Source organism: Aliirhizobium wenxiniae (assembly GCF_014201355.1).
Lineage (GTDB): Bacteria > Pseudomonadota > Alphaproteobacteria > Rhizobiales > Rhizobiaceae > Neorhizobium > Neorhizobium wenxiniae.
Genome location: NZ_JACHEG010000005.1, coordinates 173,015 through 287,080, shown reverse-complemented (window position 1 = coordinate 287,080; position 114,066 = coordinate 173,015). Strand labels below are relative to the sequence as shown.

The 114,066-nt window shown below is 59.8% G+C and carries 108 protein-coding genes, 1 tRNA gene and 2 pseudogenes (2 of these 111 only partly in view); 38 read left to right on the top strand and 73 right to left on the bottom strand.

The window, feature by feature from the left end; translation table 11 throughout:
- Positions 1–227, top strand: the end of a protein-coding gene (locus tag HNQ72_RS20830) for a queuosine precursor transporter (RefSeq protein ID WP_183994910.1). Its footprint begins 415 nt before the window's first position; 227 of the gene's 642 nt are visible here — the last part of the coding sequence; its start codon lies beyond the left edge, outside the window; it ends in the stop codon at positions 225–227.
- Between the two features lie 28 nt (positions 228–255).
- Here the strand turns inward: HNQ72_RS20830 and HNQ72_RS20825 are convergent, their stop codons facing one another.
- From HNQ72_RS20825 to HNQ72_RS20810, 4 genes are all read right to left on the bottom strand, one after another.
- A complete protein-coding gene (locus tag HNQ72_RS20825) occupies positions 256–1,200 on the bottom strand; it encodes an esterase-like activity of phytase family protein (RefSeq protein WP_183995060.1) in 945 nt (314 codons plus the stop codon).
- 49 nt (positions 1,201–1,249) lie between these two features.
- On the bottom strand, positions 1,250–3,157 hold the full coding sequence (gene cobT / locus HNQ72_RS20820; protein WP_183994908.1) for a cobaltochelatase subunit CobT: 1,908 nt from the start codon (positions 3,155–3,157) through the stop codon (positions 1,250–1,252).
- A 19-nt stretch (positions 3,158–3,176) separates the two neighbouring features.
- Positions 3,177–4,169: a cobaltochelatase subunit CobS gene (gene cobS / locus HNQ72_RS20815; RefSeq protein ID WP_183994906.1), complete on the bottom strand. Its 993-nt coding sequence runs from the start codon at positions 4,167–4,169 to the stop codon at positions 3,177–3,179.
- Between the two features lie 61 nt (positions 4,170–4,230).
- Positions 4,231–4,860: a J domain-containing protein gene (locus HNQ72_RS20810; RefSeq protein WP_183828272.1), complete on the bottom strand. Its 630-nt coding sequence runs from the start codon at positions 4,858–4,860 to the stop codon at positions 4,231–4,233.
- A gap of 105 nt (positions 4,861–4,965) precedes the next feature.
- On the opposite strand from HNQ72_RS20810, the gene HNQ72_RS20805 reads away from it, so the two are divergent.
- Together HNQ72_RS20805 and HNQ72_RS20800 are read left to right on the top strand one after the other, a co-directional pair.
- A complete protein-coding gene (locus HNQ72_RS20805; protein ID WP_183994904.1) occupies positions 4,966–5,247 on the top strand; it encodes a BolA family protein in 282 nt (93 codons plus the stop codon).
- Between the two features lie 116 nt (positions 5,248–5,363).
- The gene (locus HNQ72_RS20800; RefSeq protein ID WP_244654437.1) at positions 5,364–5,714 is read left to right on the top strand and encodes a nucleoside triphosphate pyrophosphohydrolase family protein; all 351 of its coding nucleotides are present in this window, start codon (positions 5,364–5,366) and stop codon (positions 5,712–5,714) included.
- Here HNQ72_RS20800 and HNQ72_RS20795 read toward each other — a convergent pair.
- The 4 genes and pseudogenes from HNQ72_RS20795 to HNQ72_RS20780 all read right to left on the bottom strand — a co-directional run bounded on the left by HNQ72_RS20795 (position 5,711) and on the right by HNQ72_RS20780 (position 9,632).
- The gene (locus HNQ72_RS20795) at positions 5,711–6,892 is read right to left on the bottom strand and encodes a GGDEF domain-containing protein (protein ID WP_183994902.1); all 1,182 of its coding nucleotides are present in this window, start codon (positions 6,890–6,892) and stop codon (positions 5,711–5,713) included. The genes HNQ72_RS20800 and HNQ72_RS20795 overlap by 4 nt on opposite strands.
- A 108-nt stretch (positions 6,893–7,000) precedes the next feature.
- Positions 7,001–7,783, bottom strand: a pseudogene (locus HNQ72_RS20790) (CBS domain-containing protein); the annotation flags it as partial.
- Between the two features lie 101 nt (positions 7,784–7,884).
- The gene (gene aroB, locus HNQ72_RS20785) at positions 7,885–9,015 is read right to left on the bottom strand and encodes a 3-dehydroquinate synthase (RefSeq protein WP_183994898.1); all 1,131 of its coding nucleotides are present in this window, start codon (positions 9,013–9,015) and stop codon (positions 7,885–7,887) included.
- Complete coding sequence (locus HNQ72_RS20780) at positions 9,012–9,632, bottom strand: shikimate kinase (protein ID WP_183994896.1); 621 nt, start codon at positions 9,630–9,632, stop codon at positions 9,012–9,014. The genes aroB and HNQ72_RS20780 overlap by 4 nt, the downstream gene beginning before the upstream one ends.
- A gap of 157 nt (positions 9,633–9,789) precedes the next feature.
- Between HNQ72_RS20780 and HNQ72_RS20775 the strand changes: the two genes are divergently transcribed.
- The 5 genes from HNQ72_RS20775 to HNQ72_RS20755 all read left to right on the top strand — a co-directional run bounded on the left by HNQ72_RS20775 (position 9,790) and on the right by HNQ72_RS20755 (position 13,664).
- Positions 9,790–9,945: a hypothetical protein gene (locus tag HNQ72_RS20775; RefSeq protein ID WP_183994895.1), complete on the top strand. Its 156-nt coding sequence runs from the start codon at positions 9,790–9,792 to the stop codon at positions 9,943–9,945.
- A 15-nt stretch (positions 9,946–9,960) separates the two neighbouring features.
- Positions 9,961–10,905 carry a site-specific tyrosine recombinase XerD gene (xerD, locus tag HNQ72_RS20770; RefSeq protein WP_183994893.1) on the top strand — a complete coding sequence of 315 codons (945 nt, stop codon included), beginning with the start codon at positions 9,961–9,963 and terminating at the stop codon, positions 10,903–10,905.
- A 63-nt stretch (positions 10,906–10,968) separates the two neighbouring features.
- Complete coding sequence (locus HNQ72_RS20765) at positions 10,969–11,922, top strand: acetyl-CoA carboxylase carboxyltransferase subunit alpha (RefSeq protein WP_183994891.1); 954 nt, start codon at positions 10,969–10,971, stop codon at positions 11,920–11,922.
- Positions 11,923–12,096: 174 nt separating this feature from the next.
- Positions 12,097–13,419, top strand: coding sequence for a L,D-transpeptidase family protein (locus tag HNQ72_RS20760; RefSeq protein WP_183994889.1), 1,323 nt, complete (start codon positions 12,097–12,099; stop codon positions 13,417–13,419).
- Positions 13,416–13,664, top strand: coding sequence for a sulfurtransferase TusA family protein (locus HNQ72_RS20755; RefSeq protein WP_183994887.1), 249 nt, complete (start codon positions 13,416–13,418; stop codon positions 13,662–13,664). Before HNQ72_RS20760 ends, HNQ72_RS20755 begins: the two co-directional genes overlap by 4 nt.
- On the opposite strand, the gene HNQ72_RS20750 is transcribed toward HNQ72_RS20755, so the two are convergent.
- Both HNQ72_RS20750 and HNQ72_RS20745 read right to left on the bottom strand, forming a co-directional pair.
- Positions 13,654–14,853 carry a CobW family GTP-binding protein gene (locus tag HNQ72_RS20750; RefSeq protein ID WP_183994885.1) on the bottom strand — a complete coding sequence of 400 codons (1,200 nt, stop codon included), beginning with the start codon at positions 14,851–14,853 and terminating at the stop codon, positions 13,654–13,656. The two genes, HNQ72_RS20755 and HNQ72_RS20750, sit on opposite strands and share 11 nt — an antisense overlap.
- Before the next feature lie 12 nt (positions 14,854–14,865).
- The gene (locus HNQ72_RS20745; protein WP_281400789.1) at positions 14,866–15,963 is read right to left on the bottom strand and encodes a D-alanyl-D-alanine carboxypeptidase family protein; all 1,098 of its coding nucleotides are present in this window, start codon (positions 15,961–15,963) and stop codon (positions 14,866–14,868) included.
- Between the two features lie 258 nt (positions 15,964–16,221).
- Here HNQ72_RS20745 and HNQ72_RS20740 point away from each other — a divergent pair, with 258 nt between their 5' ends.
- The gene (locus HNQ72_RS20740; RefSeq protein WP_183994882.1) at positions 16,222–17,385 is read left to right on the top strand and encodes a M20 aminoacylase family protein; all 1,164 of its coding nucleotides are present in this window, start codon (positions 16,222–16,224) and stop codon (positions 17,383–17,385) included.
- A 55-nt stretch (positions 17,386–17,440) separates the two neighbouring features.
- Positions 17,441–17,517 (top strand) — tRNA-Arg (locus HNQ72_RS20735).
- Between the two features lie 33 nt (positions 17,518–17,550).
- Here the strand turns inward: HNQ72_RS20735 and HNQ72_RS20730 are convergent.
- The 3 genes from HNQ72_RS20730 to HNQ72_RS20720 form a co-directional block, all read right to left on the bottom strand.
- Complete coding sequence (locus tag HNQ72_RS20730; RefSeq protein ID WP_183994880.1) at positions 17,551–17,709, bottom strand: hypothetical protein; 159 nt, start codon at positions 17,707–17,709, stop codon at positions 17,551–17,553.
- Positions 17,710–17,946: 237 nt separating this feature from the next.
- Complete coding sequence (locus HNQ72_RS20725) at positions 17,947–19,869, bottom strand: hybrid sensor histidine kinase/response regulator (protein WP_183994878.1); 1,923 nt, start codon at positions 19,867–19,869, stop codon at positions 17,947–17,949.
- A gap of 24 nt (positions 19,870–19,893) precedes the next feature.
- A complete protein-coding gene (locus tag HNQ72_RS20720) occupies positions 19,894–20,634 on the bottom strand; it encodes a helix-turn-helix domain-containing protein (RefSeq protein ID WP_183994876.1) in 741 nt (246 codons plus the stop codon).
- A gap of 117 nt (positions 20,635–20,751) precedes the next feature.
- Here HNQ72_RS20720 and HNQ72_RS20715 point away from each other — a divergent pair, with 117 nt between their 5' ends.
- A complete protein-coding gene (locus tag HNQ72_RS20715; protein WP_148148196.1) occupies positions 20,752–21,480 on the top strand; it encodes a response regulator in 729 nt (242 codons plus the stop codon).
- Here the strand turns inward: HNQ72_RS20715 and HNQ72_RS20710 are convergent.
- The 3 genes from HNQ72_RS20710 to HNQ72_RS20700 all read right to left on the bottom strand — a co-directional run bounded on the left by HNQ72_RS20710 (position 21,453) and on the right by HNQ72_RS20700 (position 23,916).
- Positions 21,453–21,917, bottom strand: a complete 465-nt coding sequence (locus HNQ72_RS20710; RefSeq protein WP_183994874.1) for a hypothetical protein — start codon at positions 21,915–21,917, stop codon at positions 21,453–21,455. The genes HNQ72_RS20715 and HNQ72_RS20710 overlap by 28 nt on opposite strands.
- A 131-nt stretch (positions 21,918–22,048) precedes the next feature.
- Complete coding sequence (locus HNQ72_RS20705) at positions 22,049–22,597, bottom strand: DUF2937 family protein (protein ID WP_183994872.1); 549 nt, start codon at positions 22,595–22,597, stop codon at positions 22,049–22,051.
- An 89-nt stretch (positions 22,598–22,686) separates the two neighbouring features.
- Positions 22,687–23,916, bottom strand: coding sequence for an FAD-dependent oxidoreductase (locus HNQ72_RS20700; protein ID WP_183994871.1), 1,230 nt, complete (start codon positions 23,914–23,916; stop codon positions 22,687–22,689).
- Between the two features lie 127 nt (positions 23,917–24,043).
- Between HNQ72_RS20700 and dxr the strand changes: the two genes are divergently transcribed.
- Positions 24,044–25,231: a 1-deoxy-D-xylulose-5-phosphate reductoisomerase gene (dxr, locus tag HNQ72_RS20695; protein ID WP_183994869.1), complete on the top strand. Its 1,188-nt coding sequence runs from the start codon at positions 24,044–24,046 to the stop codon at positions 25,229–25,231.
- A 33-nt stretch (positions 25,232–25,264) separates the two neighbouring features.
- Here the strand turns inward: dxr and hemA are convergent, their stop codons facing one another.
- Complete coding sequence (gene hemA / locus HNQ72_RS20690; protein ID WP_183994867.1) at positions 25,265–26,479, bottom strand: 5-aminolevulinate synthase; 1,215 nt, start codon at positions 26,477–26,479, stop codon at positions 25,265–25,267.
- A 389-nt stretch (positions 26,480–26,868) separates the two neighbouring features.
- Here hemA and HNQ72_RS20685 point away from each other — a divergent pair, with 389 nt between their 5' ends.
- The 5 genes from HNQ72_RS20685 to HNQ72_RS20665 all read left to right on the top strand — a co-directional run bounded on the left by HNQ72_RS20685 (position 26,869) and on the right by HNQ72_RS20665 (position 36,399).
- On the top strand, positions 26,869–27,132 hold the full coding sequence (locus HNQ72_RS20685) for a glycine zipper domain-containing protein (RefSeq protein WP_148148190.1): 264 nt from the start codon (positions 26,869–26,871) through the stop codon (positions 27,130–27,132).
- 187 nt (positions 27,133–27,319) lie between these two features.
- Complete coding sequence (locus HNQ72_RS20680) at positions 27,320–29,245, top strand: autotransporter assembly complex protein TamA (protein ID WP_183994865.1); 1,926 nt, start codon at positions 27,320–27,322, stop codon at positions 29,243–29,245.
- Positions 29,246–29,263: 18 nt separating this feature from the next.
- Positions 29,264–33,760: a translocation/assembly module TamB domain-containing protein gene (locus HNQ72_RS20675; protein ID WP_183994863.1), complete on the top strand. Its 4,497-nt coding sequence runs from the start codon at positions 29,264–29,266 to the stop codon at positions 33,758–33,760.
- Positions 33,761–33,951: 191 nt separating this feature from the next.
- The gene (locus HNQ72_RS20670; RefSeq protein WP_183994861.1) at positions 33,952–34,431 is read left to right on the top strand and encodes a chemotaxis protein CheW; all 480 of its coding nucleotides are present in this window, start codon (positions 33,952–33,954) and stop codon (positions 34,429–34,431) included.
- A 204-nt stretch (positions 34,432–34,635) separates the two neighbouring features.
- The gene (locus HNQ72_RS20665; RefSeq protein WP_183994859.1) at positions 34,636–36,399 is read left to right on the top strand and encodes a methyl-accepting chemotaxis protein; all 1,764 of its coding nucleotides are present in this window, start codon (positions 34,636–34,638) and stop codon (positions 36,397–36,399) included.
- 44 nt (positions 36,400–36,443) lie between these two features.
- Here HNQ72_RS20665 and HNQ72_RS20660 read toward each other — a convergent pair whose 3' ends face one another.
- The 8 genes from HNQ72_RS20660 to HNQ72_RS20625 all read right to left on the bottom strand — a co-directional run bounded on the left by HNQ72_RS20660 (position 36,444) and on the right by HNQ72_RS20625 (position 45,255).
- The gene (locus tag HNQ72_RS20660) at positions 36,444–37,493 is read right to left on the bottom strand and encodes an aldo/keto reductase (protein ID WP_183994857.1); all 1,050 of its coding nucleotides are present in this window, start codon (positions 37,491–37,493) and stop codon (positions 36,444–36,446) included.
- 176 nt (positions 37,494–37,669) lie between these two features.
- Entirely contained in the window at positions 37,670–38,497 is an 828-nt protein-coding gene (fdhD, locus tag HNQ72_RS20655; RefSeq protein WP_183994855.1) for a formate dehydrogenase accessory sulfurtransferase FdhD, read from the bottom strand.
- A gap of 108 nt (positions 38,498–38,605) precedes the next feature.
- Entirely contained in the window at positions 38,606–39,502 is an 897-nt protein-coding gene (locus HNQ72_RS20650) for a LysR family transcriptional regulator (RefSeq protein WP_183994853.1), read from the bottom strand.
- On the bottom strand, positions 39,499–40,305 hold the full coding sequence (locus tag HNQ72_RS20645; RefSeq protein WP_183994851.1) for a phosphate/phosphite/phosphonate ABC transporter substrate-binding protein: 807 nt from the start codon (positions 40,303–40,305) through the stop codon (positions 39,499–39,501). Before HNQ72_RS20645 ends, HNQ72_RS20650 begins: the two co-directional genes overlap by 4 nt.
- A gap of 103 nt (positions 40,306–40,408) precedes the next feature.
- Positions 40,409–41,341 (bottom strand): L-lactate dehydrogenase, encoded by a 933-nt coding sequence (locus tag HNQ72_RS20640; RefSeq protein WP_183994849.1) that lies wholly within the window; start codon positions 41,339–41,341, stop codon positions 40,409–40,411.
- A 61-nt stretch (positions 41,342–41,402) separates the two neighbouring features.
- On the bottom strand, positions 41,403–42,527 hold the full coding sequence (locus tag HNQ72_RS20635; RefSeq protein WP_183994847.1) for a mandelate racemase/muconate lactonizing enzyme family protein: 1,125 nt from the start codon (positions 42,525–42,527) through the stop codon (positions 41,403–41,405).
- Positions 42,528–42,585: 58 nt separating this feature from the next.
- Positions 42,586–44,085, bottom strand: a complete 1,500-nt coding sequence (locus HNQ72_RS20630) for an aldehyde dehydrogenase family protein (protein ID WP_183994845.1) — start codon at positions 44,083–44,085, stop codon at positions 42,586–42,588.
- Between the two features lie 12 nt (positions 44,086–44,097).
- A complete protein-coding gene (locus HNQ72_RS20625; RefSeq protein ID WP_183994843.1) occupies positions 44,098–45,255 on the bottom strand; it encodes an iron-containing alcohol dehydrogenase in 1,158 nt (385 codons plus the stop codon).
- A 109-nt stretch (positions 45,256–45,364) separates the two neighbouring features.
- Between HNQ72_RS20625 and HNQ72_RS20620 the strand changes: the two genes are divergently transcribed.
- Positions 45,365–46,261, top strand: a complete 897-nt coding sequence (locus tag HNQ72_RS20620) for a LysR substrate-binding domain-containing protein (RefSeq protein ID WP_183994841.1) — start codon at positions 45,365–45,367, stop codon at positions 46,259–46,261.
- Between the two features lie 77 nt (positions 46,262–46,338).
- Here the strand turns inward: HNQ72_RS20620 and HNQ72_RS20615 are convergent, their stop codons facing one another.
- The 8 genes from HNQ72_RS20615 to HNQ72_RS20580 all read right to left on the bottom strand — a co-directional run bounded on the left by HNQ72_RS20615 (position 46,339) and on the right by HNQ72_RS20580 (position 55,306).
- Positions 46,339–46,746: a F0F1 ATP synthase subunit epsilon gene (locus HNQ72_RS20615; protein ID WP_183994839.1), complete on the bottom strand. Its 408-nt coding sequence runs from the start codon at positions 46,744–46,746 to the stop codon at positions 46,339–46,341.
- 110 nt (positions 46,747–46,856) lie between these two features.
- Positions 46,857–48,287: a F0F1 ATP synthase subunit beta gene (gene atpD / locus HNQ72_RS20610; protein WP_183994837.1), complete on the bottom strand. Its 1,431-nt coding sequence runs from the start codon at positions 48,285–48,287 to the stop codon at positions 46,857–46,859.
- Between the two features lie 23 nt (positions 48,288–48,310).
- Positions 48,311–49,189 (bottom strand): F0F1 ATP synthase subunit gamma, encoded by an 879-nt coding sequence (locus HNQ72_RS20605; protein ID WP_183994835.1) that lies wholly within the window; start codon positions 49,187–49,189, stop codon positions 48,311–48,313.
- Between the two features lie 32 nt (positions 49,190–49,221).
- On the bottom strand, positions 49,222–50,751 hold the full coding sequence (gene atpA / locus HNQ72_RS20600) for a F0F1 ATP synthase subunit alpha (protein WP_148148173.1): 1,530 nt from the start codon (positions 50,749–50,751) through the stop codon (positions 49,222–49,224).
- A complete protein-coding gene (locus HNQ72_RS20595; RefSeq protein WP_183994833.1) occupies positions 50,751–51,317 on the bottom strand; it encodes a F0F1 ATP synthase subunit delta in 567 nt (188 codons plus the stop codon). The genes atpA and HNQ72_RS20595 overlap by 1 nt, the downstream gene beginning before the upstream one ends.
- Positions 51,318–51,578: 261 nt before the next feature.
- Complete coding sequence (locus HNQ72_RS20590) at positions 51,579–51,962, bottom strand: AGROH133_08824 family phage infection protein (protein ID WP_183994831.1); 384 nt, start codon at positions 51,960–51,962, stop codon at positions 51,579–51,581.
- Positions 51,963–52,084: 122 nt separating this feature from the next.
- Complete coding sequence (locus tag HNQ72_RS20585) at positions 52,085–54,322, bottom strand: primosomal protein N' (RefSeq protein ID WP_183994829.1); 2,238 nt, start codon at positions 54,320–54,322, stop codon at positions 52,085–52,087.
- A 54-nt stretch (positions 54,323–54,376) separates the two neighbouring features.
- Positions 54,377–55,306 (bottom strand): GNAT family N-acetyltransferase, encoded by a 930-nt coding sequence (locus HNQ72_RS20580; protein WP_183994827.1) that lies wholly within the window; start codon positions 55,304–55,306, stop codon positions 54,377–54,379.
- Between the two features lie 137 nt (positions 55,307–55,443).
- On the opposite strand from HNQ72_RS20580, the gene HNQ72_RS20575 reads away from it, so the two are divergent.
- From HNQ72_RS20575 to HNQ72_RS20565, 3 genes are all read left to right on the top strand, one after another.
- Complete coding sequence (locus HNQ72_RS20575; RefSeq protein ID WP_183994825.1) at positions 55,444–56,379, top strand: tyrosine recombinase XerC; 936 nt, start codon at positions 55,444–55,446, stop codon at positions 56,377–56,379.
- 95 nt (positions 56,380–56,474) lie between these two features.
- Positions 56,475–57,542 carry a TraB/GumN family protein gene (locus tag HNQ72_RS20570; RefSeq protein WP_183994823.1) on the top strand — a complete coding sequence of 356 codons (1,068 nt, stop codon included), beginning with the start codon at positions 56,475–56,477 and terminating at the stop codon, positions 57,540–57,542.
- A gap of 113 nt (positions 57,543–57,655) precedes the next feature.
- On the top strand, positions 57,656–58,681 hold the full coding sequence (locus tag HNQ72_RS20565) for a TraB/GumN family protein (protein WP_183994821.1): 1,026 nt from the start codon (positions 57,656–57,658) through the stop codon (positions 58,679–58,681).
- 77 nt (positions 58,682–58,758) lie between these two features.
- Here the strand turns inward: HNQ72_RS20565 and HNQ72_RS20560 are convergent, their stop codons facing one another.
- The 15 genes from HNQ72_RS20560 to sdhC all read right to left on the bottom strand — a co-directional run bounded on the left by HNQ72_RS20560 (position 58,759) and on the right by sdhC (position 75,124).
- Positions 58,759–59,253, bottom strand: coding sequence for a cytochrome b (locus HNQ72_RS20560; RefSeq protein ID WP_183994820.1), 495 nt, complete (start codon positions 59,251–59,253; stop codon positions 58,759–58,761).
- 111 nt (positions 59,254–59,364) lie between these two features.
- Positions 59,365–60,771, bottom strand: coding sequence for a dihydrolipoyl dehydrogenase (gene lpdA / locus HNQ72_RS20555; protein WP_183994817.1), 1,407 nt, complete (start codon positions 60,769–60,771; stop codon positions 59,365–59,367).
- A gap of 62 nt (positions 60,772–60,833) precedes the next feature.
- Positions 60,834–61,475, bottom strand: a complete 642-nt coding sequence (locus HNQ72_RS20550) for a LysE family transporter (RefSeq protein ID WP_183994816.1) — start codon at positions 61,473–61,475, stop codon at positions 60,834–60,836.
- 12 nt (positions 61,476–61,487) lie between these two features.
- A complete protein-coding gene (locus HNQ72_RS20545) occupies positions 61,488–61,901 on the bottom strand; it encodes an MAPEG family protein (protein ID WP_148148162.1) in 414 nt (137 codons plus the stop codon).
- Positions 61,902–61,931: 30 nt separating this feature from the next.
- On the bottom strand, positions 61,932–63,164 hold the full coding sequence (odhB, locus tag HNQ72_RS20540) for a 2-oxoglutarate dehydrogenase complex dihydrolipoyllysine-residue succinyltransferase (protein ID WP_183994814.1): 1,233 nt from the start codon (positions 63,162–63,164) through the stop codon (positions 61,932–61,934).
- 60 nt (positions 63,165–63,224) lie between these two features.
- A complete protein-coding gene (locus tag HNQ72_RS20535) occupies positions 63,225–66,224 on the bottom strand; it encodes a 2-oxoglutarate dehydrogenase E1 component (RefSeq protein WP_183994812.1) in 3,000 nt (999 codons plus the stop codon).
- A gap of 210 nt (positions 66,225–66,434) precedes the next feature.
- Complete coding sequence (sucD, locus tag HNQ72_RS20530; protein WP_183828398.1) at positions 66,435–67,340, bottom strand: succinate--CoA ligase subunit alpha; 906 nt, start codon at positions 67,338–67,340, stop codon at positions 66,435–66,437.
- 17 nt (positions 67,341–67,357) lie between these two features.
- Positions 67,358–68,551 (bottom strand): ADP-forming succinate--CoA ligase subunit beta, encoded by a 1,194-nt coding sequence (gene sucC / locus HNQ72_RS20525; protein WP_092999534.1) that lies wholly within the window; start codon positions 68,549–68,551, stop codon positions 67,358–67,360.
- A 68-nt stretch (positions 68,552–68,619) separates the two neighbouring features.
- On the bottom strand, positions 68,620–69,582 hold the full coding sequence (gene mdh, locus HNQ72_RS20520; protein ID WP_183994809.1) for a malate dehydrogenase: 963 nt from the start codon (positions 69,580–69,582) through the stop codon (positions 68,620–68,622).
- A gap of 175 nt (positions 69,583–69,757) precedes the next feature.
- Positions 69,758–70,924, bottom strand: coding sequence for a cell division protein ZapE (gene zapE / locus HNQ72_RS20515; protein WP_183994807.1), 1,167 nt, complete (start codon positions 70,922–70,924; stop codon positions 69,758–69,760).
- Positions 70,925–70,948: 24 nt separating this feature from the next.
- The gene (locus HNQ72_RS20510) at positions 70,949–71,476 is read right to left on the bottom strand and encodes a protease inhibitor Inh/omp19 family protein (RefSeq protein ID WP_183994806.1); all 528 of its coding nucleotides are present in this window, start codon (positions 71,474–71,476) and stop codon (positions 70,949–70,951) included.
- A gap of 216 nt (positions 71,477–71,692) precedes the next feature.
- Complete coding sequence (locus tag HNQ72_RS20505; protein ID WP_148148156.1) at positions 71,693–72,472, bottom strand: succinate dehydrogenase iron-sulfur subunit; 780 nt, start codon at positions 72,470–72,472, stop codon at positions 71,693–71,695.
- Between the two features lie 18 nt (positions 72,473–72,490).
- Entirely contained in the window at positions 72,491–74,335 is a 1,845-nt protein-coding gene (gene sdhA, locus HNQ72_RS20500) for a succinate dehydrogenase flavoprotein subunit (protein ID WP_183994804.1), read from the bottom strand.
- Between the two features lie 6 nt (positions 74,336–74,341).
- A complete protein-coding gene (sdhD, locus tag HNQ72_RS20495; RefSeq protein ID WP_183994802.1) occupies positions 74,342–74,722 on the bottom strand; it encodes a succinate dehydrogenase, hydrophobic membrane anchor protein in 381 nt (126 codons plus the stop codon).
- 12 nt (positions 74,723–74,734) lie between these two features.
- On the bottom strand, positions 74,735–75,124 hold the full coding sequence (sdhC, locus tag HNQ72_RS20490; protein WP_183994800.1) for a succinate dehydrogenase, cytochrome b556 subunit: 390 nt from the start codon (positions 75,122–75,124) through the stop codon (positions 74,735–74,737).
- 279 nt (positions 75,125–75,403) lie between these two features.
- On the opposite strand from sdhC, the gene HNQ72_RS20485 reads away from it, so the two are divergent.
- Complete coding sequence (locus HNQ72_RS20485) at positions 75,404–75,886, top strand: hypothetical protein (protein ID WP_183994798.1); 483 nt, start codon at positions 75,404–75,406, stop codon at positions 75,884–75,886.
- A 23-nt stretch (positions 75,887–75,909) separates the two neighbouring features.
- Here the strand turns inward: HNQ72_RS20485 and HNQ72_RS20480 are convergent, their stop codons facing one another.
- The 6 genes from HNQ72_RS20480 to tsaD all read right to left on the bottom strand — a co-directional run bounded on the left by HNQ72_RS20480 (position 75,910) and on the right by tsaD (position 80,527).
- Positions 75,910–76,293, bottom strand: a complete 384-nt coding sequence (locus HNQ72_RS20480; RefSeq protein ID WP_183994796.1) for an ester cyclase — start codon at positions 76,291–76,293, stop codon at positions 75,910–75,912.
- Positions 76,294–77,018: 725 nt separating this feature from the next.
- A complete protein-coding gene (locus HNQ72_RS20475; RefSeq protein ID WP_183994794.1) occupies positions 77,019–77,663 on the bottom strand; it encodes a class I SAM-dependent methyltransferase in 645 nt (214 codons plus the stop codon).
- A 9-nt stretch (positions 77,664–77,672) separates the two neighbouring features.
- Positions 77,673–78,113 carry an EVE domain-containing protein gene (locus tag HNQ72_RS20470; protein WP_148147846.1) on the bottom strand — a complete coding sequence of 147 codons (441 nt, stop codon included), beginning with the start codon at positions 78,111–78,113 and terminating at the stop codon, positions 77,673–77,675.
- Between the two features lie 8 nt (positions 78,114–78,121).
- On the bottom strand, positions 78,122–78,424 hold the full coding sequence (locus HNQ72_RS20465; RefSeq protein ID WP_183828417.1) for a YciI-like protein: 303 nt from the start codon (positions 78,422–78,424) through the stop codon (positions 78,122–78,124).
- 25 nt (positions 78,425–78,449) lie between these two features.
- Positions 78,450–79,433: an NAD(P)H-dependent glycerol-3-phosphate dehydrogenase gene (locus tag HNQ72_RS20460; protein ID WP_183994792.1), complete on the bottom strand. Its 984-nt coding sequence runs from the start codon at positions 79,431–79,433 to the stop codon at positions 78,450–78,452.
- Positions 79,430–80,527: a tRNA (adenosine(37)-N6)-threonylcarbamoyltransferase complex transferase subunit TsaD gene (gene tsaD, locus HNQ72_RS20455; protein ID WP_183994790.1), complete on the bottom strand. Its 1,098-nt coding sequence runs from the start codon at positions 80,525–80,527 to the stop codon at positions 79,430–79,432. Before tsaD ends, HNQ72_RS20460 begins: the two co-directional genes overlap by 4 nt.
- A 70-nt stretch (positions 80,528–80,597) precedes the next feature.
- On the opposite strand from tsaD, the gene hemC reads away from it, so the two are divergent.
- From hemC to HNQ72_RS20425, 6 genes are all read left to right on the top strand, one after another.
- Positions 80,598–81,527: a hydroxymethylbilane synthase gene (hemC, locus tag HNQ72_RS20450; protein WP_183994788.1), complete on the top strand. Its 930-nt coding sequence runs from the start codon at positions 80,598–80,600 to the stop codon at positions 81,525–81,527.
- A 3-nt stretch (positions 81,528–81,530) separates the two neighbouring features.
- Positions 81,531–82,241: a uroporphyrinogen-III synthase gene (locus HNQ72_RS20445; RefSeq protein ID WP_183994786.1), complete on the top strand. Its 711-nt coding sequence runs from the start codon at positions 81,531–81,533 to the stop codon at positions 82,239–82,241.
- A gap of 91 nt (positions 82,242–82,332) precedes the next feature.
- Positions 82,333–83,667 (top strand): COG4223 family protein, encoded by a 1,335-nt coding sequence (locus tag HNQ72_RS20440; protein WP_183994784.1) that lies wholly within the window; start codon positions 82,333–82,335, stop codon positions 83,665–83,667.
- Positions 83,668–83,681: 14 nt separating this feature from the next.
- Complete coding sequence (locus HNQ72_RS20435; protein WP_183994782.1) at positions 83,682–85,301, top strand: heme biosynthesis protein HemY; 1,620 nt, start codon at positions 83,682–83,684, stop codon at positions 85,299–85,301.
- 21 nt (positions 85,302–85,322) lie between these two features.
- Complete coding sequence (locus tag HNQ72_RS20430; protein ID WP_183994780.1) at positions 85,323–85,805, top strand: tellurite resistance TerB family protein; 483 nt, start codon at positions 85,323–85,325, stop codon at positions 85,803–85,805.
- 3 nt (positions 85,806–85,808) lie between these two features.
- Positions 85,809–86,594, top strand: coding sequence for a glutamine amidotransferase (locus tag HNQ72_RS20425; protein ID WP_183994778.1), 786 nt, complete (start codon positions 85,809–85,811; stop codon positions 86,592–86,594).
- A 31-nt stretch (positions 86,595–86,625) separates the two neighbouring features.
- Here HNQ72_RS20425 and HNQ72_RS20420 read toward each other — a convergent pair whose 3' ends face one another.
- Positions 86,626–87,864 (bottom strand): MFS transporter, encoded by a 1,239-nt coding sequence (locus tag HNQ72_RS20420; RefSeq protein WP_183995056.1) that lies wholly within the window; start codon positions 87,862–87,864, stop codon positions 86,626–86,628.
- Between the two features lie 189 nt (positions 87,865–88,053).
- Here HNQ72_RS20420 and HNQ72_RS20415 point away from each other — a divergent pair, with 189 nt between their 5' ends.
- Complete coding sequence (locus HNQ72_RS20415) at positions 88,054–88,344, top strand: YggT family protein (protein ID WP_183994776.1); 291 nt, start codon at positions 88,054–88,056, stop codon at positions 88,342–88,344.
- Complete coding sequence (locus tag HNQ72_RS20410) at positions 88,341–88,649, top strand: DUF167 domain-containing protein (RefSeq protein WP_210319663.1); 309 nt, start codon at positions 88,341–88,343, stop codon at positions 88,647–88,649. The genes HNQ72_RS20415 and HNQ72_RS20410 overlap by 4 nt, the downstream gene beginning before the upstream one ends.
- Here the strand turns inward: HNQ72_RS20410 and ppa are convergent, their stop codons facing one another.
- The 7 genes from ppa to HNQ72_RS20375 all read right to left on the bottom strand — a co-directional run bounded on the left by ppa (position 88,650) and on the right by HNQ72_RS20375 (position 98,063).
- Positions 88,650–89,183, bottom strand: coding sequence for an inorganic diphosphatase (ppa, locus tag HNQ72_RS20405; protein WP_148147833.1), 534 nt, complete (start codon positions 89,181–89,183; stop codon positions 88,650–88,652). It abuts the gene before it with no gap.
- A 133-nt stretch (positions 89,184–89,316) separates the two neighbouring features.
- Complete coding sequence (locus HNQ72_RS20400) at positions 89,317–89,826, bottom strand: GNAT family N-acetyltransferase (protein ID WP_183994772.1); 510 nt, start codon at positions 89,824–89,826, stop codon at positions 89,317–89,319.
- Positions 89,827–90,024: 198 nt separating this feature from the next.
- Positions 90,025–91,848, bottom strand: a complete 1,824-nt coding sequence (gene typA / locus HNQ72_RS20395) for a translational GTPase TypA (protein ID WP_183994770.1) — start codon at positions 91,846–91,848, stop codon at positions 90,025–90,027.
- A 124-nt stretch (positions 91,849–91,972) separates the two neighbouring features.
- Positions 91,973–93,652, bottom strand: a complete 1,680-nt coding sequence (locus tag HNQ72_RS20390) for an ABC transporter permease (RefSeq protein WP_183994768.1) — start codon at positions 93,650–93,652, stop codon at positions 91,973–91,975.
- Between the two features lie 128 nt (positions 93,653–93,780).
- On the bottom strand, positions 93,781–94,740 hold the full coding sequence (locus tag HNQ72_RS20385) for an ABC transporter substrate-binding protein (protein ID WP_183994766.1): 960 nt from the start codon (positions 94,738–94,740) through the stop codon (positions 93,781–93,783).
- Positions 94,741–94,768: 28 nt separating this feature from the next.
- Entirely contained in the window at positions 94,769–95,863 is a 1,095-nt protein-coding gene (locus HNQ72_RS20380; protein WP_183994765.1) for an ABC transporter ATP-binding protein, read from the bottom strand.
- A gap of 112 nt (positions 95,864–95,975) precedes the next feature.
- On the bottom strand, positions 95,976–98,063 hold the full coding sequence (locus HNQ72_RS20375; protein WP_183994763.1) for a M3 family metallopeptidase: 2,088 nt from the start codon (positions 98,061–98,063) through the stop codon (positions 95,976–95,978).
- A 159-nt stretch (positions 98,064–98,222) separates the two neighbouring features.
- Here HNQ72_RS20375 and HNQ72_RS20370 point away from each other — a divergent pair, with 159 nt between their 5' ends.
- Together HNQ72_RS20370 and HNQ72_RS20365 are read left to right on the top strand one after the other, a co-directional pair.
- A complete protein-coding gene (locus tag HNQ72_RS20370) occupies positions 98,223–98,744 on the top strand; it encodes a MarR family winged helix-turn-helix transcriptional regulator (protein ID WP_183994761.1) in 522 nt (173 codons plus the stop codon).
- A 22-nt stretch (positions 98,745–98,766) separates the two neighbouring features.
- On the top strand, positions 98,767–99,942 hold the full coding sequence (locus tag HNQ72_RS20365; protein ID WP_183995054.1) for a multidrug effflux MFS transporter: 1,176 nt from the start codon (positions 98,767–98,769) through the stop codon (positions 99,940–99,942).
- Between the two features lie 52 nt (positions 99,943–99,994).
- On the opposite strand, the gene HNQ72_RS20360 is transcribed toward HNQ72_RS20365, so the two are convergent.
- Positions 99,995–101,218 carry an argininosuccinate synthase gene (locus HNQ72_RS20360; protein WP_183994759.1) on the bottom strand — a complete coding sequence of 408 codons (1,224 nt, stop codon included), beginning with the start codon at positions 101,216–101,218 and terminating at the stop codon, positions 99,995–99,997.
- A 148-nt stretch (positions 101,219–101,366) separates the two neighbouring features.
- A pseudogene (locus HNQ72_RS30600) lies at positions 101,367–101,615 on the bottom strand (type II toxin-antitoxin system ParD family antitoxin).
- Between the two features lie 102 nt (positions 101,616–101,717).
- Here HNQ72_RS30600 and HNQ72_RS20350 point away from each other — a divergent pair.
- Both HNQ72_RS20350 and HNQ72_RS20345 read left to right on the top strand, forming a co-directional pair.
- The gene (locus HNQ72_RS20350; protein ID WP_183994757.1) at positions 101,718–102,575 is read left to right on the top strand and encodes an SDR family NAD(P)-dependent oxidoreductase; all 858 of its coding nucleotides are present in this window, start codon (positions 101,718–101,720) and stop codon (positions 102,573–102,575) included.
- A 71-nt stretch (positions 102,576–102,646) separates the two neighbouring features.
- Positions 102,647–103,288: a LysE family translocator gene (locus HNQ72_RS20345; protein ID WP_183994755.1), complete on the top strand. Its 642-nt coding sequence runs from the start codon at positions 102,647–102,649 to the stop codon at positions 103,286–103,288.
- A gap of 21 nt (positions 103,289–103,309) precedes the next feature.
- Here HNQ72_RS20345 and HNQ72_RS20340 read toward each other — a convergent pair whose 3' ends face one another.
- From HNQ72_RS20340 to HNQ72_RS20330, 3 genes are all read right to left on the bottom strand, one after another.
- Positions 103,310–104,104: an ABC transporter ATP-binding protein gene (locus HNQ72_RS20340; protein ID WP_183994753.1), complete on the bottom strand. Its 795-nt coding sequence runs from the start codon at positions 104,102–104,104 to the stop codon at positions 103,310–103,312.
- Positions 104,101–104,982 (bottom strand): ABC transporter permease, encoded by an 882-nt coding sequence (locus HNQ72_RS20335; RefSeq protein ID WP_183994751.1) that lies wholly within the window; start codon positions 104,980–104,982, stop codon positions 104,101–104,103. The genes HNQ72_RS20340 and HNQ72_RS20335 overlap by 4 nt, the downstream gene beginning before the upstream one ends.
- A gap of 99 nt (positions 104,983–105,081) precedes the next feature.
- Positions 105,082–106,035: an ABC transporter substrate-binding protein gene (locus HNQ72_RS20330; RefSeq protein WP_183994749.1), complete on the bottom strand. Its 954-nt coding sequence runs from the start codon at positions 106,033–106,035 to the stop codon at positions 105,082–105,084.
- Positions 106,036–106,299: 264 nt separating this feature from the next.
- Between HNQ72_RS20330 and HNQ72_RS20325 the strand changes: the two genes are divergently transcribed.
- On the top strand, positions 106,300–106,695 hold the full coding sequence (locus HNQ72_RS20325) for a MarR family winged helix-turn-helix transcriptional regulator (protein ID WP_244654435.1): 396 nt from the start codon (positions 106,300–106,302) through the stop codon (positions 106,693–106,695).
- Positions 106,692–108,554, top strand: coding sequence for an FUSC family protein (locus tag HNQ72_RS20320; RefSeq protein WP_183994745.1), 1,863 nt, complete (start codon positions 106,692–106,694; stop codon positions 108,552–108,554). The genes HNQ72_RS20325 and HNQ72_RS20320 overlap by 4 nt, the downstream gene beginning before the upstream one ends.
- An 11-nt stretch (positions 108,555–108,565) precedes the next feature.
- On the opposite strand, the gene rlmN is transcribed toward HNQ72_RS20320, so the two are convergent.
- Together rlmN and HNQ72_RS20310 are read right to left on the bottom strand one after the other, a co-directional pair.
- Positions 108,566–109,810 (bottom strand): dual-specificity RNA methyltransferase RlmN, encoded by a 1,245-nt coding sequence (gene rlmN, locus HNQ72_RS20315; RefSeq protein WP_183994743.1) that lies wholly within the window; start codon positions 109,808–109,810, stop codon positions 108,566–108,568.
- 216 nt (positions 109,811–110,026) lie between these two features.
- Positions 110,027–110,530: an invasion associated locus B family protein gene (locus tag HNQ72_RS20310; protein ID WP_183828488.1), complete on the bottom strand. Its 504-nt coding sequence runs from the start codon at positions 110,528–110,530 to the stop codon at positions 110,027–110,029.
- Positions 110,531–110,783: 253 nt separating this feature from the next.
- On the opposite strand from HNQ72_RS20310, the gene HNQ72_RS20305 reads away from it, so the two are divergent.
- Positions 110,784–111,344, top strand: coding sequence for a sigma-70 family RNA polymerase sigma factor (locus HNQ72_RS20305; protein WP_183994741.1), 561 nt, complete (start codon positions 110,784–110,786; stop codon positions 111,342–111,344).
- Between the two features lie 9 nt (positions 111,345–111,353).
- On the opposite strand, the gene HNQ72_RS20300 is transcribed toward HNQ72_RS20305, so the two are convergent.
- The 4 genes from HNQ72_RS20300 to HNQ72_RS20285 all read right to left on the bottom strand — a co-directional run bounded on the left by HNQ72_RS20300 (position 111,354) and on the right by HNQ72_RS20285 (position 113,467).
- Positions 111,354–111,746: a YkvA family protein gene (locus tag HNQ72_RS20300; protein WP_183995052.1), complete on the bottom strand. Its 393-nt coding sequence runs from the start codon at positions 111,744–111,746 to the stop codon at positions 111,354–111,356.
- A 79-nt stretch (positions 111,747–111,825) separates the two neighbouring features.
- The gene (locus HNQ72_RS20295) at positions 111,826–112,128 is read right to left on the bottom strand and encodes a 4a-hydroxytetrahydrobiopterin dehydratase (protein WP_183994739.1); all 303 of its coding nucleotides are present in this window, start codon (positions 112,126–112,128) and stop codon (positions 111,826–111,828) included.
- A 31-nt stretch (positions 112,129–112,159) separates the two neighbouring features.
- On the bottom strand, positions 112,160–112,747 hold the full coding sequence (thpR, locus tag HNQ72_RS20290) for an RNA 2',3'-cyclic phosphodiesterase (protein ID WP_183994737.1): 588 nt from the start codon (positions 112,745–112,747) through the stop codon (positions 112,160–112,162).
- Positions 112,748–112,816: 69 nt separating this feature from the next.
- Positions 112,817–113,467, bottom strand: coding sequence for an arylesterase (locus HNQ72_RS20285; protein WP_183994735.1), 651 nt, complete (start codon positions 113,465–113,467; stop codon positions 112,817–112,819).
- Between the two features lie 55 nt (positions 113,468–113,522).
- Here HNQ72_RS20285 and HNQ72_RS20280 point away from each other — a divergent pair, with 55 nt between their 5' ends.
- A protein-coding gene (locus tag HNQ72_RS20280; RefSeq protein WP_373289453.1) for an ABC transporter ATP-binding protein crosses the window boundary here: on the top strand, positions 113,523–114,066 show its 5' portion. 188 nt of this gene lie beyond the right edge of the window; 544 of the gene's 732 nt are visible here — the first part of the coding sequence; the start codon lies at positions 113,523–113,525; its stop codon lies off the right edge, out of view.

Below are 114,066 nucleotides of genomic sequence, written 5' to 3'. Positions count from 1 at the left end.
CGATCGCCTTTGCCCCGGTCTTTGCCTTCATCGGCCCCAACTTCGATTTCGCCACCGCTTCCGCCCCGATCCTCGGCGTCATGTCCACGGAAGCGCCGCGCTGGATCTCTTGGGGCCTCGGCGACCTCGTAGTCAAGGTCGTGGTCGGAGTCGTCCTGCTTCTGCCCTATGGCGCGTTGATGAACGTGCTGAAGCCAATGCCGCAGGCAGCGGCAAAGACGGCCTGAACATCAAAGGGAGCCTCGGCTCCCTTTTTTATTGGCTGAGCTTGAACTCCAGCATCAGATTGCGCTGGAGAAAAAGTCCGTTGTCATCCGAGACGACAATGAGATGCGGACTGCCATCCGGCCCCGCCACAACATCAATGCCTTCCATGTTGTCGATCGCATGATCTGCCCCGACATCGATCAGCACCTCACCATCGACCACCGCACCCGGACGGATATCATGACTCTTGATGCGTCTAATCTTCATGCCCATTCCGCCGACAAAGCTGAAACGGCGCTCCAGAAGCAGAAGATCGCCGTCCGGCAGGAAAGCACCGTCCGTCGCATCATAGGGATCATGGCGCACCACCGTAAATTCCCCCTTGAGTGGTCCATCGATGATCGCCGCAAGCAGATTGCCCGCAGCATCCCGGCTGCTCTCCGCAATCGCCACAAGCCCACCTTGAAGTGGGCCTGCAGCGGGCGACGCAACCAGCGTTTCAATGCCGGCATTCCGCCGAAGTTCGTGCAGCGGGATGAGGAAATTCACATTGCGTAATGGCTTTGATGTCTCGAAGCCGGGATCAGGATAGGCTTCAATCCTGTGCCGCTGTTCGAAACTGACAAAAGCCTCGCCGTCGCGCAGTGCCAGTCCTTCGGCGTCCGATGCGGATTTGGAACCCGCACGGCCATCGCGCATCAGCATGGAGCTGACGGCGACGTCGGAAAGCCCGGACAACCTACCCGATGTATCCCGCAAGATCTGCCCGGTCAGCCACTCGCCCGTATCGAGGACGGAAACGAAATGCGCGCCATCCGGCCGGAAGCGTATGCTGGACAGCGACTGGACACGGCTATCGTTCGAGCTGAACTCGATTCCGCCGATAAACTCAAGCGGTCCGAACTTTACCTGATCGGATCTCGGCTTGAATTGCGAGATCGGCTTTGCCGTCACGCGCACCGCATCCTGCGCAAATGATATGGCCGGCATCATCGCAAGGACGACGCCGGCCAGAAGAACGTGCGAGAGCTTCGACAATGGGTCAGCCGGCCCGGCGCATGCGGCGGCCGCGTGCAGCACCACCCGCCGACTTGTCGGCAAACAGTTCGGCAAGCTGCTCGGTCATCGCGCCGGCAAGCTCGTCGGCATCAACGATGGTCACGGCATTGCGGTAGTAACGCGTCACGTCATGACCGATACCGATCGCCAGCAGCTCTACCGGAGACTTGGTCTCGACCTGCTCGATGACGGCGCGCAGGTGCCGTTCCAGATAATTGCCCGGATTGACCGAAAGCGTGCTGTCGTCAACCGGTGCACCATCCGAAATCATCATCAGGATCTTGCGCTGTTCCGGCCGGTTGATCAGCCGGTTATGCGCCCACATCAGCGCCTCGCCGTCGATGTTTTCCTTGAGCAGGCCTTCGCGCATCATCAGGCCGAGATTGCGGCGCGAACGACGCCACGGCGCATCGGCCGACTTGTAGATGATATGACGCAGATCGTTGAGGCGACCCGGCGACGCGGGCTTGCCACTGGCAAGCCAGTTCTCGCGGCTCTGTCCGCCCTTCCACGCCTTGGTGGTGAAACCGAGGATCTCGACCTTGACGCCGCAACGCTCCAGCGTGCGCGCCAGAATATCGGCGCAGGAGGCTGCAACCGTGATCGGCCGGCCACGCATCGAACCGGAGTTGTCGATAACGAGCGTGACGACCGTATCGCGGAACTGCGTGTCGCGCTCCCGTTTGAAGGAAAGCGGCTGCATCGGATCGATGATCAGGCGCACCAGACGCGCCGGATCGAGATAACCTTCTTCAAGATCGAAATCCCAGGACCGGTTCTGCTGTGCCATCAGGCGGCGCTGCAGGCGGTTCGCCAGACGACCGACGGCACCCTGCAGGTGAGCAAGCTGCTTGTCGAGGAAAGCGCGCAAGCGGTCGAGTTCAGCCTCGTCGCAAAGCTCTTCCGCTGTGATCTCCTCGTCGAATTCCTGCGTGAAGATGTGATAATCCACCTTCTCGTTGAAATCGTCGAACGGGCTGTTCGGCCGGCGGGTTTCGCCGGGCGTTTCGGAATGGTCGTCGGCCTCGTCGGACATTTCGTCGTCCGACATTTCCGCGCCGTCCATTTCGCCTTCGTCCATCTCCTCGTCGGCCGCTTCGCTCTGCTCGGCGGGCGCGGCATCGGATCCGGCTTCTTCCTCGACCTCTTCGTTTTCGGTCTCGCCGCTGCTCGGCTGATCCTCTTCCGACTGGTTCTCGATCTCTTCCGGCTCGTTCTCGTCGCCGTCCAGATCCTCAGCCATCTGCATCGAGGACAACATGTGGCGGACGAGCTTGGCGAAAGCCTGCTGGTCCTCGATCACATTTTTCAGATTGTCGAGATCGCCAGAAGCGTTCTGCTCGATGAAGGGACGCCAGAGGTCGAGCACCTTGCCGGCGCTTTCCGGCGGTTTCTGGCCGGTCAGCTTTTCGCGCACCAGCATGGCGACCGCCTCGCCGATCGGCGCTTCTTCCTGACGCTCGATGCCTGAAAAATTCGCCTTGGCGTATTTCTCTTCCTGCATCGAATTCAGGTTAGCGGCGACACCGGCCATGCGTAGCGCGCCGATCGATTCGACGCGCGCCTGCTCAACGGCATCGAAGATCGCGCGTGCATCCGAGCCTTGAGGCGAAAGCGTCGCGTGGACATTGGTGTCGTGGCAAGCGATCCGAAGGGCCATGGAATCGCCAAGACCACGCGTCACCGCAAGCTCGTGCGCCGTCGGCCGCTTGGAAATTTCTGGCAGGCGAATACGCTCGCCGGCCAGTCCCGGACGCTCGTTGGCGAAGGAAACCTCCACCTCCTGCTTTCCGGCGATCGACCGCACGCAGCCGGTTATAGCCCGCCGCATCGGCTCGGTATCGACCGGACCGGCGGGCTTGCCCTTGGAATTGTCTCCGCGACCTGCCATCGGCTTCGCTTCCTCTGCGTTATGCTCCCAATACGATGTTGGCGGCGCTTTCCTTCAGCTCGACGCCGAAGGCGCGCTGATACTGCTCGGCCACAAGGCTCCGCTCCAGCTCATCGCACTTGTTGAGGAAGGTAATGCGGAAGGCGAATGCCACGTCACCGAAGATCTCGGCATTTTCAGCCCAGGTGATGACGGTACGCGGGCTCATCACGGTCGAGAGGTCGCCGTTGATGAAGGCCGAACGGGTGAGATCGGCAACGCGCACCATCTTGGAAACCGTCTCGCGGCCTTCCTTGGTGGCGCCGAACGACTTCACCTTGGCGGCAACGATATCGACTTCCTTTTCATGCGGCAGGTAGTTCAACGTCGTCACGATCGACCAACGGTCCATCTGTGCCTGGTTGATCTGCTGCGTGCCGTGATAAAGGCCGGTCGTATCGCCGAGGCCCACGGTATTCGCCGTTGCGAAAATGCGGAAGGCGGGGTGAGGACGAATAACACGGCTCTGGTCGAGCAGCGTCAGGCGGCCCGAACTTTCCAGCACGCGCTGGATGACGAACATCACGTCCGGGCGACCGGCGTCATATTCGTCGAGAACCAGCGCCACATTGTGCTGGTAAGCCCAAGGCAGGATACCGTCCTTGAATTCGGTGACCTGCTTGCCGTCTTTCAGAACGATAGCGTCCTTGCCGACGAGATCGATACGGCTGACATGGCTGTCGAGGTTGACGCGCACGCAAGGCCAGTTGAGGCGGGCAGCGACCTGCTCGATATGGGTGGATTTACCGGTGCCGTGGAAGCCGGAGACCATCACGCGTCGGTTATGGGCAAAGCCTGCAAGAATGGCGAGCGTCGTGTCGCGATCGAAGAGATAGTCCGGGTCGAGATCCGGAACATAGGGGTCGCCATTGCTGTAGGCGGGAACTCTCAGATCGGTATCGATGCCGAAAACTTCCCGAACCGAAACCGTCGTGTCGGGGAGGTTGGTAATATCCAGGTCAATCTTGCTCATCATAACTCCAGGGCACGGGCAACCGCCCGGCCATCATCAACGCTGCCTTGATTTTTGAGGCTTAGCAGAAACCCGCCTGCTTCAACAACTGATATGCTTGCACCACGGCACGAAAACGTTCCTCCGACCCGCGGTCGCCACCATTGGCGTCCGGATGGTGCTTTTTCACCAACTCCTTGTAACGGGTCTTGATCTCGCTCGACGTGGCGTTCGCGCCAAGCTCCATCGTATTGAAGGCCTTGGCCTCCAGCGTCTTCAGCTTTCGCCCCTGCGTTTCATATCGCCCGCCGCCGCCAGCGCGCGCCTGCGCGACGAAGCCGAAAGGATCCTTGAAACGCTGCTGCGTATAGGCGGAACCCGATCGTGCGGACGAATGGATGGGCGTGTCCTTGGCGTCCTTGTTGACGCCGACCTTCCATGTCGGGCGGTGACCGGTGATCGCTTCCTTCTGATAACGCGCGATCTCGCCATCCGACAGGCCGGAGAAATAGTTGTAGCCCTTGTTGTATTCCTTCACATGCTCGAAGCAGAAAATGAAGAACTGGCCTTCGGCATTCCGTCCGACCGGAGCCTTATGCACACCTGGCCGATCGCATCCGTCCCACTGACAGGTCGGCGCTTGCGGCGGGGCATCTTGCTGCCTTTTCCGGCGCGTCCGGATACGGTCGAAATATTTGGAGTCGAGTTTCATGAGGCACACATTATGGGGCCCAAGAGAGGGCCGAACAAGAATTGACAAAGCGGTTTGTTACTGGTTTCTGGATCACCCTCTTGCGCCGACCACCGGAGCCTAAAAATGTCGATCAGAGCCCATATCGAAGCCACACTTCGCGATAATCTCGCGCCCGAAAGGCTCGACGTGATCAACGAAAGCCATCAGCATGCCGGCCATCAGCCAGGCATGGATGGAGACGGCGAAACACATATGCGTGTGCGTATCGTCGCAGCGGCCTTCACGGGAATGAGCCGGATCGACCGGCACCGGACGGTAAATGCTCTCCTGAAACCGGAACTCGACGCCGGTCTTCACGCGCTGGCGGTGGAGGCCGCAGCACCGGGAGAACCGACACGCTGGTGATGGGGGATAGATAGGGATTGGAAGGCGAAACGCCAAGATACGCTGCATCCCTGTCACAAGCTGCTGCTTAGATCATGGCCAAAAGTACGATCGGCTATGGCTGGGGAGCGGCAGAAATGAGCGCTACATTTTCCGAATTGAGTGAACGCATCGGTCGTGTCGGCGAACTTTACGCACAGGCGCACAATATTCCACGCGATCCCGATTGGTATCTGCTCAAGCTGACGGAGGAGCTCGGCGAACTGACCGCCGAGCATCTCCTGCTGAACGGCCGATCCAAACCCAATGCCGATGGATCAGGCGGAACCCGCGAGGCACTGGAAAACGAAGCGGCAGACCTCTTCGGCCAGTTCGTCCTCTATCTGCGCGCCAACGATATAGATATCGAAGCCGCCATCGAACGAAAATGGCTGCGGCATCTCGATCGCCATGAAGAGTTGCTCATAGACCGCACCGTATCTGACTAAGCCGCTACCTGCGGCTCTTCCGAGATAACGACCATGTTGCGCCCACGGTGCTTGGCCTCGTAAAGCGCTTCGTCAGCCCGCTGGAGAAGCTTTTCGATCTCTGTCTGCACGGGCATGGCGGAAGCGACACCGAGACTTGCGGTCACGACACCATGATCCGACTTGCCATGTGGAATGGCTAATTCTTCTATCGCCCTGCGGATTTTTTCAGCCATGGCCAAGGCCTGCAGGGACCCCTGCCCCGGCAACAAAACCAGCATCTCTTCTCCACCAAAGCGGAAGACGGAGTTCGCCCTGCCCACGGTTGCACAGATATGCTGCGAAACAGTTCGGATGCAGGCATCTCCGTCCATGTGGCCGTAGAGATCGTTGAACCGCTTGAAATGATCGATGTCGAGCAGGATGGCGGAAACGACCGGCGGCTCCAGCTGCCGACCCCTATTCCAGATTTCGCGCCCTATACGCGCCAGCGACCGACGGTTCAAAAGCCCGGTTAGCTCATCCCGCTCGGCATTGACCTCCAGCCGTCGATAAAGCAGGCCGGCACGTAGTTGATTGAGGAAATTCCGCCGGTCGGTGCGCTCGAGGAAATAGGCGGCGGCGGCAAGGAATATCGACAGCATCATGTAAAATGTCACGATGCCGCCAAAGGTGACGGCGTCGAACGCGCCAGTGAGATAAACTGCCGAAAGGTGTGAGAGGCACATCAACACCAGCCCGGCCAGCATGGCGGGAAACAGGGGCCGCAGGGCGATGACGAAAAACAGGAACGCCGCGGCATTGTAGTTCTGATAGATCAGAAGATAGGAACTCTGGCTGCCGACGGCAGCCGCCATCGGCAGGCTGACGCCAAGCACGGCGACAAGCACACTCAAGGCATCATAAAGACGTGAACTCGGCCAACGGCGCACCACGAAAGCGCATGCGATGACGGCGGGCGTGAAGACGAGAAGTCTGAGCGCCGTCACTTCGGTCAATACGTCGGGGATCATGGCCCGATCGCCGAAATAGACCAGATCATAGATAAGAAGGCCGATCACGGCCCATATGCCGATGAGGCGATTGCGCTCCGCGACATAGTCCTGCCTGAACAGCAATTCGATTTCCGGCTTGAAACGCAGAAGCGCGAAACGGTGCGCTATCTGAGCCTCTACCTGCTCCAATGTCACGATACTCATGGCAATACCTTAAACATACGGTAGTGCCGGCGTTAGGTTACAAAACTGAAGATTGAACTAAGCTTTTGTGATCATTTGTCAGCATTGGGAACACCGGCTCGACCGGAATCACTCCGTAATCGGTACCGCATCTTCCGCCGGCCTGATCCTCAACCGGGTGATCCGGTTCTTCTCCCGCTTCATCACGATGAAGCGCTTGCCGTAGAAGGTAAAAGCCTGCCGCTCTTCGGGAATGAGCATGGACGAGTTGATGACGAGGCCGGCGATCGTTGTCGCATCGCCATCCGGCAGGTCCCAGCCGAGTGCGCGATTGAGATCGCGGATCGGCACGGATCCATCCACCACGATCGAGCCGTTGGCTTCCTTGCGCACACCCTGTAGCTCGACATCGTGTTCATCGGCAATGTCACCGACGATCTCTTCCATGATGTCTTCCAGCGTGACGATGCCCTGCACCTCGCCATATTCGTCGACCACGACGGCAAAATGCACCTTGCGCTTCAAAAAGGCCGCAAGCTGATCCTTGAGGCTCGTGCTGTCCGGCACGAACCACGGCTTCTGCATGATCTTCAGGATATCGACATCGGCCGGCGTCGTATCCGGCTCCAGCAGCGCACGCAGCAGATCCTTGGCATGGACGACGCCGATGATGTTTTCCGTCGAATTGCGCCACACCGGCATGCGCGTATAGGGGCTTTCGAGCACGGTGCGCACGATCACATCCGCCGGATCATCCGCATTGACTGCAACCATCGCCATGCGGTGGCGCATGACGTCGGAGACTTCGAGTTCGGTGAGATCGAACAGTTCGCTCAGCCGGTCGCGATCCTCCGCACCGAAATTGCCCTCTCGGTGCATGGCATCAAGCGCGGCATGCAACTCGTCATGGCCGCAAAGCGTGAGCGTTTGGGCGTTGAGCGACGTCCCGGTCGCACGCATCAGCCCACGGATGACCGCGTTGATGCTGCGCGAAAGGAGGCCACCGGCAGCTGTCATTTTGCGAGCTTTTCTTTCAGGAAGCTGAGCACTTCCGAAGACGGAACGTCGTCGGCGACGAAGGACTGGCCGATGCCGCGGGTGAGGATGAAGGTCAGCTTGCCGCCCTTCACCTTCTTGTCCTGCATGATCGCATCGAGAAGCACGTCCGCGCCGGGCAGTTCGCCGGGAATATCGCTCATTTTTGTCGGCAGGCCGACAGCTTTCAGATGCTCTTCGACACGCTTGGCATCATCCGGGCTTGCAAGATTGAGGCGAGCTGAGAATTCATGCGCCAGAACCATGCCGATCGCGACCCCTTCGCCATGCACCAGCCGCTTGCTGTCATATTGGGTCGCGGCTTCGAGCGCGTGGCCGAATGTATGACCGAGATTGAGGAGCGCGCGACGGCCCATCTCCCTTTCGTCCTCGACGACGACATCGGCCTTGGACTGGCAGCTGACGGCAATCGCCTCGATCCGCTCCGGCCCACCTTCAAAAACCTTTTGCCAGTTCTTCTCCAGCCATTCGAAAAAGGCCGGGTTGTCGATCAACCCGTATTTCGCCACTTCCGCATAACCGGCACGGAATTCGCGCGGCGAAAGCGTATCGAGAATGGATGTATCGGCCAGAACCAGATCCGGCTGGTGAAACACACCGAGCAGGTTCTTGCCATGGCGCGAGTTGACGCCGGTCTTGCCGCCAACCGAGCTGTCGACCTGTGAGAGAAGCGAAGTCGGGATCTGCACGAAGCGAACGCCGCGGCGCACGATACCGGCGGCAAAGCCTGCAAGATCGCCGATCACGCCGCCGCCGAGCGCGATCACCGCGTCATTGCGCTCGATACGGGCCGCAAGCACCATGTCACAGACGGTTGCCAGATGGTCGAAACTCTTGGTCTTTTCGCCGGCCGGAAGCGTCAGCGACACGGCTTCGATACCGTCGGTCTGCAGCCCATCCATCAATGCTTCGAGATAGAGCGGGGCGACATGTTCGTCGGTGATGATCGCAGCCTTGCGTCCCTTGAGCCGCGAAGTGATCTCGCCGCCGGCACGGGCCAGCAATCCCGGACCGATCAGGATATCGTAGGCCCGGTCTCCGAGCGGCACATGCACGAGGCGTTCGGGGGATCGGGACTGCACTGTCATTCTGTATCACCTTGTTGGGCCGGATCGAATTGGGTCACACCGGTCTGAGCCAAACCGGTAATTGCCTCCAGAACCGCATTGGCCATCAATTCCTTGCGGATATTCACCGACATCACCGTCAGATCTGCCTCGGCATAGATCGGGTAACGCTGGATCATCAGGTTCTCCAGCGTCTGTTTTGGATTTTCCGTTTTAAGCAGCGGACGGTGGTCTCGCCGGCTGACCCGGTCCCACAATGTATCGAGATCGGCATTCAGCCAGATCGACAGGCCGCCCTGCTTGATCTGGGAGCGGGTCGCTTCATTGATGAAGGCGCCGCCGCCTGTGGATACGACCCGCGGCCCCTGTTTCAGCAGCCGTTCAACGACCCGCGTTTCCAGCGCCCGGAACTCCGTCTCACCATATTGTGAAAACAGTTCCGCGATTGTCATCCTGGAAACGGATTCGATTTCCGCGTCGGTATCGACAAACGGAATTCCAAGCGTCTGAGCGACCAGCCGGCCGATAACCGACTTGCCCGCACCCATCAGGCCGACAAAAATCAGGTTGCGGTCGCCGAGCGCTTCGCGAGCCTGGTCCCGTAATGTCTGTCGCTCGACTGTTAGTTCTTCACTCATGATGCCGTCCGTTCGCAAAAAACGGTATCAACAAATGTTCATTCAGCGTCAAGCCACGCACGCAACCAGATCCCCCAAGATCACGCCGAAGATGCAGTTCTTGTCGATCTGTAAACCATTCGGGCTATAGTGCGCCGTAACGATACGGAGCCTTTTCATGCCCACTCTCTTCCGCTTCCTGTTCATCCTGGCTGCCATTGCCGGCGTGATCTATGGAAGCATGGTCGCGCTGGTTGTGCTCGTCGAGCCAAAAGACCGCGAAATCACCGTCAGGGTACCCTCTGAACGGCTCAACCCGCCAGCGCAGCAATAGGCGAGGCCAACTCTCATGCGAGATCTGTCCGCGGCCCACATAGAAGCGTTTCTGGAAATGCTGAGCGCCGAACGGGGCGCCGCCGAAAACACGCTTCAAAGCTACCGACGCGACCTGGACGATCTCTACGATTTCCTGATCGCCCATAAAACCACCCCGCTTCTGGCCGAAAGCAGCAACCTGTCTGCCTATCTTGCCAATCTGGGAAAACGCGCCTTTGCGCCCTCCTCCCAGGCGCGCAGGCTTTCAGCCATGCGCCAGTTCTACAAGTTTCTGTACGCCGAAGGCCTGCGCGGCGACGATCCGACCGCAGTGCTCGATGCACCGAAAAAACAGCGCGCCCTGCCGAAAAACCTGAGCGAGGCGGATGTCACCCGGCTTTTGGAACGCGCTGCGCTGGAAGCGGTCGAACCAGTAAAGGATCGCCTCAACCGCCTTCGCATGCTGACGCTGCTGGAACTGCTCTACGCAACCGGCATGCGCGTCAGCGAACTCGTCTCCCTGCCGCTGAAAGTGCTTGAACAGGACGGGCGTTTTCTGATGATCCGCGGAAAAGGCAACAAGGAACGGCTCGTTCCCCTGTCGCGATCTTCGATCGCAGCACTGAAAGCCTATGGCGAGGCGAAAAAGGCTGAGGAAAACGATGGCGAGCCCAGCCCGTGGCTTTTTCCATCCCATGGCAGCGCCGGTTATCTGCCGCGCCAGGTCTTTGCCCGTGACCTCAAGGGATTGGCGGCAAGAGCCGGCATAAAAACCTCATCCATATCGCCGCATGTCATGCGCCACGCCTTTGCCAGCCATCTTTTGGCGCATGGCGCTGACCTGCGCGTGGTACAGGAACTGCTTGGACATTCAGACATTTCGACCACTCAGATATATACGCATGTGCTGGAAGAAAGGCTTCGTCAACTGGTGGAAACACATCACCCCCTTGCAAAAGAAGCCAAAAACCGGGATTAGAAGCCCCAAATGAAAAATGGGAGCTCTACGTTCCCATGGGAAAACAACGGGAAACCGGATCTGATGCAGACTTATCTCGATTTCGAAAAGCCCATCTCGGACCTCGAGGGCAAGATTCACGAGCTGAAGAAGCTCGCGACCGAAGACGAGAGCATCGACACGTCGGACGAGATCACCAGGCTCGAGGCGCGTGTCAAGGAAGCCACCCGCGAGATCTATTCCAAGCTCGGCGCCTGGGAAAAGACTCAAGTTGCACGTCATCCGCAGCGCCCGCATTTCGTCGATTACGCGGCGCATCTGTTCACCGAGTTCACGCCGCTCGCCGGTGACCGCAATTTCGGCGAGGACGCCGCCATCCAGGCAGGCCTTGCCCGCTTCAACGGCATTCCGGTCGCCCTGATCGGCCAGGAAAAGGGCAGCGACACCAAGACCCGCCTGAAGCACAATTTCGGCAGCCCGCGTCCGGAAGGATACCGCAAGGCGATCCGTATCATGGAAATGGCCGATCGTTTCGGCCTTCCCGTCATCAGCCTTGTCGACACGGCCGGTGCCTATCCGGGCGTTGGCGCGGAAGAGCGCGGCCAGGCGGAAGCCATCGCCCGTTCGACGGAAATGTGCCTTGGCCTGAAAGTTCCGATGATCTCGATCGTCATCGGCGAAGGCGGCTCGGGCGGCGCAATCGCGATCGCTACCGGCAACCGCGTCTACATGCTCGAACATTCTATCTATTCGGTCATTTCGCCGGAAGGTGCAGCCTCCATTCTCTGGCGCGATTCGACCCGCGCCCGCGAAGCGGCGACCAACATGAAGATTACCGCGCAGGACCTGAAGGGCCTCGGCATTATCGACGACATCATTCCGGAACCGAATGGCGGTGCGCATCGCGAGCCGGTCACGGTCATGGATGCTGCCGGCAAGGTGATCACATCTGCCCTTACTGATCTTTCCAAGCTTTCGGGCGAAGAAGTACGCAATGCACGTCGCCAGAAATTCCTGGAAATCGGCCGGAACCTTTAATCGCAGCCTTTCTCATTGAAGGTTGCCAATTTCGGCCACATTGATCATAACAGTGGGCGACGAGGGTTTGCTGGACAGGCGATTTTCAGCGGTTAAGAAAATGTAAAGCTTACCGTATTATTATTGCACCCTCTGCCCCGGTTTGATGCCGAACTAGATATGTGGTCCGTTCCGATGCGTTTGAAGCACATCGCCCTCGCTCTTCTGGTTGCAACAGCCCTCACCGGCTGTAACGACACCCTTGATTCCGCCACTGGCGTCGACCTCTCGACGGTCAAGAACAAGGTCGACCAGCCCTTGCCGGCAAAGATCATCGCCGACATGCAGGCGAAGAACATGCCGCGCAATTCGCCGATCATGATCCGCATCCTCAAGGAAGAGGGCAAGCTCGAGGTCTGGAAGGCGAAGGCGGACAACCGCTTCGACGTGATCAAGAGCTACGACATCTGCGCATGGTCGGGAAAACTCGGCCCCAAGATCAAGGAAGGCGACCGCCAGGCACCCGAGGGTTTCTACAGCCTGACGCCGGCGCACCTGAACCCGAATTCCAAATATTACCTTGCCATCAATACCGGTTTCCCGAACCGTTATGACGCCGCCAACGGCCGCAACGGCACCAACCTGATGATCCATGGCGCCTGCTCGTCTTCAGGCTGCTATTCGATGACCGACCAGCAGATCCTCGAGATCTACGCCTTTGCCCGCGACGCCTTCAAGGGTGGTCAGACTTCCGTACAACTGCAGGCCCTGCCCTTCCGCATGACGGCGGACAACATGGCACGCCATCGCGACAGCGAACACTCCGATTTCTGGAAGATGATCAAGGTCGGCTACGACAATTTCGAAGTCACCAAGCGCCCGCCGGAAGTTGCGGTCTGCGGCAAGAAATACGTCTTCAACCAGGAATCCAAGGGGCCGCTCAGCGCAGCCGCCGCCTGCCCGGACATGTCTACACCGCCGGCGCTGGTTTCGGCTCTTTCCTCCTACAACAAGACTTATGATCTCGCCTTCGAAAAGGCCGTAGACAAGCTTGGCAAGAAGGTCTGGTACGAGCCGAGCGAAGCCGAACGCAAGGCAGTCGTTGCCGAAAAGCGCAAGGGCCGTGAACTCGCCTATGCGCCGACCGGAACCTCGCTCGAAGCCGGCAAGCTGATGAGCCAGTCGGAATTCCAGGAAATGATGCAGAAGCGCATGGCTGCCGGCCAGCCTAAGCCTGCATCGACCCAGCTCGCTTCGCTTTCTGCCGCTCCGCAGACGGCAACCGTCGCCGAACGGATGAAACAGGACCGCCTGCCGGCAACGACCGGTGCAATTCCGGCTGCGACAGGCGCCACCGTCGCCAGCACGACGGTGCCGACGATCCAGACAGCCGAAGGCAGGACGACGACCGTTCCGGTTCCCGAACAGAACCCGATGAACCCGCTCGCCTATGCGGCACCCGCTGCACCTGTGAGTGAAGCCAAGAAGCCGTTCTGGAAGTTCTGGGACAAGCAGTGACCTCGCCGACAGACGTGATCTATGACCTGAGGGGGCTGAAATGCCCTCTGCCGGTGCTGAAGACGCGTCGGCGGTTGAAAACCCTGCATGATGGCGATCGTCTAGTTCTGCAGACCAGCGATCCCTTGGCCGGCATCGACATTCCGCATTTCTGCCGTCAGGAAGGCCACGAGCTCATCGAGAGCGAGAAGACGGCGGAGGGCCACCGCTTCATCATTCGCAAGGGTATCTCGGTTACCGCCTGAAGCCGGGCACGGCCAGCGGATTGTCTTCCAGCGCTGCCCGGTCAGGCCGGTCGAGACGCGGCTCTCCGGTGAAGGCCGCGAAGAGATCGGCGACGAACTCCTCGGTCAGGCCCTTGGTGATCAGCACCATACGGGTCTTCTGGTCGGAGCCTTCCGGCCACCGGGGCAGCCGCTGCGGCGGATGGAAGATCGCCTGCACGCCATGCAGAACGAGTGGTCGCTCCGGATTGTCCGACAGCTTTACCACCGCCTTCATCCGCAAAAGCTTCTCGCCATGCGCCGATCTTAAGAGATCGACGAACATGTCGATCGCCATCGGATCGATCGGCCGGTCATGCACGATAGAGAAGGACCTTATATCGTCGCCATGGCGGCTCACATCATGATGATGATGGTGGTGCCCATGGTCGTGTGCGTGGTGGTGATGACCGTGATTGTCTCCATGGTCGTGCCCGCAGTCGCACCCACCATCATGATCGTGGTCATGATGGTGATGGTCATGCTGATCGGCAGCTATCTCGTCGTGCAGCCAGCGATCCACATCGGCAATTTTCGACGATGGATCATAAAGCCCGTTTGCCAGCATCGACAAACTACTGACCGAAGCATCATCACCATCGGAAACCGGCGCACGCGGATTGAGCGAGGCAAGCCGAGCACGCAAGGCCGAAAGCTGTCCGGCATCCGCCAGCGTCTGTTTCGAGACGATCAGCCGGTCGGCAACCGCCACCTGCTTCGCCGCTTCCGGATGCGCACCGAGCGTCGCAAGGCCGTTGACCGCATCGACGACGGTCACCACACCCTCAAGCTCGAAATTCTGGGCGATCACCGGATTACCCATCACCGACTGCATCACCGGCGCCGGATCGGCAAGGCCGGTGGTTTCGATGACGACCCGGGTGATCGGCTTGGCGCGACCGGTCTGGATCGCATCCATCATCGAGGCCAGCGTATCGACCAGTTCACCACGCACCGTGCAGCACAGGCAGCCGTTCGACAGTTCGATCATCGAATCGCCCGAGGCCTCGACGAGCAGATTATCGATCCCGACTTCACCGAACTCGTTGATGATGACGGCGATGTCCTTGGCTGCAGGATCGCGAAGCATCCTGTTGAGCAAGGTCGATTTTCCTGCACCGAGAAAGCCGGTGATGATGGAGACCGGGATCCGGTCCTGACCGATGGCCATATGCTGTTCCAATCAGAATGTCGGACGCGGTACCGGGATCGGGATATTGGCGTAGCTCTTCTCGCCGATCTTCGTTTCGACCGGCTCGGTTCCCGGGATAAGGCCGGCGAACACATAGGCCGGCGGGTGCGTCATTTCGTGAAGATAGGGCGAGTGCATGATTGTCCGGCCGGCATCGTCACGCGTTTCGCTGCGAACCTTTGCGGCTTTCGGATTGCAGATGTCCTGGGTGAGATCGTTGACCTCGGCCGTATCGCCGTAAGGGGCAAGCGACGCCAGCGGCGTGCCCTGGCTACCCGTCGTGGTCAGTCCCTGCTGCAGCAAATTGGCGGAATCATCGGCGCGGCCGGCAAGGCTATCTGCCCCGAGCACGACCGAGATTACCGTGCGCCCGTTGCGGGTGGCGGAAGACACCTGATTGAAGCCCGCAGCACAGATGAAACCGGTCTTCATCCCGTCGGCACCGTCGAAACGGCCGATCAGCGTGTTGAAGTTCGGATACTGCTTCTTGCCGGTATCGATGCCCTCGATGGTGAAATAGGTCGAATATTGCGGGAATTCCCGCTTGATCTGCATGGCCAGGATGCCGAGGTCACGGGCCGTCGTATATTGCCCCTTGCCGGGCAATCCGTGCGGATTGATGAAATGCGACGAGGACATGCCGAGCCGCTGCGCCTCGGCATTCATCATCGCCACGAACTGGTCGGTAGAGCCGCCGACGGTCTCCGCCACGGCAACAGCCATATCATTGGCGGACTTCACCAGCATGATCTTCAGCGCATTGTCCATGGTCAGCTGCGAGCCGGGCCGGAAATACATCTTGCTGGCCGGCTGGTCGGTGGCGAATTTGCTCATCGTCACCGTGCTGTCCAGCGACAGGCGACCGCTCTTCAGCGCCCGGAACGTGACATAGGCCGTCATCAGCTTTGTCAGCGAAGCCGGATACCATTTCCGGAAAGCATCCTGATGGGCGATCACGCGGCCGGTATTGGCGTCGATGATCATGCGTGGGTTGGCAACCGCGCTCTGGGCAAAAGCAACAACTCCGATCGCGGTCACGAGGCAGGCAAGCCGTCTGGCGGTAAGGTGGCGGATATTTAGGTGCGGCAAGATCGTCCTCGTCCGAATGTTAACGAGTGGGGCCATTAGATGGCCTATATGTCGAAGCAATGGCAAAGAAGATTGATTACGTCAATCACCCGGCGCACTATGCAAAGCGGAGGGTGAACATAACCACGTGAAGCCGGATCGCATCGGGCAGGAATGCGAGGGGGTTTTGCGGCCGCGACGGCGGAAAACAAAAGGAGGAGCATTGACGGCATCAGCATCTTTGCCGGAAATGCTCTGGACGTTCAGGAAAGAGATACTATGCCCATATTGAACCGCGCAGCCGAGCTTCAGGGCGAAGTGACCGGCTGGCGACGATTTCTGCACCAGCATCCCGAAATTCTCTATGATGTTCACAATACGGCAGCCTTCGTGGCGGAAAAGCTGCGCGAGTTCGGCGTCGACGAGGTCGTCACCGGCATCGGCCGCACCGGCGTTGTCGGCATCATCCGCGGCAAGGGAGAGGGCACGCGCACGATCGGCATGCGCGCCGACATGGACGCCCTTCCGCTGACGGAAATGACCGCCAAGGACTACGCCTCGACAACCCCTGGCAAGATGCATGCCTGCGGCCATGACGGCCACACGTCGATGCTTCTGGGTGCTGCAAAATATCTCTCCGAGACCCGTAATTTCAACGGCAGCGTTGCCGTCATCTTCCAGCCGGCCGAAGAGGGCGGCGCCGGTGCGCTGGCGATGGTCGAAGACGGCCTGATGGACCGTTTCGGCATCGAAGAAGTCTATGGCATGCACAACATGCCGGGAATTCCCGTCGGCCAGTTCGCCATCCGCAAGGGCGGCATCATGGCAGCGCCAGACCGCTTCACCATCACCATTACCGGTCGCGGCGGCCATGCAGCCCAGCCGCACAAGACGATCGACCCGATCTTCATCGGTTCCCAGCTTGTCGGCAGCCTGCAGGCGATTGCCGCCCGCAATGCCGACCCGGTCCAGTCGGTGGTGATTTCGGTGACGCGTTTCGACGCCGGAACCTCCCATAACATCATCCCCGACACGGCAACGATCATGGGCACGGTCCGCACGTTGAGCGAGGACACCCGCGATCTCGCACAGAACCGCATAAAGCAGATTGTCGACGGGCTGGTGAGCGCCCATGGCGCAACGGCGGAGATCGAATATTACCGGCAGTGCCCGGTTACCTTCAATCACGACCTGGAAACCGACCACGCGATCGAGGTGGCGACAGGCGTGGTGGGAGCCGCCAATGTCGATCCGAACGTCGACCCGACCATGGCCGGCGAGGACTTCGCCTTCATGCTGAAACAGCGCCCCGGCGCCTTCATTTTCATCGGCAACGGCGACACCGCCCCGCTTCACAACCCGAAATACGATTTCGACGACGAAGCCATCGCCTACGGCATTTCGTACTGGGTAAAACTTGCCGAGAAGCGGCTATCGGAATGATCGCCCGAAAAAGGCTTGGCTAATCCAAACGGCTTTTGTATGGATGAGCGCAAGTGGTCCCATAGCTCAGTAGGATAGAGCGCAGGATTCCTAATCCTGAGGCCGATGGTTCGAATCCATCTGGGATCACCACTTCCCCACAAAATCCTGTCGATAACGCCGCCCTCAAGGCCGCGGCGGCTGCGGCATGTCGCTGTGCGGACCGATCGAACTCGTAAACGTCCGGTCGACCGATTGAAGACGCGTCCATGAGACGGATACGCCGAAAAGCAGTATCGCGATGATCGGGATGACGAGAAGCACAACGCCGCCACTAATGCGCATGACCAACTCCAAAACTACATAGTCATGGGTGGGACCTTGTCCGCAGCAGCTTAACGGTTCGTTAATTTGTGCCGGTTTTGCACAAGAGCAAGGCTTGTTCTTGCCTCCTTTTGAAACAAAGGCGGCAAGGCACAAAATGGCCGGAAAATGGCCTCAATCGCGACCGCAGACGCAGCTCAAACCGGACCGCGGCCAGACAGCCAGACTTAAGCCGGCAAACTCACGATCAGCCGATCATCAGTCTAGTAGCTCGCGAATCCGAACGGCAAGCTCTCGCGCGGTATAGGGCTTCTTCAGCCAGCTTCCCGAAAGGGCAAGTTCCCGACCCGCAATCGCCGGCTCTGCGTAACCCGAGGTGAACAAAACCGGGATATGCGGCTTCTCCGAGCGGACGCGATTGGCCAGTTCATCACCCGTCATACCGCCCGGCATTACCACGTCGGTAAACAGGAGCGCGATATCCTGGTGGCGATCGAGCTGGGAAAGCGCCTGGCTGCCGTTCTCTGCCTCGATGACCTCGTAGCCGAAGCTCGTCAGACGTGAGACCGTGACACGGCGCACCCGCGGATCATCCTCGACAACCAGAATTTTCTCCGGTCCACCGGGAAGCGGGCTTTGCGCCTGATTCACTACGGCATGAAGATTTTCCCGCTCGACCTTCTTCTTTGCGGCAGGCAGGAACATCCTCACGGACGTCCCCTGTCCCGGCTCGCTGTAGAGCTGGATATTGCCGCCCGACTGCTTGACGAAACCATAGACCATGCTGAGGCCAAGCCCTGTGCCGGCGCTCACACCCTTTGTGGTGAAGAACGGCTCGAAGGCTTTTTCCTTCACCTCCGGCGTCATGCCCGTTCCGGTATCGGTAACGGCAACCAGAATGAACTCGCCCGTCCGCATGTTGGAATACATCTGCGCATAATCGACATCGAGCTTGATCCGGGAAATCTCGACCGTCAGCTTGCCGCCACGCGGCATCGCATCACGCGCATTGATGACGAGATTGAGGATGGCGTTCTGCAGTTGCGACGCATCGACAAGCGCCTCGTTCGGCGCCCCTGCAATGATCGTCCTGAATTCGATCGCCTCGCCCAGTGTGCGGCGCATCAGCTCGGAGAAGCTTGAGACGAGCTGCCCGACATCCACCAGCTTGTTGTTGAGCGGCTGGCGTCGCCCGAAAGCCAGCAATTGGCCGGTCAGCTTCGCGCCATCATCCGCAGCCGCCTGGGCTTCCTGCAACAGGACGCGAAGATTGGGGTCTTCGAGCTTGTATTCCATCATCTCGAGATTGCCGCTGATGACTGTCAGGAGATTGTTGAAGTCATGCGCAAGACCGCCGGTCAGCTGGCCGATCGCTTCCATCTTCTGCGACTGACGAAGCTCTTCCTCGATCTTCTGGCGGCTGGTGAGGTCGCGGATGAAACCGGTAAAGATGCGCTTGCCGCCAGTGCGCGCTTCGCCAACAGCAAGTTCCATCGGGAAGGTCGTGCCGTCCTTGCGAAGCCCGGTCACCACGCGGCCGTAACCGATGATACGCCGCTCCCCCGTTTCCATATAATTGGAAATGTAACCGTCATGGGCATCGCGATCGGGATTGGGCATCAGCATTCTGACATTCTGGCCACAGACTTCCAAAGCGCTGTATCCGAACAGCCGCTCTGCGGCGGCGCTGAACGAAGTGACCGTCCCTCTATCGTCAATGACGATCGTGGATTCCGGAACGGTATCGAGGATCGAACGCAGATGCGCTTCCCTTTCCGCCAGATCTGTCTGTACCCTTTTCATCGCGGTCACGTCGTTGTTGGTCTGGATGATTATGGGCGCTCCGTCGACCGACAGAGAGACAGCAACCAGACGCGTCGCAACGAAAACGGCAAGGCCGTCGCGTGTGCGGTGCTCCAGCTCTCCCTGCCACGAATACTCCGATGCCAGCTGCTGCCTGATTTCATCGAGCGGCTTGGGAAAGCGCGTCTGCAGCAACTGGTGAACGGACTGGCCAACCGCCTCCTCCCGCGACCAGCCATAGAGCGCCTCACAGCCCGAGCTCCACCGGGTGATGATACCGTCACTCCCGTGGACGATGACATTGGCATCGTCCAGAAGGTGAAGAACCGCATCCAGTTCAGCCTGGGTCGTGAGAGTGTTTCTTATTTTATGTGGCATCAAATATCCTGGCTGCGCTGCGGCTTAGTGGTGGCGCCGATCTTCGGCTGCACCTGCATCTCCCCAGCCGTATTCATCGTCGTCTCCAGCCAATTGTGCAAGCAACATCGGCTTGATGACCTTCACCGAATGGCGACCTACGCAGCCCAGGACGCCCTTTGTGCTGAGTTTGGTGATCGTGCGCGAGACGGTCTCGATCGTCAGGCCGAGATAGTCCGCCATGTCCTGGCGTGTCATCGGCAGCTGCACCATCGACTGGACGTCGCTCTTGGCCGCTGCCCTGCGAAGGTGCTTCAACAGGAATGTGCAGAGGCGTTCCTCAGCGCTCTTGCACGAAAGCAGTACCATCTGGTCCTGGGCAGCGGCCATTTCATCACAAACCCGTTCGAACACCTGCGGGCGCAGTTCTTCCGAATCTTGTACGGCTGCCTCGAAATTCTTTTTGGTCAGCCGGCGAACCTTTGTCCCGACAATTGCTTCGGCGCTGTAGAGGTAATTGCGCTTCAGCGACACGCCGAGAAGATCACCGTCGAAAACAAAACCGGTGATGACCCGGCGACCGTCCGAAATGATCCGGAAGATGCGCAATGCGCCTTCGACGACCTCGAAAACGTGCTTTGCTTCGTCGCCCTCGAAGAAGATCGACTGGCCGGGGTGAATAAACTCGACCGGCTGCCGCGAGAACAGACCATTGAGCGTTTCCGGCTCTGCTTCATGAAGAAGAGTTGCTGCTGTGCGTTCGCGATTATAGCTGGTGAGAAGCATGGTATTAACCCCGTCGTTTGATAGGGGTAGTTGACCTGTCGGCAGTAACACGCGAATGCTACGGCCGTAAAAGACGGTTCGAATTGGTAACAGTTTGTAACAGCCCGGCTAGTTTTTATGTCTATTGACCCAGCCCATGCGGCACACATCCTCGTCGTCGATGACGATCCTCGTATCCGCCAGATGCTTTCCCGTTATTTCGAGGGTGAAGGCTATCGGGTTACAACCGTACCCGATGGCGTCGAGATGAACGTTGCGATGCGTCAAAATAGTATCGACGCCGTGCTGCTCGATCTCTCGCTTCCGGGTGGACGCGACGGACTCGACCTTGCGCGCGATATCCGTGCCAAATCCGACGTGCCGATCATGATGCTGACCGGCCGCGACGACGTCGTCGATCGCATCATCGGCATCGAGATCGGCGCCGATGATTACATCGCAAAACCTTTCCATTTGAGAGAAGTGCATGCCCGCCTGAAATCTATATTGAGGAGGCGGCAGCCAGCCACACCGCGGGTTGTGCAGGAAGAGGATCAGGTTATCCGCTTCGAAGGCTGGGCCCTCAATATTTCGCGGCGACAGCTGCTCGATCCTGCTGGGGCCGAAATCGAACTGACGACGGGCGAATTCGACATGCTCGCAGCGTTTCTCAACCACGCCGGACGTGTTCTGACGCGTGACTTCCTCATGGACATGACACGCGGCCGACAGCTTGAGGCGTTCGACCGCACGATCGACGCCCAGATTGTCAGGCTTCGACGAAAGATCGAGGCGGATGTCAAACATCCCCAGTTCATCAAGGCGATCCGCGGCGTGGGCTACATTTTCACCGGCAAGATAGGATAATCCGGCGGGGCCTCGTCATCGACCCCGCAAATCAGCCCATGGTCCCATGGTCCGCGCTCCAGAAAGCCGGTCAGTACGGACCAATCCGGAGGCAGGGCTGTCCATATGTGGATCGTTCGGCATTTCTCTCTGATCGCAAAATTCCTGACAGCTGAAAAAAGTAGGCCCAGCACCTGCCTGTTGTCGACCAGGCTCACCGATACGAAGAGCGGGACTTCGACCTGGCGTCGAAGGTCCCCGTCACCTCTAACCGCGACATAGGCTATGCCCCGGATATAGCCCATGCTGTCCTTGACGATGAACCAGCAGCGGCACAGCAATGTCGTGGCCGTGAGCGCGGTCCACTGCTCCAGATCGACTCCCGGCATGGCTCGTTCAATCAGTGCATAGGCACGCAATGCGTCTCTGGGGCTAAGTGTGCCGATCTTGTAGCCCATTCGATTCGTCCGCACCGTCTGCACGTTTATTGTTGATCAGATGACAGCCGAGCTATTTTGACGCACCCAAAGGATGTCACCTTGATGCTAATCAACCGCAGGCTGGAATGCTGAAGGCACGGAAGCGCGGATTACTGCAGCGCTCTACCCTTGATGGGGGAAGACGCTCTCGACAGCGCCTCACGACGAAACCGTGCGACCGCACCAAACAGCGCACTGACGCTCGCCGCACCAAATATGCCAATCAAGAGACCTGCTCCGCACCATATCACTCCGGCTAAACTGACTGGGAAAGACGGCATGAAGCCCCGCCAGGCATCGCTGAAAATTCTGTCATCCGGTTGCCTTGCGATCACCAGAGGCCTCAGGACAGACGAGGCAGCCGCAAGATCTTCAAGTTGGTCCGAAAGCAACTGATATCGCGCTACGCTTCGCCGCATTGCATCAACCTGCTGGTGCAGAGAGCTCTCGTTCGAGGAGGCGTAAATATTCAATGCCGTTTGCCGATCGAGGCCGGCATGATTTGCCTGTTCGTCGAAAATTTGGATGGCAGTTGTAAGCTCGTCTACCGCGCCGGCGAGACGTTCACGATATTGCTGGGCGAATTCCGGCGCCTGAGAAAACATCAAGGCGAAATACCCAACAATCAGCACTGCCAGCACCCGGCGAACAAGAAACACGGCTAACCCTCGGCTTCGTCATAGTCGTCAACGAATCCGGATCGCAAAGGTTGCAATTCAAAGTAAGCCGATACCTGCAAGTTTAAGCCTTATCGTGTGGGACGCGGCTCCTTCACCCGCTCCATCCTGAACCCGAGACCGATCAACCGGCCGGAAAGATGGGCCAGAACCGGCCATCGGGCGATCCCGCGAATGAAACCGGGTGGGCCTTTGCGCTTGTGCTCATTCGCCTGATCCGCCCGCCGGCTGCTGCGCATCATTAACTGCAACTTCTGCGTCGCTCGAGTGGGAAAGCTGCGGCGTTTTTCGACGGCTGCGAGATCAGCATCGGCAAGCCTGCCTTCGCGAAGCGGACGCGAGAGGATATTTGCAGCCGCGACGGCATCCTGGATGGCGAGGTTCACGCCCACCCCGCCGATCGGAGACATGGCATGTGCCGCATCGCCAATGCAGATCAATCCTGACCGCCACCACTGCCTGAGGCGATCGATCCGCACCGTCAGAAGGCTCGTATCGGAAAATGACCGTATTTCATCCATGCGTGATGCCGGAAGCGGCGAGACATCCGCCACCATCTTTCGGAAAGCTTCGATGCCATGATCGCAGATTTGAGCGAATGTCGTCCGACGGATGACATAACCGCATTGCCAGTAGTCACCGCGATCGATCAGGACGAAACCCTGCCTTGGGCCTGCATGGCCCATGACCTCGTTGGGATCGCCATCCTGTTTCGAAAGCTTCATCCAGACGACTTCACTCGGCACGCCGAAATTTTCGACACGCAGCCCAGCTTTGGCGCGAATGACGGAATTACGGCCATCGGCACCGACGACAAGATCACTCTCAATCTGAATGTCGCCTTCTGCCGTTCGGGCAACAATGCCCGAGACCCTGCTACCATCTTCGACGACGCGGGTAATCTCGGCATTCATGATCAGCCGGAAATTGGGAAAGTCTTGCGCGGATGCCGCCAGGAAATTCAGAAAATCCCATTGCGGCATGAAGGCGATGAAACGGTTTTTCACCGGCAGTCGGGAAAAATCCGCAATCGTGATCGTCTTTCCTCCCATCTCGGCCGAGAGCTTTTCAGCCCGCGTATGCGGCAGGGCGAGAAATGCGTCTATCAGGCCAAGCTGATCGATCACTTCAAGCGTCGAGGGATGGATGGTGTCACCACGAAAATCCCGCAGAAAATCCGCATGTTTTTCGACAACGGTGACATCGACCCCGGCCCGCGCCAGCAGAAATCCGAGCATCAGCCCGGCAGGGCCGGCACCGGCAATGACACAGGTCGTCTTGATCTTCACGATTTCGCTCATCGCTCCATTTCGCTCCGATCAGCCGCCGGATCAAGTCGTATCAGATCACATCTGCCGCATCGCAACCGGTCTTGTGGCCGCCATCGTTCACTTGTAGACCAACGGCAACAGTGAATATGGAAACGGCATGGCAGACATGGATAGACGCCGCATCAGCATTCTCGGGTCGACTGGCTCGATCGGCGTCAACACGCTCGACGTGGTAGCGCAGCTGGGTGGACGGGATGCGTTCGACATCGTCGCAATCACGGGCAACAGCAATGTCACGCTGCTCGCAGAACAGGCCGTGACGTTCGGCGCCCGCCTCGCCGTCACGGCCGACGACAAGCAATATGCGACGCTGAAGGATGCGCTTGCCGGCACCGGCATCGAGGTTGCTGCCGGTCGCGCGGCACTCGTGGAAGCAGGCCAGCGCCCGTCCGATTGGGTCATGGCTGCGATCGTCGGCACCGCCGGCCTCGCGCCGACGGTCGCTGCCGCCGAACGCGGCGCAGATATCGCGCTTGCCAACAAGGAATGCCTGGTTTCCGCCGGCGAACTCTTCGTCAAGGCCGTCGCGGATGGCGGCGGCAAGCTCATTCCGGTCGACAGCGAACATAGCGCGATCTTCCAGTCGCTGGAGGATGATCAGCGTCACGCAGTCGAGCGGATCGTGCTCACCGCATCCGGCGGGCCTTTCCGCACCTGGAGCCGCGAGCAGATGGCGAATGTGACCGCCGATGTTGCGCGCGCCCATCCCAACTGGTCGATGGGCCTGAAGATCTCGATCGGCAGCGCCTCAATGTTCAACAAGGCGCTTGAAATGATCGAGGCCAAACACCTCTTCAATGTCCGCCCTGACCAGATCGAGGTGATCGTTCATCCGCAGTCGATCATTCATTCCATGGTCGGCTACACCGATGGCTCAGTGCTTGCCCAACTCGGTTGCCCCGACATGCGCACCGCCATCGGTTATGCCCTCACCTATCCGGATCGCCCGAAGCTCGATGTCGAACGACTGGATTTCGCCAAGCTGGCGCGGCTGGACTTCGAAGCACCGGACGAGACGCGTTTTCCGGCATTGCGGCTTGCGCGCACCGCCATGGATCGCGGCGGCGTGCAGGGTGCGGTGATGAATGCGGCGGAAGAAACCGCCTTCAACGCCTTCCTGGAAAAGCGTATCGGCTTCCTGCAGATGGCGGATATCGCCGAGGACGTGATGGAAGACATGGTCGGCTACGGTTCCGCCATCACCATGGACGACGTCTTTGCTGCCGACGCGGAAGCCCGACGTCGTGCTGCTGAAGCAATTGCCCAAAAGGAAATGGCCGCATAAGCGGCCATTTTTCTTTAACTCAGAATTTTTGGATCAAGCCACATGCCGCGCCAGCGCGCAGCGTGACCAGAGCTGATGCAGCGAGGCGACCAGATGCTCAAGATCGGCATCTGAATGTAGCGGCGTCGGCGTGATGCGCAAACGCTCGGTCTTGCGCGGCACGGTTGGATAGTTGATCGGCTGCACATAGATATTGCAGTTATCCATCAACAGGTCTGAAATCCACTTGCACTTGGCGGCATCGCCGACCATGACAGGCACGATATGGCTGGGGTTCGGCATATGCGGAATGCCCTTGGCGTCGAGCATGCTGCGCAGCTTGCGGACACGCTCCTGATGGCGCGCACGCTCCATCTGGCTGACCTTCAGATGCTTGATCGAGGCAATCGCACCAGCAGCAAGAGCCGGCGGCAAGGATGTCGTGAAGATGAAGCCGGAAGCGAACGAACGGACGAAATCGCAAAGTGCCGTGGACGCTGTGATATAGCCACCCATCACGCCGAACGCCTTGGCAAGTGTGCCCTCGATGATCGTCACACGATGCATCAGGCCTTCACGCTCGGCAATACCGCCGCCGCGCGGACCGTACATGCCGACTGCATGAACCTCGTCGAGATAGGTCATTGCGCCATACTTGTCGGCCAGATCGCAGATTTCCTTGATCGGCGCGATATCGCCATCCATCGAATAGACGCTTTCGAACGCGATCATCTTCGGCGCCTTCGGATCGGCGGCCGCAAGCTTGGCTTCCAGGTCGATGAGATCGTTGTGCTTCCAGATCACCCGTTCGCACTTGCCGTGACGGATACCCTCGATCATCGAGGCATGGTTGAGCGCGTCGGAGAAGATGATGAGACCGGGAATCTTCTGACCTAGCACACCGAGAGTTGCCCAGTTCGACATATAGCCGGAATTGAAGATAAGGCCGGCTTCCTTGCCGTGCAGATCAGCGAGCTCGCGCTCAAGCAGAACGTGGTAGTGGGTGGTGCCAGAAATATTCCGGGTGCCTCCCGCACCCGCGCCACAGTGATCTATGGCCTCGTGCATGGCCGCGATCACGGCCGGATGCTGGCCCATACCGAGGTAATCGTTGGAACACCAGACAGTCACATCCTTCGTGCCATCGGGCGTGTGGTGCGTCGCTCGCGGGAAACTTCCGCGCTGTCGTTCGAGATCGGCGAACACGCGGTAACGGCCTTCCTGATGCAGTCCGTCCAGTTCGCTTTTGAAAAATGCCTCGAAATCCATGCTTACGCTCCAAAAACTGCGTTAGGCTTTTTTTGATTTTTGCCAGCTTCTTCGTCAAGCCTGAAGAGGCTGTTCACGCTTGCCTGCGGCAATAGGCCCATTTTAGATTTATTCCAATCCTAATCTTAGTGGTAGCCGAAATGTGAAGATTGACCCACATCAAGCGCCTGGTGAAAAAATCTGCCCGAATTGGACACAAGCAACGTTGACAGACAGTGATTGAACAACCGGCCTCGCCACAATCCTAGGCAGCATTCTTCATCGTTTTCGGCAATCCAAACAATAAAATACATTGCTCATATGGACTCTTTACAAGCGAGACCTATTGTTCCAACGGAAACGTAGCGCCATCAGAGAATGGTTGCGACGAAACGAAACCGGAGAAAGCCATGAAGAAGGCTCTGATTATGTTGATGGTGGGCGCATCGCTCGCAAGCTGCACTGCGACCGAGCAGGGAGCTGGCATTGGAGCTGCATCAGGCGCCATTATCGGTGGCGTTGCCACCGGCAACGTTCGTGGCGCGGCAGTCGGCGCAGCCGTTGGCGGCGTGGCCGGCGCGCTGATCGGCAATGTCTCCGAACAGCCGGGCCAGTGCTACTATCGTGACCGCTATGGTCGCCGCTACATCGACGATTGCCCGCGCCGTTATTAAAGCGCGGTAAGCGACATAACGTCAGATATTTCAAATATGTGGCCCCGAAGCCAGCTTCGGGGCCTTTTATTTCATCAAATCATCATGCAGCCGAGATCAAGGGTACCCCTTTTAGGATTTTCCGGGTACAGAGGTTTCAAGCGACCATGAGGGTCTTCACCGACAGCTGCGATACTTAAGTCTGCGTATGGAAAAGAGAAAAGCTGGGAGGATGAGCGACTGGAGCAGCCGGCGGCGAAGCCTGGCCTGCTTGCTGGCTGGTAGCCTGGCTCTTTCGCCCGTCTTTGCGCCCGAAGCATACGCATTCAAGATTTTCGGCATCACCCTGTTCGGCAGCGACGAGGAAACCGTCGAGGTCATCGACCCGGTTCGTTATGAAGCAACGATCGAAACGGGCGACGCGGACGGCGACCTTGCTGACCGGCTGAAATCGGCCGCCGCACTTGTGAATGACGACGAAAAGCCGGTTTCCGGTGATCTCGGCATCATCGTCAAGGCTCGGGAGGACCGGGACCGTCTGGTGGCCGTTCTCTACGAAGAAGCCCGATACGGCGGCATCGTCAACATATCGATCGCCGGAACCGATATCGACCAGCTCCCTCCTAATCCGACATTCGACCATTCCAAGCCTGTTCCGGTAACCGTGAATGTGACGCCCGGTCCCGAATTCAAGCTCGGCGCAGTGCGATTCGAGGGAGACGCGGCGGGCAGAAACCCTGCTGATTACGATCTGGAACCGGGCGGACCGGCCGGCTCGCTGATCATCCTGAAAGCCGGCGAAAAGATCGTTGTCGACTTGAAGGAAGAGGGACGTCCGCTGGCCCACCCTCTCCAGCGACAGATCACGGCAGATCATGCAAAGAGGACAGTCGATGTGGTGCTTGGCGCTGTCGGCGGACCTGTGGCGCCGTTCGGCACAGTAACGGTCAAGGGCGCTCGGGCCGTCAATCCTGACTTCATCCAGAGTTACTCCCGTCTCGACCGACGCGAACGCTACTCTCCGGAACAGCTCAAAAAAGCCTCGGAACGTCTGCGCCAGCTTGGCGTATTCTCCAGCATCACCATCCATGAGGCCGACAGCTTGGCTCCCGATGGTTCCCTGCCGCTTGCGATCGAGGTATCGGAAGGCAAGTTTCGCTATTTCGGCTTCGGTCTTGAATACGCGTCGACCGATGGCGCAGGGGTTCAGGGATATTGGGGACACCGCAACCTGTTCGGCCAGGCCGAATCGCTGCGGCTCGAAGGCTCCGTCTCCGGCATCGGCGCGACCGATGTGACGACATTCGATTATTCCGCCGGCATTACCTTCACCAAACCCGGCTTCTACGTGCCGGAAGCGACCTTCATTTCCAAGCTCGAAGCCAAGAGCGAAAACCCGGACGACATCTACGAAGCCCAGTCGATCACCTATTCCGCCGGCATCGCTTACGAACTCAACGCCACCGACAAGGTAACCGGCGGCGGCGAGATCTCCTACATCCGGGCCGACGACGCGTTTGATCGCAATGACTACCTGACCTTCAGCCTGCCGGTATCCTTCGAGCGCGACACACGAGACAACAAGCTCGATCCGACCGAGGGCTATTACGGAACAGTCTCCGCCAAGCCGAGTTATGAGGCGCTGAAGGGTAACGTCTTTTCGTCATTCGAGGGCTCTATCGCGGGTTATTATGGGCTTGGCGCCGAAGACAAGGTGGTTCTCGCAGCCCGGCTCGGTGCCGGCACGCTGGTCGGAACCGGCGACTTGCAGGACATTCCGGTAACCCGCCGCTTCTACCAGGGCGGGGGCGGATCAGTGCGTGGTTACAGCTATCGCGAGATATCGCCCTATAATGACGATGACGATGCGGTAGGTGGCCGCTCCTACGTTTTGGCGTCTTTCGAAACGCGCATAAAAGTGTCAGAGAATATCGGCATCGTTCCGTTTATAGACGTTGGAACGGTAGCAACCGAAATCGTGCCTGATTTCTCTGATATTCGCGCGGGTGCAGGATTGGGTTTGCGTTATGCAACACCCTTTGGTCCAATTCGCTTGGATTTCGCAGTTCCACTCAGGCGCTATGACGGTGGAAATTCTTTCGGTATCTACGCTGGCATCGGCCAGGCTTTCTAAAGAGGCAGCAACACTATTATGACATTCATCGTCCGCCTTCTGAAATGGACATTGAGAGCCGCGATCGCGGCAATCGGCGTCCTTTTCGTCATGGCGCTCGGCGTTGTTCTCTTCGTCGCCTTCACGCCTGTCGGCGGCGATATGGCTGCCAGCCGCATATCGTCACTTGTGTCCACTCCCGATCGCTCGATCACATTCACGCGGCCCGAAGGCCTGCTGACCGGTGATCTTCGCGTCGGCGCACTGACGCTGTCCGACAGCAAAGGCCCTTACGCCCAGATCAATGGCATCGAGATCGACTGGTCGCCGACGGCGCTGATCACCGGCGAGTTCCGCGCCGACCGCATCACCGCAGGCGCGATCGATGTCTATCGTCCACCGGAACCAACCGCTGCAAAGCCTGCCACAACCACGACTTCGTCGGGAGGCACGACATTGCCCGTCGGCATCAGGGTCGCACAACTCGACCTGCCGGACATCAATCTCGCTCAGGCGCTATCGGGCCGCGACTTCGCACTTTCCCTGAAAGGGTCGATCGATGCGACGGGGCCGAATATCGCGCTGGATCTTCAGGCGACCCGCAAGGATGAGCCGGATGCCAGAGCGCTTGCCGACATCGTTTATGCTCCCTCCGAAAATCGCCTGACACTCAAGGCATCGGTATCCGAGCCGCAGGGCGGGCTTCTCGCACGCCTGCTGCGGCTACCCGGCGCTCCGGCCGTGCAACTCGCCCTCGATGGAGAGGGCCCCTTGTCCAACTGGGCCGGCAAGCTGTCCGGGAATGTCGACGGCCAGCCGGTTATCTCGGTCGATGGTCGGCATGTGATGGTCGATAATGGCGGGCACCGCGTCGAGGTCAAAGGCGGCGGCCAGCTTGCCACTCTGATGCCGCCTGCACTTCGCGACCTGTTCGACGGCACGACCGATATCGATATCGCGGCAACCTATTCGAAATCGGGCCGCGTCGATTTCCAGCGCGGCCAGCTGACCTCGGGTGCCGTACGCATTTCCGCCAAGGGAGCCTGGGACCCCAAGGGTGATAACAGCCTGACGGCAAGCCTTGCCGGCACCAAGGGACCGGTCGAAGTGGCATGGCCGATCAACGGCCAGCCAAGCCGCTTTTCGCTCGAAACCCTAAATTTCACCCTGACCGGAGCAGCCGCGGCCGCGCGCTTCAACGCCACCGCATCGCTTCCCTATGCCGAGCTTCCGCAAGGCCGCTTCCGCCAGATCCGGCTTCAGGCGGAAAGCGAGGATCTCGATCTCATTGCCCGCGCCGGCAGCATTCGTAGCCGTTTTACCGTCGGCGAACTGAACTTCGCCAACCCTGATATCGGCCGCATGGTCCGGGGTCCGGTAACGCTCGACGCACCCTTGCGCCTTGCGCCGCCGGCGATCGGGCTTGATGCCGCCACCTTCGAAAGCGCAGGCTTCAACGGCACCGTCAGCGGTGCCTACGACACGTCGAAGCAGGCGGTGACCGGCAATTTCCGCCTCTCGGCCAATCCGAGCATCCTGCCGCCGGCACTCGCGCCGCGCTTTGAAGGCGCCATCGCTGCAGAAGGATATGTGGACGTCGTTCAAGGCGGCCGCATGAGCCTGGAAAACCTCGTTATCAAGTCGAACGCGCTGGAAGCCCATGGCAACGTGCTGATGGAAAACGGCAACGTTTCCGGCCGGCTTGCCGGTCGCCTACCGGATATCAAGCGCTGGCTGGGTGACGCGGAAGGCGCCGCAGGCTTCGACATTTCCGCGAAGGGCCCGCTGACCGGCGCGAATGTCAGAGCCGTCATCAATTCAGCCGAAGCCCGGCTTGCCGGCCGCAGGCTGGAAGACCTGAGCCTCATCCTCGAAGGCACGGCAAATCCCGATGCGCCGCAGGGCCGCCTTACCGTCAACGGCTCGATCGACAGCAAGCCGATCCGCATCAGCAGCGACTTGGCATCGGCGAACGGCGAAACCCAGGCTCCGGCGATCAATGCCGAAATCGGTCCGAACAAGCTGACCGGTGCCCTGACCTTCTCGCCCGAATTCATGCCGTCCGGCCAGCTCCAGTTCGATTTCCCCGACGTATCGCTGCTTGCAGCGCTGGCCGCTCAGCAGGCCCAGGGTGATCTCAAGGGTTCCGTCACCTTCAATCGCGAAGGCCAGACAACCGGTGCCGTCATCAAGGCGAACGGTTCGGCAATTCGACGCGGCAATGCGGGCCTGGTGCAGCCGGCAATCGACCTGACCATACCGGACATCAAGACCATCGCCGCACAGGGCTCTATCCGTGCCGCGCGTCTTGGAACCGACAGCATCTTCCTTGAAGGCCTGAATGTCGGATTGGATCACTCCGGCACGACGACCTCGATCGACCTGTCAGCCAATTACGACGGCGCGCCTTTGACCACCAAGGCGACGATCGAAACCGCAAATGGTCTTGCCATCGGCCTGCAAAATTTCGAGGCAACACCGCGCAAGATCCCGGTACGTCTGGAAAATCCGACACGCATCGTCATCGAGAACGGCGGCGCACGCCTGTCGAACCTCACCCTTGCGACCGGCACCGGCAGCGTTTCTGTAAACGGCACGGCAGGCTCAACGCTCGATGTGGCCGCAACGATCAATGCGCTGCCGGCAAGCCTGCTCAACACCTTCCTGCCCACCATCCACGCGGCAGGCAACATTTCGGGCACGATCAATGCAACGGGCACAAGCTCTGCTCCCGCAATACGATATGATTTAGAATGGAGTGATGCCCAGCTTCGCCAGATGCGCGACGCTGGCATCAGTCCGTTTCGCATCTCTGCGACCGGCACCTTTGCAGATGGCGCAGTCACACTAGACGAAACGCGCATTGCCGGCAGCGGCGGCATGGAAATCACCGCCGACGGCAAGGTACTTCTCAACGCGAACGGTGGCCCGGCACTGAACATCAATGCCCGCGCCAAGGCTATTCCCGCCAGCATCGCCAATGCCTTCGTTCCCAGTCTCGGCGCCGAGGGCATGATTTCCGGCACTGTCACAGCCACCGGCACACCCCAGGCACCTGCAGTCCGTTACAATCTCCGCTGGGACAATGCAGCCGTCAGCCAGACCTCGACTGCCGGCGTTGCAGCAGTAGACATAACCGCTGAAGGCACATTTCAGGATGGCCGCGTTACCGTCGACACTCGCCTTTCCGGCGGAGGAGGCATCGCGCTCTCGGGCGGGGGCACAGCCGTGATTACCGGTGACCGGCCGCTCGATCTCAAATTCTCCGGCAACCTTCCCTTCTCCATTCTTGCAGGCCAGCTTTCCGCGCAGGGCTTCATTCTGGAAGGCACCGGCAATGTCGACATCGCAGTACGAGGCAATGCAGCGTCTCCGGCGATTACCGGCACGCTTGTCACATCCGGCTCGCGCTTCATTGATGTCCGCCGAAACCTCGCGATCAATTCGCTTACCGCCAATATCGCATTGGACGGCAAGACCGCACGTCTCTCGGGCATCTCGGGTTCGCTATCAGGGGGCGGAACCGTCACAGTTGATGGCACCGTCGGCATCGAACCCGCATCCGGCTTCCCCGCAGACCTGACGATCAGGCTGGCCCAGGCGAGTTATGCCGATGGCACCCTGTTTGCGATCACGGCAGACGGCACTCTCACATTCAAGGGTCCGGTCATGTCCGGCCCCGTACTGGGCGGCGACATCGCGCTGACCAAGGCTTCGATCACCGTTCCGGCCAAGCTGCCGACCTCGCTGCGTTCGATCGATATCCGGCACCGCAACGCACCGGCTGCAGTTCTGCGACAGATGGAAGAGATCAGGCCGAAACAGGCATCAGGCAGCTCCAACCCCATCAGGCTCGAACTCAAGGTACGCGCACCAAACGGCATCTTCGTCCGCGGCCGCGGCATCGATGCGGAACTTGGCGGGGAACTGACCGTCGCAGGCACGGCGATCGAGCCGCAGGTATCGGGCGGCTTCGAAATGCGCCGCGGCCGTATCATCATCCTGACCAAACGTCTCGATTTCACCGAGGGCGATATCACCTTCGGCGGTGGCCTGATCCCGGTCCTCAACATGTCGGCGGACACGACATCAGGCTCCACCACGATCACAGTCGGCGTAACCGGAATGGCCGACGACCCGACCATCGCCTTTACGTCCTCCCCTTCTCTGCCGCAGGATGAAGTTCTGGCACAGCTGATCTTCGGCCAATCCATGTCGCGGCTGTCGCCGCTGCAGATCGCCCAATTGGCGGATGCCGTGAGCCAGCTTGCCGGCGGTGGCTCGACCTCGCTTCTGCAGACGTTGCGCAGCAATCTCGGCGTCGATGATCTGGACGTCAACACCGATGCAACAGGCCAGACGACCGTTTCGGTTGGCCGTTACATCAATAACCGCACCTATCTTCAGGTGGAGCAGGGCGGCGAAGGCGGGGCGCAGGCAACGATCAATCTCGATGTCGGCCGCGGCGTGAAGCTCAAGGCAGGAGCCGGCACCGAAGGCGGCAAGGCCGGTATCTTCTATGAGAAAGAATATTAGGCCCTAGCCTCCAGACCGCGATTTTGCGTTCTATGATTTATGTTTGAGAAATAATCCTCGATTAAAGTCGGCATCGCGCAATCTGAGATTCGCCGTGCTTCGGCGCCGGATTGCGACGTGATGGGACTTGCACCTGAATTCATCGGGCGCAGTAACCGTCATGCGGGCAACGGACAGCTGGGGCATTTCTGATGGCGACCACGATCAATTCCACCATGTATAGCGGCGAAATGCTTGAGATCATCGCCTTCCGTCTTCACGATCAGGAATTCTGCGTCAAGACGACGACGATCCGCGAAATCCGAGGCTGGGCGCCATCCACGCCGCTCCCGCATGCACCGAAGGACGTTATCGGCGTCATGAACCTGCGCGGCTCGGTCATTCCGATCATCGATCTCGCATACAAGCTCGGCATGAAGAGCACTGTTGCCAACGAACGCAGCGCGATCGTTGTCGCCGAAGTACACAACATGGTCATCGGCATGCTCGTTGACCGCGTCTCCGACATCCTCACCATTCCCTCGAGCCAGGTTCAGCCGGTTCCGGAAGTCTCCGCCTCCTTCGACAAGTCCTTCTCCGAAGGGATCATCGCCAACGAGCACGGCATGATCTGCTTCCTGAACCTCGCCAAGATGTTCAAGGGCACCGAGATGGAAGATATTGCTGCCTGAGGCAGGCTTTCACAGCAAAACCAAGTCAAAGAGCCGCGAAAATGCGGCTCTTATTTTTCCTGGCTAATAATTGTAGTTTTAATAAAGGTCACATTAATTTTTTGATGTCCTAATATAGCTGGAAGTTCAGCGCGTTGTCTGAAGCGCAACCTCCATTGACTATATGGCAGTAACCGCCACAAGGTTACGTCTGAGGGACACTCAATGCTGGGACTGGGCAAGACGGCAGGTGCGCTGGACACTCTCGCCGCGATATCGCGATCGCAAGCAGTCATCGAATTCGATCTTGGCGGAAACATCCTAAACGCAAATCCTAATTTCTGCGAAGCGCTCGGTTATTCGCTTGCCGAAATCAGGGGAAAGCACCACCGTATCTTTTGTGAGCCGGATTACGCAGCATCGGCCGAATACAAGGCTTTCTGGGCCAATCTTGCAGCCGGAAATTTCGACGCCAGAGAATATAAGCGGATCACCAAGTCGGGCCGCGAAATCTGGATCCAGGCCTCCTACAACCCTGTTTCGCGCGGTGGCAAGCCCTACAAGGTCATCAAGCTCGCAACCGATATAACCGCAGCGAAGATCAAGGCAACCGAAGACGCCGCCAAGCTTTCCGCCATCAGCCGCTCGCAGGCCGTCATCGAATTCCTCCCCGACGGCACGATCCTGGAGGCAAACGAAAACTTCTGCGCCGGCCTCGGTTATGACCTGTCGGAGATCAAGGGCAAGCATCACCGGATGTTCTGTGAACCCGGCTACGCCGCATCACAGGACTACGCGGAATTCTGGCCACGCCTGGCGAATGGAGAATTCATCGCCGATGAATTCGTCCGTTACGGCAAGGGCGGCAAGGAGATCTGGATCCAGGCGGCCTATAACCCTATTACCGACCTGAACGGCAAGGTCTGCAAGGTGGTGAAATTCGCCACCGACGTGACCCCGCGCATGAGCGCGATCGGCATGCTCGGCACGGGTCTTCGCGATCTGGCAGACGGCAAGCTCGATCAATCGATCGAAACCCGCTTCGTGCCCAGCATGGAATCGACCCGCCAGGATTTCAACTCGGTCGCCGCCAAGCTGCGCGACGCGATGAAGGTCGTCTCGCAGAACGCTTCCGGTATCGCCTCTGCATCGAGTGAAATCCGCGACGCGTCTCAAGAACTGGCAAAACGCACCGAGCAGCAGGCCGCATCGCTGGAAGAGGCAGCCGCGGCGTTGGAGGAAATTACCCGCACTGTCGGCGATTCCAGTCACCGCGCTGAAGAAGCCGGGCGGCTTGTCACCAACACCCGCCAGAATGCCGAACAGTCCGGCCTTGTCGTTCAGCAGGCAATCGCCGCCATGGACGAGATCGCCAAATCGTCCAACGAGATCACCAACATTATCAGCGTCATCGACGACATCGCGTTCCAGACCAACCTGCTGGCGCTCAATGCCGGCGTCGAGGCCGCCCGTGCAGGCGAGGCCGGCAAGGGATTTGCGGTCGTAGCACAGGAAGTCCGCGAGCTGGCGCAACGCTCCGCCAAGGCCGCCAAGGAGATCAAGACGCTGATCAACACCTCGAGCCATCAGGTTTCCGGCGGCGTCGAACTGGTCGGTCGCACGGGCGGCTCGCTGCGGGATATTCTCGGTCAGGTCGCCAGCATTCATGACAATGTTTCCGCCATCGTCGAAGCCTCCCGCGAACAGGCATCGAGCCTACGCGAGATCAGCCAGGCGGTGAACCATATGGATCAGGCGACCCAGCAGAACGCCGCCATGGTGGAAGAGACGACCGCGGCCAGCCACTCACTGGCAAGCGAGGCTAAGAGCCTGCGTGATCTTCTGATGCAGTTCGATATCGGAGAAGGCAAGCGGCTCGCATCCCGACCGGCCGCCCACAGCGCTCCTCAAACCGCCCATGTGGGCACCGCCCCGTTGCGAATGGCGCATGCCAATCTCAAGAGGGCAGCCGGCTGGGAAGATTTCTGAGCTGAAACGGAAAAAGGGAGGCCGATCCGGCCTCCCTCACGATCTCAGTCCTTCGGCTCGAAAGGAGCCGGGCGGCGACCCACACCCTGCCGCTCCAGCATCCAGCCCGGATATTCCGACATCAGCGCGCTGACTTCGTCGAGCTTTTTCAGGTCTTCGGCATCGAGTTTGACCGAAACGGCCTTCAGGTTTTCATCCAGCTGCTCGATCCGCTTGGCCCCAATGATGACGCTGGTGACGAAAGGCTTGGCAAGGATATAGGCGAGCGCCACCGCAGCCACGCTTGTCTCATGCCTGGCCGCAATCTCGCGCATGGCCGCAACGCAGGCCCAGGCGCGGTAATTGTCCACCGGCGGGAAATCGAATTCCTGACGCCGGCCCTCGCCATTGCCGGGCGCGCCGGGACCGTATTTGCCTGAAAGCAGACCACCGGCGAGTGGCGACCATACCATCAGGCCGAGCTTTTCTTCCTGCATCAGCGGCACGATCTCACGCTCCAGGTCACGGCCGGCAATCGAGTAGTAGGATTGCACCGTTTCGAACCGGGCGAAACCTCGCCGTTCCGAAATGCCGAGCGCCTTGGCAATCCGCCACGCTGCCCAGTTGGAAAGCCCGATATAGCGAACGAGCCCGCGTGAAACGAGATCGTCGAGCGCCCTTAACGTCTCGTCGATCGGCGTGACGGTGTCGGTGCCATGGATCTGGTAGAGATCGATATGATCGACCTGCAGTCGCTCAAGGCTTTTCTCGACCGAATCCATGATATGCCCACGCGAGGCGCCACGGTCGTTGGGCTTGTCGCCCATCTGACCCAAAAACTTGGTGGCGATCACGATATCCTTGCGGGCGACGCCGACATTGCGGATGGCCTGACCGAGAATCCGTTCCGAAGTACCGAAGGAATAGACATCGGCCGTGTCGACGAAATTGACCCCGGCCTTGATCGAACGGTCGAGGATCTGGTCGGCTGCATCCTGATCGACGCCGGCGATCTTGCCCCACAAGGCGGCGTTGTCGGCCTCGCCGAAGGTCATCGTGCCGAGGCACAGTTCGGACACGAACAGCCCTGTATTGCCCAATTGATTGTATCGCATGAACGGCTCCATCTGGGAGATATGGTATGTGAAATGAGAAGATGCCCCGGCCGCAGGATTGCACAATCCGCGAAAGGCACGGTGCATCAATAACCGACCTTGGCCGGTTTGGCAATATAAACGGAGGCAGCTCCGCTTATAAAAATGGACCTGAATCCGAACTCAGGTCGAAATCATCACGCGACGTCGGCGACAGATCCCGTGTCGATGCGCTCCGCACCGGCAAATATCTCGAAATCCTCACCACGCGTCAAAGCCACGAGCGTCATCCCGGCCTCTTCTGCGGTACGAATGGCAAGCGCTGTCGGTGCCGAGATCGCCACGAGTGTCGAGCTTCCAAGGATTGCCGTCTTTTGCACCATCTCCACCGAGATGCGGCTGGTGACGACGACGATGCCCTGACCACCCTCTCGCCCAGCGCGGATCACCGCTCCGGCAAGCTTGTCGAGCGCATTATGCCGGCCGACATCCTCACGCACCGCGATCAATCCCTCACCGGGAATGAAAAAACCTGCTCCGTGAACCGCATGTGTCTCTGCATGCAAAGGCTGCGCGCCGTTCAAAGCCGCCATCGCTGCCGTAATGTCTTCAGGCGTCAGTACCACCCCAACATCACGGACATCCGGAACGACCCGCATGGCCTGCTCGATCGACTCGATGCCGCAGAGCCCGCAGCCAACAGGCCCGGCCATATGCCGCCGCCGGGCGCGCAAGGCATCCTCCTTGTTTTCCGCAAGCCGCACCTGCACGTCGAGGCCCTGCCCCTCGTCCAGAACCGTGACCTCCTCAATCTCGGCCATTGAGGCGATGATGCCTTCCGTCAGACTGAAACCGATGGCGAAGTCTTCCAGATCCGCCGGTGTGCCCATCATGACGGCATGGGTGGAGCCACCATAAGAAAAGGCGATTGGCACTTCTGCAGGCACCGCACGCGAGCCTGCGCGGACCACGCCATTCCGGCGAATGATCTCTTGCGCCACGATCGTCGTCCCGAAGCCGGTCATGACCTCTCCTCGATTGCCTTATCTATTTACGTTCGGTGCCACCACTATCACGTAGTGCTTCCGTGATCGATCGCCAGTCGCATACCGCCGATCGTGGACCCTTGAAAACTATATCTCTGCCATGTCCCTGCCGAGGCCCCTCGCCTCATGCAGCAGGGCAGAAACCAGGGGAGTAAACGGCTCCCGATACGGCGCGACCAGCCCCACCATGTGTTTCGCTTCCGGCTCTACAATCGGGATCATGCGGAGGCTCTGCGTGAAGCCGAAGGATCTTGCAACATTGCGCGGCATGATACTGGCCCATCGGCCTGTCGCCACATGCGATAGCAGCACGACCATCGAATTCGATTCCAGCATCGGCGTGATCGACACGCCTGCACTGGAAAGATGCTGGTTGATGATCCGCCGGTTCTGCATGTCCGGCGTCAGGAGGCACAGCCGCAGATCCGCCATCTCGGCCCACTTCACACTCTCCCGGTCAGCGAGAGGCGTCCCTTCAGCCGTAACAAGCGTATAGTTTTCCGAATAAAGCGGAACGCTGGTCACACGCCCAAGCGGCTCATTATCCAGATAGGTGATGCCCGCATCGATCTCGAAATCGTCGAGCTGTGAGAGCACCTGCAACGAATTGCGCGAGACGATCGAGAAGGTCACCTTCGGGTGCTTTTCCTGAAAAGGCTCCGTCAGCCGCGGCACCATGGCAAGCGCGGTCGGAATGACGGCAAGCCGGATGTGTCCCGCCAGCCCCTTCTTCGCCGCCCGCATTTCCTCGCGCATCGTCCGGGCATCGCCGACGATACGTTTGGCCCATTCCAGCACGCGCTGCCCTTCCGGCGTCAGCCCCTGATAACGCGAACCGCGCACCACCAGCTGAACGCCGAGCTGCTCCTCCAGTTGACGAATGGCGGCCGAAAGTGATGGCTGGGCAATGCCGCATTCTTCGGCCGCACGCCCAAAATGCCCTTCACGCGCCAGAACGATGAAGAATTCCAGCTTGTCGATCATCGCGGCACCGCAAAAGATTTGAGGGAATAGGCGGCATCTGATGGCAGCCGGCTCTCGATGGAACGCCACGCTTCGGCAACGCCGACGTAATCTTCTGCATTTCGGCGCAGGAAACCGATGAGCAGAAGTTCGCGGCGAAGCGAAGGGGCAAGCATTTCAACAGCCTCTTCGAACGCACTGGCAAGACCGTCGGTCGCCACCTCCGGCAACGCGCTGATCAACGCCATTCCCGGCGTCGGACGCGTGCAGCCTATCACTTCGACCGCAGAGACCTCCGGCATGTACCGCTCTGCCAGGGTGAAGGAGACGACATCGATTGCCGCAAGCTCCGCCTCGCCGTTCGCCACGGCCTGGATCGAGGCGCGATGCGCACCGGATGCGCGGACACTCACCTCGTTCATATCCACGCCGGCCGCTACGAGCGACAGCATCAGCGTTGCAAAGCCGGACTGGGAACTGAATTCGTTGATCACGACAGGCCCGCGAAACCTCTCAAGCTCCGTGGACCTGCCCTTCGGCACGATCAGCAGGCTGTAATAACAGCCGGGCGCGCAGCCGATATCATAGGCGGGAGATCCGATCAGCCGGACATGGCGGTTAAGATCCATGGCAAAGGGAAGCGCACATGTCTGCCCGAAGACAAGATCGGGAGAATGCCACATCCCAGCCAGATCATCCTGCCGCGTCAACGCCTCGGGCGCATCAATGCCCCGGCGCAGCAGACAGCCCCTGAGCATGGTCCAGAATTCGTCCGTGGCCGCCGAAATTTCCGGCCAGTCATACATGGGTAGGCCTGCGAGCATCTCGTCCTCGACATCGTCAGGACAAGTTCTATCTCTTCCTGCTCGAACCTGCCAACAGGCAAATCCGCCAGTACCCGCAGGCCACACCTGTTTCGACGATGCCTCAGATATGCAGGGAGTCGGAAAGCTCCTTGAGCATCTGGGCGCTGCGGGTCAGCGCCTGCTGCTCGGACGGTTCGAGATCCGGCAACAAATCAGCCGTGACGCCACGGGCGCCAACGACACGCGGCAGGGAGAGCGTCACATTGTCGACGCCAGCGACATGGTCCGTATGGATTGCGACAGAAAGCACCGAGCCTTCGTCCCGCGTGATTGCCCTCACAATCCGGGCAATGCCGGCACCGATGCCGTAATAGGTCGCCCCCTTGCCCTCGATGATCTTGTAGGCGGCGTTGCGAACGTCGTGATCGATCGCCTTGCGGACATCCTCGGTGATCGGCTTGCCGAGCTGCGCGGCAAACGAGATGAGATCGGCAGAACCTGCAACCGCACCGGACCATGCGAGCACTTCGCTGTCGCCATGCTCGCCGATAACGAATGCCGGAATGGACTGCGGCGAGATCTCGATATGACGGGCAAGCAGGCTGCGGAACCGCGCCGTATCGAGGATAGTCCCCGACCCGATCACCCGGTGAGGCGGCAGGCCGGAAATCTTTGCCGCGATATGGGTGATGATGTCGACGGGATTGGCCGCGACCAGCAGGATTGGATCAGGCACGACAGCCAGGATCTCGCTGACGATACTGCGAATGACGACGGCATTGCGTTCCAGAAGTTCAAGCCGCCCCTCTCCGGGCCGCTGCCCGACACCAGCGGAAAGCACCACGATCCCGGCACCGGCGAGATCCGCATAACCGCCAGCCCGCACCCGCGTGGCGGACATGAACGGCACGGCATGCGAAATATCTTCCGCCTGAGCCACCGCCAGCGCCTCGTTCTTGTCCACGAACACGATCTCATTGGCATAACCGGCAATCGCAAGCGCGAAACCCGCCGAACTGCCCACCATGCCCGCACCGACAATGCCAATCTTCATCGCAATCACTCCATGAAATGCCTCAACCATAGCAGGTCGGCATCACGGCGCCATGGCGAAATCAGCCGATCTGTGTGGCGCAAAGACGCTCCTCATCCAGCACCACACCGAGCCCCGGCGCATCGCCCAATTCCAGCCAACCCTGGCTGTGTCTGAGTGACGAGGCCATCGGATAATCCCGCCGCGTCTCGCTCCATTCGGGATTGTCATAGGGATATTCGAGGAAGGGCGCATCGCCCGCACCTGCCGTCAGATGCGCATTGGCGAGAACCCCGATCCCGTTCGTCCAGCTATGGGGCGTGAACATCACGCCCGCCTCCCGCGCCTGATAGACCAGCCGGCGGCAACCGGTAATGCCGCCAACAAGCGCCACATCCGGTTGGATCACATCGAAGGCGCGTTCCTCGATGATGTCGCGAAACTCGTAAAGCTCACGAGTCATCTCGCCGCCTGCGATCCTGACAGACGTCGCCTCCTTCAAAGCCTGCATCCCCTTTCTGTCGGAACGGAATAGCGGCTCCTCCATCCAGTAGACGCCGAGCCTTTCCAGCTCCTTGGCCACGGCGAGCGCATCCTTGAAGGTCCAGGGCAATGTCGTATCCCAGGGCATGCGCCAGCCCTGGTTACAGTCGACCATCAATTCCATCCTGCCGCCCACGCGTGCCCTGATCGCCTCCACCGCCCTCACGTCATCACGCCAACTGGTCCGCCCGCCCGCCGAAGACGAGAAGCGCACCTTCATTGCCGGAAAACCTTCGTCGATATAGCGCTCCGCCTGATCAGCCATCGCCGAAGGCTCACGCAACACGCCGGAAGACGCATAGAGCCTCACCCCGTCCGATCGCCCGCCAAGCATCCTCCATACCGGCTCGCCGGTAATCTTGCCGGAAAGATCCCACAGCGCCAGATCCAGCGGCCAGCAGCGGCCATAGTGGAAATTGATATGCGACAGCACCTCGTAATGCCGCTCCAGATGCCGCGGATCCTCACCGATAAAAAGGTCTTCATGCCCCTCGAACCCTTTCATCAGGTCGCCCGAGCCGATCCCCTCACGGCCCTCATCATCCCTCACCCTGACGATCGTCGCATCGAAGTGGCCCCGCGCGCGCCCATCCCAGCTCGCCTTGAATGGCGGATCGAGAGGGAGACGGTGATGGGTGATCTCTATAGCTGCGATGCGGGTCATGGTTTCTCTTCCCTGCTTGTCTTCTGCTCGCGTCACAAACCACGGCCTGCGTCGCCCCTCACCCGAACTGCTGCCAGATCGTCTTGTAGTCGCAGTACTTGTCGATCGCATGCACCGAGCGATCTCGCCCGAAACCAGACTGCTTGAAGCCGCCGAACGGCGTCGAGAAATTCGACATGTCGTAGGTATTGATCCACACGGTGCCAGCATGCAGCGCTTCGGAAAAGCGATGCGCCCGGTCCATATCTTTCGTGAACACTGCACCGGCAAGCCCGTAGATCGTGTCATTGGCGAGCAGCAAGGCTTCCTCCTCCGTGTCGAACGGGATCGCCGCCAGAACCGGACCAAAAATCTCCTGCCTCGCAAGTCTCATGTCGTTGGTCATGTCGACGAACACGCCGGGCGAGATGTAATAGCCGCCGGTTTCCGACATCACCTGCTCGGCTCCGAAGGCACGCCGTGCACCACCCTTCTCGCCATCGGCAATCATGCCGAGCACTTTCCGCATATGGGCTTCCTCGATCAGCGCGCCGATCTGCGCCAACGGCTCGAACGGATGCGCGAGTGTAATATCGCTCTTCGTCACAACTTCGATCTTGTCGATCAGTCTCTCCTGCACCGAGCGCTGAACGAGAAGCCTTGTCGAAGCATGGCAGGTCTCGCCGGAATTGTAGAAACAGCCCCAAGCAACGGCCGAGGCCGCCGCATCGAGATCGGCATCTTCAAACACGACGAGCGGCGACTTGCCGCCAAGTTCCAGCGCCACTCGCTTGACGTTGGATTGCGCCGCATAGCCCATGATCAGTTTGCCCACCTCGGTCGAGCCGGTAAAGGCGATCATGTCGACATCCATATGCAGCGCCAGCGGCTTGCCCGCCTCTTCGCCGTAACCGGTCACGACATTGAAGACACCGGCCGGAAGCCCCGCTTCAAGCGCCAGCGCCGCCAGCCGGATGGCTGTGAGCGACGATTGCTCTGCCGGCTTCAGTACCACCGAATTGCCGGCAGCAATCGCCGGCCCGAGCTTCCACGCATCGATGATCATCGGATAGTTCCATGGCGTAATCGCCCCGATTACACCGAGCGGCACCTTGCGCACCAAAGCCCTCGCATTTGGTCCGGTCGGCGCGATCTCGTCATAAAGCTTGTCGATCATTTCCGCATAGAACTGGATACCGTCAGCGCAAAGCCGGACGTCGACATTCAACGACGCCAGAACCGGCTTGCCGACATCCAGCGTTTCCAGCATCGCCAGTTCTTGCGCATCAGCGCGGATCAACTCCGCCCATTTCAGCATGATCCGCTTCTTTTCCAGCGGCTCCTGCCTCCGCCAGACACCACTTTCAAAGGCAGCTCGCGCGGAAGCCACCGCAAGATCGATATCACCCACGCCACCGCGTGCCAAAACCGCACCTGGTTTGCCGTCCATCGGCTGCCAGCGGATGAATGTTTCACCAGACAGCGCATCGCGATACTCACCGTCGATGAAATGCCGGCCTTCAAGCTTGAGATCGGAAAGAGCGTTTTCCCAGTAGTCACGGCTGTAGGTCTTTGTCATCGCAGCACCTCGTCAAAGCGTTTTCGGCAGCGTCATGATCTCCGCGGCAAAGACGTCGATATCCGCATCCGTGACCTCTCGAATGGTCGAGCGCCGCATCGGCTGGTTTTCGGGCGCTCGCATCTCCGCAGCCAGATCCTGCGCAGAGAACCCGCCGAACACCTTCGGCAAAGCCCGCTCGACACCGCAGCGATCCATCATCTTGGACACGAAAGCAGGCAGTTGGGTAGCACCGGATAGCCCGATGGCCCGCGCTGCCTCGTTGAGATCGGTCGTATCTTTCTCGACCAGCCACGGAAGCGTCGCCTCGAAACCCAGCGCCGTGGCAAGCCCGTGATGCACGGGGGCGAGCCCTGCAAGCGCATGGCTGATGTTGTGAGCGATCGCCGTGCCGCAATTGTCGATGGCAATGCCGGCATAACAGGACCCGAGCAGCACCTTGCCCCGCGCCTTCAGATTGCCCGGCGCTTTGACCGCTGCTTCCAGCGAGCCTGCGACCAACCGCAACGCCTCGTGCGCATAGAGCTTTGCTCCTGCATGGACCCATGCAGGAGAGTTGCGGTTGGTCGCTGCCTCGAAAGCGTGAATGAAGGAATCCATGCCGCACCATGCAGTCAGGTTCGGCGGCAGCGAGATCGTCAGTTCAGGATCGAGCAGCACCAGATCCGGCTTGGTTTCCGGCCCCCAGATCCAGAGTTTTCTCCCCTCCGGCCCGGCAAAGATATTGGTGGCGGATGTCTCCGACCCCGTCCCGGCCGTCGTCGGCACCATGATCTTCTTCAGCGGCTTCTTCGGCAAGGGATTGGCAGCCAGCGCATAAAACATCGGGTCCTCGCCCGAGGCGGCACAACAGGCCGCTACCTTGGCAATATCGAGCGCCGAACCACCACCGACACCGATCACCATGTCGGCTCCCCGCGCCATCTCGCTGGCGGCTCTGAGATGCTGAAGCTTCGGTTCACCGGAAAAATCGGAATAAAGCCGCGGCTCGAATCCGGCCTCCATCAGTTCCCCTGCAAGGTCCTTCGCCAGACCTCTCGCAGCGAGAAAGCCGTCCATGACGATAAGGGCAGCACGTGTGCCCTCGAAGTTTTTGACCATATCCGCCAGGCTGCCGAAAATGCCGGCCCCGAAACGGATATCGGGAATGAAGGAGGTGGAGAACTGCATGGCGGCCCGCGGTGGTGAAACGAACGTCCATACTCTGCATCACAATCTCAGCTCTTCAAATCCGTCGAAATCTCGGCATATTTGATGATCTGGGATCATGGAGGAATAGATGCTGGACCGCATACCGCTGGAGGCTTTCCGGGTTTATGACGCCGCATGTCGGTTCATGAACTTTTCCCGAGCCGGCCGTGAACTGCACATAACCCAGGCTGCGGTCAGCCGCCGTATTCAGGGCCTTGAGGAACAGCTCGGAGCAAAGCTCTTCACCCGCCGCGGCCGCAACCTTGCCCTGACGTCTGAGGGAGAACGGTTGGCCCAGCGGGTTCGCGCCACGCTTGAATATCTGGAAGAAAGCCTTGAGCCTTTTCGCGGCGGTGGCTTTGAGACCATCTCGATTGCCGCCAGCGGCTCGGTCTCGCATCTTTGGCTCGCCAAGCGTCTCAAGGATTTCGACAACGGCAATCCGTCCGTTTCCATAAGGCTGCTGACCACAGACGCCCCATCCGAACTTGCCTCGGAGGCCAACGATCTCGTCATTCTCTATTCCACCGGCGAGCACCCGCGCTGGAACCTGACGCCGCTGATGAAGGAAGTGCTGGTGCCGGTCGCCTCACCGGACTTCATCGAAAGAAACGGTCTCGACCCCACCACGATCCGGCCCGACGAAATCACCCGTCTCGACTTGATCGACTATGAGCGTTTCAACGCCCACTGGATTTCTTTCCGCCAATGGTTCGCGCGGCTGCCCGATCCGCCCAAGGCGCGCGTTGCGCCTCGCCTCTCATTCTCCACCTATTCACTGGCGGTCGATGCCGCGCTGCGCGGCGAAGGGGTCACGCTCGGCAGCATCGGCCTCATCGCCGATAAACTGGCCTCGGGTGCCCTCGTTGAGCTTGGATTGCAACGTCTCGACACCGGCTACGGCTATCACCTCGGCATGCCACGTTACCGTTCGCTGACGGCGGTAGGATTACGCCTGCACCAGCACCTGCTATCGGAACCCTGAGCAGGTGACGCCGCAGCCTGAAACGCAAAAAGCGGCCCGCAAGGACCGCTTTTCAAACAGGAATATCGCGTAGCCGATCAGGCCGGAACGACGATGCCGTTCAGCTGAGTCAGGTCCGTCAGGAATTGCTCAACACGGGTCTTGTGTTCGTCGCCGCTGGCCCTGTCGAGCTCAGCCTTTGTCGTATCGATGCGGCTCTGCAGCGTGTCGACCGTCAGTTCGGCAGCCGGGATGGCGGCATCCGCCAGCAGCGTGCAGCTATCCGGCAGGATGTCGGCAAAACCGCCAAACACCACGTATTTTTTGACCTGTCCCGAAACAAGTTTCACCGAAACGACGCCCGGCTTGATGGTCGTCATCGTCGGCGCGTGGCTTGCAAGCACCGTCATTTCGCCAAGCGTCGCCGGGATCACCACTTCGGATACTTTTTCCGAAACGAGCAGGCGCTCGGGCGAAACCAGTTCAAAATTGAAAGCGTCGGCCATGAAGGTCCACTTCCCCTAATTCCCACGTGGATGAATATCTTAACGTGGGCTTGCGTGTCTTATGCAGGAATGACGCGCCGAAATATCCGGCGCGCCGTTACAATTTCTAATTAAGCGGCTTCAGCCAGCTTCTTTGCCTTTTCCATCGCTTCTTCGATGGAGCCGACCATGTAGAAGGCAGCTTCCGGCAGGTGGTCGTAGTCGCCGTTGACGAGACCCTTGAAGCCCTTGATCGTGTCTTCGAGAGCAACCAGCTTGCCCGGCGAACCGGTGAAGACTTCAGCGACGAAGAACGGCTGGCTCAGGAAGCGCTCGATCTTGCGGGCGCGGGCAACAGTCATCTTGTCCTCTTCGGACAGTTCGTCCATGCCGAGGATGGCGATGATGTCCTGCAGCGACTTGTAGCGCTGCAGCGTCGTCTGAACCTTACGGGCGATCTCGTAATGCTCTTCGCCGACAACCAGCGGGTCGAGCATGCGCGAGGTCGAGTCGAGCGGGTCGACGGCCGGGTAGATACCCTTTTCAGCGATCGAGCGCGACAGAACCGTCGTTGCGTCCAGGTGGGCGAACGAGGTTGCCGGTGCCGGGTCGGTCAAGTCGTCGGCGGGAACGTAGATGGCCTGAACCGAGGTGATCGAGCCCGTCGTCGTCGTGGTGATGCGTTCCTGCATCTGACCCATGTCGGTAGCAAGCGTCGGCTGATAACCAACGGCCGAAGGAATACGGCCGAGCAGAGCCGACACTTCCGAACCAGCCTGGGTGAAGCGGAAGATGTTGTCGACGAAGAACAGAACGTCCTGGCCCTTGTCGCGGAAGTCTTCAGCGATCGTCAGACCGGTCAGAGCAACGCGAGCGCGTGCGCCCGGCGGTTCGTTCATCTGGCCGTAAACCAGCGCAGCCTTGGAGCCTTCGCCGCCGCCGTGCTTGTTGACGCCCGATTCGATCATTTCGTGGTAAAGGTCGTTACCTTCACGGGTACGCTCACCAACGCCGGCGAATACGGAGTAACCGCCGTGCGCCTTGGCGACGTTGTTGATCAGTTCCATGATCAGAACGGTCTTGCCAACGCCGGCGCCGCCGAACAGGCCGATCTTACCGCCCTTTGCGTAAGGAGCGAGAAGGTCGACGACCTTGATACCGGTAACCAGGATCTGGCCTTCCGTCGACTGCTCGACATAGGAGGGAGCGTCCTGGTGGATGGCGCGCAGCGTGGAGCGGTCCAGCGGACCAGCTTCGTCAACCGGCTCGCCGATGACGTTCATGATACGGCCGAGCGTCTGATCGCCGACCGGAACCGAGATCGGAGCGCCCGTGTCCGTGACCTTCTGGCCGCGGACGAGACCTTCGGTCGAGTCCATGGCGATGGTGCGGACCTGGTTTTCACCAAGGTGCTGCGCGACTTCGAGAACCAGGCGGTTGCCGTTGTTCTCGGTCTCGAGTGCGTTGAGGATCGCCGGCAGTTCGCCGTCGAACGCGACGTCTACGACAGCGCCGATAACCTGGGTCACTTTGCCGAGGGACGAGCCCGTTGCGGTAGCCATGATTCTTACCCTCTTCTTTTCGGTCAGAGCGCTTCCGCGCCCGAAATGATTTCGATGAGTTCCTTGGTGATCTGTGCCTGGCGCTGACGGTTGTAGGACAGCGTCAGCTTGTTGATCATGTCACCAGCGTTGCGCGTTGCGTTGTCCATAGCGGACATCTGCGCACCGTAGAAGGAAGCGTTGTTTTCGAGCAGTGCCCGGAAAATCTGGACTGCGATGTTCTTCGGCAGCAGTTCTTCAAGGATTTCTTCTTCGCTCGGTTCGTATTCGTAGAACACAGGCGCAGCAGCATCCGTAGCAGCCGCCTCGAACTTGGCGGGAATGATCTGCTGCGCGGTCGCGACCTGCGAGATCACCGACTGGAAGCGTGCAAAGAACAGCGTCGCAACGTCGAATTCACCGGCATTGAACATGTCCAGCACCTTGCCCGCGACTTCATCAGCCTGGACGAAACCGAGCTGCTTCACTTCGCGGAAGGTGATGTAGTGAACAATATTGTCCTTGAACGAACGACGCAGAACGTCATTGCCCTTGCGGCCGACCGTCAGGATCTTGACTGTCTTGCCCTGCGCGATGAGCTTCAAGGCATGATCGCGCGCCAGACGAATGATCGAGGAGTTGAAACCGCCGGCAAGGCCGCGCTCGCCGGTGGCAACGACCAGGAGATGAACCTGATCCTTGCCGGTGCCGGAAAGCAGAAGCGGTGCACCCGCATTGCCGGCGTTGGCAGCCGAAAGGCTGGCCAATACCTTGTTCATCCGCTCTGCGTAAGGACGGGCGGCTTCGGCCGCTTCCTGCGCACGACGCAGCTTCGCCGCGGCGACCATTTTCATCGCCTTGGTGATCTTCTGCGTCGCCTTGACGGAGGCGATCCGGTTTTTCAGATCCTTAAGTGAAGGCATCCGTTATCGGTCCTTAAGCTAGATCCGTACTTTTAGGCGAAAGACTTCGAATAGGCGTCGAGCGCCGACTTGAGCTTCGCCTTCGTGTCGTCCGAGATCTGCTTCTCGGTGCGGATCGTGTCGAGAACTGCCTTGCCTTCCGAACGGAGGTAGGAGAGCAGACCCTGTTCGAACTTGCCGACATCGGAAACCGCGATCTTGTCGAGGTAACCGTTGACGCCTGCGAAGATCACCGCAACCTGTTCTTCCGTCTTGAGCGGCGAGAACTGCGGCTGCTTCAGGAGTTCCGTCAGACGTGCACCGCGGTTCAAGAGGCGCTGCGTCGAGGCGTCGAGGTCGGAACCGAACTGTGCGAACGCGGCCATTTCGCGATACTGGGCAAGCTCGCCCTTGATCGAACCGGCAACCTGCTTCATCGCCTTGACCTGAGCGGCCGAGCCAACACGGGAAACCGACAGACCGACGTTAACGGCCGGACGGATACCCTGGTAGAACAGGTCGGTTTCGAGGAAGATCTGGCCGTCGGTGATCGAGATCACGTTGGTCGGAATGAAGGCCGAAACGTCGTTACCCTGGGTTTCGATGACCGGCAGAGCCGTCAGCGAACCGGCGCCGCGCTCGTCGGAGAGCTTGGCAGCGCGCTCGAGAAGACGCGAGTGCAGATAGAAGACGTCGCCCGGATAAGCTTCGCGGCCCGGAGGACGACGCAGAAGCAGAGACATCTGACGGTATGCGACGGCCTGCTTGGAAAGGTCGTCATACGCGATCAGCGCGTGCTGGCTGTTGTCGCGGAAATATTCGCCCATGGCTGCACCGGCGAACGGTGCAAGATACTGCATCGGAGCCGGGTCCGAAGCGGTAGCAGCGATAACGATCGAGTACTGAAGTGCGCCGCGCTCTTCGAGAACCTTGACGAACTGGGCAACGGTCGAACGCTTCTGGCCGATAGCAACGTACACGCAGAACAGCTTGTCGTTTTCCGGACCGTTGTCGTGGATCGGCTTCTGGTTCAGGAACGCGTCGAGAATGATGGCGGTCTTGCCGGTCTGGCGGTCGCCGATGACGAGTTCGCGCTGGCCACGGCCAACCGGGATCAGGGCGTCGATGGCCTTGAGGCCGGTCGACATCGGCTCATGAACCGACTTGCGCGGAATGATGCCGGGAGCCTTGACGTCGACACGCGAACGACGGGTCGCGTTGATCGGGCCCTTGCCGTCGATCGGGTTGCCGAGCGCGTCAACGACGCGGCCGAGCAGTTCCGGACCAACCGGAACGTCAACGATGGCGCCGGTCCGCTTGACGGTGTCGCCTTCTTTGATCGAACGGTCGGAACCGAAGATAACCACGCCGACATTGTCGGATTCGAGGTTCAGAGCCATGCCCCGGATCCCGCCCGGAAACTCGACCATTTCACCAGCCTGCACGTTGTCGAGACCGTAGACGCGGGCGATGCCGTCACCAACGGAAAGAACCTGGCCGACTTCCGAAACTTCGGCATCCTGGCCGAAATTCTTGATCTGGTCCTTGAGAATTGCGGAAATTTCCGCTGCACGGATATCCATCAGCCGACCTCTTTCAATGCAAGCTTAAGGGTGGAAAGTTTGGTGCGAAGGGACGTATCGATTTGACGCGAACCGACCTTGACGATGAGGCCGCCGAGGATCGACGGATCGATCGTAACGGCGATGGTTACGTCCTTGCCGGTTACGCCCTTCAGCGCCGACTTAAGTTCTTTTTCCTGCGTTGCAGTCAACGCATGAGCCGAAGTGACTTCGGCGGAAATTTCACCGCGATGCTCAGCAGCGATCGCGCGGTAGGCGCGGATCATGCCCGGCAGAGCGAAGAGGCGGCGATTGCCAGCCACAACTTTGAGGAAATTCAAAACGGTCACAGAAAGACCGGCCTTTGCAGCAATGGCGCTGACCGCCTTCTGCTGCTCATCTGCAGAAAAGACCGGGCTCGCCACGAGGCGCCGCAAGTCTTCACTTTCGTCCATCAGCGCTTGGAACCGATCAAGATCGGCACCGACGGCATCAATCGAACCGGTCTCCGATGCAAGCTCGAATAGCGACAGAGCGTAACGCTCCGCGACACCGGAAATAAGCGGGGATGTCTCGGCCACAGGCATAGTTTCCCTGAATTACACCCCAAGCACCAAGTCCGAAAATGACGATCGGACAAGACCTTGAAATTTATTGAATTTCCATCAGAACCCGCAGAGCCTCCGCTCGCCGTTTCCGACGTTCGCGGTTCGTCTAGCATAGGATGTAGGGACTCGCAACACGCCGAGACGCCGAAAAAGCCGCACCCACAAGGCGATGCAGAGATTATTTGCGGCTTTCGCCAGCAAATCCGGGCCATCGGCATTCGGGCGCGGCGATATGCGACATTAGATGTAGCCAAACACGTAGGCGAGCGGCGCGAGAGACAGTACACCCTCAAGTAGAAAAAACGCAATATTCTGCGGCGTTACGCCGCGATCCACGAAGATCGAAACCAGTCGGCCCAGCGCGCCAAGCGCAAGCACCACCCCGGTCGCCATATAGAACCATTCCTGTGCAAGCAGGATCGGCAAAACGCCAAGACCGATGTAGCGAGCGCCCGCGGCCCTGACCGAGCCATACCCCTCCGGCCTGATCTCTCCGATCTGAAAGGCGGAGAGACGCAGGCAGGAGCCGGGAAGCAGAAAGATGAATAGGCCAAGCAACGCCGTTACGGCACAGCCGAGAAAAGCGATCTGTTCGTTCAGTTCAGTTGGGAAGTAGAATTCCATGCCGTCGCACCCCTCGAATCGCACTGATTCTAGCCAACAGGGTAAACAAGTCGCAAAGATTGGTCCTAATAACGCATGCATCGCATTTTATGAAAGATGCGAGAAGCGTCAAAACCGGCAGGCTAGAGAAAACTCTGCGGGTCGACGTCAAGCTGGACCTGCACGGTTCCGCGTGCCTTGGGGCCGTTGCTAAGCATCGATTTCAAAAATGCCTGCATGTCGGAATTCCGCCGCCCATGAACCAGCAGGCGGAAGCGATAACGACCACGAACGAGCGCGATCGGCGCTTCGGCCGGCCCGAGCACAGCAATGCCGGAAACATGTGGGGCGGCGGCGCGCAACCCGCGGGCATGGTTTTCCGCGTCGGCCCGCGTGTCGGCAGAAACGATCAGCGATGCCAGCCGCCCGAACGGCGGCAAAAGCGCCTTCTCGCGCTCATTGATCTCGCGCTCGTAAAACGCGGTGGAATCACCGGAGACGATCGCCTGCATCACCGGATGCATCGGCTGGAATGTCTGGATCAGGCCATGGCTTTTCAGGCCCGTACGCCCGGCGCGCCCTGTCACCTGGCTGAGCAGCTGGAATGTCCGCTCGGCCGCCCGCGGGTCACCGTTCGACAGGCCGAGATCCGCATCGACGATGCCGACCAGCGTCATCAGCGGAAAGTTGTGCCCCTTGGCGACAAGCTGGGTGCCGATGACGATATCGACATCCCCCTTGGCGATCGCTTCAAGCTCCAGCCGCATGCGCTTCACGCCGCCGAGAATGTCGGAAGACATGACGATCGTGCGCGCATCGGGAAAATGCTTCTCGACCTCTTCGGCGATACGTTCCACGCCTGGCCCGCAGGCAACCAGATGATCGAGCGTGCCGCATTCCGGGCAGGCTTCCGGCGTTGGCTGGTGATAACCGCATTGATGGCACTGGATCTGGTTTCTGAACCGGTGCTCGACCAGCCAGCTCGAACATTGCGGACACTGGAACCGGTGGCCGCACACCCGGCAGAGCGTCAGCGGCGCATAACCGCGACGATTGAGGAACAGCAGCGACTGCTCCTTTTTCTCCAGCGTCCGCGCCATCGCCCTCAAAAGCAGCGGCGACAGAAACCCGCCGCGCTCGGGCGGATGCCGACGCATGTCGATCAGATGCAGGTCGGGCAATGCCGCATCGCCGAAACGGGTCGGCAGCTGCACCAGATTGTAACGTCCCGACAATCCGTTGACCTGGCTTTCCACCGATGGCGTGGCGGACACCAGCACGACCGGAAAATCGCCGATTCTGGCCCTCACCACCGCCATGTCGCGGGCATTGTAGAAAACACGATCTTCCTGCTTGTAGGCAGGGTCATGCTCTTCATCGACGATGATGAGGCCAAGCTCTTCGAATGGCAAAAACAGCGCGGAGCGGGCACCGGCAACCACCCTCACCTCACCCGTCACCACCCCGCGCCAGACCTTTTCGCGCATGCGCGGGGAAAGATCCGAATGCCATTCGGCTGGCTTTGCCCCGAACCGCTGCTCGAACCGTTCGAGAAAAGCCGGCGTCAGCGCGATTTCCGGCAACAGGATCATCACCTGCTTGCCGCGCCGCAAAGTTTCGGCCACCGCTTCGAAATAGACCTCCGTCTTGCCCGAACCCGTAACGCCATCGATCAGCGAGGCGGCAAACCCGCCCGCCTTGATGGAACTGACGATCTCTTCGGCCGCATATTTCTGCGGCCCCTCAATGCGCGGCGCGATGTAATCCGGCTCCGGCCGCGCCACCACGGGCGGCGGAGGCAGAAAGACAGTGTCGAACATCCCCTGCTTGATAAGCCCGTCGATGACGCTCAGCGACACGCCGGCGGCATTTGCCATGCCGCTGCGCGTCCAGGGAACGTCCTGTTCCTTCGCCAGATCGAGCACACGCGTTCTTGCCGGCGTCAACCGATCCGGCTCGCCGCCAAGGTAACGCAGGCCCTCCACCATCGGCTCGGGATCGAGTGCAGCCGGTGCGCGGATCGCCATGCGGGCGACAAGGCCGGGCGGAGACAATGTATAGGCAGACACCCAGTCGACGAAATCGCGCATGTCCTTCGACAAAGGCGGGCAATCGAACACGAGCGTGATCGGCCTAAGCTTTTTGGGATCGAGACGTTCGTCGTTTTCGCCGTCCCAGACGACGCCGATCACCTGCCGCGGCCCGACCGGTACCTGTACGACGGAACCCGGCTCGACATGCATGCCCTCAGGCACTGCATAACTATAGGCAACTGGAACCGGCAGCGGCACCAGAACCGGCACGACGCGAACCGGTTTCGGCGACGGCAAAAGCGCGTCACCGAACAGCGAAGCCATCATGTCAGAAGAATCCTTGCCCATGCGCGGCGACCATGCCGAAAGACGGAACAAAAGTGAACAGTCAGATGAAGAAAATCAGGCCGTGGCGGCAAGAGGCGGCACGGTCTGGAACTCGAAACGAGCATCGCCATCCCTGGCCAGGTCGAAAACCGTATGATTCTCCAGTGCCTTGGTCACTTCCGCCGGATCGCCCTCCAGCTCCTCCGGCTGGATCATGTGACCCACGGTGAAATCGAACCGGTTGCCCTTTTTGTTGAGCAGCTCGTAGAACACAGTCATGTCGCGCAACTCGGTCGACCACTTGGCGAACCAGTAGAACAGGCCGGAATTGCGCGCCGTGATATGGATCGGCAGGATCGGTAGATTGTATTTGCGCGCCAGACTGACGGCTGATGTCTTCCACGGCCGCTCGTTGAGCTTGCCGCCTTCCCAATAGGCGATGCGGCCGGACGGAAACAGCACCATCACCTTGCCGTCCTCGACCGCCTTGTTCGTCAGAACCAGCGTCTCGCGGGTCTTCAGCTTGCTCTTGTATTCCTCGCGCCATTCCACCGGAATGATCATCTCGGCAAAGCGCGGATTGACGCGCACCGCATCGCGATTGGCAAACACCATCAGGTCCGGCCGCTTCGCCTTCAACAGATCGAAGACCGCAACCCCGTCGGCAATGCCTGTCGGATGGTTGCTGACCAGAATAAACCCGCCCTTTTCCGGAATGCGCTCGACATTCCGCGCCTCGATCTCAAGTTTCAGCAGATCGCTCATATATTCGAAGCACTGGAACCCGCTTTTCGGTGCCACGTCATCGGCGAATTCGATCGCTTTTCCATAGCGCAACAGAGTGTAGAGAAACGGCCGGATGACCGGCCAGAACGGGCTGCCGACGATGCGCTGGCCGCGCTCGCCGATCAGCGTGTCGACGATATGGCCCGGCCGGCCGCGAGAGTTGAGGGTAATGGTCTCCGCGAATTGACTGAAGGTCGTCGAATTGTCACGGCGGGCCATACAAACTCCTTGCGCAGGGCAACTTTGTGGCAGCCCTGTATGATATAACTTTGTCAGATGGCGCCGGCTTAGTATTTCCGTAACGCTGTCGGTAGCAATCTGGTGCTCCTTTCCACCAAAATCAACGGTCGAGACGTTTGAACGAACTGCTGATCATCGCCGCGCCCGATCTTGCCGCCAAGCGCCATGAATGGCTGGAAAGCCTGAAAAGCGAGCGCCGGCTGTCGCCCAACACGCTCGATGCCTATGAGCGCGACACGAGGCAATTCCTCACCTTCCTGACCGGCCATCTCGCCGGCCCGCCGAAGATTTCCGACATCCGCACGCTTCGCCCGGCAGATCTGCGCTCATTCCTCGCTGCCCGCCGTCGTGACGGTTCAGGCTCCCGGTCGCTCGGCCGCTACCTTGCAGGCCTCCGTTCCTTCCTGAGCTACATGGAACGCCAGGGCCTGGTGAATGCCGCAGCAGCCGGCGCGGTGCGTGCGCCAAAACAGCCGAAATCGCTTCCCAAGCCGCTCAGCGACCGGCAGGCGACCAGCCTGACCACGACCGAAACCCAGCTTCAGGATGAGCCCTGGATCGCAGCACGCGACGCCGCCGTGCTGGCGCTGCTTTATGGCTGCGGCCTGCGTATCTCCGAAGCGCTCGGGCTTCTCCCCGGTGAGATCGAGCCTGGCACCAAAACGCTGCGGATCAAGGGTAAGGGAGGCAAGACCCGCATCGTGCCGCTCCTGCCCGTCGTCGCCGAAGCCGTGACCCGTTATCGCGATATCTGCCCTTACCATCTCACCGACGAAAAGCCTCTCTTTCGAGGCGCACGTGGAGGCCCGTTGCAGCCGGCGATCATCCAGCGGCAAATGCAGAAATTGAGAAGCGCCTTCGGCCTGCCGGATACGGCAACGCCCCATGCGCTGCGCCACTCTTTCGCCACCCATCTGCTGGCCGGCGGCGGCGACCTGCGCACCATCCAGGAACTGCTCGGCCATGCCAGCCTGTCAACGACACAGGTCTATACCGGCGTCGATACCTCGCGCCTGCTGGAAGTCTACGACCGCGCACACCCACGCGCGTAAGGCAGAGGCTTGTGAACCGAACATTAACCAGCCTCGTTAAGTACCTATCGAAGCGGCAGTGATACATTTTGGGCCGATTAATCCGGATCCATGACATGAATTCTTCATTCCTCGAGAGCCCCCTTTTCGAACGCCTGCAGGGTTTTGCTCTCTGGCTGCTCGCATTGCTGCATGTCGCGGCCCTCGCTTCGCTGATCCTCATCCTCGGCATGTTGTCATCCGCCGATGCACAGGAAGAAGCCTGCAATGGCGTTAATCTCGTCGACGAGATGAGATCAGAAAATCCGGATGCTTATGCCAAGGCGCTTGCGGAAGCCGAAACGGTCCCGAACGCCAAGGGAATTTTCTGGAGAATAGAAAAGCCGGGCGTCGCCACCTCATATCTGCTCGGCACCATGCATGTCACCGATCCACGCGTCCTCAAGATGCCGCCCGGAGCCGACAAGGCGCTTGCCGATGCGAAGACTATTATCATCGAATCCAACGAGATCCTTGATGACAAAAAGGCCATGGCCGGCATTCTCGCCAAGCCGGAACTGACCATGCTGACCAACGGCAACACGATCGAAAAGCTGATGAAGCCGGATGATCTTGCCGTGCTCGAAGAAGGATTGAAGAAGCGCGGCGTTCCGCTGGCGACCGTCTCGCGCATGCAGCCCTGGATGCTGATGTCGCTCGTGTCGCTGCCGGCCTGCGAACTCGCCCGCAAGGGAAACACTGCCTTTCTCGACAAGCGCATCGCGCTCGATGCCGCAGCCGAGGGAAAACCGGTCAAAGGCCTGGAAACGCTCGCCGAACAGCTCACCGCCATGGCTTCTATCCCGACCGAGATGCATTTGAAGTCGCTTGTCGAAACGATCAAGCTCGGCCCGAAAATGGATGACGTTTTTGAGACGATGACGCAGCTCTATCTCACTGGCGAGATCGGCTTCACCATGCCTTTCCTGAAGCAGGTTGCGCCTGACGGCGGCGACAATGCCGGTTATGCCGAGTTTGAGGAACTGATCGTGACGAAGCGCAACCACCTCATGGCCGAACGCGCAGCACCTATCCTCGGCGAAGGCAACGTCTTCATGGCCGTCGGCGCCCTTCACCTGCCGGGCAAGGACGGCCTGGTGGAACTGCTGCGCAAACAGGGTTTCACCCTATCGAAAGCCGACTAGATACTTTTTGACGCTCGGCCCGGAGCAGTGAGATTTGGTCATTGCACCGGCTGGAAAACTCTACGATGGTTCGGAGCCTGAAAGCTATATTAGCAGCTCTTTCGACGGTTCCCATGTTCGCACATATATTGCATCGTAACCTTGTTTTCCTGGCCGCCAGTCTCTGCCTTCTTCTTGGCCTGTCCACTATTGCCAACGCCGAGCCGGTATCATGCGGCGGGATCGATCTCCTCGCGAAAATGAAACGCGAGGACCGCAAGACCTACGACCAGATTCTTGCCGAAGGCCGCAAGATACCGAATGCGCGAGGCCTCTTCTGGAAGATCGAGAAACGCGGCGTCAAACCGTCCTACCTGTTTGGCACGATGCATGTGTCGGATCCGCGGGTGATCAAACTACCCCACACCGTCAAGAAGGCGCATCTCAAGGCCAAGGTCATTGTCCTGGAATCCGACCAGCTGCTGGAACTCGGCAAGGCCCGCCTTCTGGCCTTCACCAAGCCGGATATGATGATGATGCCCGCTGGCAAGCGCATCGAAGATTTTCTGACTCCAGAGCAGCGCGGCGTCGTCGATACGGCCCTGACGGCGAGGGGCGCACCGCTTTCGGCGGTAAACTATCTGAGGCCCTGGATGGTCACCAGCATCGTTGCCTCGGCCTGTGAGCAATCACGCGCCAAAGACAGAACACCGGTTCTGGATCAGCAGCTGGCACTTGATGCCATCGAGAACAACATACCCCTGAAAGGTCTGGAGACACTGGAGGAGCAATACGGCGCTCTGAACAAGATGTCGCTCGAGGCACAGGTAAAGAACCTCATCTCTGCTATCGCCCATCCCGAGCAGTTCGCGAACATCGATGAGACAATGCTCAGGCTCTATTTAAGCAGTGATATCAGGCCACTAGCACCGCTTTTGAGATGGTTTTCCCAAAACGACACGACGATGGCGGCTGACAGTTTCGCGGAATTCGAAGACGAGGTCATCACCCGGCGAAACCACACCATGGCGGACAGAGCCAAGCCATTCCTGCAGGACGGCAACGCCTTCATCGCCGTTGGTGCGCTTCATGTCCAAGGAGACGACGGCCTGGTCGAGCTATTCAGAAAACAGGGCTTCAAAGTCACGCCTGCGATCTGACCATTTGCGATCATGTCCAACTCCTCCGATGAGATCGAAGACAGTGTCTGTAGACTTGAGGCTGCCGAAATTCTAAATCACGTCCGCCCGCTCGTCATCCGGCGCAGGATATTGGTCTTCCAATAAAACTGATGCACGAGCACGCCGAGAATGTGCAGGCAGATAAGTACCCACAGGACCGTCTTCATCCAGCCGATATGGGCAAATGCCGCCATGCTGTTCTTGAAATAGAAGGCCCCGATCCCCGCAAGCGGCATGATGATGAACATTGCGTAGAGAGCCCAATGGGTGATCGTCGCAACGATGCGCGAAAAGGCTGGCTCTTCCGGCGGATGCGGCGGAGCACCCGTCGCGATGCGAAGACAGAGCCGTGTCAGCGCCAGCACCAGGATCGCGATCCCGACATAGGCATGGATATTCGCCGAGGTCATGATGTCGGGCGGAATCGGCTTGTCACCGAAATACAGTTCTCCGAACACCGTCATCGCATCGGAAAACAGAAGATTGAACAGGATCAGCACGGCCATCAGCCAATGCAGGATGCGCTGCGACAGAGAGAATGCGGTCTTCATGTCCGTCACCTTCCTGAGTGAGCAATAGACATGAAGTTTAGGACGGATGCGCAAAAGAAAAAGGCGGGACCATGATGATCCCGCCTTTCGCATCTCTGATATTCGGACCGATTACATATGGATCGGCTTGGCGAAAGTCGACAGGGCTGCTTCCTTGACGGCTTCCGACATGGTCGGATGCGCGTGGCAGGTACGGCCGAGATCTTCCGACGAACCGGAGAATTCCATCAGCACCGTGATCTCGTGGATCATCTCGCCGGCGCCGAAGCCGACGATGTGACCGCCGAGAACCCGGTCGGTTTCCTTGTCGGCGAGGATCTTGACGAAACCGTCGGTCGCCAGCATGGCGCGGGCGCGGCCGTTGGCGGTGAACGGGAACTTGCCGACCTTGTAGGCGACGCCTGCAGCCTTCAGTTCCTCTTCGGTCTTGCCGACCGAAGCGACTTCCGGCTGGGTGTAGACGACGCCAGGAATGACGTCATAGTTCACGTGACCATGCTGGCCGGAAAGGATTTCGGCGAGAGCAACGCCTTCGTCTTCCGCCTTGTGCGCCAGCATCGGGCCCTTCACCACGTCGCCGATCGCATAGATGCCGGCAACATTGGTCTTGAAGCCATGGTCGATTTCGACGCGACCGCGATTGTCGAGTGCGACGCCTGCAGCTTCCAGCCCGAGACCTTCGGTATAGGGCTTGCGGCCGGTGGAGATCAGCACCACGTCGGCTTCGACGGTGACGGCATCACCACCCTTGACCGGCTCATAGGTAACCTTGGCGCCGGTCGCGGTCTTTTCGACGGCGGTGACCTTGGCTTCGGTGCGGATATCCATGCCCTGCTTGGCGATCATCCGCTGGAACTGCTTGGACACGTCGGCATCCATCGCACCGAGCAGCTTGTCGAGATATTCGATGACAGTGACCTTGGCGCCGAGGCGCATCCAGACCGAGCCGAGTTCCAGACCGATGACACCGCCGCCCACGACGATCATGTTCTGCGGAACTTTTTCCAGCGAGATTGCACCGGTCGAGGAGACGATGACCTTCTCGTCGATCTCGACATTGACGCCCGGAATGCCGGCAACGTCAGAACCGGTGGCGATGACGATGTTCTTCGTCTCCAGTTCCTGCACCTTGCCGTCTTCGCCGGTGACGGAAACCTTGCCAGCGGCAACGATCTTGCCAGTGCCGATAAAGCCGTCGATCTTGTTCTTCTTGAACAGGAAGGCAACGCCATCGGTGTTCGACTTGATGGTCGCATCCTTGTGCGCCATCATCTTGGTAAGGTTGAGCGTCGGAGCGGCAACTTCAACGCCGAGCGTATCGACGCCGTGGGCGACCTGATGGAACATTTCCGACGCGTGCAGCAGAGCCTTGGACGGAATGCAGCCGACATTCAGGCAGGTGCCGCCATAGGTGGCGCGCTTTTCGACGACAGCGACCTTGAGGCCGAGCTGCGCTGCCTTGATTGCGCAGACATAACCACCGGGACCGCTTCCGATAACGACGACATCATAAGCCATGTTCTAATTCCTGATTTCTGGTTTTGGCAGGCTCATTCCCGCCAGCGTTTCGAGAATGGCCCTCAGGCCGCTTTTTCAGTTGCGAGTTTAATTCCGAGCGCGATGAATACCACGCCGCTGGTCCGATCGATCCACTTGCTGGCGCGCGAAAATGCCGCCCGCATGCGCGGCGTCGTCATGAACGCGCTGACGCCCACGAACCAGATGATCAGGCAGGTCGCCATCACTGTCCCGTAGCCGAACTTGATCGCCATCGGCGTATGGGCGCTGACGATGGTCGAGAAGATCGACAGGAAGAAGAAAACGGCCTTCGGATTGAGCGCATTGGCCGCGAAACCAAGCATGAATGCCTTCGCCGCAGACTGCTTCCGTGGTGTCTCGCCCTGCGCCTCCGCCGAAACGGTAATCTCGGTCCGGCCAGCCTTCAGCGCCTTGACGCCGATATAGATCAGATAAGCAACGCCCAGCCATTTGACGATGTTGAACAGATAGACCGACTGCGAGATGATCAGCCCGAGGCCGAGGATGGTATAGCTGACATGGAACATCAAGGCCGTGCCGATCCCGAAGCTGGTGATGATCGCCTGTCGGCGGCCATGGACCAAAGCCTGCCGCATCACCATGGCGAGATCCGCACCCGGCGAAACGATCGCGAAGGAGAAGATCGCCATCAGCGAGATCAGTTCGATCATATAGGCATGCATGTTGAATATCCCTCAGAGCAGCAGCGCGGCCATCATGATCAGCAGTCCGGCAAGGCTCAGGAGCCAGACCATCGAGCGGACATAGGGAATGCCCGCCAGATAGAGCGGAACATAGGCAATCCGCGCGATCAGCCACACCCAGGCGCCGCCGATGCCAAGCCCGGTCGGGTCGCCGATAAAGGCAAGCCCGAGAAGCAGGCCGATAAAGGCCGGATAGGTTTCCTGATAATTCTTCGAGGCGCGTGCAGCACGCCCGGCCGCTGCATTCTTCGGCGCGATATCCTCGTCGCGCGGTCCGGCATTCCATTTGGAACCCAGTTCACGCGTGGCCAGAAATCCCTGCAGCAGAATATGAAAGAGCAGCAGGACCACGCTCAGACAAAGCACGACCACGAGATGGGTTGCATTTGCCGAAGCGGGTTCCATGCTGCTCTCCCTTAGATCAGGACGTAAGGCTTAGAGATCGAGAACCAGGCGTTCCGGATCTTCCAGGCTTTCCTTGACGCGAACGAGGAAGGTGACCGCTTCCTTGCCGTCGACGATGCGGTGATCGTAGGAGAGCGCGAGATACATCATCGGGCGAATGACGATCTGGCCGCCGACGACGACCGGGCGCTCCTGGATCTTGTGCATGCCGAGGATACCCGACTGCGGAGCATTGAGGATCGGCGAGGACATCAGCGAACCGTAGACGCCACCATTGGTGATGGTGAACGTACCGCCCTGCATGTCGGCCATCGAAAGCGAACCGTCGCGCGCTGCCTTGGCAAGACGGCCGAGTTCCTTTTCGACGCCGGCGATCGAGCGCTGGTCGGCGTCACGGATGACCGGAACGACGAGGCCCTTGTCGGTGCCGACGGCCATGCCGACGTGGCAGTAGTTCTTGTAGATGATGTCGGTGCCGTCGATTTCGGCGTTGACGGCCGGCAGTTCCTTCAGGGCGTGGGTAACGGCCTTGGTGAAGAAGCCCATGAAGCCGAGCTTGACGCCATGCTTCTTCTCGAACACGTCCTTGTAGCGGTTGCGCAGGTCCATGACCGCCTTCATGTCCACCTCGTTATAGGTGGTCAGCATGGCGGCGGTGTTCTGTGCATCCTTGAGGCGCTTGGCGATCGTCTGGCGCAGACGGGTCATCTTCACGCGCTCTTCGCGAGGCGCATCCTCGGCCGAGGAAACCGCGCGCGGAGCAGCCGGAACGGCAGCCGGTGCCGGAGCGGACGAGCCCTTGGCGATGGCGGCAAGAACGTCGCCCTTCAGAACCTGGCCGCGCTTGCCCGAACCGTCGATATCGGCGGTCGAGATGTTGGCGTCGGCAGCAACCTTGGCGGCAGCCGGAGCGGCCGGCATGGAAGAACCACCAGCAGGAGCAGCGGCAGCCGGTGCTGCAGCAGCAGGTGCCGGAGCGGCTTCGGCAGGCTTTGCAGCAGGAGCGGCAGCAGCCGTGCCGGCAGCGCCTTCTGCGATCTGGCCGAGCAGCGCGTCGAGACCGACGGTCTCGCCGTTCTGGGCAACGATTTCGGTCAGGACGCCGGAGGCCGGGGCCGGAACTTCGACGGTAACCTTGTCGGTTTCCAGTTCGACCAGCGGCTCATCGGCCTTGACCGTATCGCCGACCTTCTTGAACCAGGTGCCGACGGTCGCCTCGCTGACGGACTCGCCGAGGGTTGGGACGCGGATTTCGGTGGCCATGATCTGTTTCCGTTTTTGTCAGATTTCGTTTCGAATGAATGAGGGTAGACGGCTGAAAAATCAGCCGCCGAGAGCGTCTTCGAGGAAGGCTTCCAGCTGTGCCAGATGCTTCGACATCAGGCCCGTTGCAGGCGATGCTGCTGCCGGGCGGCCCGTGTAGCGGACGCGCTGATACTTGGCATCGATATGCGCCAGGACCCATTCCAGGTAAGGGTCGATGAACGACCAGGCGCCCATGTTCTTCGGCTCTTCCTGGCACCAGACCATTTCCGCGTTCTTGAAGCGCGACAGCTCGTTGATCAGAGCCTTGGCCGGGAACGGGTAGAGCTGCTCGATACGCAGCAGGTAGACGTCGTCGATGCCGCGCTTTTCGCGCTCTTCGAGAAGGTCGTAATAGACCTTGCCCGAGCACATCACGACGCGACGGATCTTGGCATCCTTCTGCAGCTTGATCGGGCCGTCCTTGATGACTTCGGCATCGTCCCACAGCAGGCGGTGGAACGAGCTTTCGCCCGCCAGTTCGGCCAGCGAAGACGTTGCACGCTTGTGGCGCAGCAAGGACTTCGGCGTCATCAGGATCAGCGGCTTGCGGAAGTCGCGCTTCACCTGACGGCGCAGGATGTGGAAGTAGTTAGCCGGCGTCGTGACGTTAGCGACCTGCATGTTGTCTTCCGCGCAGAGCTGCAGGAAGCGTTCCAAGCGAGCCGACGAATGTTCCGGACCCTGACCTTCATAACCATGCGGCAGAAGGCAGACGAGACCGGACATGCGCAGCCACTTGCGTTCGCCCGACGAGATGAACTGGTCGAACACGACCTGCGCACCGTTGGCGAAGTCGCCGAACTGGGCTTCCCAGAGGGTCAGCGCGTTCGGACGGGCCAGCGAGTAGCCGTATTCGAAACCGAGAACGGCTTCTTCCGACAGCATGGAGTTGATCACTTCATACTTGCCCTGGCCCGGCTGCAGGTTCGACAGCGGGATGTAGCGCTCTTCGGTGTCCTGATCGTAGAGAACCGAGTGACGCTGCGAGAAGGTGCCGCGTTCGCAATCCTGGCCGGAAAGACGGATCTTCGTGCCTTCTACGCAGAGCGAACCGAAAGCGAATGCTTCCGCCATTGCCCAGTCGAGGCCTTCGCCGGTCTCGACCATCTGCGCACGGTTTTCCATGAAGCGCTTGATCGTGCGGTGCGCGTTGAAACCTTCCGGAATGGTCGACAGCTTGCGACCGATTTCCTTGAGGCTCTTCATCGGCATCGAGGTCTTGCCGCGACGCTGCTCGTCGGCATCGTCGGCAGAACGCAGACCAGACCACTGGCCGTCCAGCCAGTCGGCCTTGTTCGGCTTGTAGGCCTGGCCGGCTTCGAACTCGGCGTCGAGATGCGCGCGCCAGTCGGCCTTCATCTTGTCGAATTCGGCGTCGGTGATCACGCCTTCGCCGACCAGACGTTCGGCATAGATCTCGGCCACGGCCTTGTGGGCGCGGATGACCTTGTACATCTTCGGCTGGGTGAACGCCGGCTCGTCGCCTTCGTTATGGCCGAAGCGACGGTAGCAGAACATGTCGAGCACGACCGGCTTGTGGAACTTCATCCGGTATTCGGTCGCAACCTTGGCGGCATAGGTAACCGCTTCCGGATCGTCGCCGTTGACGTGGAAGATCGGCGCTTCGATCATCTTGGCAACGTCCGACGGATAAGGCGACGAACGCGAGAAGCCAGGATTGGTGGTGAAGCCGATCTGGTTGTTGATGATGACGTGCATCGTGCCGGCAACGCGGTGACCGCGCAGACCGGAAAGGCCGAGGATTTCGGCAACCACGCCCTGGCCCGCAAAGGCCGCATCGCCGTGCAGGAGCAGCGGCAGAACCTTGGAGCGCTCGGAGAGCGGGATGATGTTGTCCTTTTCCCAGACCTTGGCCAGCATGTCCTGCTTGGCGCGGGCCTTGCCCATGACGACCGGGTTGACGATCTCGAGGTGGGACGGGTTGGCGGTCAGCGACAGGTGAACCTTGTTGCCGTCGAATTCGCGGTCGGAAGAGGCACCGAGATGGTACTTCACGTCACCCGAACCTTCGACTTCGTCAGGCTTGAACGAACCGCCCTTGAACTCGTGGAACACGGCGCGGTGCGGCTTGCCCATGACGTTGGTCAGAACGTTCAGACGGCCGCGGTGAGCCATGCCGACGATGACTTCTTCAAGACCCAGCTGGCCGCCGCGCTTGATGATCTGTTCGAGCGCCGGGATCAGTGCTTCGCCGCCATCGAGGCCGAAACGCTTGGTGCCCTTGAACTTGACGTCGAGGAACTGCTCGTAGCCTTCGCCTTCAATCAGCTTGGAAAGGATGGCCTTCTTGCCTTCCGGGGTGAAGGCTACGCCCTTGTCCGGACCTTCGATCCGTTCCTGGATCCAGGCCTTTTCTTCCGGGCTCGACATATGCATGAATTCGACGCCGATCGTCGAGCAATAGGTGCGCTCGAGGATCGCGATCATCTCGCGAACGGTCGCGTATTCCATGCCCAGAACGTTGTCGATGAAGATCTTGCGATCGTAATCGCTCTCTTCGAAGCCATAGGACTTCGGCGACAGTTCGTTATAATCCTCGACCGGGCTTGCGATGCCGAGCGGATCGAGCTTGGCATGCAGGTGGCCGCGCATGCGGTAGGCGCGGATCATCATGATGGCGCGCACGCTGTCGCGGCTCGCCTGATGAACGTCGGCTTCGTTGACGACAGCACCCTTGGCAGCAGCAGCGGCTTCAGCCTTTGCCTTGACCTTGGTTTCGATTGCCTTTTCCACTACCGGCCAGTTGCCGTCGAGAGCGGAAACAAGGTCGCCACCGGCTGCGATCGGCCAGTTCGAACGCTTCCAGGAAGCGCCCTGCGCTGCCTTCTTCACGTCTTCGGGGCTGTCGGCCAGGGCCTTGAAAAAGGCCTGCCATTCTTCGGAAACCGAATTCGGGTCGGCTTCGTAATTGGCATAAAGTTGTTCGATATAGACGGCGTTCGCGCCATCTAGGAACGAAGTGATCAGAAACTGCTCGTTGGCTTCTTGCCGGGACATGGCCTATTGCGGGCGCCGCGCCCGCCTCCTCACGTGGTCGGAACCGAAGACCTCGACGGTTCCGCATTCTCTGTGTGTCGTCTCGTATTGCCGCTTTGCGGCGCCGTCTTGTGACGGTTCGCCCACAGGCAAAAAAGCATCTGCCTGCGGGTCTGAAACCTAGAGGTCCATCGCCGCCTGTCTATCGGCGGCGAGTGACCTTAATGTGGTTTAGCCCTTGAGGACTTCAACCAGCGTCTTGCCGAGGCGTGCCGGCGAAGGCGAAACCTTGATGCCTGCTGCTTCCATGGCTGCGATCTTGGATTCCGCATCGCCCTTGCCGCCGGAAACGACAGCGCCAGCGTGACCCATGGTGCGGCCCTTCGGAGCCGTACGGCCGGCGATGAAGCCTGCCATCGGCTTCTTGCGGCCCTTCTTGGCTTCGTCGATCAGGAACTGGGCTGCATCTTCTTCAGCCGAACCGCCGATTTCGCCGATCATGATGATCGACTGGGTGGCTTCGTCCGCGAGGAACATTTCCAGCATGTCGATGAATTCGGTGCCCTTGACCGGGTCGCCGCCGATGCCGACAGCCGTCGTCTGGCCGAGGCCTTCGTTGGACGTCTGGAAAACGGCTTCGTAGGTCAGCGTGCCGGAGCGCGAAACGATACCGACCGAACCCTTGCGGAAGATCGAGCCCGGCATGATGCCGATCTTGCATTCTTCCGGCGTCAGAACGCCCGGGCAGTTCGGGCCGAGAAGACGCGACTTCGACTTGTCGAGCTTGGCCTTGACGCGCACCATGTCCATGACCGGGATACCCTCGGTGATGCAGGTGATGAACGGGACTTCGGCTTCGATCGCTTCGATGATTGCGTCGGCAGCACCTGCCGGCGGAACGTAGATCACGGTCGCATCTGCACCGGTGCGTTCCTTGGCTTCGGCAACCGAAGCAAAGATCGGCAGCGCCGTGCCGTCGACGCCCGACGACCAGGTTTCGCCACCCTTCTTCGGGTGGATACCGCCGACCATCTTGGTGCCGTAGTAAGCAAGCGCCTGTTCGGTGTGGAACGTGCCGGTCTTGCCGGTCAGGCCCTGAACGAGGATCTTGGTGTCTTTATTGACGAGAATAGACATGTATCAGGTTCCTCAGATTAGGCTTTGATCGCCGCAACGATCTTCTTGGCGGCATCGTCCAGATCGTCAGCAGCCGTGATCGCAAGGCCGGATTCGTTGAGGATCTTCTTGCCGAGCTCGACATTGGTGCCTTCGAGGCGAACGACGAGCGGAACCTTCAGGCCAACTTCCTGCACGGCAGCGACAACGCCTTCGGCGATGACGTCACAACGCATGATGCCGCCGAAGATGTTGACCAGAATACCTTCGACCTTCGGGTCGGCAGTGATGATCTTGAAGGCTGCAGCCACCTTCTCCTTGCCGGCGCCACCGCCGACGTCGCAGAAGTTAGCCGGCTCTTTGCCGTACAGCTTGATGATGTCCATCGTCGCCATGGCGAGACCGGCACCGTTGACCATGCAGCCAATGTTACCGTCGAGGGCAACGTAAGCGAGGTCCCACTTGGAAGCTTCGATTTCCTTGGAGTCTTCCTCGGTCTCGTCGCGCAGCGCCTTGACGTCGTCGTGACGGAACAGCGCGTTGCCGTCGAAGGACATCTTGGCGTCGAGAACGCGCAGATGGCCGTCCTTCATGACGATCAGCGGGTTGACTTCGAGAAGAGCCATGTCCTTTTCGCCGAACGCCTTATAGAGCGCCGGGAACAGCGACTTTGCGTCTTCGGCAGCTGCGCCCGAGAGTTCCAGAGCCTTGGAGATCTTGGCAACGTCGTCAGCCGTCACACCGGTTTCCGGGTCGATGGCGATCGTGTGGATCTTCTCAGGCGTGTCGTGGGCAACGGCTTCGATGTCCATGCCGCCTTCGGTCGAAACGACGAAAGCAACCTGACCAACGGAACGGTCGACCAGCAGCGAGCAGTAAAGTTCGCGGTCGATGTCTGCACCGTCTTCGATGTAGAGGCGGTTGACCTGCTTGCCGGCTTCGCCGGTCTGCGCGGTTACCAGCGTGTTGCCGAGCATGTCCTTGGCGTGAGCCACGACTTCCTCGATCGACTTGGCCAGGCGAACGCCGCCCTTGGCATCGGGTCCAAGTTCCTTGAACTTGCCCTTGCCGCGACCGCCGGCATGGATCTGGCTCTTGACGACGTAGAGCGGGCCTGGGAGCTGCTTGGCAGCAGCTTCGGCTTCTTCGACCTTGAGGATCGCGACGCCTTCGGCAACCGGTGCGCCGTAACCCTTCAAGAGAGCCTTGGCCTGATATTCATGGATATTCATGGGGCTTGATCCCTATTTGAATGACGTGAGCGCTGGCAAAAGCCAGCGCCGAACTTTTTGGAAGCTGATTACTTCAGCAAAGGAACGAGGGCGATGCAGGCTTCGCAGAGACCGGCAACAGCGCCGACCGACTTCTGGAAGGCGGCTTCTTCGTCCTTGTTGAATTCGACTTCGACGATGCGCTCGACACCGCCGGCACCGAGAACGACCGGAACGCCGACATACATGTCCTTGACGCCGTACTGGCCGGAGAGGTGAGCAGCGACAGGAAGAACGCGCTTCTTGTCCTTGAGGTAGGATTCAGCCATTTCGATCGCCGAAGCAGCCGGAGCGTAATAGGCAGAGCCGGTCTTCAGGAGGCCGACGATCTCTGCGCCGCCGTCACGGGTGCGCTGGATGATCTGGTCGAGCTTTTCCTGGGTGGTCCAGCCCATCTTGACGAGATCGGTAAGCGGAACGCCGGCAACCGTCGAGTAACGGGCGAGCGGCACCATCGTGTCGCCATGGCCGCCGAGAACGAATGCAGTGACGTCCTGAACCGAAACGTTGAATTCTTCAGCGAGGAAGAGACGGAAGCGAGCCGAGTCCAGCACGCCGGCCATGCCGACGACCTTGTTCTTCGGCAGGCCGGAGAACTTCTGCAGCGCCCATACCATCGCGTCGAGCGGGTTGGTGATGCAGATGACGAAAGCGTTCGGAGCATATTTCTTGATGCCTGCGCCGACCTGTTCCATGACCTTGAGGTTGATACCGATCAGGTCGTCGCGGCTCATGCCCGGCTTGCGGGCGACACCGGCGGTAACGATGCAGACGTCGGCACCTTCGATCGCAGCATAGTCGCTGGCGCCGGTCAGCTTCGCATTGAAACCTTCAACCGGACCGGACTGAGCGATGTCGAGACCCTTACCCTGCGGGATGCCGTCGGCGATGTCGAAGAGGACGACGTCGCCCAGCTCCTTCAGGCTGGCAAGATGCGCCAGCGTGCCACCGATCATGCCCGAACCAATAAGTGCAATCTTCTTACGCGACATGGAAATGCTTCCTCTTCAAATCCTGACCTGCGGCAAGTTAGCGCAGGCTCATCTTGCGGCAGCACGGATAGCCTCATCTGCCAAAAATGGCAAACGATTATTTTGAGACTATATTTTTCAATCGGTTAGATATGATTTGAGTTACGTAAACGTAAGAATTTCTGCCATAAATATGTCAGACTTGCTGCCGCTTCTCATTATGGAGCAACAGATATTCCGCACTTCTCATCTCGAAAAGTCGCGAAACCGTGCGGTCGAATTCGAAACCTTCCGTCCCTCTCCGCTCCGTCAGAAGCGCATCGGGCGTGGCTGCGGCCGAAATGAACAGCCGGACGGAATGATCGTAGAGCGCATCGACAAGATTGATGAAGCGCTTCACTTCATTGCGCTTTTCCGCGCCAAGCTGCGGCACGTGATCAACGAAGACCACGTCGAACCGCGCGGCGATTGCCAGATAGTCGGATGCACCGAGCGGCTTTTCGCACAGATCAGAGAAGGAGAAACGCGCAGCTCGTCCGACGGCCGCCGGCACATGGATGCTGCGCCCCTTCATCGGCAATTCGACCGGCTCGGCCTTGTCGCCATCGGTGACCTGATGCCATGCAGCCTCCATCGCCGCATCCGCACGCCCATCGAGCGGCGTCAGATAGACTGGCAGATTGGCATTCTTCTGCATTCGGTAATCGGTCGGGCTATCCAGCGTCACGACATCGACATGGTGACCGAGCAGCCCGATAAACGGCGTAAACAGGCCGCGATTGAGCCCATCCTTGTAGAGATTTTCCGGGGCAACATTGGAGGTCGCGACCAGCACGCAGCCGAGATCGAACAACTCGGTAAAGAGCCGCGCCAGGATCATCGCATCGGTGATGTCGGTCACGGAGAATTCATCGAAGCATAAAAGCTCGGCTTCCGCATAAAGCGCGGCAGCAACCGGCGGCACCGGGTCGGCCTGCTTCGTCTCGCCCCGCTTCAGCTTCTGCCGCTGTTCGTGGATGCGGTTATGCACGTCGGCCATGAACTCATGAAAATGCGCCCGACGCTTTTTCTGCGTGGGCGCTTTCTTGAAGAACATGTCCATGATCATGGTCTTGCCGCGGCCGACACTGCCATAGACGTAAAGACCACGCACCTTTTCAGCATGGCCATTGCCGCGCCGGGCAAACAGCCAGCCAAGCGCACTCGATTTTTTCGCAGGTTTTGCTTCACGCAGCGCAACGAGCACACGGTCGAGCTTTGCTGCAACCTCCATCTGGGCTGCATCCGGTGTCAGCACACCGGACGCCGCCAGCGCCTTGAGCTCTTCGCAGACGCTCGACGTATATTCTGGAATGGGTTCCACCGAGGGACGCCCCTTATGTCAGTATTAGCGGCTCAGGCTGACCTGCTGGCCCGAATTCGTCGTGCCGTCGAAGCGGTTGTCGGCGCTCTTGTAGACACGGCCGATCACGTCGCCTGCACGGTTCTTGAACTGGACCATCTTGCCGGAAACTTCCCAGGAACCCATGGTCGTCAGCTCGCCGGAGCAGCCGCGGGTACCGCCGCGTGAACCGCTGCCCAAATTGGTCAGCGTCAGGAACATGTCGCAGGACGCACCGCCGTTGGAAACGCGCCAGTTGCCGACCATCTGCTCCTTGGTGACGTCGAGCGCGCTGGCAGGAGCGGCCGCGTTCGGGTTAGCCATGGCCATGTTCTGACCGCCCTGAGGTGCGGAAGGATATTGCGAGGCGCCGCCCGGAGGCGGAAGCTGGCCGCCCTGAACGCCCTGGACGGGCTGGGCCTGAAGTGGAGCGGGCTGCGAAGGCAGATCACTATAAGGGCTGTAGGATGTCCGCTGGCAGCCGGCCAGCGCGATGGTCAGTACCAGACCTGTTGCCACATATTTGAACTGCATCAAAAACTCCTGTCCGGATTATTTCACACTGCCCTACAACTTGGGCACGACAGTTTGGCCGGGAATATCGTAAACGCACTTGGTTAATCAAGGGTATCCGGCCAATCCGGCACAATCGCGACCATCTGCACGTTCAATTCGGCGTGCTTGCCGGGCAGTCGCTGATAAGCCTGAGGCCGCGACGATCACGCCACGGCCTCAGTTGATGTTTTTCGACTAGACGCGGCGCTCGACCATCATCTTCTTGATTTCGGCGATCGCCTTGGCCGGGTTCAGACCCTTCGGGCAAGCCTGGGCGCAGTTCATGATCGTGTGGCAGCGATAGAGCCGGAAGGGATCCTCGAGATTGTCGAGGCGTTCACCCTTGGCTTCATCGCGGCTGTCGATCAGCCAGCGATAGGCCTGCAGCAGAACTGCCGGACCGAGATAACGGTCGCCGTTCCACCAATAGCTCGGACAGGACGTCGAGCAGCAGGCGCACAGGATGCACTCGTAAAGACCGTCGAGCTTGAGGCGATCCTCATGGCTCTGCTTCCATTCCTTCGCCGGCGTCGGCGACACCGTCTTCAGCCACGGCTCGATCGAGCGATGCTGGGCGTAGAAGTTGTTGAGGTCCGGAACGAGATCCTTCACCACCGGCATATGCGGCAGAGGATAGACCTTAACCGTGCCGGAAATGTCGTCCATGCCCTTGGTGCATGCCAGTGTGTTCGTGCCGTCGATATTCATCGCGCAGGAACCGCAAATGCCTTCGCGACAGGAGCGGCGCAGTGTCAGCGTCGGGTCGATCTTGTTCTTGATATAGAGAAGACCGTCGAGCACCATCGGGCCGCAATCGTCGAGATCGACATAAAACGTGTCGATGCTCGGGTTCTTGCCGTCATCCGGGCTCCAGCGATAGATGCGGTATTCGCGAACGTTCGTGGCGCCTTCCGGCTTCGGCCAGACCTTGCCTTCGGACATCTGCGAGTTTTTGGGGAGAGCGAGTTCAACCATGGTCCAATTCCCTCCGGATCAATACACGCGAGCCTTGGGCTCGATCTTGTAGGGATCGATGCCTTCGGCGATCAGGTCCGTATGGACCGGACGGTAATCGAGCTTGACGTCGCCCTTCTCGTTGACCCAGGCAAGCGTGTGCTTGCGCCAGTTGACGTCGTCGCGGCCGGCGAATGCGCCTTCCGTGAAGTCTTCGCGGGCGTGCGAACCGCGGCTTTCCTTGCGGGCCTCGGCGCCATAGACGGTGGTGATCGCATTGGCCATCAGGTTATGCAGTTCCAGCGTCTCGACCAGATCCGAGTTCCAGATCATCGAACGGTCGGTGACCTTGACGTCCGGCAGCTCGCTCCAGATTTCCGACATGCGCTTGCAGCCCGATTCCAGCGATTCCTGCGTACGGAACACCGCGGCATCGTCCTGCATTGTGCGCTGCATCTTGTCGCGCAGCACGGCAGTCGGCGTCGCACCCTTGGCATGACGCAGACCGTCGAAACGGTCCATGATCTTGTCGCAGGCGGCAACGTTGAGCGCCGGGATGGCGCCTTCGCGGTCGATGACCTGACCGGCGCGGATCGCGGCGGCACGGCCGAAGACCACAAGGTCGATCAGCGAGTTGGAGCCGAGGCGGTTTGCGCCGTGAACCGAGGCGCAGCCCGCTTCACCCACAGCCATCAGGCCCGGAATGATCCGCTCCGGATTGCTGCTATCGGCATTGAGCACTTCACCCCAATAGTTGGTCGGAATGCCGCCCATATTATAGTGAACCGTCGGCAGAACCGGGATCGGCTCGCGGGTCACGTCGACACCGGCAAAGATCTTCGCCGATTCCGAAATGCCCGGGAGGCGTTCATGCAGAACGGCCGGATCCAGATGGTCGAGATGCAGGAAGATGTGGTCCTTGTTCTTGCCGACGCCGCGGCCTTCACGGATTTCCATCGTCATGCAGCGCGAAACGACGTCGCGCGAGGCAAGGTCCTTGGCCGAAGGTGCGTAACGCTCCATGAAGCGTTCGCCCTCGGAATTCACCAGGTAACCACCTTCGCCGCGTGCGCCTTCGGTGATCAGACAGCCGGAGCCGTAGATGCCGGTCGGGTGGAACTGGACGAATTCCATGTCCTGCAGCGGAAGACCGGCGCGCGCCACCATGCCGCCACCGTCGCCGGTGCAGGTATGGGCAGAGGTTGCCGAGAAATAGGCGCGGCCGTAACCGCCGGTCGCCAGAACCACCATCTTGGCGGCAAAGCGATGGATCGTGCCGTCATCGAGGTTCCAGGCGACGACGCCTTCGCAACGGCTGCCATCGTCCGACATGATCAGGTCGAGGGCGAAATATTCGATGAAGAATTCCGCGTTGTTGCGCAGCGACTGGCCGTAAAGCGTGTGCAGGATGGCGTGGCCGGTACGGTCGGCGGCAGCGCAGGTGCGCTGTACCGGCGGGCCGGCGCCAAAGTTCTGCATGTGGCCACCGAACGGGCGCTGGTAGATCTTGCCTTCCTCGTTACGCGAGAAAGGAACACCATAGTGCTCGAGTTCGTAAACGGCCTTCGGCGCTTCCATGACCATGTACTGCATGGCGTCGACATCGCCGAGCCAGTCAGAACCCTTGACGGTGTCATAGAGGTGCCACTGCCAGCTGTCCGGCGTCATGTTCTGCAGCGAGGCGGCAATGCCGCCCTGCGCCGCGACGGTGTGCGAGCGGGTTGGGAAAACCTTGGTGATGCAGGCGGTCTTGAAACCCTGCTCGGCCATGCCGAGCGTGGCGCGGAGACCGGCGCCACCGGCACCTACGACGATCACGTCGTAGGAATGGTCGACATAATTATACGCTTTGCCGTTCTGGGCTATAGGAGTGACGGATGCCATGATGGATTATCCTACGAACGCAATTTTCAGAACGGCGAAGAGACAGAGGCCACCGATCAGCATTGCAAAAAATGTATTGAGCATCACGGCCAGGAACTTGATGCCTTCGTGATGCACGTAGTCGACGATGATTTCCTGAACGCCGATGCGCATGTGCACGAGACCGGCAATGATCATCAGGCCGAACAGCACGGCAATGATCGGGTTCGACAGCGCGCGGACGACATCCTCGTAAGGAGCGCCAGCATAGCGGATCAGGAAAATGATGAAGAAGATGGCGAGCGGCACCAGAGCCACAGCCGACATCCGCTGCATCCAGAAATGTTCGGTGCCGTCCTTTGCTGATCCGAGACCACGAACCTTGCCGAGGGGAGTACGCATATCCATGATGTTTCCTCCTCAGATGGCCAGGCCGATGATCCAGACCAGCACGGTCAGACAGATCGAAACGACAGGCATGATCAGCGCGACCTTGGTCGCGAAATGTTTCTCAAAACCATGCCCCATGTCCCACACGAAATGGCGAAGACCGCCGAGCATGTGGTGGATCAGAGCCCAGGTATAGCCGAACAGGACCAGCAGACCGATCCAGGTACCGAACAGCCAGCTGACCCAGTCGAAATAGGGCTTGCCGGATGCGGCGGCGATCAGCCACCAGGCGAGCAGGATCGTGCCGGCCGCCAGAGCGCCACCGGTGATGCGGTGGACGATCGACATGACCATTGTGGGGATTGGCTTGTAGATTTGCAGATGCGGCGACAGAGGCCGATTATTCGTTATATTCGCCATCATTACCTCGCGGCGTCGTCAAACGGGCCGGGCGCCCGGCAATGCACCATGCCGAGAAAATGTGCATTGCATCATCGGCGTGGTTTAGTCTTGGAATTCCCTGACGACAAGGCCAATTCCGACGTGGCGCGAATTTAATCGATTGGGAATTGCAAGGGGGAAAGCATCGGACAAATCGCCGCAACAGGTTAACCATCGATTCCAAAGATTTGACCACTACCCGTGCGCTTGCGAAGAGATCGTGTTAACATCTGGTTAACCATGATCTCGGAGTTCGCCATGATAGCGGATCGTATGAAACCTGTCCTTTTTGCGGTTGCACTTGTCAGCGCCTCCGCTTCCATCGCCACGGCGCGCGGTCCTTCCCCGGATTTCAACAGCAGCCAAAACGGCTATCGGGGACATCATTACGGTCACGGTCATCATGGTCGACGCGGCGAGTTGAAGCTGTTTTCCGACCAGCGCCTCGGCGGTGCCAGCCGGGTCGTTTCATCGACACGCAGCAGCCGCTTCGACACGGGGTCCATACAGCAGCTAGGTTCCTACGCCACTGTTTCCGGCACATCGATCATCTACAGCAACGGATATCGGGAAATATATGTGGGCCAATATGCATCGGAGCCCTCACGCCCGACCCTCTCCTATCCCGCACCGAAGGCAAAGATCATCACGGTGACGCAGGAACTCGCCGACGGCAGCTTCAGGCCGGTCAACGGCTGCAGTTACGAAATGGGCGTCTGCGTCATCCGCGGGGACCGCTGAGCACCCGCAAACCCCGCACCGCTTCAGGCCAATTGCACCTCGATCACGCCTGTATCGATGATCGACCAGACCTGCACGATCCGCCCCTCGGAGAACAGGTAAAAGACGTTCTCGGAAAATCGCACCCGCCGACCATTAACGGGCAGGCCGAACAACTGCCCGACCGGCGTGCAATCGAAGACCAGTCGGCTCGCCACTTTCTGCGTATCGACGACCAGAAGATCGATCTTGAAATAGAGATCGGGAATGGCGCGAAAATCGCTTTCCAGCATCCGGCGATAACCGTCCAGTCCAAATCTTCGATCGTTATGGACGACATCGGCCGCAACGAAATCCTCGAGCCGCAACCAGTCCTGCCGGTTCAGGCAGTCAATGTAACTGCGGTAAATCTGCTCGAGATCCTGCATCCCTGTCGATTCCTCCGGCTCCGTCGTTGAGGTGGCAAAAACGCCTCGACCGGCCAGGCTGTTCCGAAAGTGGGGATAATACCGAGGCTGGGTCCCGTCGGATCAATGACTTACACCTTTTGTCATCCCCACCCTCACGCACCATGCCTACAATCCGCCTGCTTCCGTCGCCGGAGTGTTGCGCGAGACGTTCGCGGGCAGGCGGGAGCCGGCGCTTTCGTCTGATCCGTAACGTGCGGCAAGGGCGGAAGGGGTGAAACGCATGGGAGAGCGGCAACTCTCTCCCTATCAAGCCTCCCCCTGGCAGCCATGCCGGGTTCGGTTGAGCCGTCCAAGCATCCGCGGAAGCCGATGTGCAGCGAGGCGAGAAGATCACCCGTAGGGACCGGAAGTCCCGAGAAAACGCCGAAGGCCACGCATATGCGGAGCCACAATACTTACTTTTCCAGAGGTCCCGCATATGCGTGCGCTTCTCCGGAATGATCTTTGACAACCACGGCAACGGTGTTGCGCGGGGTGGGATTGATGTGTGCGGGGAAAAAGCCCCTCATCCGCCTGCCGGCACTTTTCCGAGTAATGACAGGGAAAAGGAAGCAAACCGCAACCTTTCCGCTTTCATCAAACATCGAGTGAGGCACGTCCCCTTGCCCGCGTGCAGGGAGAGGTGGATCGCAGCTTGCTGCGCTCTGGGTGAGGGGAAAGGCTAGCGGTTGGAAAACGCGCGCCTACCCGAACCGCCAGACCGTCGTCTTCTTGACCTCGCTATCCTCCAGCGCCCGCGTCACCGGCACCTCGTAGACAGCAAGCTTCTCCAGCCGCTCCTTCGGCAGATAACTTCTGCCCGGATCGCCGACCAGAACCACCTTGCCTTGATCCGCAAGCTGCGTGAACCACGGCACCAACGCCGCCGCGAAATCCCGGTCGTAGAAGACATCCCCGGCCAGCACGACCTCGACATCGACCTCCCGGCCGATCTGGTTCTCGGCAGTAAAACCGATCTCTACCCGGTTCTCGGCAGCATTCAGCTTCACCGCCGTCTGCGTCCACGGATCGATATCAGCCGCCAGCACATCCGCAGCCCCGGCCAATTTCGCCGCGATCGCCACCAGTCCGGAGCCGCTGGCGAAATCCAGAACCCGTTTGCCGGCTACCGTTTCGGGATTGTCGAGAACATAGCGCGCAAGCCCCTGCCCTCCCGCCCAGGCAAAGGCCCAGAACGGCGGCGGCAGGCCGATCGCCTCCAGATCCTCTTCGGTCTTCAGCCAGAGATCATGCGCCTCGGTTGCCAGATGAAGCTGGATCTCCGGCACATGCGGCGGCCGCATGAGATCGGTATTTCCGAGGATGAAGGCCTTCGGATCGGTCTTCACATTGCAAACTCAGGCAGGCGATTTGGGAGGATTGTCGAGACCGCCGAGACGGCAAATCTCGAAATATTCCTCTTCCGTCACCGGCTGCACCGAAAGCCGCATGGACGTGACGAGCGCCATCTTCTCGAATTTCGGGTTGGCCTTGACGTCCTTCAGCGTAACCGGCTTCGGCATGTCCGTGACGGCGCGAATATCGACGCAATCCCATTTCGGATCGCCCTTGGCAGAACTGTCCGGATGCGACAGCGCGCAGACCTCGACGATCCCGACAATCTCCAGCCCCTCGTTCGAGTGGTAGAAGAAGCCCTTGTCGCCGATCTTCATAGCCCGCATGTTGTTGCGCGCCAGATAGTTGCGCACGCCGGTCCATTCCTCGCCGACCTCGCCCTTGGCTTTCTGCTGCTCCCAGGACCAGACATTCGGCTCGGACTTGTAAAGCCAATAGGCCATCTATTGCCTCACTTCTGCTCGTTGGCCGGGTTGTTGAACACCCAGTTCCACGGCTTCACGTCGACCTTCTCGAACAGGCCGGCAAGGTAATAGGGGTCTGCTTCCGCAATCGTCCGGGCTGCCGCGATATCGGCAGCCTCGACCACGACAAGGCTGCCATTCGGCTTGCTGTCGTCATCGAGAAACGGGCCGGCAAACTTCAGCGTGCCTTCGGCATTGAGCTTGTTCAGATGTTCCACATGCGCCGGACGGGTGTCCATGCGAACCTGCAGGTGGCCGGGCTTGTCGGTGCAGAGAAAGGCAAACAGCATTGGGGTCTCCTGAGTTTTAAATGGACTACTCGGCCTTGATCGGCCGGGTCATGAGCTGTTCCATCGCGGTCATCACATCGAGACGTCCGTCGATAATGGCTGCGACTGCATCCGTAATCGGCAGATCGACCGAAAATTTCCGACCGAGCCGGGCCGCGACCGAGGCCGCAAACGCCCCTTCGACCAGTGGCCCACCGACGGTCTGCGCCGGCTCACCCTTCCCGATCGAAATGCCGAAACTCAGATTGCGTGACTGATGGCTGGTACCGGTCAGCACGAGGTCGCCGAGGCCGGACAGGCCCCGCACCGTATCCGCGTTGCCGCCCATCGCCTCGACCAGTCGCGACATCTCGGCCAGGCCCCGCGAAATCAGCGCCGCACGGGCAGATTCGCCAAGCCCCGCGCCCTCGACGATGCCGCAGGCAATCGCCAGCACGTTCTTGAGCGCCCCGCCAAGCTGCACGCCGATCACATCTGACGAGGCGTAAAGCCGGAAACTGCGACTGGAGAGAACCTGCGCAAGCCGTTCCGCCAGCACCGGGTCCTGCGCGCCGAGCGACATCGCCGTCGGCAGGCCGCGCGCGATATCGGAGGCAAAGCCCGGCCCCGAAAGCACCGCCAAAGGCGTCTTCGGTAATTCCGCCGAGATAACATCGGTCAGCAACCGTTCGGCCCGGTCAAGCCCCTTGGCGCAGATGACGACGGAAGCACCGTCCGAAAGATAAGGCCCATAATGACGCGCCGCATCGAGCTGCGCCCGAGACGGCATGGCGAAAAGCACGACATTCGCTTCTGCCACCGCATCCGGCTCGGCAGAAAACTGCAGTGCATCCGGCAAGGGCACGCCGGGCAGCGCCGTATCATGCATGCGGTCGTCGCGCAGATCGGCCATCAGGTTCGGCTGACGTCCGACAAGGGTCACCGGATGACGCCCTTCAAGCGCAAAAACCGTAGCAAGCGCCGTCCCGAATGCACCGGCGCCGATCACAGCGATCCGTTCTTGGCTCATGCCTTCGCCCCCCGTTTGCCGGATCCCAACAAAGTCTTGGCATCCTTGTCCAGCGGCCAGCGCGAACGCGGCGCCACATTGAGATCATCGGCCGGAAACTCTTCCGCCATCCGCTCCAGCCCCGCCCAGGCGATCATCGCGGCGTTGTCCGTGCAGAGGCGCAGCGGTGGCGCGATGAAGCGGAACCCGTGTTCGAGGCAAAGCGCCTGCAGGGTACGGCGGATTTCCTGATTGGCGGCAACGCCACCGGCAACGACCAGCGCCGGTTCGGTTTCAAGACCGGCAAATTCCTCGCGGAAACGGGCAAGCCCACGGCCGATGCGATCACGAAGCGTGCGCGACACCGCCTTCTGGAACGAGGCGCAGATATCGGCGACATCCTGCTCGCTCAGCGGCGCAATCTCGGTCGCAGCCTGCCGCACGGCGGTCTTCAGACCGGAGAAGGAAAAATCGAGCCGCGCTTCACCCACCAGCGGACGCGGCAGCGAGAACCGGTCCGGATTGCCGGAAAGCGCGGCCTTCTCGACAGCCGGCCCACCCGGATAAGGCAGGCCGAGCAACTTGGCCGTCTTGTCGAAAGCCTCGCCCAGCGCATCGTCGATCGTCGTGCCCCAGCGCTCATATTGGCCAACGCCGCGGATCAGGATCAGCTGCGTGTGGCCGCCGGAGACGAGCAGCATCAGATAGGGAAAGGAAAGCCCGTCCGTCATCCGCGCCGTCAGCGCATGGCCTTCGAGATGATTGATCGCCAGAAGCGGCTTGCCCGAGACGCGGGCGATCGCCTTCGCCGTCATCAGGCCGACCAGCAATCCGCCGATCAGGCCGGGGCCGGAAGTCGCGGCAATCGCATCGACATCATCGAGCGTCACGTTTGCACGGCGCAGCGCTTCCTCGACCAGTTCGTCCAGAGCCTCGACATGCGCACGCGCCGCGATTTCCGGCACGACACCGCCATAGGCCGAGTGTTCGTCGAGCTGCGACAGGACCACGTCGGACAAAATCTCGCCGCGCCCGTCCTCGTGGCGTGCGACGACCGCAGCGGCGGTCTCGTCGCAGCTTGTTTCAATGCCGAGGATGCGCAGATATGAGGTCATTGGCCCTTGTTCATTGCGATGCCGGATGATCCGGTTTACGAGAGCTTCCGGTAACAACGGAATGAGACGGATGCAAACAAAACCTTTCCGGATCGGCACGCGCGGCAGCCCGCTGGCGTTGGCCCAGGCCCACGAAACGCGGTCACGGCTGATGGCGGCCCATGGCTTGCCGGAAGAGATGTTCGAGATCGTCGTGCTGTCGACCACCGGCGACCGCATCACCGACCGCTCGCTCTCCGAGATCGGCGGCAAGGGCCTGTTCACCCAGGAACTCGAGGAACAGCTGTCCTCCGGCGAGCTGGATATCGCCGTGCATTCGTCGAAGGACATGCCGACGAAATTGCCGGAAGGCCTGCATATCGCGGCCTACCTGCCGCGCGAGGATTTTCGCGACGCCTTCATCGGCCGCACCGCATCGACCCTGAAGGCCCTGCCGGATGGCGCGATCGTCGGCACCGCCTCGCTCAGGCGTCAGGCGCTCATCCGCCGTCTTCGCCCGGATATCCAGGTGACGATCTTCCGCGGCTCGGTCGGCACGCGCCTGCGCAAGCTGGATGAAGGCACGGTCGATGCGACCCTGCTCGCCTTTGCCGGCCTGAAACGGCTGTCCATGGAAGAGGTCGTGACCGAACTTCTCGACCCGACCGATTTTCCGCCCGCTCCCGCTCAGGGCGCGATCTGCGTGGAAAGCCGTATCGGTGATCCGCGCACGGACGCTCTCATCGCCCCGATCAACGATCACCCGACCTATGACGCCGTAACCTGTGAACGCGCCTTCCTGGCCGCGCTCGATGGTTCCTGTCGTACGCCGATCGGCGGTTTCGCGATCTGTGACGGAGATCACCTGAAATTCTCCGGCCTGATCCTGACACCCGACGGTCGGCGCGAGCACTCAATCGAAGTCGAGGGCAAGCGCTCGGATGCCGAGGCACTCGGCCTGCGCGCCGGCGAAGCCGTCCGTGCCGCAGCCGGCCCCGGCTTCTTCGAAAGCTGGAGCTGACCCTTGCGGGTCGTCGTCACCCGACCGGAAATTTCGGCCGCAAAAACGGCCGAGCGGCTGAAGCGCATGGAGCATGACCCGGTGCTTCTGCCGCTCAGCAACGCGATGCATCACCATCAGCTTGCGGCGGACGCTCTGGCCTCCCCCCATTCGGCGCTGATCGTCACCAGCGCCGAAACATTGCGGGCACTGGCCGAGATCGGCTCCGATGCCGGGATCGACGACAGAACGACGCTCTTCGCCGTCGGCGAGAAAACCGCGGCGGCAGCAAGGTCGGCAGGTTTCCGCAACATTCATATCGGCTCAGGCGATGGAGCAGGATTGGCCGATCTCATCGCTTCGAAATTCGATCAGCCGGATTTGCCGCTCCTCTATCTCGCCGGCAAACCACGTGCCGGATCGCTTGAACTCCGGCTCGAAGAACTGGGCCTGCCAGTCCGGGTGGCGGAAATCTACGAAATGATCCCGGTCGATTATCGACCGGAGGAAATTGACGAACGGCTGCGCGCCCACCCACCTCATGCCGTGCTACTCTACTCGCGGGAAAACACCCTCCGATTTTTCGAGATCGCAGAGCAACACGCAGTCTCTCTTCCCGAAACCGCTTTCCTCTGTATCAGCACCCGCACCGCCGATGCCGTGCCCGCGGCATTTCGTCCCCGTGTCAGGGTCGCCGAAAGCCCGGACGAAAACGCCCTGTTCGCGCTTCTTTAACCTGCGCCTGATCCAAATTCCGGCAACGCCCCTTTCCTTAACCGGGGGCACCGACTAGGTTTTAGTGAACGCATGCAGAAAAGAGGTCGAGATGGTATCCGAAAAACCACCGCGCCGGTCCAAACCGAACAAGGAACCGGTCACGATCGACCTGACGGCGGAGGAAACCGCCGCAGTGGCTGAGCCCGTCCGCGCCAATGATAGCGATGATGTCATCGATGCGCGTGAGAACGATCCGACCGAGACACCGGTAACCTCGGATATTCCGGACGCCACGCCAATATCGGAGAAAGAAGTGCCGGAAACGGAAGCGGTAGTGACCGAAACAAAGGCCGAGCCGGAAGCTGTAACGCCGGAAACGCCACGCTTCGACGAACCGGATCCCGAGCCGGTCACGGCATCTGCCGAGCCTGCGGAAGAAAAAACCAAGGAAGAAGAACCGGCCCCCTTCCGACCAACGCCCAGAACTGAAGACTATTCGACCAGGAATACAGCCCCGGTGACATCCAAACCCGCAACCTCGACGCTCGTTGCATCCGGCATTTTCGGCGGCATCGTCGCCCTGCTTCTGGCTGGCAGCATGCAATATGCCGGTCTGCTGCCGGGTGGCGCATCCTCGTCTTCAACGAGCGACAGTGACGTTTCCGCAGAGATCGCCTCGCTTCGCCAGGAAATCGCCACTCTGGCCAACCGGCCGACGGAACCATCGGCCGATATTACAAGCCGTCTAGCAGCGCTCGAAAGCAGCGCCTCGACGGGTGGTAGCGGATCGGCCGATACGGATCAGAAAATCGCAGCCCTCGAAGCAGAGCTCACCAGCCTGAAATCGGCAAACGCAGCGGCTGCAGCAACGTCGACCCAACTGGCCGGTCGCCTGCAGCAGGCGGAAGCCCAGATCGCCGACAAGGGCCCCGAGCAGCAGGCAGCGCGCGCCGTGGCCGCAGCAGCCCTGAAGAGCGCGGTCGATCGCGGCGGCTCGTTCGAGGCCGAACTGCAGACCTACCAGACCGTCGCCAGCGACGATCCTGCAATTGCAAACCTCCAGCCGTTTGCCGCCAAGGGCGTCCTGTCGCGCATTGAGCTTCAACGCCAGGTCTCGGGCGTCGCGGACAGCATGGTCGAAGCGGTCGCCCAGCCTGATCCTGATCAGGGCTTGGCCGCGCGGCTCTATTCATCTGCCCTGTCGGTCGTGAAGGTCCGCAAGGTCGGCGACGTCACCGGCAACACGCCCGAAGATATCGTCGCGCGTTTCGAGGACCGGCTTCGCTCCGGCGATTTTGCCGCTGCCGCCCGCGAATGGGACACGCTTCCCGACGCTGCCAAGACGGCATCCCAGTCGTTCAAGCAGGAACTCGATGCCCGCATAGAGGTTGAAAATCTCGTTGGCGGTGCGTTGACCCGTGCGATTACCGGCACTCAAGGCTGAGGACGAAAAACGGAATGGTCAGACTTTTCATTTTCCTTCTCGTCGTTCTCGGTCTCGGCTGGAGCTTCGCCTGGCTTGCCGATCGTCCCGGCCTGCTCTCCATCACCTGGCAGGACCACCTGATCGAAACGAGCCTTATGGTTGCAGCCACGCTGGTGGTCGCGCTGATCGGCGCCGTCATGCTTCTCTGGTGGATCATCGGCATCATTTGGACCTCGCCCTATTCGGTCCGCCGTTATTTTCGCGCTCGCAAGCGTGACCGTGGTTATCAGGCACTGTCGACCGGCCTGATCGCGGCCGGCGCGGGCAACGCGCTTCTTGCCCGCAAGATGAGCATCCGTACCCGCAGCCTGCTCAGTGCCGATCAGGAACCCCTGATCCACCTTCTCGATGCGCAGGCCGCCCTCATCGAAGGCAAATACGACGACGCCCGCGCCAAGTTCGAGAGCATGTCGAATGATCCCGAGACACGCGAACTCGGCCTGCGCGGACTCTACATGGAAGCGCGCCGCCTCGGTGCCAACGAAGCGGCCCGGCAATATGCCGAAAAGGCCGTAGAACACGCACCCTACCTGCCCTGGGCATCCCAGGCGACGCTGGAATCCCAGAGCCAATCCGGCCGCTGGGACGAGGCTTTGGAAACACTGGCGCAGCAGCGTGCCGCCAATATCATCAGCAGGTACGAAGCCGACCGCCTGAGAGCAGTTCTGCTGACGGCCCGCGCCGGCGAGCGGCTGGAAAGCGACCCGAGCGGCGCCCGCGAAGATTCCACCGATGCGCTGAAACTGGCCAAGGATCTCGTCCCCGCCGCCATCATCTGTGCCAAGGCGCTGCTGCGGCAGGAAAACGTCAAAAAGGCCGCATCGGTGCTGGAAGGCGTGTGGAAGCTTTCGCCGCATCCGGATATCGCCCGCACCTATATCCGCGCCCGCAGTGGCGACAGTACGCTTGACCGGTTGAAACGTGCCGAAAAACTGGAGGCCATGCGTCCGAACAATATCGAGTCGCTTCTCGCCGTTTCGCAGGCAGCGCTTGATGCTCAGGATTTTGCCAAGGCCCGGGCAAGGGCGGAAGCTGCGGCCCGTGTTGAACCGGGCGAGCGGGTCTACCTACTGCTGGCCGATATCGAGGAAGCCGAAACGGGAGATCAGGGCCGCATCCGCCACTGGATGCAACAGGCACTTCGCGCACCGCGCAATGCAGCCTGGGTGGCTGACGGCTTCGTCTCGGAGAACTGGCTCGCTGTTTCACCGGTCACCGGCAAGCTCGACGCCTTCGAATGGAAAGTGCCGTTCAGCCAGCTGGAAGGCCCGATCGTAGAAGGCAGGGGTGCCGCGGACGAAGCAATTGCCGCACTTCCACCAGTCGTTATCACCGACCGGCAACCGGCAGAAACGACAAGACGCGACGAACCCGCCGAGCCGACAATCGTCATCGAAAGGAAACCGGTAAAGCCGGCAGCCGAGCCTGCTGTTGCAGCAAAGACAACAGAGCCGGAGAAAGTCATACCAGCGCCTGCTAAAACGCAAGAAAGTGAAGCCGAACCGGTTCCATTTTTCGGGCGACCACCGGATGATCCGGGTGTGAAGGATCAAAACGCCGACCCGACCAAAACGCGGTTACGGCTATTTTAGGAAGATGGAGAAGGCCTATCGATGTTGGACCGCATACAGGCCTTTCTCCATACTCTGACATCTCATGAAGACAAGGAATTCGCGCCGGACGACCCGCGGGTTGCTTTCGTTGCACTCTGTTTCCAAGTCATGGAGGCGGATGGTGCCATCTCCAAAAAGGAACAGCAAAAGTTCCGCGAACTGATCCGCCAGCGGTATGATCTCAGCGAGGACAGGCTGAAGGCGTTGATCGAGGCCGGCCACGAAGCGGGCCATGAAGCGGTTGACTATTACCGTTTCACTTCCGATCTAAGACGTCATCTCGTCAATGAAGACGACCGCGTCGAACTTCTCGGCATTCTCTGGGACATCGTTTATGCCGATGGCCAGAGAAGCGAGATCGAGGATCATGTGATTTGGAGGATCGCTGACCTTCTCGGAATTTCTTCGCGGGATCGTGTGCTGCAGCGCCAAGAGGCCGCTGTGCGCCGCGCCGAAGAAAATACGGAGGAGAGTAAGGACTAACTGATGCTCGTAATGCCTCCGCGAAAGACAGATTTCTTTCCCGTTCTCGTCGTTCTCCATCAGGAGCGCTCGTCGTCCGGCCGCGTTGGCCAGATGCTTCTTGAAAAGGGCTTTCCGCTCGATATCCGCCGGCCGGTTCTGGGCGAAGCATTGCCGCAAACACTCGCGGGACATTCCGGCGCCGTCATTTTCGGCGGCCCGATGAGCGCCAACGATCCCGACCCGTTCGTCAAGCAGGAGACCGACTGGATCGGTGTGCCCTTGAAGGAGAACAAGCCCTATCTCGGCATCTGCCTCGGCGCCCAGATGATGGTGCGCCACCTCGGCGGCAAGGTAGGTGCGAAACAGGGCGAGATCACCGAAATCGGCTGGTATCCGCTTCGTCCGACCGAACACGGCCGCCTGCTGATGCAATGGCCGAAAATGGTCTATCATTTTCACCGCGAAGGTTTCGATGTCCCGCGCGGCGTAAAACTTCTGGCGGAAGGCGACGCCTATCCCAACCAGGCAATCCGTTACGGCGACAATGCCTGGGGCGTGCAGTTCCACGCGGAACTGACCCGCGCGATGATGCAGCGCTGGGTCGTCCACGGCGCCGAGCGCTTCACCATGCCCAACGCCCAGCAGGGCAGCGAGCATCTCGAAGGCCGCATGATGTTCGACGCGCCGCTGAAAGCCTGGCTGTCGGAATTCCTCGACATGGTTTTCCTGAAGAAACAGGCCGCAACGGCAGCCTCACCGCTCCGATATGGCGCATCGATGCCGGCAACGGAAGTGGCGCAAAGCTGAGCCCGCAAAGGCTCCGCTGGGACACAGGGACTTAGTTGCGCTCGGGCGCTTCCAGCGTGTCGATTTTCCTGAGCTTCGAGAAGCCGAGCGCCCAGATGACGGTGACGGCAAGCGTGCCGACGCCGCCGATGACGACAGCGGGCACTGCGCCGATGAAATGCGCCATCGTACCGGCGCGGAACTCGCCCAGTTCGTTGGAAGCCCCGACAAACACCATGTTGACGGCATTCACCCGCCCACGCACTTCGTCAGGCGTCCAGAGCGCGATCAGCGTTTCACGGACATAGACGGAGATCATGTCGGCCGCGCCCATGATCATCAGAGCAACGATGGACAGCCACGGCGTTGCGGACAGGCCGAAAATCAGCGTGCCGAGACCGAAAAAGCCGACGCCGACGAACATCGCGGTCCCGGCATGATGCCGAATCGGATGAAATGCAAGCCACACGGCGACAACGATCGCACCAATGCCCGGCGCAGCGCGCAACAGACCGAGACCCCATGGCCCAAGCTCGAGCACATCGCGGGCAAAGATCGGCATGAGCGCCACAGCGCCGCCGAGAAGAACGGCGAAGAGATCGAGCGAGATCGCGCCGAGGACCACCTTTTCGCTGAAGATGAAACGGAAGCCGGCAAGCAGATGCGCGACATCGACCTTGGCAGCCGATGTCCGCTGCGCCGGCTTCGGGATCATGAAGACGAGAAATGCGGCAAGCGTCAGCAATACGAACGCCACGATATAGGCAGCCGTCGCATTCACACCATAAAGCAGGCCGCCGAAGACCGGGCCGAGAATGGAGGCCGTCTGCCAGGAAGACGAATTCCAGGCAATCGCATTGGCAAGATCCTTCTCCGGCACCAGGTTCGGTCCGAGCGACTGAACCGCCGGCCCCATGAAGGCACGCTCGATACCGAATACGACGAGAATGGCGAAAACCAGCCAGGGAGAAAATGCGCCGGCAACCGTCAGCCCCAGAAGCGCCGCAGCACAGCCGGCACCGACGACCATGCAGATCGCCATGATCATGCGACGGTTGTACCGATCGGCAACCGTGCCCGTGACCAGAATCAGCAGCAGCGAAGGCAGGAACTGGAACAGCCCGATCAGACCCAGATAAAGCGGGTTGCGGGTCTCGTCATACATCTGCCAGCCGACCGAGACACTGATGATCTGGATGGCGAAGGCGGCGAAGAACCGCGACAGGAAGAACTTTGTGTAGGACGAATGGCGAAAGGCTGCAAAACGATCGCCGGAGGCGGGAATGGACATCGCAAAAGACTTTCGGTGGACCGTCAGGATGAATTCGTAGAGTGCCACCGTTAAACATGCTGAAACTGCGGCGGGTGCGACACTTGCCCGTTAGTTCCCCAATGTCTACATGTCTGTCAACTTGGAATTTGTGGGCCGACCACCGCGATCCTTAAAGGATGGGGCCTGGCAACAAGATTGGAGACCTGAATGCTCGCCCTGTTTCAGACCATTGATCTGGCCTTGAACCTCTACACCTGGATATTGATCGCCAGCGCCATTTTCTCCTGGCTTTACGCCTTCAACGTCATCAATTCGAGCAACCAGTTCGTCGATGCTATCGGCCGTTTTCTCTATAACGTCACCGAGCCGGTCCTGCGCCCGATCCGCCGCATCATGCCCAATCTCGGCGGCATCGATATTTCCCCGATCATTGTTCTGCTGCTGATCTTCTTCCTGCGTTCCTTCATGTGGACGACGCTCTACCCGATCTTCGCTTGAGCGCCTTCAGCGCTCACGCCGACCACATAAGGCTGAGCATCAAGCTCACGCCAAATGGCGGCCGCGACGCGATCGACGGCATAGGGACGGATGCGGAAGGCAACGCGTTTCTGAAAGCGCGTGTCTCTGCGGTGCCGGAAGACGGCAAGGCCAACAAGGCGCTGATCGGGCTTCTCTCAAAGAAGCTGCGCGTGCCGAAAAGCTCGGTATCGTTCGTCTCCGGCGAAACGGCGCGTAAAAAAATCCTCCGGATCGATGGCGACCCGGAGGATTTGAAAGCGAAGCTAGAGGGCCTGATAGCCTGATTACTTCTGGGCCTTGTAGCGGTCGATCGCCTCAACGATCAGGCGCTTGGCAACGTCGACATCCTGCCAGCCGCCGATCTTGACCCACTTGCCGGGCTCCAGATCCTTGTAGTGCTCGAAGAAGTGCTCGATCTGCTTCAGCGTGATTTCCGGCAGATCGGTGTAGTTCTTGATCTTGTCGTAACGCTGGGTCAGCTTCGGAACCGGAACGGCCAGGATCTTCTCGTCCTTGCCGCCATCGTCTTCCATAATCATCACGCCGATCGGACGAACGTTGATGACGCAGCCCGGAACCAGCGGACGGGTGTTGCAGATCAGAACGTCGCACGGATCGCCATCTTCAGAAAGCGTGTGCGGGATGAAGCCGTAGTTACCCGGATAGGTCATCGGCGTGTAGAGGAAACGGTCGACGATCAGAGCACCGGCTTCCTTGTCCATCTCGTACTTGATCGGCTGACCGCCAACCGGCACCTCGACGATGACGTTGACGTCTTCAGGCGGGTTCTTGCCGATGGAAATTGCATCGATACGCATCGTGATCCTCAATTAGGTTCAATTCACCAAGCGTCGATAGCGAAAATCCGGCTCCAAGGCAATAAGCCATTGAATTGACGGGGCGGCCACGCAAGGAGAGGAAAGTTATTCCTCGACACACCTTGAGGGCGCATCAATTCTGCCAGACGAAGCCGACTTTCTTCAGCTGCGAACCACCGAAATCCTCCATCCCCTCAACGGCATCGTTGCCACCGTGACGGCGGAAGAAGCGGATTGCATGCTCGCTGTCTTCGAGGCACCAGACGACCAGACCGCGGCAGCCGAGCGAGGTCAAAAGCTTGCGGCTTTCGCTGAAGAGCCGCCGTCCGAGCCCGATGCCCTGGAATTCCGGCCGCAGATAAATCTCGTAGATTTCACCGTCATAGGGCAGCGCCCGGGCCCGGTTAAGACCAACCGTCGCATAACCGGCAATCTCGCCGGCGACGTCAACTACGAGAAGCGTTGCCGGTCCGTCCGTTGCCTTGCGCCACCATTTCTCGCCACGACGTTCCAGCATCTGGATCAGCGGCTTGTGCGGAATGAGACCGGCATAGGCCTGCACCCAGCTCTGCCGGTGTACATCCGAGATGGCTCGGGCATCCTGCGGATCTGCCCGCCGAACATCGATAGACAACGTCTTCATAACGCGACTTTAGGTCCTGCTATGCGGGCTCCGCCATCGGTCATTCATTAACCAGACGGATTGCCCACAGAGTTCTGATGGGGACAATGCGTATTGAGTTAACGCTTTTTTAACCTCGGTTACAAGCTGTGCGATTTGTAGGAACACAAAAAAGCCCGGCTTGCGGCCGGGCTTTTCACAACTAGATTTCAGGACGGCTTAGAGAGCGGCCTTCGACTTGTCGAAGCGCTTGCGGTCGTTGGCGTCGAGATAGATCTTGCGAAGACGGATCGACTTCGGCGTGACTTCCATCAGCTCGTCGTCCTGGATCCACGAAAGAGCGCGGTCGAGCGTCATGCGGATCGGCGGGGTCAGGCGAACGGCTTCGTCCTTGCCGGCCGAACGGATGTTCGTCAGCTGCTTGCCCTTCAGAACGTTGACTTCGAGGTCGTTGTCACGGGTATGGATGCCGATGATCATGCCCATGTAAACCTTGTCGCCCGGCTCGATGATCATCGGGCCGCGGTCTTCCAGGTTGAACATGGCGTAAGCAACAGCTTCGCCAGACTGGTTGGAGAGGAGAACGCCGTTGGTACGGCCGGTGATCTCGCCCTTGTAAGGCTGGTAGTCGTTGAACAGGCGGTTCATGATCGCCGTGCCGCGCGTATCGGTCAGCAGTTCCGACTGGTAGCCGATCAGGCCGCGGGTCGGAGCCAGGAACTTCAGGCGAACGCGGCTGCCGCCCGAAGGACGCAGTTCGGTCATCTCAGCCTTGCGCTCGGACATCTTCTGAACGACGACGCCGGAATGTTCTTCATCAACGTCGATGACGACTTCTTCGATCGGCTCCATGGTCTGGCCGGTCGTTTCATCCTTGTGCATGACGACGCGCGGACGCGAAACGGCAAGCTCAAAACCTTCGCGACGCATGGTTTCGATCAGAACGGCGAGCTGAAGTTCGCCACGGCCGGAAACGTAGAACGAGTCCTTGCCTTCGGCTTCTTCGATCTTCAGAGCGACGTTGCCTTCGGCTTCCTTGAACAGACGGTCACGGATGACGCGGCTGGTAACCTTGTCGCCTTCGGTGCCGGCAAGCGGGCTGTCGTTGACGATGAAGGACATGGTAACGGTCGGCGGATCGATCGGCTGGGCCTGCATGGCTTCGGTGATCGACGGATCGCAGAACGTGTCGGCAACGGTGCCCTTGGAGAGACCGGCGATGGCGACGATGTCACCTGCAACGGCTTCTTCGATCGGCTGACGCTCGATGCCACGGAATGCAAGGATCTTGGAGATACGGCCGGTTTCAACCGTCTTGCCGTCCTGAGACAGAACCTTGACGGCCTGGTTCGGCTTGATCGAGCCGGAAGCAACGCGACCGGTGATGATACGACCGAGGAATGGGTTGGCTTCGAGAAGCGTACCGATCATGCGGAACGGGCCTTCTTCGACCTTCGGCTCCGGAACGTGCTTGAGCACGAGATCGAGCAGCGGTGCCAGACCTTCGTCCTTCGGGCCTTCCGGGTTGAAGTTCATCCAGCCATCGCGACCGGAACCGTAAAGGATCGGGAAGTCGAGCTGTTCATCGGTGGCGTCGAGGTTCGCGAACAGGTCGAAAACTTCATTGATGACTTCTTCGTGGCGGCCGTCCGGACGGTCGATCTTGTTGATCGCGACGATCGGGCGAAGACCGACCTTCAGTGCCTTGCCGACAACGAACTTGGTCTGCGGCATCGGGCCTTCAGACGAGTCGACGAGAACGATCGCGCCGTCCACCATCGAGAGAATACGTTCGACTTCGCCGCCGAAGTCGGCGTGGCCGGGGGTGTCGACGATGTTGACGCGAACACCCTTCCACTCAACCGACGTCGCCTTGGCGAGAATCGTGATGCCGCGTTCCTTTTCGAGGTCGTTCGAGTCCATGACGCGTTCTGCAACGCGCTGGTTTTCGCGGAACGAGCCCGACTGTTTCAGGAGCTCGTCGACGAGCGTCGTTTTGCCATGGTCAACGTGCGCGATGATCGCGATGTTGCGAAGTGCCATATTAGGGGTTCTCTGAAGTTGGGGCGCAACAATTCTTTGGCCACGCCAATTTCGTTGGCGCGCTCATACCCCGTTTTTTGCAAATGCGAAAGGGGGGCCAAGCGCAACGGTTGAATCCATGGGTCTATTCAGCGACGAGACCGCTCCTTCTCAAGAGGGCAAGCAGGAGAAGCGGCAAAAGAGTGGTGATGAGAATGGCGATGAAGGCCATGGCCATGCCGAGCCCGATCGACCCCTGTTCGAACTGCCGCCAGATAAAGGTGGCAATCGTCTGCATGCCGACCGGCGCGATGACGACGGAGGCGACAAGCTCGCGCGAGGCAAGCGCGAAGACAAGCAGCATAGCCGAGGCAAGGCTCGGGAAAACCAGCGGCAGGAGAATGCGGCGGAAGGCTGTGATGCCGGACGCGCCGAAGACGCGAGCCGCCGCTTCGAGATTGTCACCGATCTGCTGGAAAGCGGCCGTCGAATACCGCATCGTCTGCGGCAGCAGGATGCAGCAATAGGCGAGAAGCAGGATGAACGGCGTATTGTAAGGCGTCGCCGGCAGCCACGGCATGTTCCACGCGAGGATCAGGCCGACGGCAACGACGATGCCCGGCAGCGCATTCGGAATGATCGTCAGGCTGTCGATCGCCAGCCGCCCGCGAATTTTCGTCTTTACCACCGTGTAAGCGGCCGTGACACCGATCAGGCCGGTAATCAGCGCCGTACCGATGCCGAGCGAAGAGCTGTTGGCCAACGCGCCGAGTGCGCCTGCACTGTTCTGGAAAACTGAGAGGAAATTGTCGAAACTCATATTGTCGAGCGCCAGCCCGCCGGAAATCGTCCGCGACATGGCAGTGGCAAGGATCGATAGCAGCGGCACGCCGGTCGCAAGGAAGGACACGATGATGAATGCCGCCAGCACCGGCCACTTCATCGCCCCGAGCGGCCGCTTGTCCTTGGCGGTCGGCTTGCCGTTGACCGTCTGGTAGGAACGCCGCGACAGGATCCAGCGCTGGCCGAGAAAGGTGATCAGCGACAGGCCGACCAGCAGCAGCGACATGATCGAAGCGCCCGGCAGATCGATCGGCCAGTCGGAAATGCGAAGATCGATGCCGGTGACGAGAACCTGGAAACCGGCGCGGCGGCCAAGCGCTGCCGGTGTGCCGTATTCCTCGATCGCCGCGGCAAAGACCAGCATCAGGCTGGCGGCAAGGCCCGGAGCGGAAAGCGGCAGCGTGATCCGCCAGAAAGCCCGCGTAGGCGTAGCACCGAATACGCGCCCGACATCCGCATATCGCGCACCGACCGCTTCAACCGTGCGCGACACGGCAAAATAGACGACCGGAAACGTGTTGAACGCCATCACCATCGTCATGCCGGCGAGCGAAAACAGGAATGGCGAAAGATTGAAGCCGACCAGTTGCTGCAGGTAACCGCGCGGCTGCAGCGTCATGATCCAGCCGAGCGTGGCGATATAGGGCGGGATCATGAAGGGCACGAGCAGCAGCACGTCGAACAGCGCCGCCCCCGGCACGCGGTAAAGCGCGCGAAACACGCCGAGCGGCACCGCAACGACCGCAGACGCCAGCACGACGCAGCAACCGAGCAGGATCGTATTGCCTGCCATGCCGATCAGGGCACCGTCATTCAGTGTGGCGATGAAGGAGGAAAACGGCTTCGCGAACGAACCTTGGCCGAGCTCGGGAAAAATGCCCTGCATGACGACTGCGGCAAACGGGACGGCGACGACCAAAAGCAGTCCCGCAATTGCCAGCCATGCGGCAGGAGCCGGTCCGCCAACGCTTTTTGCCGACATGGTTCAGTCCTTCATGTCCTGTCGCAGCATTCTTCAAACCACCCGATCCGGTGGCCTTAAAAATGATGCGCGACGTCCAAAACAAAACAGCGCCGCCTGCCCGAAGGCTGGCGGCGCTGCGAAGAGAATTACTTGCCGCCGAAGATCTTGGTGATCTCGCCGAGCGTTTCCTTGCGCTTGCCGTAGACGGCAGCGTTGTCGAACTTCAGGAGCTTCAGGTCGCTGATCAGCGGACGGTCGGCAGCAACGTCGGAGCGGGCCGGCATCAGCATCTGGGCGGCAACCATCTTCTGGCCGGCGTCAGACAGCATGTAGTCGATGAACTTCTTGGCCTCGTCCTGGTTCTTGGACCAGTTGAGGATCATCGCCGGACGCGGTGCAATGACCGTGCCGGAAGCCGGGAAGACGACCTCGACGCTTTCGCCCTTCTTTGCGGCGGCAAGCGTGATGTAGTCGACTGCACCGAAGACGGCGGCCTTGGCACCCTGCAGAACCGGGTTCAGGGCTTCGGCATTGGCGCCGGCAATGATCGCGCCATTGGCCTGCAGGTCCTTGAACAGCTTGAAATCGTCCTGGCCGGCAAGAGCAGCCGTCAGTTCGAAGGACGAGCCGGACTGTGCCGGGTCCGGAATGTTGACCATGTCCTTGTATTCCGGCTTGGTCAGGTCAGCCCATTCGGAAGGCTTCGGCGTGCCGCTCTTGGTGTTCCAGGCGATGCCGAGGGCCGAGATGCCCTGTGCGACAGCATAGTCGGACTTCAGGAAATCAGGAACCTTGGCAGCGTTGGGGCTGGAATACTTGACCAGCCAGCCGCGCTTTTCGAAATCGGTCGCGGTATCCCAGGAAGCCGAGATCAGAACGTCGACGACCGGGTTGGATGCTTCCGCTTCGATACGGGCCATGACCTTGCCGGTCGTTGCCTGGAAGACATTGACCTTGATGCCGGTTTCTTTGGTGAAACCTTCCGACATCTTGTCGATCAGGCTCTGCGGGCCGGCGGTGTAGACGGTGATGTCGGCATGCGCGACACCGGCCATCAGGACGGCGGCAACGGCACCGAGTGTAATGCTCTTCAACGACTTGAACATGTCCCAAAACTCCTGTTGGGGTGAATGCTTACGGATGCGGATGATTTGAATTTTCGAACCAGCGGACCTGGTCGAGATCGATGGAAAGACCGACGCCATCGCCGGGCTTGAGCTTGTAGCGGCTCAACACCTGCAGCTCGACCTGATCGGCGCCGATCAGCGAGACGGTTGCCAGATGCCCGTCGCCGCGGAACTGCGAGCGCAATACGCTGGCCGCCAGCCGGTCCGGCTGGATCTCGCCGGGCGTGATCGCCGCAACCGGGATGAGAATGCTGCGGGCACCGGCCGGGCCTTGATCGGCGCGCATCAGGGCAACGTCGCTATTGCCGAAGAACCAGCAGGCATCGCGGTTTTGCAACTCGGCGATACCCCCCAGGCGCAGGAAATCGGCAACTTCAGGCGTCGCGGGCTTCGCCACCAGTTCGTCCGGGCTGGCAAGCTGTTCGATCAGCCCGCCGCGCATGACGGCGACCTGATCTGCAAGCGTCAGCGCTTCCGAGTGATCGTGGGTGACATAAATGGCGGTAAGACCGAGAGAGGCGATCAGCTCGGCAAGTTCGCCGACCATGTTTTCGCGCAATTCGCGGTCGAGATTGGAAAGCGGCTCGTCGAACAGGATAAGCTGCGGCTCGGCGACGATTGCCCGTGCGATCGCCACGCGCTGCTGTTGCCCGCCCGAAAGATCGCTCGGCCGGCGGCCCACATAGGCGGAAAGCCCGACCCGCTCCAGCGCATGCATCGTGCGTTGCTCACGCTCAGTGCGACCGATGCCGCGCATTTCGAGCGGAAAGGAAACATTGCCACCAACCGTCATATGCGGCCAGAGGGCGTAGTCCTGGAAAACCATGCCGAGATTGCGCTTTTCCGGCGGCGCGAATGTGCCGTTCGCAGCATCGGCAACCACCTGACCGGCGATCGACACGGAACCTTTGCTGGGTGCGAGAAGCCCGGCAACCAGCCTCAGAAGCGTGGTCTTGCCACAGCCCGAAGGACCGAGAAGTGCAAGCGTCTTGCCTTGGCCCAGCGCTACATCGATGCCCTTGAGCACCGGTGTTGCACCATAGTGCAGCTCCAGTCCGGCCGCAGAGACGGCAACGTTGCTTTTAAGGCTGTCAATTGTCATGGGAACCGGCGTCGGCAGAAGATGATGCCGGTTCCTTAGTCAGCCCACATGACAGGAAAGTTACACTTTCATGACAGCAGGATGACAGTTACTGATGATGACCGGTGCCGGATCAGGCCTCGCCGCCCGCAAGCTCGGCCACCATGGCCAAACCTTTCTTCTTCAACATCGCCGTCGGATCCGGCAGCTTGCCGCGGAAAGCCTTGTAGGTCACCTCCGGATCGATCGAGCCGCCAACCGAATAGATGTTGTTCTTGAGCTTGCGCGCCATGACGGGATCGAAGGCATTGCCGACCTCCTCGAAGGCCGAGAATGCATCCGCATCCAGCACTTCCGACCACATGTAGGAGTAATATCCGGCCGCATAACCTTCGCCGGAAAACACGTGCTGGAAATGCGGCGTTGCGTGGCGCATGACGAGCGACGCCGGCATTTTCAATTCCGACAGAATTTCGCCCTGCACCGCCATCGGATCATCCGCCGGGGCGCGGGTGTGGAAGGCCATGTCGACCAGCGCCGATGCGGTAAACTCGACCGTCGCAAAACCGGCATTGAAGGTGCGCGCCGCCAGAACCTTGTCGAGCAGCTGCTTCGGCATCGGCTTGCCGGTCTCGTAATGCACGGCGTATTTTTCGAGGATTTCCGGCACGGTCAGCCAATGTTCGTAAAGCTGCGAGGGCAGTTCGACGAAATCGCGCGACACGCCGGTTCCGGAAACGGACGGATAGGTCACATCCGACAGCATGCCGTGCAGCGCATGGCCGAATTCGTGGAACAGCGTGCGTGCATCATCGAGCGAAAGCAGCGCCGGCTTGCCTTCCGCGGGCTTGGCGAAATTGCAGACATTGTAGATGATCGGCAGCTCGCCCTCGGCCCCGTTCTTCAGCGTCAGCTTGTGCTGCGACTGGAACGAGCTCATCCATGCGCCGGAACGCTTGGAAGACCGGGCGAAATAATCGCCGAGGAAGAGCGCCTTCAAGGCACCGCTCTCGTCGCGCAGTTCGAAAACCCGCACATCCGGGTGATAGGCCTCAATACCCTTCAGCTCGGTCAGCGTAACGCCGAACAGCCGCTTGGCGACATCGAAGCAGGCCTCGATGACCTTTTCCAGCTGCAGATAGGGCTTCAGCTCGGATTCGGAGAAGGAGAAAGTCCGCTCGCGCAGCTTCTCGGCGTAGTAACGCCAATCCCACGGCATGACCGGATGGTTCTTGCCCTCTTCTGCCACCAGCTTGCCAAGGCTTGCCTCTTCTTCAAGCGCCTTGGAGCGCGCCTTGTCCCAGACCTTGTGCAGCAGGTCGTTCACATTGTCGGCGGTCTTCGCCATCGTGTTGTCGAGTTTCAGCGCCGCAAAATTCTCGTAACCGAGAAGCTTCGCTTTTTCCGCACGCAGCGCCAGCGTCTCGCGAACGATCGCGACATTGTCCCGCGCACCGCCGTTTTCACCGCGCGCCACCCAGGCCTTGAACGCCTGCTCGCGCAGGTCACGACGAGCGGAAAATGTAAGGAACGGCTCGATGATCGAACGGGACAGCGTCACCATGTAACCGCCTGCCTCACCGCGATCCTTGGCGGCTGCGGCCATCGCATCGCGCAGAAAATCCGGCAGGCCTTCAAGCTCGGCCTCTTCGGTCAGCTTCAGCGACCATTCCTTCTCGTCTCCGAGAACATTCTGGCCGAACTGCGCTCCGAGACCGGCCAGCTTTTCGCCGATCGACGAAAGCCGGTCCTGCTCCGGCTTGTCGAGCTTGGCGCCCGATTTGACGAAACCTTTCCAGTGACGCTCCAGAACCCGCTCCTGCTCGAGCGTCAACCCAAGCTCCGCCCGCTTTTCCCACAGGGCATCGATACGGGCGAAAAGGGCGGCATTGGTGCCGATCTTCGAATAATGCCGGGACATTTTTGGCGCGATCTCCCGCTCCAGCGCCTGGATCGTCTCGTTCGTATGCGCACCAGCCTTGCCCCAGAACAGGGAAGAGACACGGGAAAGCTCGTCGCCCGCGATTTCCAGCGCTACGACAGTGTTTTCAAAGCTCGACGCTTCCGGATTGTTGGCAATGGCGTCGATCTCAGCCTCGTGACTTGCCAGAGCCACCTCGAAAGCGGGGGCAAAATCCTCGTCCTTGACGAGATCAAACCGCGGCAGGCCTTCATGCCCGCTCCACTCGACAAGGGCACGATTGACGGAAGCGTTGGCCATAAGGGAAATCCTTCTGCGATTCTGAAATTGTTTCTGGTCTACAGGATAGGTTGTCGAAAGTCTGGATCAAGTACGACAAAGCGAAGCTTCACGCAGTCGTTCCACGGAACCTCAAGCTTTTCCGTTTGCGGCCACGCGGAAAGATAGTAAGTCAACCTTATGAGCCTTCCAGTCAAAATCATCTCCCATGATGCGCCGCAAGGCGATCTCCTGGGCCTGCTGATCGTCGATACCGCGCGCGCATTGCGAACGGCATTTGAAAATCGCATCAACGCGGCAGGGCTGGGCCTCACCCCCGGCGAGGCAAGGGCGCTGATCCACATCGCCGATCACGAAGGCAGCCGGCAGCTCGACATCGCCTCGCAGATGAGCGTCGAGCCGATGACGCTCTGCACCTATCTCGACAAGCTGCAGACGCTGGGCCTGATCGAACGCCAGAAATGCTCGGCGGATCGACGCGCCAAACGGATTGCGCTGACGAAAACGTCGGATGACATGATCCGCAGGATCCGTGTGGAACTCCACGTCATTCTCGACCACGCGACTTCAGGCCTGTCGCTGGAGGCAAAGAGCCAGCTCGAAACATCGCTTGCGGTGGTGAACAGGAACCTCCAGGAGACCTCTCCTGCCGCTCCAACGGGTGCCCCGATCACTTCATCGAGTGCCGATGAGCGAAGCTGATACCGCCGCCCGCCCGACAATCATGACGGAGCGGCGCACGACCGTCATCGGCGCGCTCCTGACCGCGATCGGCCCCGTATCGATGGCGGTCTATACACCCGCCATGCCGGAACTCGTTCGCGCTTTCGGCACGACGGAAGCGGCCATCAAGCTCTCGCTATCGCTTTATTTCGGCGGTTTCGCCCTCGCGCAGTTGCTCGCCGGCCCGGTATCCGACGCTTATGGCCGGAAGAAAGCCTCGATCGCCTTCCTGACCATATATGTCCTGGGCTCGCTGATCGCGGCCATGGCGGTCGACGTCAACTGGATCCTTGCAGGACGGTTGATCCAGGGCATCGGCGCTTCGGTGGGCGTCACCGTTGCCCGCGCCGCCGTCCGCGACCAATTTGTGGGTGCACAGGCCGCGCGGATCATGAACATGATCGGCATCATTCTGGCGATCGGCCCGGCGCTCGGCCCCACTATCGGCGGGCTTGCACTTTCCGCTTTCGGATGGCAGTCGATCTTCCTGCTGATGATCGCTTTCGGCGGCGGCGCATTGCTAACCTGCATCTTCGTGCTGAAGGAAACCGCGGTTCCGGATCGCTCGCGCCTGCAACCCGTCACGCTGGTGAAAACCTATGCCGACCTGATAACCGACCTGCGCTTTCTCTTTCCCTCGCTCATTCTCGGCGGCTCTATCGGCGCGCTTTATGCTCAGGGCACCATGTTGCCCTTTGTCCTGATCGATGTCGTCGGCCTCAGCCCCACCGAATTCGGCCTCGGCATGCTGGCGCAAACCGGCTCCTATCTGGGTGGATCAATCGTCCTACGGATGGTATCCGGCCGCATTTCCGGGCCTGCAGCCGTTTCGATAGGTATCAGCTTCTGCGGTACAGGCGGCCTTCTGATGCTGCTGTCCGTGCATCTGCTCGATCCGACATTCCTGTCGATCATGGCACCGGTTGGCATCTGCACCTTCGGCATTGCCTTTCTGTCGCCGCATGTCGTCACGGCCGGCCTGGCTGCATTTCCCAAAGTGGCGGGTTCGGCTTCGGCGCTGATGGGCTTCATCCAGATGGGCGGCGGATTTGTCGGCGGGCTGATGGCTGCAACTTTCGCAAGCCCGCTCACCTCCTTCGGCACGATCATCCCCGTGATGGAATTCACCGCGGTCGCGGCCTACCTCGCCCATCGTTTCATCAGCCGCCGGCAATAAAAAACCCCGCTGCGATGACAGCGGGGTCTGATGGACAAATCGGTTGACCCAATTACTTCATCTGGCTGCGCTTGGCGAGCGTGCGCAGGCGCAGCGCGTTGAGCTTGATGAAGCCGGCGGCATCCTTCTGGTCGTAGGCACCGTGATCGTCTTCGAAAGTGACCAGCGCGTCGGAGTAAAGCGACTTGTCGCTTTCGCGGCCGGTGACCATGACATTGCCCTTGTAGAGCTTCAGCGTCACTTCGCCTTCGACATGCTCCTGGCTCTTGTCGATCAGGGCCTGCAGCATTTCGCGTTCCGGCGAGAACCAGAAGCCGTAGTAGATCAGCTCTGCATATTTCGGCATCAGCTCATCCTTGAGGTGAGCCGCACCGCGATCAAGCGTGATGCTCTCGATTGCACGGTGAGCCGTAAGCAGGATCGTGCCGCCGGGGGTCTCGTATACGCCGCGCGACTTCATGCCGACAAAACGGTTTTCGACGAGGTCGAGACGGCCGATGCCGTTGTCGCGGCCATAGTTGTTGAGCTGTGCGAGCAGGGTTGCCGGCGACATCTCGACACCGTTGATCGAGACGGCGTCACCCTTGCGGAAACCGATCTTGATCGTCGTTGCCTGGTCGGGAGCGGCTTCCGGCGAGATCGTGCGCATATGCACATATTCCGGAGCCTCGACGGCCGGATCTTCCAGAACCTTGCCCTCGGACGACGAGTGCAGCAGGTTGGCGTCGACGGAGAACGGCGCTTCGCCCTTCTTGTCCTTGGCAACCGGGATCTGGTGCTGTTCGGCAAAATTCAGAAGATCGGTACGGCTCTTGAACGACCAGTCGCGCCACGGGGCGATGATCTTGATGTCCGGGTTCAGCGCATAGGCCGACATTTCGAAACGAACCTGGTCATTGCCCTTGCCGGTCGCGCCGTGAGCGATCGCGTCTGCGCCGGTCTTCTTGGCGATCTCGATCAGGTGCTTGGAGATCAGCGGACGGGCAATCGACGTGCCGAGCAGGTAGACGCCTTCATAAACGGCATTGGCGCGGAACATCGGGAAAACGAAGTCGCGGACGAATTCTTCGCGGACGTCCTCGATGAAGATTTCCTTGATGCCCAGCATCTCGGCCTTCTTGCGCGCCGGCTCGAGCTCTTCGCCCTGACCAAGGTCTGCGGTGAAGGTGACAACTTCAGCGTTGAGTTCGGTCTGCAGCCATTTCAGGATGATCGAGGTGTCGAGACCGCCGGAATAGGCGAGAACGACCTTCTTTACGTCTTTCGGGAGTGCCATGATAAATTTGTCCGTCTGCGGGTGGCGGCGGAGACAATTCCGCCGAAATTGGATCGCCGAAGTTTTTAGCGAGTTTCTACAGCCGCGCAAGGAAAACCCGGAGAAACCCCGTCAGAGATGACGCCGCACGTTCATGCCTGCGGCAGAATCATCGTCCATGCTTGCGGCGTTTCTCTGCAAGGAACTTGTCGAAATCGAAAGACCGCGGCTCGCCTGAAGCTTCGCCTTCATCGACCGCCGCACGCAAAGCCTCGATTGCGCTCTCCTCACTCTACTTGGGCAAGTACAGCGCCTTTTCTATTACGTCGCTTTCGGACACATAACGTCCACTAGCAACCAAACCTCGAATAAAAGCGGCTAAGGCATCATCCACCTTGATCGATATGATCTCGCCCATCGGCTTGGCTCCGCTTCAATATCCCGTCATGTTGACGCGATAGCGATAAGTACCATATCCCGCCGGACCTTTGAACAGCAGCGTCATAGAGGAGACCGACCCATGACCGTTACTCATCCCGCTCTGAAAAAGGACAATGTCGCCGTCGTCACCGGAGCTGCTTCCGGCATCGGCCTTGCCGCAGCGAAAGAATTTGCCCGCCTCGGCCTTTCCGTCGTGCTTGTCGATCTGGAAGGTGACAAGCTTGTCGAGGCTTGTCGCGAAGTGACCGCACTTGCCGAAGGCGGCGAACATGACGTCGCGGCGATCGGTACCGACGTATCGAAACCCGATGAGATCGCAGCACTCGAACGCGCCGTCATCCAGCGTTTCGGCCGCGTCCATGTGCTGATGAACAATGCCGGCATCCAGCCCGGCAGCAGCATTTTCGGCCCGCAGGCCAATTGGGAAAATGTGCTCGCCGTCAACCTGATGGGCGTCGTCAACGGCAGCCGCATCTTCGGCCCCGCGATGATCGCCCATGGCGAACCGGCTCTCATCATCAACACCGGCTCCAAGCAGGGCATCACTACCCCGCCCGGCGATCCCGCCTATAACGTCTCCAAATCCGGCGTTAAAACCTTAACCGAGGCGCTGCAGCACGAGCTGCGCAACACCGAAGGCTGCCAGGTTTCCGCACATCTCCTCATACCCGGCTTCGTCTTCACCCCGCTTGCCGCGGGTGGCCGGACCGAAAAGCCGGAAGGCGCATGGACCTCCGAACAGACGGTCGGTTTCATGATCGAGAGCCTCGGTCGCGGTGATTTCTATATCCTTTGCCCTGACAACGACGTGGATCGTGCCACCGACGAACGCCGTATGGCCTGGGCGATCGGCGATGTCATCGAAAACCGGCCGCCGCTTTCCCGCTGGCATCCGGATTTTGCCGATGCATCAAAACAATTCATCAGCAACCGTTGATTGATTGATTTGGCATAAGCTCGAAAGCCGGATAAACGGAACCGACAATCCTCCGGCTTTCGAGAACGATCATGGAATTCCTGCCGAGCCTGCCGACCCTTTTGGCCTTCACCGCCGCCGGTCTTCTTCTGTCAATCACGCCGGGGCCGGATATGACCCTGTCGATCAGCCGAGCCATCAGCCAGGGCCGCAAGACGGCGCTGCTTGTCGTGCTGGGCACGAATTTCGGCATCGTCTGCCATACGCTTCTGGTCGCCTTCGGCATCTCGGCGCTGATCACCGCCTCACCGACCGCCTTCTTCATCCTGAAGACCGGTGGCGCCGCCTATCTTCTGTGGCTGGCCATCCAGGCGATCCGTTTCGGCTCCAGCCTCTCGGTCGAAAAGGTCGACCGGCCGGAAAGCAGCGCCCTCGCCAGCATTTCACTCGGCTTCTGGGTTAACATCCTGAACCCCAAGGTCATCATCTTCTTCATGACCTTCCTGCCGCAATTCGTCTCGGCCCACGACCCGCATGTCACCGGCAAGCTGATCTTCTTCGGGCTTTATTTCATCCTCATCGGAATGCCGATCAACGTCATGGTCGTGCTGGCAGCTGACAGGCTTTCCGCCTGGCTTCAGGCCAACCCGAAAGTTTTGCGGGGCATCGACTACACCTTTGCCGGCGTCTTCTCGATCTTTGCGGCAAAAATCTTCTTCACCCAGGCGCGTTGACCGACAAAGCGCTGATCGGCATCAGCCGATCAGCAATGCATCGTCGTCCAGCGTTTCGCCGCGCATCTTGCGGAACATGGCGATCAAGTCCTCGACCTGCAGATCCTTGCGGCTGTCGCCGCTGACATCGAGAATGATCTCGCCGCCATGCAGCATGATCGTGCGATGGCCGAAATCCAGCGCCTGACGCATGGAATGCGTCACCATCAGCGTCGTCAGCTTGCGCTCCGACACGACGCGCTGAGTGAGTTTCATGATGAATTCCGCCATGCCCGGATCGAGCGCGGCCGTATGCTCGTCGAGCAGCAGCACATCCGAACCCGCCATCGTCGCCATGACCAGCGACACCGCCTGGCGCTGACCGCCGGAGAGAAGATCCATGCGGTCCTTCATCCGGTTTTCAAGCCCTAGATTGAGTTCGGCAATCCGCTCGCGGAAAATCTCCCGACGGCGCGGGCCAAGTGCCGAGCGCAGGCCGCGGCGCTCGCCACGGCGGGTAGCAAGCGCAAGATTCTCCTCGATCGACAGAGACCCACAGCTTCCCGCCAGCGGATCCTGGAACACACGAGCGACGAGACCGGCACGGGCGGATGTCGACTTGCGCGTCACATCGGTACTGCCGATCATCACCTTGCCTTCATTCGCCAACACGTCGCCGGCGAGAACACCGAGAAGGGTCGATTTGCCGGCACCGTTCGAGCCGATGACGGTGACGAAGGAACCTTCCTCGATCGTCAGGTTGACGCCCTTGAGCGCCTCCTTCTGCAGCGGCGTACCCTTGCCGAAGGTGACGTGGATATTGCTGAGATCGATCATGACGAAGCTCCCCGGCGCAGGCGCGGCAGAACGAGCGCCACGGCCACCAGAACGGCGGTGACGAGATTGAGGTCGGAGGCCTTGAGGCCCAGCGCATCCGTCGACAGCGCCAGCTGAATGGCGATACGGTAAAGGATCGAGCCGACAACGCAGCCGATCAGCGCCAGCAGAATGCCGCGTGCGCCAAACAGCGTTTCGCCGATGATGACGGCTGCGAGACCGACAACGATGGTGCCGACACCGGAGGTGACATCGGCAAAACCGTTGGTCTGGGCAAACAGCGCGCCGCCAAGTGCGACTAGAGCGTTGGAAAGCGCAAGACCGAGATAGACCTGCCAGCTCGTATCGATGCCCTGTGCCCGCGACATGCGCGGATTGGCGCCGGTTGCGCGCATTGCAAGCCCCGCATCGCTTTCGAGAAAGCGCCAGACGGCAATCACCGCGATGACCACCAGCACGCCGACGAAAAGCGGACGCACATAGACTTCACGCAGGCCGAGGCCAAAGAACGGGCTCAACATCGTATCGGCATTGATCAGCGCCACATTCGGCTTTCCCATCACCCGCAGGTTGACGGAGAAAAGCGCGATCATCGTCAGGATCGAGGCAAGCAGGTTGAGAATGCGGAAGCGCACGTTGAGAAACGCCGTCACCGTGCCGGCGGCGGCACCGGCAACCATGGCGGCTGCGGCTGCAAGCCATGGATTGATGCCGACCGTAATCAGCACGGCCGCAACGGCAGCACCCAGCGGAAACGATCCATCGACCGTGAGATCGGGAAAATCGAGCACTCGGAAGGCAAGAAATACACCGATGGCAACAAAGGCGAAAACCAGCCCGAGTTCCACTGCGCCCCAGAAGGCGATCTGACTAAGCACCTTGTCGTGCTCCCCTTATTGTCCGTCGCGTCTCGCGCCGGTTGGTCGTCGGTCACACCGGATGATTGTGACATCACCCGGTGCGTCGGTAACAGTGATTTATTCGACCGTGCGCGTGGCGCGCGAAACGATGGCCTCGGGCAACGTCACACCCATGCGGGTGGCGGCGCCCTTGTTGATGACGAGATCGGTGCCCGCAGCAACAGTGACCGCGATATCGCCGGGAGCCTCACCCTTGAGGATACGGGCAACGATCGCACCGGTCTGCTTGCCCACGTCGAAATAGTTGAAGCCGAGGGCGGCAACCGCACCGCGATCGACCGAACCGGTATCGGCGGCATAAAGCGGGATCTTGGCTTCCTCGGCAACGCCGACGGCTGCTTCGAATGCGGAAACGATCGTGTTGTCGGTCGGGATGTAGAAAACATCGGCACGGCCGACGAGACCGCGGGCAGCACCCTGTACTTCGGCCGACTTGGTCGCAACCGACTCGACAACCGTCATGCCGTTCTTCGCGGCCTCTTCCTTCAGCGCGGCGAGGATCGAAACGGAATTGGTTTCAGCCGTGTTGTAGAGGAAACCGATCGACTTCGCATTCGGCGAGATTTCCTTGATCAGCTTGATATGTTCGGCAACCGGCGACATGTCCGAAAGGCCGGTCACGTTACGGCCGGGCTTCGCCATATCCTTGACCAGCTGGGCGCCGACCGGATCGGAAACGGCGGTGAACACGACCGGGATGTCGCGGGTAGCGGAAACGACGGCCTGGGCCGAAGGCGTGGAGATCGGCACGATGACGCTCGGCTCCTCACCGACGAACTGGCGGGCGATCTGTGCGGCCGTACCCGGATTGCCCTGCGCGGACTCATAGATGAATTTCAGGTTCTCACCATCCTTGTAGCCTGCATCGGCCAAGGCTTCCTTCACACCGTCGCGAACCGCGTCGAGTGCGGGATGTTCAACAATGGCCGTCACGGCCACGCTGACGTCTGCCGCCTTGACGGGCATGGCAAGAGCCGTGGCTGCAGCGAGGGCGAGAATGAAAGCGCGCATAGGTTTCCTCCGGGCGATTTTTTAGCTTTCGGGTTTCTTATGGAGCCGAGCATCCGAAATCAACAACGACATGCTCACAGCCCACAAACCGCGACACAGGGACACCTGCTTTGGCTAGACCTGCAACAATTGCATCACAGCTAGTGCCGAACACCCCTTGCAGGAAAAGTAATTTTGATACAAATAATTTGAATGCAAAGAGATTTGAACGATCCCAAAGCCGTGTTCGGCGGCGCCGTTGTCGTATTCGCCCGAAGGTGGCGAATGTTTATCGATGAGAAGCTGGCCGAGAGCGGCCTGACCGACGCCAGCTGGACGCCGCTGATATATCTGCACCGTCTGGGTGACGGCATGCTGCAGAAAGAACTGGCCGCCGCCTCCGGCCTCGACGAGTCCAGCCTTGTGCGGCTGATCGATATCCTGTCGAAACGCGGCCTTCTCGAGCGCCGGATCGATCCGGACGATCGCCGCGCCCGCAGGCTTTTTCTGACCGACCAAGGCAGGAAGACGGCTTTCGCCATACGCGAACAGCTCGTCACCCTGGAGAAGGAGTTACTGGCGGATTTCAGCGACACAGACATCGCCGCCGTTCTGCGCGTCTGTGAGCGCGTAGAAGATAGGATCGAAGAGGCGAAAGCCGAGATGAAGACGCGATCATGAAAGCAGTGACTACGATCTTCGATATTGACCCGGCCCGGCTGCGTTTCACCGCCCGCACCGCCATCGCAGCGTGCCTGGCGCTTGCCATCGGCACCCTGATCGGACTTGATCACCCGCAATGGGCAGCGATGACCGTCTGGATCACCGCCCTGCCGACGCGCGGCCAACGGCTTGAGCGAAGCTTTGCCCGTGTTCTCGGCACGATCGTGGGGGCGTTGGCCGGAGTTGGTCTCATGGTCCTGACGGGAAACGATCCGCTCGGCATCATCATCGGCCTTACAATCTGGCTCGGCCTGTGCGCTGGCACCGGAAACCTGCTTACAGGTCCGGCCTCCTATACCAGTCTTCTGACCGGATATTCCGCCGCAATGGTTGCGCTCCTTGGTTACGGCCATGACACGTCCATCTGGATGCTGGCGATCGACCGCATGGCAACGGCCTGTCTCGGCGCCGCCGTCGGCACGATCGTCGCTCTAGTCTTTTCTCCGAAACCACAGTCTGTCGATCTATCCAGGCGCGTGAAAACCATCATGCAGATCTGCCTCGACCATGTGGCGACCGGTGAAGGCGATGGAAACGAACGTTCGCGGCTCATCCTCGAGATAGCCGCACTGGACGAAAGCCTCGACATAGTCTCGGCCGGTTCACTCGGCACCCGCCGGAAGGCCCGCGATATCCGCAGTCTTCTTTCTGCTTTGAGCGAACTGCTGCTCGACACCCGGTCACCGCGCGAGGAGGATGCGGGCGAACCGCTGGCGGCAAATGGAGATCAGGATGATCTCTCCAAACGCCTGCGCGAAATGGCTGCGAATCTTGAAACCGATTTTCCGCATCGCGCCGCCCACCTCAGAGCCATGATCCCGCTCTGGCAGCGAGCGAACAGGACCGCAGCCGCGATCGGCCCGGTATCGGAACGCCCCGTGCCGCAGCATCGCGACTGGATCGGCGCACGTTATGCGGCATTGAGATCGATGAGCGCTGTCGCGACCACCGGCCTTGTATGGATAGCAACCGGCTGGCAGCTAGGCCCTTACATGGTCATGGGCGCAGCCATCATGACCTCGGTCTTTTCGACTTTTCCGAATCCCGGGCTTCAGATGCGCTGGGTGGTCGCAGGCGCAGCAGGTGGTGTCTGCGCAGCAGTTCTGTCCCATCTCGTCATCATGCCGATGGCCGGTAGCGTTATGGAGGCAGCCCTGCTCATCATGCCCTTCACACTTGTCGGGATGTTGCCGATGGCGCATCGCCGCGTCGGACTGGCGGGCATGGACTATAATCTCATCTACCTGCTGATGATGAACCCCCACGTGCCGGCGAACCCCGAGCCTGGCCATGTGCTTCTGCAGGCCTTCGGCGTCATGCTCGGCCCCGTCACGGCCTATCTGGCCTTTGTCGCCTTGCCCATGGATACAGGTAAGCGGCTGGATTTTGTCATAAGGCTGATGGTGCATGAGCTGACCTCGATGGCGAAGGGCGCATTCGACAAGCCGGAACGCTACCGGCATTGGCGCATGCGCATCTATCATCGCCTCGTCATGCTGGTTCGCTGGAGCGAGAAGAGCGGGAGTGGCGGAGGTTTTGCCATAAGCGGCGGTATGGGTGCATTGCAGCTCGGAAACAGCCTCTATGCGATCCGCTGCATGATGACCGAAAGCATGATCGACGCGCAGTCGAAACGGGCGCTTCGCGCGACGTTATTGAGCATTGCTCATCTGTCCCGCAAACCCGAAAGGGTCGTACATGCCTTCACAAAGGCAGCAGAAAAACTGCAGGCGACATATCCGCAGGACGCCGCCCGGCTGACCGAGACGGCCGCTCTCGTCGCGGCCAATCAGGATTTCTTTCGCCGGGCCGGCTGAGCCAAAAAGGCTCAGTCGTCGTCTTCGCCGTGACCGGCGATCATCATCGCTTCGAAGGCAAGACGCTCGGTCTTGCGCATGCGCTCCGATTCCGACTTCAGCTGGCCGCAAGCCGCCAAAATATCGCGGCCGCGCGGCGTGCGGATCGGCGAAGCGTAACCGGCCTGATTGATGAAATCGGCAAACTTCTCGATCGTCGCCCAGTCGGAGCACTGATAGTTCGTGCCCGGCCACGGGTTAAACGGAATGAGGTTGATCTTCGCCGGAATGCCCTTGAGCAGCTGAACCATCAGCTTGGCGTCTTCCAGGCTGTCGTTGACGTCCTTCAGCATCACATATTCGAAAGTGATGCGGCGGGCATTCGACAGGCTCGGATAGGCCCGGCAGGCGTCGAGCAGTTCCTTCAGCGGATATTTCTTGTTGATCGGCACCAGCATGTCGCGCAACTCGTCGCGCACCGCATGCAGCGAGATTGCCAGCATCACGCCGATCTCTTCGCCGGTCCGGTAGATTTCCGGAACGACACCTGAAGTGGACAGGGTGACGCGACGCTTGGAAAGCGACAGGCCGTCGCCATCGGTGGCGATCAGAAGTGCTGTCTTGACGCTGTCGAAATTGTAGAGCGGCTCGCCCATGCCCATCATCACGATATTGGTGACCTTGCGGTCGCCGGTCGGCACGAAAGCGCCGGGCGGCGTGTCCGCACCCGGAAAATCGCCCAGACGGTCGCGGGCAAGCAGAAGCTGCGACAGGATTTCCTCTGCCGTCAGGTTGCGCACCAATTTCTGCGTGCCGGTGTGACAGAAGGAACAGGTCAGCGTGCAGCCGACCTGGCTGGAAATGCACAGCGTGCCGCGACCTTCTTCCGGAATATAGACGGTCTCGATCTCGACCGGACGGCCGGCGCCGCGCGACGGGAAACGCAGCAGCCACTTGCGGGTGCCGTCATTGGAGATCTGCTCCTCGACGATTTCCGGCCGCGCAATGGTGAAATGCTCCTTCAGCATCTCGCGCATGTCCTTGGCGACATTGGTCATCGCGTCGAAATCGGAAACGCCGCGGATATAAAGCCAGTGCCACAGCTGGTTGACGCGCATGCGCAGCTGCTTTTCCGGCACGCCCTTTTCATGCAGGGCTTTTGCCATCTGCGGCCGCGTCAGGCCGATCAGCGACGGCTTGGACGTGAAAAGATCCGGATTGGCAACCAGCGGCTTCTTGGCGATGGCACCGGGGGCAATGGCCTCTGTGACTGACATATTCTATCCCGTTCGAGCACATGCACATCGCCACCGCGCGATCGGCGGAGGGCTTGGGCATGTCTGTGCGTGAAACCTGTATCGGTCGCGGCAACATTCGGCCCGACCATGTTGGCGCGGGCTTTAGCATCAAAATAGGTCCGCGTCACCCTGTCTTCAACAAACACGAAAGGCCGGTCAGATGACCGGCCTCCGCTTAAATCGACGACGTATCGCTTACTTGCAGGTTTCGATCTGCTTCAGTGCAGCCGAAATGCCCTGCAGAGAATAGGCGTAATTGGTCTTCGTGCCACGGCCCGAAACGGCGCTGACGCTCATGTTATGACCGGTCTTCATGGCATTGACGAGTGCCGGCTCTTCGGCCGCATTCTCGACCCAGGCAGCCTTTTCCTTGGTGAACATGGTAAAGTTCTTGCCATCGATGGTGACAGTCACCTTAGAATTGGCCTGCAGCGGATAACCTACCATTGCCTGCGGTTCATAGGAGACGCTCTGGCCCGGACGTTGCGACACGATGAAGAAAATGTCGCCGTGATCGACGCTAGCAGGTTCCTTGGTGGTCGGAACAGAAAGGACATAGCAGACCGTGCTGTTGCCGGACTTGTACGAATAGGCACCCCATGCCTTGAATTGCTGGATGCGGGTCGGCGTCTGAGCCGAGGCGATGCCTGCGCTTACGAAGGTAAGAGCAAGGGCGAGTGCGACTGTGCGTGCGGACATGGTTTCCTGCCGAGTTTTGTTATACGTGACGCTTCAACGGTAAGGGCGGGTGAAGCGGGCCATGATCTGGTTCATTTTGACTTAATTCTGGTTACCAATCCGTCAACATTGGAATTGGTTGCGCGCTCGCTGTAATGTGCTGTCAATGACACAAGGAATAGGGCAACAGTTTGTCCTCTTCCAAACTCCCGCAATGACATTAGTATGGCCGCATAGATGCGAATCTAGGCTTTGAAAGAATTGCGTAGTTTGGATGCAGGGTAACGATCGGGACTACTTTGCGCGCTTGACCAGGGCTGTCGCCGTGGAGCGTGACCAGGCAGCCTTTGGGGTGCTCTTCGATCATTTTGCCCCGCGGCTCAAATCCTGGCTGATGAGCCAGCGGATTCCCGTCGATGAAGCGGAAGAGCTTGTCCAGGAAGTGATGACCGTACTCTGGCATCGTGCTTCTCTCTACGATCCGCAAAAATCCTCGCTTTCTACCTGGCTGTACCGCATCGCGCGCAATCGCCGCCTGGATGCGCAGCGGCGCGCCAAGGGCAAGGATGCGCTCGGTGATGCGCAGTGGCAGATGATGGATATGCAAGCGACCGACTCTCTTGTTGAAGGCGAGGAGCGAGACGCGAGGGTTCGCCATGCGCTAAGCCTGATTCCAGGCGAGCAGATGGAATTGGTCAAAGCAGCCTTTTTCCTTGGCCAGACACATTCGGAGATTGCCGAAGCGACCGGACTGCCCTTGGGCACAGTAAAATCCCGCATCCGGCTTGCCTTTCAGCACTTGCGCCGCGCGCTTGAAGATCCGGTCGCGCCATAATAGGTGCGTTCAGGCTGGAGCTTTTCCGATGTCGGGATTATCGGCCAGCATCTCGTCCGCCGCATCATAATGCCGGTCGGCGATATGGCCCTGGATCATCCTCAGCGCCGCCGCCAGCACCGCCACATCGTCGGTAAAACCCACCATGACAAACATATCGGGGATAAGATCGACAGGCATGACGAAATAGGCAAGCGCAGCGAGAAGCACACCACGGACCCTGGTCGGCGTTTTCGGATCAATTGCGCAATAATAGGCGGCAACCAGATCACGGCTGAACGGCACAAACTTCACGGCGCGTTTAAGTGTCGGCCAGAATTTTGCGCGCACCTTTTTTTCACGGCGATCCTGCGTCTCGTCGTCGCCGGGCAGAAGAATTTCACCGATCTTCACGTCGTCCATGAGCGCTCCGTTGGAGACCTTCATCGATTTAACAAGTCCCATATGGGCATCGACAATGGTCTTTCAAAGGCGGCAGCCTTTAAAGGCGACGCGCCCAAGCCTCGTCCATCGAGGAAGCAAGCCGGAAGTCACGGTCGGTCAGCTGTTTCTTTGCATGCGTGGTGAGCTTCACCTCAACGCGGGAATAGCTGTTGCTCCAGTCCGGATGATGATCGAATTTTTCCGCAGCCAATGCACATTCGGTCATGAAACCGAACGCCTCGGCAAAAGATCGGAATTTGAAACATTTGCGTATAGAAAGACCATCCGCCGAAAGCTCCCAGCCTTCAAGCTTGGCCAACTCCCGACTGACCTCGTCCGGTTCCAGCAATTCGTAACTCATGGGCGCAACGCCCTTTCAGAAACAGCGTCTCTCAGAAATAGCTCTTCGCCGTTTCCGCGTCAGCATATTCATGGGCGTAACTGTCATCTCTCAAGGAAAAGATTTCTTCGGTAACGTAAGGCCCGCCGCCGACCGACTCCTTTGATGACAGAAGTACGAATCGTGACACTTTGAAGGGTACAGTCTGGAAATTGCCCCGACCCGAGAGGTAGTGCACCACGTCGTCAAGACGGCAGTGCTTCAATCTTGCAAGTGTCACATGCGGCATGAACTTGCGGGGATCCGGCGGCAGTGCGATCCGCTGGCAGATCCGCTCGATTTCCGCCTGCAGCGCCAGCATGTCGGGAGAAATTGAGACACCGGCCCAGATGGAATGCGGCTTCTTCGATCCGAAAGAGCCGATACCTGTCAGTTGCGCCTGGAATTCGGGCCGGTCGATCCTGTCCAGCCGATCGACGATCTCGTCGGCGGTACGGTTATCGACATCGCCGATGAAGCGCAGGGTGATATGGTAATTCTCGACGTCGATCCATCGCGCGCCCGGTATTCCTCCACGAAGAAGGGACAGGCTCAAGGCAACATGGCGCGGGACTTCGAGGGCGGTGAAAAGTCTCGGCATACGCAGAACCTCCTCGAATCTCTTGCAGATATCAATAGCGGAACACGCAATCTCGTTCCGTGCAAGTTGTTATTTTGTGGCCGAACCGATCTCCCCTAGAAATGCTTCCACCATGGGGAGAGTGCGTTCGACCATCACGGCAATGCCTTTGGCGTTGGGATGCATCCCGTCTTCGATCTGCATTCCCGGCACCGTCGTCACCCCGTCGAGAAAGAAGGGATAGAGCGGAACTGCATATTTATCGGCTAGCCGCTTGTAGATCGGATTGAATTTTTCCGCATAGTCGCCCCCCATATTCGGCGGCGCGAGAATGCCTGCGAGCAGCACGGGGATGCCTCGCTCCTTCAGCCGCGCCAGCATGGCATCCAGGTTCTTTTCGGACTGTTCTGGCGCGATGCCGCGCAGCGCGTCATTGGCGCCGAGTTCGAGAATGACACCATCGGTACCATCCGGAACCGACCAGTCGATGCGCGAAAGCCCGGCCGAGGTCGTATCACCGGAAACACCGGCATTGGTAATGACCACCTTATGCCCCTTGGCCTTCAGCGCGGCCTCCAGCTGGGCCGTGTAGGATTCCGACGGTGCGAGCTGATATCCGGCCATCAGGCTGTCGCCAAAGCCGACCAGATTGATCACCTTCTCCTGCGCGTTTGCCGAACCTGAGCCGGCAAAGAGAGCAACCATGACGATGAAGTGAAGAAGGCTTGCTTTAAAACTCAACTCACGTCTCCTAAATTTCCACGACGACCGCGCTGCAGCAAACGCCCGGCACACTATGGATATAGGGTTATTCGCTTTGACTGAAACCGTTATCGATCTCAAAAATGCCGACCTGACCCTCGGAAGCGCCGCAGCCTCCGTCCATGTGCTGAAAGGTATCAACCTGACGATCAATACCGGCGAAGCCGTCGGCATCATCGGCCCGTCCGGCTCCGGCAAGTCGACACTTCTCATGGTTCTGGCCGGGCTGGAGCGGTTGGACAGCGGCGAGATCTTCATCAAGGGCGAACCGCTTCACAGTTTTTCCGAGGATGTGCTGGCCGAATTCCGCGGGCGCAATATCGGCATCGTTTTCCAGTCCTTCCATCTGATCGCCAACATGACGGCGCTGGAAAACGTCGCAGTGCCGCTGGAGCTCGCCGGCGTTTCCGACGCATTCGATATCGCAAAACGCGAACTGACGGCAGTCGGGCTGGGCGAAAGGCTCAGCCACTATCCGGGCCAACTTTCCGGTGGCGAACAGCAGCGCGTGGCGATCGCCCGTGCACTCGCCCCCTCACCGGCCCTCCTGATCGCAGACGAGCCGACCGGCAATCTCG

Coding starts and splice junctions, on each gene's coding strand:
- HNQ72_RS20825 (WP_183995060.1), bottom strand. CDS start 1,200: ATGATGCCGGCCATATCATTTGCGCAGGATGCGGTGCGCGTGACGGCA.
- cobT (WP_183994908.1), bottom strand. CDS start 3,157: ATGGCAGGTCGCGGAGACAATTCCAAGGGCAAGCCCGCCGGTCCGGTC.
- cobS (WP_183994906.1), bottom strand. CDS start 4,169: ATGAGCAAGATTGACCTGGATATTACCAACCTCCCCGACACGACGGTT.
- HNQ72_RS20810 (WP_183828272.1), bottom strand. CDS start 4,860: ATGAAACTCGACTCCAAATATTTCGACCGTATCCGGACGCGCCGGAAA.
- HNQ72_RS20805 (WP_183994904.1), top strand. CDS start 4,966: ATGTCGATCAGAGCCCATATCGAAGCCACACTTCGCGATAATCTCGCG.
- HNQ72_RS20800 (WP_244654437.1), top strand. CDS start 5,364: ATGAGCGCTACATTTTCCGAATTGAGTGAACGCATCGGTCGTGTCGGC.
- HNQ72_RS20795 (WP_183994902.1), bottom strand. CDS start 6,892: ATGAGTATCGTGACATTGGAGCAGGTAGAGGCTCAGATAGCGCACCGT.
- aroB (WP_183994898.1), bottom strand. CDS start 9,015: ATGACAGTGCAGTCCCGATCCCCCGAACGCCTCGTGCATGTGCCGCTC.
- HNQ72_RS20780 (WP_183994896.1), bottom strand. CDS start 9,632: ATGAGTGAAGAACTAACAGTCGAGCGACAGACATTACGGGACCAGGCT.
- HNQ72_RS20775 (WP_183994895.1), top strand. CDS start 9,790: ATGCCCACTCTCTTCCGCTTCCTGTTCATCCTGGCTGCCATTGCCGGC.
- xerD (WP_183994893.1), top strand. CDS start 9,961: ATGCGAGATCTGTCCGCGGCCCACATAGAAGCGTTTCTGGAAATGCTG.
- HNQ72_RS20765 (WP_183994891.1), top strand. CDS start 10,969: ATGCAGACTTATCTCGATTTCGAAAAGCCCATCTCGGACCTCGAGGGC.
- HNQ72_RS20760 (WP_183994889.1), top strand. CDS start 12,097: ATGCGTTTGAAGCACATCGCCCTCGCTCTTCTGGTTGCAACAGCCCTC.
- HNQ72_RS20750 (WP_183994885.1), bottom strand. CDS start 14,853: ATGGCCATCGGTCAGGACCGGATCCCGGTCTCCATCATCACCGGCTTT.
- HNQ72_RS20740 (WP_183994882.1), top strand. CDS start 16,222: ATGCCCATATTGAACCGCGCAGCCGAGCTTCAGGGCGAAGTGACCGGC.
- HNQ72_RS20730 (WP_183994880.1), bottom strand. CDS start 17,709: ATGCGCATTAGTGGCGGCGTTGTGCTTCTCGTCATCCCGATCATCGCG.
- HNQ72_RS20725 (WP_183994878.1), bottom strand. CDS start 19,869: ATGCCACATAAAATAAGAAACACTCTCACGACCCAGGCTGAACTGGAT.
- HNQ72_RS20720 (WP_183994876.1), bottom strand. CDS start 20,634: ATGCTTCTCACCAGCTATAATCGCGAACGCACAGCAGCAACTCTTCTT.
- HNQ72_RS20715 (WP_148148196.1), top strand. CDS start 20,752: ATGTCTATTGACCCAGCCCATGCGGCACACATCCTCGTCGTCGATGAC.
- HNQ72_RS20710 (WP_183994874.1), bottom strand. CDS start 21,917: ATGGGCTACAAGATCGGCACACTTAGCCCCAGAGACGCATTGCGTGCC.
- HNQ72_RS20700 (WP_183994871.1), bottom strand. CDS start 23,916: ATGAGCGAAATCGTGAAGATCAAGACGACCTGTGTCATTGCCGGTGCC.
- dxr (WP_183994869.1), top strand. CDS start 24,044: ATGGCAGACATGGATAGACGCCGCATCAGCATTCTCGGGTCGACTGGC.
- hemA (WP_183994867.1), bottom strand. CDS start 26,479: ATGGATTTCGAGGCATTTTTCAAAAGCGAACTGGACGGACTGCATCAG.
- HNQ72_RS20685 (WP_148148190.1), top strand. CDS start 26,869: ATGAAGAAGGCTCTGATTATGTTGATGGTGGGCGCATCGCTCGCAAGC.
- HNQ72_RS20680 (WP_183994865.1), top strand. CDS start 27,320: ATGGAAAAGAGAAAAGCTGGGAGGATGAGCGACTGGAGCAGCCGGCGG.
- HNQ72_RS20675 (WP_183994863.1), top strand. CDS start 29,264: ATGACATTCATCGTCCGCCTTCTGAAATGGACATTGAGAGCCGCGATC.
- HNQ72_RS20670 (WP_183994861.1), top strand. CDS start 33,952: ATGGCGACCACGATCAATTCCACCATGTATAGCGGCGAAATGCTTGAG.
- HNQ72_RS20665 (WP_183994859.1), top strand. CDS start 34,636: ATGCTGGGACTGGGCAAGACGGCAGGTGCGCTGGACACTCTCGCCGCG.
- HNQ72_RS20660 (WP_183994857.1), bottom strand. CDS start 37,493: ATGCGATACAATCAATTGGGCAATACAGGGCTGTTCGTGTCCGAACTG.
- fdhD (WP_183994855.1), bottom strand. CDS start 38,497: ATGACCGGCTTCGGGACGACGATCGTGGCGCAAGAGATCATTCGCCGG.
- HNQ72_RS20650 (WP_183994853.1), bottom strand. CDS start 39,502: ATGATCGACAAGCTGGAATTCTTCATCGTTCTGGCGCGTGAAGGGCAT.
- HNQ72_RS20645 (WP_183994851.1), bottom strand. CDS start 40,305: ATGCTCGCAGGCCTACCCATGTATGACTGGCCGGAAATTTCGGCGGCC.
- HNQ72_RS20640 (WP_183994849.1), bottom strand. CDS start 41,341: ATGAAGATTGGCATTGTCGGTGCGGGCATGGTGGGCAGTTCGGCGGGT.
- HNQ72_RS20635 (WP_183994847.1), bottom strand. CDS start 42,527: ATGACCCGCATCGCAGCTATAGAGATCACCCATCACCGTCTCCCTCTC.
- HNQ72_RS20630 (WP_183994845.1), bottom strand. CDS start 44,085: ATGACAAAGACCTACAGCCGTGACTACTGGGAAAACGCTCTTTCCGAT.
- HNQ72_RS20625 (WP_183994843.1), bottom strand. CDS start 45,255: ATGCAGTTCTCCACCTCCTTCATTCCCGATATCCGTTTCGGGGCCGGC.
- HNQ72_RS20620 (WP_183994841.1), top strand. CDS start 45,365: ATGCTGGACCGCATACCGCTGGAGGCTTTCCGGGTTTATGACGCCGCA.
- HNQ72_RS20615 (WP_183994839.1), bottom strand. CDS start 46,746: ATGGCCGACGCTTTCAATTTTGAACTGGTTTCGCCCGAGCGCCTGCTC.
- atpD (WP_183994837.1), bottom strand. CDS start 48,287: ATGGCTACCGCAACGGGCTCGTCCCTCGGCAAAGTGACCCAGGTTATC.
- HNQ72_RS20605 (WP_183994835.1), bottom strand. CDS start 49,189: ATGCCTTCACTTAAGGATCTGAAAAACCGGATCGCCTCCGTCAAGGCG.
- atpA (WP_148148173.1), bottom strand. CDS start 50,751: ATGGATATCCGTGCAGCGGAAATTTCCGCAATTCTCAAGGACCAGATC.
- HNQ72_RS20595 (WP_183994833.1), bottom strand. CDS start 51,317: ATGCCTGTGGCCGAGACATCCCCGCTTATTTCCGGTGTCGCGGAGCGT.
- HNQ72_RS20590 (WP_183994831.1), bottom strand. CDS start 51,962: ATGGAATTCTACTTCCCAACTGAACTGAACGAACAGATCGCTTTTCTC.
- HNQ72_RS20585 (WP_183994829.1), bottom strand. CDS start 54,322: ATGGGCAAGGATTCTTCTGACATGATGGCTTCGCTGTTCGGTGACGCG.
- HNQ72_RS20580 (WP_183994827.1), bottom strand. CDS start 55,306: ATGGCCCGCCGTGACAATTCGACGACCTTCAGTCAATTCGCGGAGACC.
- HNQ72_RS20570 (WP_183994823.1), top strand. CDS start 56,475: ATGAATTCTTCATTCCTCGAGAGCCCCCTTTTCGAACGCCTGCAGGGT.
- HNQ72_RS20565 (WP_183994821.1), top strand. CDS start 57,656: ATGTTCGCACATATATTGCATCGTAACCTTGTTTTCCTGGCCGCCAGT.
- HNQ72_RS20560 (WP_183994820.1), bottom strand. CDS start 59,253: ATGAAGACCGCATTCTCTCTGTCGCAGCGCATCCTGCATTGGCTGATG.
- lpdA (WP_183994817.1), bottom strand. CDS start 60,771: ATGGCTTATGATGTCGTCGTTATCGGAAGCGGTCCCGGTGGTTATGTC.
- HNQ72_RS20550 (WP_183994816.1), bottom strand. CDS start 61,475: ATGCATGCCTATATGATCGAACTGATCTCGCTGATGGCGATCTTCTCC.
- HNQ72_RS20545 (WP_148148162.1), bottom strand. CDS start 61,901: ATGGAACCCGCTTCGGCAAATGCAACCCATCTCGTGGTCGTGCTTTGT.
- odhB (WP_183994814.1), bottom strand. CDS start 63,164: ATGGCCACCGAAATCCGCGTCCCAACCCTCGGCGAGTCCGTCAGCGAG.
- HNQ72_RS20535 (WP_183994812.1), bottom strand. CDS start 66,224: ATGTCCCGGCAAGAAGCCAACGAGCAGTTTCTGATCACTTCGTTCCTA.
- sucD (WP_183828398.1), bottom strand. CDS start 67,340: ATGTCTATTCTCGTCAATAAAGACACCAAGATCCTCGTTCAGGGCCTG.
- sucC (WP_092999534.1), bottom strand. CDS start 68,551: ATGAATATCCATGAATATCAGGCCAAGGCTCTCTTGAAGGGTTACGGC.
- mdh (WP_183994809.1), bottom strand. CDS start 69,582: ATGTCGCGTAAGAAGATTGCACTTATTGGTTCGGGCATGATCGGTGGC.
- HNQ72_RS20510 (WP_183994806.1), bottom strand. CDS start 71,476: ATGCAGTTCAAATATGTGGCAACAGGTCTGGTACTGACCATCGCGCTG.
- HNQ72_RS20505 (WP_148148156.1), bottom strand. CDS start 72,472: ATGGTTGAACTCGCTCTCCCCAAAAACTCGCAGATGTCCGAAGGCAAG.
- sdhA (WP_183994804.1), bottom strand. CDS start 74,335: ATGGCATCCGTCACTCCTATAGCCCAGAACGGCAAAGCGTATAATTAT.
- sdhD (WP_183994802.1), bottom strand. CDS start 74,722: ATGGATATGCGTACTCCCCTCGGCAAGGTTCGTGGTCTCGGATCAGCA.
- sdhC (WP_183994800.1), bottom strand. CDS start 75,124: ATGGCGAATATAACGAATAATCGGCCTCTGTCGCCGCATCTGCAAATC.
- HNQ72_RS20485 (WP_183994798.1), top strand. CDS start 75,404: ATGATAGCGGATCGTATGAAACCTGTCCTTTTTGCGGTTGCACTTGTC.
- HNQ72_RS20480 (WP_183994796.1), bottom strand. CDS start 76,293: ATGCAGGATCTCGAGCAGATTTACCGCAGTTACATTGACTGCCTGAAC.
- HNQ72_RS20470 (WP_148147846.1), bottom strand. CDS start 78,113: ATGGCCTATTGGCTTTACAAGTCCGAGCCGAATGTCTGGTCCTGGGAG.
- HNQ72_RS20465 (WP_183828417.1), bottom strand. CDS start 78,424: ATGCTGTTTGCCTTTCTCTGCACCGACAAGCCCGGCCACCTGCAGGTT.
- HNQ72_RS20460 (WP_183994792.1), bottom strand. CDS start 79,433: ATGAGCCAAGAACGGATCGCTGTGATCGGCGCCGGTGCATTCGGGACG.
- tsaD (WP_183994790.1), bottom strand. CDS start 80,527: ATGACCTCATATCTGCGCATCCTCGGCATTGAAACAAGCTGCGACGAG.
- hemC (WP_183994788.1), top strand. CDS start 80,598: ATGCAAACAAAACCTTTCCGGATCGGCACGCGCGGCAGCCCGCTGGCG.
- HNQ72_RS20440 (WP_183994784.1), top strand. CDS start 82,333: ATGGTATCCGAAAAACCACCGCGCCGGTCCAAACCGAACAAGGAACCG.
- HNQ72_RS20435 (WP_183994782.1), top strand. CDS start 83,682: ATGGTCAGACTTTTCATTTTCCTTCTCGTCGTTCTCGGTCTCGGCTGG.
- HNQ72_RS20430 (WP_183994780.1), top strand. CDS start 85,323: ATGTTGGACCGCATACAGGCCTTTCTCCATACTCTGACATCTCATGAA.
- HNQ72_RS20425 (WP_183994778.1), top strand. CDS start 85,809: ATGCTCGTAATGCCTCCGCGAAAGACAGATTTCTTTCCCGTTCTCGTC.
- HNQ72_RS20420 (WP_183995056.1), bottom strand. CDS start 87,864: ATGTCCATTCCCGCCTCCGGCGATCGTTTTGCAGCCTTTCGCCATTCG.
- HNQ72_RS20415 (WP_183994776.1), top strand. CDS start 88,054: ATGCTCGCCCTGTTTCAGACCATTGATCTGGCCTTGAACCTCTACACC.
- ppa (WP_148147833.1), bottom strand. CDS start 89,183: ATGCGTATCGATGCAATTTCCATCGGCAAGAACCCGCCTGAAGACGTC.
- HNQ72_RS20400 (WP_183994772.1), bottom strand. CDS start 89,826: ATGAAGACGTTGTCTATCGATGTTCGGCGGGCAGATCCGCAGGATGCC.
- typA (WP_183994770.1), bottom strand. CDS start 91,848: ATGGCACTTCGCAACATCGCGATCATCGCGCACGTTGACCATGGCAAA.
- HNQ72_RS20390 (WP_183994768.1), bottom strand. CDS start 93,652: ATGTCGGCAAAAAGCGTTGGCGGACCGGCTCCTGCCGCATGGCTGGCA.
- HNQ72_RS20385 (WP_183994766.1), bottom strand. CDS start 94,740: ATGTTCAAGTCGTTGAAGAGCATTACACTCGGTGCCGTTGCCGCCGTC.
- HNQ72_RS20380 (WP_183994765.1), bottom strand. CDS start 95,863: ATGACAATTGACAGCCTTAAAAGCAACGTTGCCGTCTCTGCGGCCGGA.
- HNQ72_RS20375 (WP_183994763.1), bottom strand. CDS start 98,063: ATGGCCAACGCTTCCGTCAATCGTGCCCTTGTCGAGTGGAGCGGGCAT.
- HNQ72_RS20370 (WP_183994761.1), top strand. CDS start 98,223: ATGAGCCTTCCAGTCAAAATCATCTCCCATGATGCGCCGCAAGGCGAT.
- HNQ72_RS20365 (WP_183995054.1), top strand. CDS start 98,767: ATGACGGAGCGGCGCACGACCGTCATCGGCGCGCTCCTGACCGCGATC.
- HNQ72_RS20360 (WP_183994759.1), bottom strand. CDS start 101,218: ATGGCACTCCCGAAAGACGTAAAGAAGGTCGTTCTCGCCTATTCCGGC.
- HNQ72_RS20350 (WP_183994757.1), top strand. CDS start 101,718: ATGACCGTTACTCATCCCGCTCTGAAAAAGGACAATGTCGCCGTCGTC.
- HNQ72_RS20345 (WP_183994755.1), top strand. CDS start 102,647: ATGGAATTCCTGCCGAGCCTGCCGACCCTTTTGGCCTTCACCGCCGCC.
- HNQ72_RS20340 (WP_183994753.1), bottom strand. CDS start 104,104: ATGATCGATCTCAGCAATATCCACGTCACCTTCGGCAAGGGTACGCCG.
- HNQ72_RS20330 (WP_183994749.1), bottom strand. CDS start 106,035: ATGCGCGCTTTCATTCTCGCCCTCGCTGCAGCCACGGCTCTTGCCATG.
- HNQ72_RS20325 (WP_244654435.1), top strand. CDS start 106,300: ATGTTTATCGATGAGAAGCTGGCCGAGAGCGGCCTGACCGACGCCAGC.
- HNQ72_RS20320 (WP_183994745.1), top strand. CDS start 106,692: ATGAAAGCAGTGACTACGATCTTCGATATTGACCCGGCCCGGCTGCGT.
- rlmN (WP_183994743.1), bottom strand. CDS start 109,810: ATGTCAGTCACAGAGGCCATTGCCCCCGGTGCCATCGCCAAGAAGCCG.
- HNQ72_RS20310 (WP_183828488.1), bottom strand. CDS start 110,530: ATGTCCGCACGCACAGTCGCACTCGCCCTTGCTCTTACCTTCGTAAGC.
- HNQ72_RS20305 (WP_183994741.1), top strand. CDS start 110,784: ATGCAGGGTAACGATCGGGACTACTTTGCGCGCTTGACCAGGGCTGTC.
- HNQ72_RS20300 (WP_183995052.1), bottom strand. CDS start 111,746: ATGGACGACGTGAAGATCGGTGAAATTCTTCTGCCCGGCGACGACGAG.
- HNQ72_RS20295 (WP_183994739.1), bottom strand. CDS start 112,128: ATGAGTTACGAATTGCTGGAACCGGACGAGGTCAGTCGGGAGTTGGCC.
- thpR (WP_183994737.1), bottom strand. CDS start 112,747: ATGCCGAGACTTTTCACCGCCCTCGAAGTCCCGCGCCATGTTGCCTTG.